General features: G+C 69.3%; 100 protein-coding genes, 2 tRNA genes and 1 pseudogene (2 of these 103 cut by a window edge). 60 read left to right on the top strand and 43 right to left on the bottom strand.

Features of this window, described 5'->3' with window-relative positions:
- On the bottom strand, positions 1-1,619 hold the 5' portion of the coding sequence (locus BZB76_RS04990; RefSeq protein WP_211342829.1) for a (Fe-S)-binding protein. It extends 523 nt beyond the left edge of the window; the window shows 1,619 of its 2,142 coding nt (coding positions 1-1,619); it begins with the start codon at positions 1,617-1,619; its stop codon lies beyond the left edge, outside the window.
- A 307-nt stretch (positions 1,620-1,926) separates the two neighbouring features.
- Between BZB76_RS04990 and BZB76_RS04985 the strand changes: the two genes are divergently transcribed.
- Positions 1,927-2,532 carry a TIGR03086 family metal-binding protein gene (locus tag BZB76_RS04985; protein WP_121433057.1) on the top strand — a complete coding sequence of 202 codons (606 nt, stop codon included), beginning with the start codon at positions 1,927-1,929 and terminating at the stop codon, positions 2,530-2,532.
- A gap of 13 nt (positions 2,533-2,545) precedes the next feature.
- Here the strand turns inward: BZB76_RS04985 and BZB76_RS04980 are convergent, their stop codons facing one another.
- On the bottom strand, positions 2,546-3,754 hold the full coding sequence (locus BZB76_RS04980; RefSeq protein ID WP_121433056.1) for an acetyl-CoA C-acetyltransferase: 1,209 nt from the start codon (positions 3,752-3,754) through the stop codon (positions 2,546-2,548).
- Between the two features lie 141 nt (positions 3,755-3,895).
- On the opposite strand from BZB76_RS04980, the gene BZB76_RS04975 reads away from it, so the two are divergent.
- Positions 3,896-5,431, top strand: coding sequence for a 3-hydroxyacyl-CoA dehydrogenase (locus tag BZB76_RS04975; RefSeq protein ID WP_246006756.1), 1,536 nt, complete (start codon positions 3,896-3,898; stop codon positions 5,429-5,431).
- A 133-nt stretch (positions 5,432-5,564) separates the two neighbouring features.
- Here BZB76_RS04975 and BZB76_RS04970 read toward each other — a convergent pair whose 3' ends face one another.
- The 3 genes from BZB76_RS04970 to BZB76_RS04960 all read right to left on the bottom strand — a co-directional run bounded on the left by BZB76_RS04970 (position 5,565) and on the right by BZB76_RS04960 (position 8,152).
- On the bottom strand, positions 5,565-6,761 hold the full coding sequence (locus BZB76_RS04970) for a hypothetical protein (protein ID WP_121433055.1): 1,197 nt from the start codon (positions 6,759-6,761) through the stop codon (positions 5,565-5,567).
- Positions 6,754-7,377: an RNA polymerase sigma factor gene (locus BZB76_RS04965; RefSeq protein ID WP_121433054.1), complete on the bottom strand. Its 624-nt coding sequence runs from the start codon at positions 7,375-7,377 to the stop codon at positions 6,754-6,756. The genes BZB76_RS04970 and BZB76_RS04965 overlap by 8 nt, the downstream gene beginning before the upstream one ends.
- A 322-nt stretch (positions 7,378-7,699) precedes the next feature.
- Entirely contained in the window at positions 7,700-8,152 is a 453-nt protein-coding gene (locus tag BZB76_RS04960; RefSeq protein WP_121433053.1) for a DoxX family protein, read from the bottom strand.
- 465 nt (positions 8,153-8,617) lie between these two features.
- Here BZB76_RS04960 and dnaK point away from each other — a divergent pair, with 465 nt between their 5' ends.
- The 7 genes from dnaK (at position 8,618) to BZB76_RS04925 (ending at position 17,351) form a co-directional block, all read left to right on the top strand.
- Positions 8,618-10,483 (top strand): molecular chaperone DnaK, encoded by a 1,866-nt coding sequence (dnaK, locus tag BZB76_RS04955; protein WP_121433449.1) that lies wholly within the window; start codon positions 8,618-8,620, stop codon positions 10,481-10,483.
- Positions 10,480-11,139: a nucleotide exchange factor GrpE gene (gene grpE / locus BZB76_RS04950; protein WP_121433052.1), complete on the top strand. Its 660-nt coding sequence runs from the start codon at positions 10,480-10,482 to the stop codon at positions 11,137-11,139. The genes dnaK and grpE overlap by 4 nt, the downstream gene beginning before the upstream one ends.
- A 132-nt stretch (positions 11,140-11,271) precedes the next feature.
- A complete protein-coding gene (dnaJ, locus tag BZB76_RS04945) occupies positions 11,272-12,447 on the top strand; it encodes a molecular chaperone DnaJ (protein ID WP_121433051.1) in 1,176 nt (391 codons plus the stop codon).
- Between the two features lie 5 nt (positions 12,448-12,452).
- Complete coding sequence (locus tag BZB76_RS04940; protein ID WP_121433050.1) at positions 12,453-12,899, top strand: heat shock protein transcriptional repressor HspR; 447 nt, start codon at positions 12,453-12,455, stop codon at positions 12,897-12,899.
- 63 nt (positions 12,900-12,962) lie between these two features.
- Positions 12,963-15,560, top strand: coding sequence for an ATP-dependent chaperone ClpB (gene clpB, locus BZB76_RS04935; RefSeq protein ID WP_121433049.1), 2,598 nt, complete (start codon positions 12,963-12,965; stop codon positions 15,558-15,560).
- Positions 15,561-15,691: 131 nt separating this feature from the next.
- Positions 15,692-16,603, top strand: coding sequence for a DNA-processing protein DprA (locus tag BZB76_RS04930; RefSeq protein WP_121433048.1), 912 nt, complete (start codon positions 15,692-15,694; stop codon positions 16,601-16,603).
- A gap of 163 nt (positions 16,604-16,766) precedes the next feature.
- Entirely contained in the window at positions 16,767-17,351 is a 585-nt protein-coding gene (locus BZB76_RS04925) for a hypothetical protein (protein WP_147449319.1), read from the top strand.
- A 123-nt stretch (positions 17,352-17,474) separates the two neighbouring features.
- Here the strand turns inward: BZB76_RS04925 and BZB76_RS04920 are convergent.
- The 4 genes and pseudogenes from BZB76_RS04920 to BZB76_RS04905 form a co-directional block, all read right to left on the bottom strand.
- A pseudogene (locus tag BZB76_RS04920) lies at positions 17,475-17,842 on the bottom strand (hypothetical protein).
- 19 nt (positions 17,843-17,861) lie between these two features.
- On the bottom strand, positions 17,862-18,260 hold the full coding sequence (locus tag BZB76_RS04915) for a roadblock/LC7 domain-containing protein (protein ID WP_246006755.1): 399 nt from the start codon (positions 18,258-18,260) through the stop codon (positions 17,862-17,864).
- Between the two features lie 59 nt (positions 18,261-18,319).
- Positions 18,320-18,991, bottom strand: a complete 672-nt coding sequence (locus BZB76_RS04910) for a DUF4388 domain-containing protein (RefSeq protein ID WP_121433045.1) — start codon at positions 18,989-18,991, stop codon at positions 18,320-18,322.
- A complete protein-coding gene (locus BZB76_RS04905) occupies positions 18,981-19,442 on the bottom strand; it encodes a roadblock/LC7 domain-containing protein (protein ID WP_246006754.1) in 462 nt (153 codons plus the stop codon). The genes BZB76_RS04910 and BZB76_RS04905 overlap by 11 nt, the downstream gene beginning before the upstream one ends.
- Before the next feature lie 196 nt (positions 19,443-19,638).
- Here BZB76_RS04905 and BZB76_RS04900 point away from each other — a divergent pair, with 196 nt between their 5' ends.
- From BZB76_RS04900 to BZB76_RS04885, 4 genes are all read left to right on the top strand, one after another.
- Entirely contained in the window at positions 19,639-20,667 is a 1,029-nt protein-coding gene (locus tag BZB76_RS04900; RefSeq protein ID WP_121433044.1) for an SDR family oxidoreductase, read from the top strand.
- Positions 20,624-22,252 (top strand): alkaline phosphatase D family protein, encoded by a 1,629-nt coding sequence (locus BZB76_RS04895; RefSeq protein ID WP_121433043.1) that lies wholly within the window; start codon positions 20,624-20,626, stop codon positions 22,250-22,252. The genes BZB76_RS04900 and BZB76_RS04895 overlap by 44 nt, the downstream gene beginning before the upstream one ends.
- A gap of 340 nt (positions 22,253-22,592) precedes the next feature.
- Positions 22,593-23,855: an NYN domain-containing protein gene (locus BZB76_RS04890; protein WP_121433042.1), complete on the top strand. Its 1,263-nt coding sequence runs from the start codon at positions 22,593-22,595 to the stop codon at positions 23,853-23,855.
- A gap of 80 nt (positions 23,856-23,935) precedes the next feature.
- On the top strand, positions 23,936-24,580 hold the full coding sequence (locus BZB76_RS04885; RefSeq protein ID WP_246006753.1) for a tetratricopeptide repeat protein: 645 nt from the start codon (positions 23,936-23,938) through the stop codon (positions 24,578-24,580).
- A gap of 412 nt (positions 24,581-24,992) precedes the next feature.
- Here the strand turns inward: BZB76_RS04885 and BZB76_RS04880 are convergent, their stop codons facing one another.
- Positions 24,993-25,511 carry a hypothetical protein gene (locus BZB76_RS04880; protein ID WP_121433040.1) on the bottom strand — a complete coding sequence of 173 codons (519 nt, stop codon included), beginning with the start codon at positions 25,509-25,511 and terminating at the stop codon, positions 24,993-24,995.
- 36 nt (positions 25,512-25,547) lie between these two features.
- Between BZB76_RS04880 and pyrE the strand changes: the two genes are divergently transcribed.
- Positions 25,548-26,084, top strand: coding sequence for an orotate phosphoribosyltransferase (gene pyrE, locus BZB76_RS04875; protein ID WP_121433039.1), 537 nt, complete (start codon positions 25,548-25,550; stop codon positions 26,082-26,084).
- Between the two features lie 497 nt (positions 26,085-26,581).
- Here pyrE and BZB76_RS04870 read toward each other — a convergent pair whose 3' ends face one another.
- On the bottom strand, positions 26,582-26,983 hold the full coding sequence (locus BZB76_RS04870) for a hypothetical protein (protein ID WP_246006752.1): 402 nt from the start codon (positions 26,981-26,983) through the stop codon (positions 26,582-26,584).
- A gap of 63 nt (positions 26,984-27,046) precedes the next feature.
- The gene (locus tag BZB76_RS04865; protein WP_121433037.1) at positions 27,047-27,772 is read right to left on the bottom strand and encodes a DedA family protein; all 726 of its coding nucleotides are present in this window, start codon (positions 27,770-27,772) and stop codon (positions 27,047-27,049) included.
- 231 nt (positions 27,773-28,003) lie between these two features.
- On the opposite strand from BZB76_RS04865, the gene fbaA reads away from it, so the two are divergent.
- From fbaA to BZB76_RS04850, 3 genes are all read left to right on the top strand, one after another.
- A complete protein-coding gene (gene fbaA, locus BZB76_RS04860; protein WP_121433036.1) occupies positions 28,004-29,026 on the top strand; it encodes a class II fructose-bisphosphate aldolase in 1,023 nt (340 codons plus the stop codon).
- Positions 29,027-29,280: 254 nt separating this feature from the next.
- Entirely contained in the window at positions 29,281-30,918 is a 1,638-nt protein-coding gene (locus BZB76_RS04855; protein ID WP_121433035.1) for an RNA polymerase sigma factor, read from the top strand.
- Positions 30,919-31,057: 139 nt separating this feature from the next.
- Positions 31,058-31,948 (top strand): intradiol ring-cleavage dioxygenase, encoded by an 891-nt coding sequence (locus BZB76_RS04850; RefSeq protein ID WP_121433034.1) that lies wholly within the window; start codon positions 31,058-31,060, stop codon positions 31,946-31,948.
- 524 nt (positions 31,949-32,472) lie between these two features.
- Here the strand turns inward: BZB76_RS04850 and BZB76_RS04845 are convergent.
- Entirely contained in the window at positions 32,473-33,024 is a 552-nt protein-coding gene (locus tag BZB76_RS04845) for a CGNR zinc finger domain-containing protein (protein WP_121433033.1), read from the bottom strand.
- 67 nt (positions 33,025-33,091) lie between these two features.
- Here BZB76_RS04845 and BZB76_RS04840 point away from each other — a divergent pair, with 67 nt between their 5' ends.
- The 15 genes from BZB76_RS04840 (at position 33,092) to BZB76_RS04765 (ending at position 47,451) form a co-directional block, all read left to right on the top strand.
- On the top strand, positions 33,092-33,997 hold the full coding sequence (locus BZB76_RS04840) for an alpha/beta fold hydrolase (RefSeq protein ID WP_121433032.1): 906 nt from the start codon (positions 33,092-33,094) through the stop codon (positions 33,995-33,997).
- A gap of 636 nt (positions 33,998-34,633) precedes the next feature.
- A complete protein-coding gene (locus BZB76_RS04830; RefSeq protein WP_121433031.1) occupies positions 34,634-35,689 on the top strand; it encodes an ABC transporter substrate-binding protein in 1,056 nt (351 codons plus the stop codon).
- 2 nt (positions 35,690-35,691) lie between these two features.
- Entirely contained in the window at positions 35,692-37,380 is a 1,689-nt protein-coding gene (locus BZB76_RS04825) for a sugar ABC transporter ATP-binding protein (RefSeq protein ID WP_121433030.1), read from the top strand.
- Positions 37,373-38,317 (top strand): ABC transporter permease, encoded by a 945-nt coding sequence (locus tag BZB76_RS04820; protein ID WP_170180508.1) that lies wholly within the window; start codon positions 37,373-37,375, stop codon positions 38,315-38,317. Before BZB76_RS04825 ends, BZB76_RS04820 begins: the two co-directional genes overlap by 8 nt.
- The gene (locus tag BZB76_RS04815) at positions 38,317-39,285 is read left to right on the top strand and encodes an ABC transporter permease (protein ID WP_121433028.1); all 969 of its coding nucleotides are present in this window, start codon (positions 38,317-38,319) and stop codon (positions 39,283-39,285) included. The genes BZB76_RS04820 and BZB76_RS04815 overlap by 1 nt, the downstream gene beginning before the upstream one ends.
- Positions 39,285-40,439 (top strand): M20 family metallopeptidase, encoded by a 1,155-nt coding sequence (locus tag BZB76_RS04810; protein WP_121433027.1) that lies wholly within the window; start codon positions 39,285-39,287, stop codon positions 40,437-40,439. Before BZB76_RS04815 ends, BZB76_RS04810 begins: the two co-directional genes overlap by 1 nt.
- Positions 40,436-41,179: an MBL fold metallo-hydrolase gene (locus tag BZB76_RS04805; protein WP_121433026.1), complete on the top strand. Its 744-nt coding sequence runs from the start codon at positions 40,436-40,438 to the stop codon at positions 41,177-41,179. The genes BZB76_RS04810 and BZB76_RS04805 overlap by 4 nt, the downstream gene beginning before the upstream one ends.
- 95 nt (positions 41,180-41,274) lie before the next feature.
- A complete protein-coding gene (locus BZB76_RS04800) occupies positions 41,275-42,060 on the top strand; it encodes an IclR family transcriptional regulator (RefSeq protein WP_420534765.1) in 786 nt (261 codons plus the stop codon).
- Positions 42,057-43,280: an alanine racemase gene (locus tag BZB76_RS04795; protein ID WP_121433024.1), complete on the top strand. Its 1,224-nt coding sequence runs from the start codon at positions 42,057-42,059 to the stop codon at positions 43,278-43,280. The genes BZB76_RS04800 and BZB76_RS04795 overlap by 4 nt, the downstream gene beginning before the upstream one ends.
- 10 nt (positions 43,281-43,290) lie before the next feature.
- Positions 43,291-43,971, top strand: a complete 681-nt coding sequence (locus BZB76_RS04790) for a bifunctional 4-hydroxy-2-oxoglutarate aldolase/2-dehydro-3-deoxy-phosphogluconate aldolase (protein ID WP_121433023.1) — start codon at positions 43,291-43,293, stop codon at positions 43,969-43,971.
- Entirely contained in the window at positions 43,968-44,933 is a 966-nt protein-coding gene (locus BZB76_RS04785; RefSeq protein WP_211342828.1) for a sugar kinase, read from the top strand. Before BZB76_RS04790 ends, BZB76_RS04785 begins: the two co-directional genes overlap by 4 nt.
- 9 nt (positions 44,934-44,942) lie before the next feature.
- Positions 44,943-45,326, top strand: coding sequence for a RidA family protein (locus BZB76_RS04780; RefSeq protein ID WP_121433022.1), 384 nt, complete (start codon positions 44,943-44,945; stop codon positions 45,324-45,326).
- Positions 45,326-46,468 carry a hypothetical protein gene (locus BZB76_RS04775; RefSeq protein ID WP_121433021.1) on the top strand — a complete coding sequence of 381 codons (1,143 nt, stop codon included), beginning with the start codon at positions 45,326-45,328 and terminating at the stop codon, positions 46,466-46,468. The genes BZB76_RS04780 and BZB76_RS04775 overlap by 1 nt, the downstream gene beginning before the upstream one ends.
- 52 nt (positions 46,469-46,520) lie before the next feature.
- Positions 46,521-46,997 (top strand): YcxB family protein, encoded by a 477-nt coding sequence (locus tag BZB76_RS04770; RefSeq protein WP_121433020.1) that lies wholly within the window; start codon positions 46,521-46,523, stop codon positions 46,995-46,997.
- A gap of 19 nt (positions 46,998-47,016) precedes the next feature.
- Positions 47,017-47,451: a hypothetical protein gene (locus BZB76_RS04765; RefSeq protein ID WP_121433019.1), complete on the top strand. Its 435-nt coding sequence runs from the start codon at positions 47,017-47,019 to the stop codon at positions 47,449-47,451.
- Here the strand turns inward: BZB76_RS04765 and BZB76_RS04760 are convergent.
- On the bottom strand, positions 47,448-47,966 hold the full coding sequence (locus BZB76_RS04760; RefSeq protein ID WP_170180507.1) for a winged helix-turn-helix transcriptional regulator: 519 nt from the start codon (positions 47,964-47,966) through the stop codon (positions 47,448-47,450). The genes BZB76_RS04765 and BZB76_RS04760 overlap by 4 nt on opposite strands.
- An 82-nt stretch (positions 47,967-48,048) precedes the next feature.
- On the opposite strand from BZB76_RS04760, the gene BZB76_RS04755 reads away from it, so the two are divergent.
- The gene (locus BZB76_RS04755; RefSeq protein WP_121433018.1) at positions 48,049-48,483 is read left to right on the top strand and encodes a tautomerase family protein; all 435 of its coding nucleotides are present in this window, start codon (positions 48,049-48,051) and stop codon (positions 48,481-48,483) included.
- A 367-nt stretch (positions 48,484-48,850) separates the two neighbouring features.
- Here the strand turns inward: BZB76_RS04755 and BZB76_RS04750 are convergent, their stop codons facing one another.
- Positions 48,851-49,255 carry a hypothetical protein gene (locus tag BZB76_RS04750; protein WP_121433017.1) on the bottom strand — a complete coding sequence of 135 codons (405 nt, stop codon included), beginning with the start codon at positions 49,253-49,255 and terminating at the stop codon, positions 48,851-48,853.
- Between the two features lie 161 nt (positions 49,256-49,416).
- On the opposite strand from BZB76_RS04750, the gene BZB76_RS04745 reads away from it, so the two are divergent.
- The 4 genes from BZB76_RS04745 (at position 49,417) to BZB76_RS04725 (ending at position 52,645) form a co-directional block, all read left to right on the top strand.
- Positions 49,417-49,956, top strand: coding sequence for a hypothetical protein (locus BZB76_RS04745; RefSeq protein WP_147449318.1), 540 nt, complete (start codon positions 49,417-49,419; stop codon positions 49,954-49,956).
- Positions 49,956-51,152 (top strand): DUF6745 domain-containing protein, encoded by a 1,197-nt coding sequence (locus BZB76_RS04740; RefSeq protein WP_121433015.1) that lies wholly within the window; start codon positions 49,956-49,958, stop codon positions 51,150-51,152. The genes BZB76_RS04745 and BZB76_RS04740 overlap by 1 nt, the downstream gene beginning before the upstream one ends.
- 89 nt (positions 51,153-51,241) lie before the next feature.
- Positions 51,242-51,625 carry a hypothetical protein gene (locus BZB76_RS04735; protein ID WP_147449317.1) on the top strand — a complete coding sequence of 128 codons (384 nt, stop codon included), beginning with the start codon at positions 51,242-51,244 and terminating at the stop codon, positions 51,623-51,625.
- Positions 51,626-52,201: 576 nt separating this feature from the next.
- A complete protein-coding gene (locus BZB76_RS04725) occupies positions 52,202-52,645 on the top strand; it encodes an NUDIX hydrolase (RefSeq protein ID WP_121433013.1) in 444 nt (147 codons plus the stop codon).
- Between the two features lie 135 nt (positions 52,646-52,780).
- Here BZB76_RS04725 and BZB76_RS36285 read toward each other — a convergent pair whose 3' ends face one another.
- From BZB76_RS36285 to BZB76_RS04710, 4 genes are all read right to left on the bottom strand, one after another.
- Positions 52,781-52,909 (bottom strand): hypothetical protein, encoded by a 129-nt coding sequence (locus tag BZB76_RS36285; RefSeq protein WP_281273842.1) that lies wholly within the window; start codon positions 52,907-52,909, stop codon positions 52,781-52,783.
- Positions 52,906-53,862, bottom strand: coding sequence for an alpha/beta hydrolase family protein (locus tag BZB76_RS04720; protein WP_337959735.1), 957 nt, complete (start codon positions 53,860-53,862; stop codon positions 52,906-52,908). The genes BZB76_RS36285 and BZB76_RS04720 overlap by 4 nt, the downstream gene beginning before the upstream one ends.
- A 798-nt stretch (positions 53,863-54,660) precedes the next feature.
- On the bottom strand, positions 54,661-55,056 hold the full coding sequence (locus tag BZB76_RS04715; RefSeq protein WP_147449316.1) for a hypothetical protein: 396 nt from the start codon (positions 55,054-55,056) through the stop codon (positions 54,661-54,663).
- A 178-nt stretch (positions 55,057-55,234) separates the two neighbouring features.
- Positions 55,235-55,570: an ASCH domain-containing protein gene (locus BZB76_RS04710; RefSeq protein WP_121433011.1), complete on the bottom strand. Its 336-nt coding sequence runs from the start codon at positions 55,568-55,570 to the stop codon at positions 55,235-55,237.
- A 169-nt stretch (positions 55,571-55,739) separates the two neighbouring features.
- On the opposite strand from BZB76_RS04710, the gene BZB76_RS04705 reads away from it, so the two are divergent.
- Entirely contained in the window at positions 55,740-56,105 is a 366-nt protein-coding gene (locus tag BZB76_RS04705) for a hypothetical protein (RefSeq protein WP_147449315.1), read from the top strand.
- 581 nt (positions 56,106-56,686) lie between these two features.
- Here the strand turns inward: BZB76_RS04705 and BZB76_RS35700 are convergent.
- The 8 genes from BZB76_RS35700 to BZB76_RS04665 form a co-directional block, all read right to left on the bottom strand.
- Positions 56,687-58,129: an ASCH domain-containing protein gene (locus BZB76_RS35700; RefSeq protein ID WP_246006751.1), complete on the bottom strand. Its 1,443-nt coding sequence runs from the start codon at positions 58,127-58,129 to the stop codon at positions 56,687-56,689.
- A gap of 31 nt (positions 58,130-58,160) precedes the next feature.
- Positions 58,161-58,733: an AAA family ATPase gene (locus tag BZB76_RS04695; protein WP_121433009.1), complete on the bottom strand. Its 573-nt coding sequence runs from the start codon at positions 58,731-58,733 to the stop codon at positions 58,161-58,163.
- Positions 58,723-59,652: a hypothetical protein gene (locus BZB76_RS04690; protein WP_121433008.1), complete on the bottom strand. Its 930-nt coding sequence runs from the start codon at positions 59,650-59,652 to the stop codon at positions 58,723-58,725. Before BZB76_RS04690 ends, BZB76_RS04695 begins: the two co-directional genes overlap by 11 nt.
- 228 nt (positions 59,653-59,880) lie before the next feature.
- Positions 59,881-59,994, bottom strand: a complete 114-nt coding sequence (locus tag BZB76_RS35160) for a DUF397 domain-containing protein (RefSeq protein WP_337959734.1) — start codon at positions 59,992-59,994, stop codon at positions 59,881-59,883.
- Positions 59,995-60,054: 60 nt separating this feature from the next.
- Positions 60,055-60,618, bottom strand: coding sequence for a Uma2 family endonuclease (locus BZB76_RS04680; protein WP_121433007.1), 564 nt, complete (start codon positions 60,616-60,618; stop codon positions 60,055-60,057).
- Between the two features lie 243 nt (positions 60,619-60,861).
- A complete protein-coding gene (locus BZB76_RS35695; RefSeq protein ID WP_121433006.1) occupies positions 60,862-61,194 on the bottom strand; it encodes a DUF397 domain-containing protein in 333 nt (110 codons plus the stop codon).
- Between the two features lie 184 nt (positions 61,195-61,378).
- Entirely contained in the window at positions 61,379-61,567 is a 189-nt protein-coding gene (locus BZB76_RS04670; RefSeq protein WP_121433005.1) for a DUF397 domain-containing protein, read from the bottom strand.
- Positions 61,558-62,373: a helix-turn-helix domain-containing protein gene (locus tag BZB76_RS04665; protein ID WP_121433004.1), complete on the bottom strand. Its 816-nt coding sequence runs from the start codon at positions 62,371-62,373 to the stop codon at positions 61,558-61,560. Before BZB76_RS04665 ends, BZB76_RS04670 begins: the two co-directional genes overlap by 10 nt.
- A 131-nt stretch (positions 62,374-62,504) precedes the next feature.
- Here BZB76_RS04665 and BZB76_RS04660 point away from each other — a divergent pair, with 131 nt between their 5' ends.
- Complete coding sequence (locus BZB76_RS04660; RefSeq protein WP_121433003.1) at positions 62,505-62,900, top strand: ATP-binding protein; 396 nt, start codon at positions 62,505-62,507, stop codon at positions 62,898-62,900.
- A 167-nt stretch (positions 62,901-63,067) separates the two neighbouring features.
- On the opposite strand, the gene BZB76_RS04655 is transcribed toward BZB76_RS04660, so the two are convergent.
- From BZB76_RS04655 to BZB76_RS04640, 4 genes are all read right to left on the bottom strand, one after another.
- The gene (locus BZB76_RS04655; protein WP_121433002.1) at positions 63,068-67,174 is read right to left on the bottom strand and encodes an Eco57I restriction-modification methylase domain-containing protein; all 4,107 of its coding nucleotides are present in this window, start codon (positions 67,172-67,174) and stop codon (positions 63,068-63,070) included.
- Positions 67,174-70,074: a DEAD/DEAH box helicase gene (locus tag BZB76_RS04650; RefSeq protein WP_121433001.1), complete on the bottom strand. Its 2,901-nt coding sequence runs from the start codon at positions 70,072-70,074 to the stop codon at positions 67,174-67,176. The genes BZB76_RS04655 and BZB76_RS04650 overlap by 1 nt, the downstream gene beginning before the upstream one ends.
- Before the next feature lie 49 nt (positions 70,075-70,123).
- A complete protein-coding gene (locus tag BZB76_RS04645) occupies positions 70,124-76,360 on the bottom strand; it encodes a protein kinase domain-containing protein (RefSeq protein WP_246006750.1) in 6,237 nt (2,078 codons plus the stop codon).
- 110 nt (positions 76,361-76,470) lie between these two features.
- The gene (locus BZB76_RS04640; protein ID WP_211342825.1) at positions 76,471-78,510 is read right to left on the bottom strand and encodes an N-6 DNA methylase; all 2,040 of its coding nucleotides are present in this window, start codon (positions 78,508-78,510) and stop codon (positions 76,471-76,473) included.
- A gap of 131 nt (positions 78,511-78,641) precedes the next feature.
- On the opposite strand from BZB76_RS04640, the gene BZB76_RS04635 reads away from it, so the two are divergent.
- The 7 genes from BZB76_RS04635 to BZB76_RS34120 all read left to right on the top strand — a co-directional run bounded on the left by BZB76_RS04635 (position 78,642) and on the right by BZB76_RS34120 (position 85,667).
- On the top strand, positions 78,642-79,568 hold the full coding sequence (locus BZB76_RS04635) for an exonuclease domain-containing protein (protein WP_170180506.1): 927 nt from the start codon (positions 78,642-78,644) through the stop codon (positions 79,566-79,568).
- 145 nt (positions 79,569-79,713) lie between these two features.
- Complete coding sequence (locus tag BZB76_RS04630; RefSeq protein WP_121432998.1) at positions 79,714-80,190, top strand: DUF4352 domain-containing protein; 477 nt, start codon at positions 79,714-79,716, stop codon at positions 80,188-80,190.
- Positions 80,191-80,485: 295 nt separating this feature from the next.
- Positions 80,486-81,622: an EcsC family protein gene (locus BZB76_RS04625; RefSeq protein WP_170180505.1), complete on the top strand. Its 1,137-nt coding sequence runs from the start codon at positions 80,486-80,488 to the stop codon at positions 81,620-81,622.
- A 556-nt stretch (positions 81,623-82,178) separates the two neighbouring features.
- Positions 82,179-83,591, top strand: a complete 1,413-nt coding sequence (locus tag BZB76_RS04620) for an MFS transporter (RefSeq protein WP_121432996.1) — start codon at positions 82,179-82,181, stop codon at positions 83,589-83,591.
- Positions 83,588-83,929: a YciI family protein gene (locus BZB76_RS04615; protein WP_121432995.1), complete on the top strand. Its 342-nt coding sequence runs from the start codon at positions 83,588-83,590 to the stop codon at positions 83,927-83,929. Before BZB76_RS04620 ends, BZB76_RS04615 begins: the two co-directional genes overlap by 4 nt.
- Positions 83,926-85,173 (top strand): RNA polymerase sigma factor, encoded by a 1,248-nt coding sequence (locus tag BZB76_RS04610; RefSeq protein ID WP_121432994.1) that lies wholly within the window; start codon positions 83,926-83,928, stop codon positions 85,171-85,173. Before BZB76_RS04615 ends, BZB76_RS04610 begins: the two co-directional genes overlap by 4 nt.
- A gap of 35 nt (positions 85,174-85,208) precedes the next feature.
- Positions 85,209-85,667 carry a vWA domain-containing protein gene (locus tag BZB76_RS34120; RefSeq protein ID WP_147449314.1) on the top strand — a complete coding sequence of 153 codons (459 nt, stop codon included), beginning with the start codon at positions 85,209-85,211 and terminating at the stop codon, positions 85,665-85,667.
- Between the two features lie 305 nt (positions 85,668-85,972).
- On the opposite strand, the gene BZB76_RS04600 is transcribed toward BZB76_RS34120, so the two are convergent.
- The 3 genes from BZB76_RS04600 to BZB76_RS04585 form a co-directional block, all read right to left on the bottom strand.
- Positions 85,973-86,842 (bottom strand): YwqG family protein, encoded by an 870-nt coding sequence (locus tag BZB76_RS04600; RefSeq protein WP_147449313.1) that lies wholly within the window; start codon positions 86,840-86,842, stop codon positions 85,973-85,975.
- 1,224 nt (positions 86,843-88,066) lie between these two features.
- A tRNA-Ser gene (locus BZB76_RS04590) sits at positions 88,067-88,158 on the bottom strand.
- Positions 88,159-88,312: 154 nt separating this feature from the next.
- Positions 88,313-88,747 (bottom strand): hypothetical protein, encoded by a 435-nt coding sequence (locus BZB76_RS04585; RefSeq protein ID WP_117397253.1) that lies wholly within the window; start codon positions 88,745-88,747, stop codon positions 88,313-88,315.
- Positions 88,748-88,934: 187 nt separating this feature from the next.
- Here BZB76_RS04585 and BZB76_RS04580 point away from each other — a divergent pair.
- Positions 88,935-89,007 (top strand) — tRNA-Arg (locus BZB76_RS04580).
- Between the two features lie 174 nt (positions 89,008-89,181).
- Here the strand turns inward: BZB76_RS04580 and BZB76_RS04575 are convergent.
- A complete protein-coding gene (locus BZB76_RS04575) occupies positions 89,182-89,580 on the bottom strand; it encodes a hypothetical protein (protein ID WP_121432990.1) in 399 nt (132 codons plus the stop codon).
- A 648-nt stretch (positions 89,581-90,228) separates the two neighbouring features.
- Between BZB76_RS04575 and BZB76_RS36630 the strand changes: the two genes are divergently transcribed.
- Positions 90,229-90,372 carry a twin-arginine translocation signal domain-containing protein gene (locus BZB76_RS36630; RefSeq protein ID WP_147449312.1) on the top strand — a complete coding sequence of 48 codons (144 nt, stop codon included), beginning with the start codon at positions 90,229-90,231 and terminating at the stop codon, positions 90,370-90,372.
- Positions 90,373-90,545: 173 nt separating this feature from the next.
- Positions 90,546-90,830 carry a hypothetical protein gene (locus tag BZB76_RS04565; protein ID WP_147449311.1) on the top strand — a complete coding sequence of 95 codons (285 nt, stop codon included), beginning with the start codon at positions 90,546-90,548 and terminating at the stop codon, positions 90,828-90,830.
- Between the two features lie 1,198 nt (positions 90,831-92,028).
- Here the strand turns inward: BZB76_RS04565 and recQ are convergent.
- Positions 92,029-93,864, bottom strand: coding sequence for a DNA helicase RecQ (gene recQ / locus BZB76_RS04555; protein WP_121432986.1), 1,836 nt, complete (start codon positions 93,862-93,864; stop codon positions 92,029-92,031).
- A 45-nt stretch (positions 93,865-93,909) separates the two neighbouring features.
- Complete coding sequence (locus tag BZB76_RS04550) at positions 93,910-94,569, bottom strand: HAD family hydrolase (protein ID WP_121432985.1); 660 nt, start codon at positions 94,567-94,569, stop codon at positions 93,910-93,912.
- A gap of 212 nt (positions 94,570-94,781) precedes the next feature.
- Here BZB76_RS04550 and BZB76_RS04545 point away from each other — a divergent pair, with 212 nt between their 5' ends.
- Complete coding sequence (locus BZB76_RS04545; RefSeq protein ID WP_211342824.1) at positions 94,782-95,252, top strand: hypothetical protein; 471 nt, start codon at positions 94,782-94,784, stop codon at positions 95,250-95,252.
- Positions 95,253-95,355: 103 nt separating this feature from the next.
- Positions 95,356-95,739, top strand: a complete 384-nt coding sequence (locus BZB76_RS04540; RefSeq protein WP_121432984.1) for a phage holin family protein — start codon at positions 95,356-95,358, stop codon at positions 95,737-95,739.
- A gap of 3 nt (positions 95,740-95,742) precedes the next feature.
- On the opposite strand, the gene BZB76_RS04535 is transcribed toward BZB76_RS04540, so the two are convergent.
- The 4 genes from BZB76_RS04535 to BZB76_RS04520 form a co-directional block, all read right to left on the bottom strand.
- Positions 95,743-98,127, bottom strand: coding sequence for a coiled-coil domain-containing protein (locus tag BZB76_RS04535; protein ID WP_170180504.1), 2,385 nt, complete (start codon positions 98,125-98,127; stop codon positions 95,743-95,745).
- Positions 98,128-99,099: 972 nt separating this feature from the next.
- The gene (locus BZB76_RS04530; protein WP_246006749.1) at positions 99,100-100,002 is read right to left on the bottom strand and encodes a cation diffusion facilitator family transporter; all 903 of its coding nucleotides are present in this window, start codon (positions 100,000-100,002) and stop codon (positions 99,100-99,102) included.
- 177 nt (positions 100,003-100,179) lie between these two features.
- On the bottom strand, positions 100,180-101,196 hold the full coding sequence (locus BZB76_RS04525) for a hemolysin family protein (protein WP_121432981.1): 1,017 nt from the start codon (positions 101,194-101,196) through the stop codon (positions 100,180-100,182).
- The gene (locus tag BZB76_RS04520) at positions 101,184-102,563 is read right to left on the bottom strand and encodes a hemolysin family protein (protein WP_121432980.1); all 1,380 of its coding nucleotides are present in this window, start codon (positions 102,561-102,563) and stop codon (positions 101,184-101,186) included. The genes BZB76_RS04525 and BZB76_RS04520 overlap by 13 nt, the downstream gene beginning before the upstream one ends.
- A gap of 349 nt (positions 102,564-102,912) precedes the next feature.
- Between BZB76_RS04520 and BZB76_RS04515 the strand changes: the two genes are divergently transcribed.
- From BZB76_RS04515 to BZB76_RS04495, 5 genes are all read left to right on the top strand, one after another.
- Positions 102,913-104,127, top strand: coding sequence for a hypothetical protein (locus tag BZB76_RS04515; RefSeq protein ID WP_121432979.1), 1,215 nt, complete (start codon positions 102,913-102,915; stop codon positions 104,125-104,127).
- 569 nt (positions 104,128-104,696) lie between these two features.
- Positions 104,697-106,733 (top strand): serine/threonine-protein kinase, encoded by a 2,037-nt coding sequence (locus BZB76_RS04510; protein ID WP_420534759.1) that lies wholly within the window; start codon positions 104,697-104,699, stop codon positions 106,731-106,733.
- A gap of 20 nt (positions 106,734-106,753) precedes the next feature.
- The gene (locus BZB76_RS04505; RefSeq protein ID WP_121433443.1) at positions 106,754-108,055 is read left to right on the top strand and encodes a VWA domain-containing protein; all 1,302 of its coding nucleotides are present in this window, start codon (positions 106,754-106,756) and stop codon (positions 108,053-108,055) included.
- Positions 108,056-108,144: 89 nt separating this feature from the next.
- Positions 108,145-109,656, top strand: coding sequence for a hypothetical protein (locus BZB76_RS04500; protein WP_121432977.1), 1,512 nt, complete (start codon positions 108,145-108,147; stop codon positions 109,654-109,656).
- Positions 109,657-109,667: 11 nt separating this feature from the next.
- Positions 109,668-110,513 carry a glutamate ABC transporter substrate-binding protein gene (locus BZB76_RS04495; protein ID WP_121432976.1) on the top strand — a complete coding sequence of 282 codons (846 nt, stop codon included), beginning with the start codon at positions 109,668-109,670 and terminating at the stop codon, positions 110,511-110,513.
- A gap of 3 nt (positions 110,514-110,516) precedes the next feature.
- Here BZB76_RS04495 and BZB76_RS04490 read toward each other — a convergent pair whose 3' ends face one another.
- Positions 110,517-110,870, bottom strand: a complete 354-nt coding sequence (locus BZB76_RS04490; protein ID WP_121432975.1) for an STAS domain-containing protein — start codon at positions 110,868-110,870, stop codon at positions 110,517-110,519.
- A gap of 384 nt (positions 110,871-111,254) precedes the next feature.
- Between BZB76_RS04490 and BZB76_RS04485 the strand changes: the two genes are divergently transcribed.
- Both BZB76_RS04485 and BZB76_RS04480 read left to right on the top strand, forming a co-directional pair.
- Entirely contained in the window at positions 111,255-111,926 is a 672-nt protein-coding gene (locus tag BZB76_RS04485; RefSeq protein ID WP_420534764.1) for a lysophospholipid acyltransferase family protein, read from the top strand.
- A 268-nt stretch (positions 111,927-112,194) separates the two neighbouring features.
- Positions 112,195-112,938, top strand: coding sequence for a hypothetical protein (locus BZB76_RS04480; RefSeq protein WP_147449309.1), 744 nt, complete (start codon positions 112,195-112,197; stop codon positions 112,936-112,938).
- A gap of 27 nt (positions 112,939-112,965) precedes the next feature.
- Here BZB76_RS04480 and BZB76_RS04475 read toward each other — a convergent pair whose 3' ends face one another.
- The gene (locus BZB76_RS04475; RefSeq protein WP_121432973.1) at positions 112,966-113,148 is read right to left on the bottom strand and encodes a hypothetical protein; all 183 of its coding nucleotides are present in this window, start codon (positions 113,146-113,148) and stop codon (positions 112,966-112,968) included.
- Positions 113,149-113,430: 282 nt separating this feature from the next.
- On the opposite strand from BZB76_RS04475, the gene BZB76_RS04470 reads away from it, so the two are divergent.
- Together BZB76_RS04470 and BZB76_RS04465 are read left to right on the top strand one after the other, a co-directional pair.
- Positions 113,431-114,792, top strand: a complete 1,362-nt coding sequence (locus tag BZB76_RS04470; protein WP_121432972.1) for a flotillin family protein — start codon at positions 113,431-113,433, stop codon at positions 114,790-114,792.
- 90 nt (positions 114,793-114,882) lie between these two features.
- A protein-coding gene (locus tag BZB76_RS04465; RefSeq protein WP_121432971.1) for an NUDIX hydrolase crosses the window boundary here: on the top strand, positions 114,883-115,343 show its 5' portion. 226 nt of this gene lie beyond the right edge of the window; only the first 461 of its 687 coding nucleotides appear in the window; its start codon is at positions 114,883-114,885; its stop codon lies off the right edge, out of view.

Genomic DNA, 115,343 nt, shown 5'->3' with positions numbered 1-115,343 from the left:
CAGTGCGGGCAGGTGGCGACGATCTTCTTGGCGCCCGCGTCGTTCAGCGTCTCGACGTTCTGCTGGGCGAGCATCTGGTAGACGAACTCCATGCCGAGGCGGCGGGCCGGGTCGCCGGTGCAGGCCTCCATGGGGCCGAGGACGGCGAACTCGACGCCCGCGATGTGCAGCAGTTCGGCGACGGCCTTGGTGGTCTTCTTGGCGCGGTCCTCCAGCGCGCCGGCGCAGCCGACCCAGAACAGGTACTCGGTGTCCTTGGAGATCTTGTCGTCGACGACCTCGACCTCGAAGTCGAGCTCCTCGATCCATTCGAGGCGCTTCATCTCGGACATCCCCCAGGGGTTGCCCTTGTTCTCCAGGTTCTTCAGCATGACGCCGGCCTCGGACGGGAAGCTCGACTCGATCATGACCTGGAAGCGGCGCATGTCGAGGATGTGGTCGATGTGCTCGATGTCGACCGGGCACTGCTCGACGCAGGCGCCGCAGTTGGTGCACGACCACAGGACGTCCGGGTGGATGACGCCGTCCTCGGCGACGAGCGGCTTGTCGACCTCCATGGCGGCCTTCTGCTCATCGGTGAACTTGCTCTGTTCCTCTTCGGACGCGGTGAAGTACGGCGCCTTCGTGAGCGCGTGGTCGCGCAGGTCGAGGATGAGCATCTTCGGCGACAGCGGCTTCTCGGTGTTCCAGGCGGGGCACTGCGACTGGCAGCGGCCGCACTCGGTGCAGGTCGCCATGTCGAGGAAGCCCTTCCAGGTGAAGTCCTCGATCTTGCCGCGGCCGAAGACGTCCTCCTCGGGGTCGGCCTCCTCGAAGTCGAGCGGTTCGCCGTCCGACATCATCGGCTGGGCGGCGCCGAGGCCGTCCGGGCGGCGTTTGAACATGACGTTCAGCGGCGCCAGGAAGATGTGCAGGTGCTTGGAGTGGACGACGAAGACGAGGAAGACGAGCGCGACGCCGATGTGCAGGAGCAGTCCGACCGATTCGAGCACTTCGAGGGTGTTGTGGCTGAGCCCCTCGAACGCCTGGCCGACGAGGTAGGAGAAGTACGCGCCCTTGCCGTAGGCGAGGTTGCCGCTGGCGTGCTCGGCGCCGCGGAAGAAGAACATCGTCCAGATCACGTTGAAGATCATGAAGAGGGTGATCCAGGCGCCGCCGAGATGCGAGCCCTTGAAGCGGGACGCGCGGCCGATCCGCTTCGGCGAGTTCTTGATCCGGATGCCGGCGAAGACGATGAGCCCGGCGAGGGCGGCGAGGGCGATGGTGTCCTGGACGAAGCCGATGGGCCCCCAGGTCTGGAGGCCGGGGATGTGCGCGTCGAGCCCGAAGAGCAGCGCGACGGCCGCCTCCAGGTAGACGGTGATCAGCAGGAAGAAGGCCCACATCACCGCGGCGTGCGCGATGCCGGCGAGCGACCATTTGAGCAGTTTGCGCTGGCCGAAGACCTCGGTGACCTGGTCCTGGACGTCGGCCTTCGGTTCGCGCCTGACCCGTAGGACGCGTTCGGGGTCGGGCTGGGCGTTGCGGGCGATGTCGATGAGGAACAGCACCCGCCGTCCGGCGAGCGCCAGCGCGACCGCCGTACCGGCGAGCCCGATGACCAACGTGATCCAGAACACTGTTCCGTCCTCCTGGGTACGGGTCGGTGGCAGTCAGCGTAGGACTCGCCACAGACCGCGCATCATCCGGGGCCCGAATACTACTCGGTAGTAATTTACTGCACGCGCTCACCGGTCAGCGTCGTCCCGACTCCTTGGCGGGCGGACGTTCTCGGCACCGACCTGGCGTTCCGTTCCTCCCCCTTCTCCTACGTATCTCCCGTATCGATGAGTATCGGGCGGGTCAGCAGTCCATACCACGGGACGGGATTTCGTCCAGTGCCGTCCCGTCCATCGGTACCCGATCGTTCAGCGGAGGAAGCGCCCCATGGACTCGATGCCCGACCTCGCCCCGGCCGCGCGCCGGATGGCGGCCCTGCTCGCCGGCGTCCGCGACTACCAGCTCACCGCGCCGACCCCCTGCGCGGACACCTCGCTCGGGGCGCTGCTCGATCATCTGAACGGGCTGATCATGGCGTTCACCTGGGCCGCGACGAAGGACTTCCCGCCGGGGGCCGCTCGCCCGCCGTCCGCCGACGCGTCCCTGTTGCCGCCGGATTGGCGGGCCCGCATGCCCGAGCGGCTCGACGAACTCGCCGCCGCGTGGCGCTCCCCGGACGCCTGGCGCGGCATGACGCAGGCGGGCGGCTTCGACCTGCCCGGCGAGGAGGCCGGACGCGTCGCGATGAACGAGTTGGTCGTGCACGGCTGGGACGTCGCCCGCGCGAGCGGCCAGCCCTACGAGGTCGGGGAGGACGAGGTCGAGATCTGTCTGGCGTTCGTGGCGCCGTCCGTCGAGCAGAGCGGCGGCCAGGGGATCGAGGGCCTGTTCGGCCCGGCCCTCGACGTCCCCTGCGACGCCCCTCCATTGGATCGCCTTCTCGCCCTCACCGGCCGCGATCCGGAGTGGTCCGCGGCCTCCTCGGCCGGGTGACCGGGAAGGTGTCCTAGACGCGTTCGAAGACGGCGGCGAGGCCCTGACCGCCGCCGATGCACATCGTTTCGAGGCCGTAGCGGGCTTCGCGGCGGCGCATCTCGCGGGCGAGGGTGGCGAGGATGCGGGCGCCGGTCGCGCCGACGGGGTGGCCGAGGGAGATGCCGGAGCCGTTGACGTTGACGCGGTCCCAGTCGGCGTCCTTCAGGCCCCATTCGCGGGTGACGGCGAGGACCTGCGCGGCGAACGCCTCGTTCAGCTCGATGAGGTCGATGTCGGCGAGCGCGAGGTTGGCACGCTCCAGCGCCTTGGCGGTCGCGGGGACGGGACCGATGCCCATCGTGCGCGGCGGCACTCCCGCGCGGGCCCAGGACACGAGCCGGACGAGCGGGCGCAGCCCCAGTTCGGCGGCGCGCTCGGGCGTGGTGACGACGCAGGCGGCGGCCGCGTCGTTCTGGCCGCTGGCGTTGCCCGCCGTGACCGTGGCCTGGTCGTCGGTCTTGCCGAGGATGGGACGCAGCTTCGCCAGCGACTCGACCGTCGTGTCGGGCCGCGGGTGCTCGTCGGTGTCGACGACCGTGTCCCCCTTGCGGGACCGGACGGTCACCGGGACGATCTCCTCCGCGAACGTCCCCGACCGCTGCGCGGCGACGGCGCGCCGGTGGGACCGGACGGCGAGTTCGTCCTGCTCATCGCGTCCGATGCCGTACTCGCGGCGCAGGTTCTCCGCGGTCTCCAGCATCCCGCCGGGCACCGGGTGGTTGGCGCCGCCGGCGGTGACACGGCCCTGCGCGAGCGCGTCGTGCAGTTCGATGGACGGGCCGCGCACACCCCAGCGGGCCTGCGTCGTGTAGAACGGCGCGCTGCTCATGCTCTCCACACCGCCCGCGATGATCACGTCGCTGACGCCGGTCTGGACCTGCATGGCCGCGTTGACCACGGCCTGGAGTCCGGAGCCGCAGCGCCGGTCGAGCTGGAGGCCGCCGACCTCGACGGGCAGTCCGGCGTCGAGCGCGGCGACCCGTCCGATGGCGGGGGCGTCGGACGTGGGATAACAGTGCCCGAGGATCACCTCGTCGATCGCGTCGCCGGCAAGGCCGGTGCGTTCGACGAGCGCCCGGATGACGGTCGCGGCGAGGTCGGCGGGCGGAACGGTCTTCAGCACCCCGCCGAACCGGCCGATCGGGGTACGCAGCGGCTCGCAGATCACCGCTTCGCGCATGGTGGGCTCCTCGGACTGGAGAGTTTCGGGCACCTTGCAGGTTACGTCCCGCTATCGGGTGAGCCGCGGGCGGGTTTCCGTCTGGCGGAGGTCGAATGCGTGTCGGGATGCGGGGAAGGGTGTGCGAGCGACGAGGAGGCGATGGTGGAGCAGTGGGCGCGGCGGGTGACGACGGTCCGGGTGATCGGGGCGGGTGCGATGGGACGCGGGATCGCGCAGCTCGCCGCGGCGGGCGGGCTGACGGTCGAACTGGCGGACATCAGGACGGACGCGGTCATCAACGCCGTCGAGTACATCGGCGGCATGTTCGACAAGCTCGCGAGCAAGGGACGCATGAGCGGGGCGCAGGCGGAGGCCGCGAAGGCGCGGTTGCGGCCGGTCGGTGATCCGTTCACGCCGTTCCAGGGCTGCGATCTCGTGATCGAGGCCGTTCGGGAGGACATCGGGACGAAACGGGAGCTGTTCACGGCCCTGGAGAAGGTCTGCCCCGAGCACACCGTCATGGCGACCAACACCAGTTCGCTGCCGGTGACGGCGATCGGCGTGGCGCTGGACGATCCGTCCAGGCTGGCGGGCCTGCACTTCTTCAACCCGGTGCCGTTGATGCGGGTTGTCGAGGTGATTCCGGGCGCTCGGACGGCGCAGTGGGTTCCGGACGCGCTGGCGGATCTCGTCCGGCGCCTCGGCCACGAACCCGTCCTCGCACCGGACACACCCGGGTTCCTCGTCAATCACGCGGGGCGCGGTCTGGTGACGGAGGCCTTGCAGATCCTGTCCGAGGGCGCGGCCGAACCCGTGGACATCGACCGCATCGCGCGTGACGTCCTCGGTCTGAGGATGGGGCCGTGCGAACTGCTCGATCTCACCGGGATGGACGTGTCCCAGCCGGTGATGGAGTCCATCTGGACGGGTTTCTACACGGAGGCGCGGTTGCGTCCGTCCAGGGTCGGACGGGCTCGCCTGGAGGCGGGCCTGCTCGGACGTAAGACCGGCGAGGGCTTCTACACGTACGTGGACGGCGCGAAGCAGGAACCGTCCGAAGCGAAGGCGCCCACGGTCGGCGCCCGGCCCGTTTGGGTGCACGGCGATGTCCGTGAGGAGTTGGGGGCGTTGCTTTCGACGAGCGGGGTGGAGGTCGAGTCCGGGGACGGGCCGTCCGGCGACGCCGTCGTCCTGGTCGCCCCCTTCGGGAAGAGCACCGTCCAGGCGGCCGAGGGTCTTCCCCTTGACCGCACCCTGGGCGTCGATCCGTGGGGTGGGTTCTTCACCCGGCTCACCGTGTCCGTCCATCCCGGTGTCGACAAGGAGGCCGGTCGCGCCGGTCTGGCCGCCCTCGCCTCCACGGGACGACCGGTGACCGTCGTCCGGGACGCGCCCGCTCCCGTCGCGCAGCGCCTCCTCGCCTCGATCGTCAACGTGGGCTGCGGCATCGCGGAACAGGGGCTGGCCCGTCCCGAGGACATCGACACCGCCGTCCGGCTGGGCCTCGGGTATCCGCGCGGCCCGCTGGAGTGGGGCGAGCAGGCGGGAGCCGCCCGTGTCCTGGAGATCCTTCGGGGCCTGCACGCGAGCACGGGCGACCCGCGTTACCGTCCGAGCGTCTGGCTGACCGAACGCGCGGCGCTCGGCCTCCCGCTGACCGAGACCGGCACGGTCCCGTCCGACCTCACGATCTGACGACCCTGCCGCCGCTAACCGAACGAAGGTCACGCCTTCCCGGTGTAGACGGCCGGGCGCCCGGCGCGTCCGGCTGGCCTGGGGACGCGGAGGCCCTCCACCCGGTGAAGGGCGGAGGGCCGGAAACCTCGGATCAGAAGGGCAGGTCCACGGGCGGCTTCGGTTTCGCGTCCGTCCACCCGGCCGAGCGGTTGGCCTGGTACTCGATGATGAAGCCCGGCTTCATCTCCGCGTACGGGCCGCCGGGCACGGTCAGCATCTCCTGCCGCGACAGCAACGCGCCGGTCCGCTCGTCGAACACGATCACCTGGCGGGAGCGGTAGGTTCCCTGCTCGGCCTTCGACGTGCCGTACTCGCCGGTCACGGTCACGTCGTGCTCGTCGCCGGCCAGCGCGACGCCCCGGCGGCCCAGCGGGTCGGCGACACGGCCGACCGCGTGCACGCCCGGCTGGGCGGCCAGTGCCCTCATCAGCCCGGACCGCGCCTTCGGCGGGATCGGGGCGCGCAACACCGCCGATGTCCGCATGATCTTGGTCGCGGCGAGGAGCCGCCGGACGGCCGCGTCCTTCGTGCCGACCCCCGCTCGGCGCGCCGGGTCGTCCCCCGCCGACGTCCCGCCCAGGAACATCGCCGCGAGCGCCTCCGGGTCGGTCGGCAGCTTCCGCAGTTGCGCGGCCGACTTTCCGTCCACGAACGTCCCGCCGCCCTTGGGGTCGACGCCGACGTTCGGGCCGTCCGACCGCCAGGCGGTCGCCTTGGTGGTGTACGTGGCGTAGTGGTCGCCGGACCAGACGCGGATGCGCGACGGTGACCCCGCCTTCCGCCACAGCTCGGCGTCCCGCGCCGTCTGCGGGTGGGCCGGAAGATCGCGGCCGTAGTAGGCCTCACCCATACCCCGTTCCGCGCCGGCCCAGCTGAACGACTCGTCCTGCGCGCCGAAGATCGCGTAGTTCCCGGTCTTCGCCCGGACGATGTACGCCTGGCCGCTGACGGTGTCGGTGTGCCAGAACTTCCCCGTGGGTTGCCGTTCGGCCTTCTCCGCCGCCGCCAGCACGGCGAGCTTGCCGATGTCGACGGACTCCGCCGATTCGGTCGGCGTGGACGACCCCGATCCCAGGGCCACGATCGTGACCGCGGCGGCGGCGCCCACCGCGACCAGCCCGATCCCGGCCCTGGCCCGCCACCCGAACCCGAACCCGAACCCGGACCCGGACCGGCGTCGCGAACGCGTCGGCTCCTCGAACATCCGGGCTCGGGCCTCGGTCATCTCCCGCGGGGTGGGCGCGGCGGGCTCCCCGTACGCCTCCTTGACGATTCGCAGGTCATCCATGGTCGTCCTCCAGGTCACGCATCGGATTCGTCCCGCCGAGCGCCTCGCGCACCTTCTTGCGCGCCCGGTTCAGCCGCGAGCCGACCGTCCCGTACGGGATGTCGAGCGCCGCGGCCACCTCCTGATGGCTCAGGTCGGCGAGCGCGACGAGCAGCAGTACGTCCCGGTCACCGTCGGACAGCCCGGCGATGGCCCCCGCGAGACGTCCTCGCAGGCCCTCGGCGCTGACCCGGTCGTCCACCCGGTCGGCGTGGCCGTCGGCCTCCTCGACGACCTTCAGCCGGGCCCGCGCCCGCAACCCGCGCACCTCGGCACGCCGGTGCTTGCCGATCACGTTCGTCGCGATGCCGTACAGCCAGGTACGGACGGCCGCGCGGGACGCGTCGTACCGTCCCCGACCGCGAAACGCCTCCAGGAACGTCTGCGCCGCGACATCGGAGGCCACGTCCGACCCGAGCCGTCGGGCCGCATAGCCGTGGATCTCCGCGAAGTACGCGTCGAAGATCTCACCGAACCGCTCCGGCTCGTCCAGCGACGACCGCAGGACGGCACTGTCGTCCGCCCGCCCCTGGGCCCCGTGCAGGGGCGGGTCCGCGGTGAGAGGCTCCCGAGTCATGTGCTGCCTTTCCGTGACACGAACGGCGGTCACACACGTATCACCCGACCCCCCGCATCCCGTTCACGGAACAAGAGAGCCGGTCGGGTCGCAGGGCGACCCGACCGGCTCTTTTCGGAAGACCCGGATCAGGAATGCGTGCACTCACTGAGCCAGGTCAGGAAGGTGTTGGACGCGGCCGAAGCCGCGGCGCTTCGCGCTGTTCGGGGGCGTTGACAAGGGGGAGCGTCGACGAGGGGCCGGCGGATGGTGCCGGCGGAGCCCGTCCCCGCCCGCGCAGCGTGTGGACCGATCAGAACGCTGCGCGGACGGGGACGGACGATCAGGCCGCCGCGCCGTGGTTCTCTCGGCTGTCGTTGCGGTTGAACAGGAGGCCGTCGACGGAGAAGCGGCCCGCGCCGGCGAGGGCGAGCAGGATCGCGGTGGCGCCGAGGGCGAGGACGAGTTCGTAGCCGTTCTCGGTGACGAACATGCCGTTGCCCTTGTGCACGAACAGGAAGGCACCGGCCATGTCGATCGCGAGGAGCAGTCCCACGATCGGCGTGACGACGCCCACGATGAGCGCGAAACCGCCGATGAGTTCGACCCAGGTCGAGTAGTACGCGGACAGCGACGCCAGCGGCACGTCCACGCTCTCGAAGAACTTGGTCACGTTGGCGTGGCCCATGTCGTTGAGCTTCTGCCAGCCGTGCGCGACGAACACGACGCCTAGGGCGACGCGGCCGATGAGCAGGCCGATGTCGGACAGGTACGGGATTCGGTTCGCGGGGATCATGCGCCCTCCTGCAAAGAGATTGTTCAAAAATGAACTATCAGCGCGGAAGACGGAGGTTAGCACGATCCAACGGGGTCGTACCAGCTTGAAGTTCGCAGGTCAGGACGATCATGGACGGACCGGCACGCCGCTCCGAACGTCGCCGACCGCGCCCTCCGGAGCGGCGATCCGCGTGCCGTCGTCCTGCGGTGGTGGCGGATCGTCCGGCGGCGCTCCTCCGATCGAGGGATGCGCCCTCCTCCGTGGAGGCGATTTCGGCGGAACGGGGAACCGGAATAGGCCGCTCAGACGTATTGTTGGAGAGGTCAGCAGCAAAGTTGAGTCTGGTCGACTCAAGTGATTTGACATCGCTTGGGTGTCCGGGCACCCTGACCGCAGACATCGAACAGGCAACAGACCGAACCGGCCGCGCCCTGGGAGCGACCGGGGGGCGATACACCGGAAACGACGGAGGACGAGAACATGGTGGCACGTGCGGTCGGCATCGACCTCGGGACGACCAACTCGGTCGTCGCGATTCTGGAGGGTGGGGAGCCCACCGTCATCGCGAACGCGGAGGGGTCGCGGACCACGCCGTCCGTCGTCGCCTTCGCCAAGAACGGCGAGGTCCTGGTTGGTGAGGTCGCCAAGCGCCAGGCCGTGACCAACGTGGACCGGACGATCCGTTCGGTGAAGCGCGAGATGGGCACCGACTGGAAGACCAAGATCGACGACAAGGACTTCACCCCGCAGCAGATCAGCGCGTTCGTGCTGCAGAAGCTGAAGCGGGACGCCGAGGCCTACCTGGGCGAGACGGTCACCGACGCGGTCATCACCGTGCCCGCCTACTTCTCCGACCACCAGCGGCAGGCCACCAAGGAGGCCGGGCAGATCGCGGGGCTGAACGTCCTGCGGATCATCAACGAGCCGACGTCGGCGGCGCTCGCCTACCACCTGGAGAAGGAGAACGAGGCGACCATCCTGGTGTTCGACCTCGGCGGCGGCACGTTCGACGTGTCCCTGCTGGAGGTCGGCGACGGTGTCGTCGAGGTGAAGGCGACCAGCGGCGACAACCACCTGGGCGGCGACGACTGGGACCAGAAGGTCGTCGAGTGGCTGGTCGAGCGGTTCAAGAACGCCAACGGCGTCGACCTGTCCAAGGACAAGATGGCCCTCCAGCGGCTGCGTGAGGCCGCGGAGAAGGCGAAGATCGAGCTGTCCAGCTCGACGGAGACGCAGATCAACCTGCCGTACATCACCGCGTCCAGCGAGGGCCCGCTGCACCTGGACGAGAAGCTCACCCGCGCCGAGTTCCAGCGGATGACGGCCGATCTGCTCGAGCGGACCAAGGCGCCGTTCCAGCAGGTGCTCAAGGACGCCAACATCACCGTGGACGGCATCAACCAGGTCGTGCTGGTGGGTGGTTCGACCCGGATGCCCGCGGTGTCGGAGCTGGTGAAGGAGCTGACCGGCGGCAAGGAGCCGAACAAGGGCGTCAACCCGGACGAGGTCGTCGCGATCGGCGCCAGCCTCCAGGCCGGGGTGCTGCGGGGCGAGGTCAAGGACGTCCTGCTGCTCGACGTGACCCCGCTGAGCCTCGGCATCGAGACCAAGGGCGGCATCTTCACCAAGATCATCGAGCGGAACACCACGATCCCGACCAAGAGGTCGGAGACGTTCACCACCGCCGACGACAACCAGCCGTCCGTGGAGATCCAGGTCTACCAGGGCGAGCGCGAGATCGCGATGCACAACAAGAAGCTCGGCACGTTCCAGCTCACCGGTCTGCCGCCGGCGCCGCGCGGCGTCCCGCAGATCGAGGTCACCTTCGACATCGACGCCAACGGCATCGTGAACGTCAGCGCGAAGGACCAGGGCACCGGGCGCGAGCAGTCGATGGTCATCACCGGCGGCTCGGCGCTGCCGAAGGACGACATCGAGAAGATGGTCCGCGAGGCCGAGCAGTACGCGGAGGAGGACCGCCGCCGCAAGGAGGAGGCCGACATCCGCAACCAGGCCGACACCCTCGCCTACTCGACCGAGAAGTTCCTGCGGGAGAACGACGACAAGGTCCCGGACGAGCTGAAGTCCGAGGTGAGCGATGCGGTCGCGGAGGTGAAGAAGGCCCTGGAGGGCACCGACGTCGACGCGATCAAGGGCAGCGCCGAGAAGCTGGCGCAGATCAGCCAGAAGATGGGCGCGGCCATGTACGCGCAGAACCCCGAGGGGGCGCAGGCGGGCGCCGACGACCACGGGCCGACGGCGAACGCGCAGGGCGGCGAGCCGCAGGACGACGAGGTCGTGGACGCCGAGATCGTGGATGAGGACAAGCCGAAGGGTGATGCTTCGTGACGACCTCCCCTGATGAGGGCGAGGAGAAGGAGGGCCCGGTGATCCGCGACAAGCGGCGCATCGATCCCGAAACGGGGAGGGTCCGGGAGGAGACGGCCGACAGGTCGTCCACCTCCGAGGCCCAGACCAACGGGGGAGCCGCGGTCACGGACGAGGAGGTCGCCTCGCTCAAGTCTCAGCTGGCGGAGCGTCTCGCCGACCTGCAACGGCTGAAGGCGGAGTACGACAACTATCGCAAGCGGGTCGAACGCGACCGGGTCGCGGTCCGGGAGCAGGCGCTCGGGCAGGTGCTGACCGAGCTGCTTCCGGTGCTGGACGACATCGGCCGCGCCCGTGAGCACGACGAGCTCAACGGCGGATTCAAGTCCGTCGCGGAGAGCCTGGAGGCGATCACGGGCAAGCTCGGCCTCGAACGCTATGGCGAGAAGGGCGAACCCTTCGACCCGACCGTGCACGAGGCGCTCATGCACGCGTACTCGGCGGACGTGTCCGAGATCAGCGTCGTGAACGTCTTCCAGCCCGGCTACCGCATCGGCGAGCGGATCCTGCGGCCCGCGCGCGTGGGAGTGGCCGAGCCCGGTCCGGACGGTGAGGACGAGAAGCCGGGTGAGGAGCCGGGTGACACCGGTGCCGAACGCGGCGACGAAGGCGAATGACCCCTTGGCTCCGGCCGGGGGTCCGGGGGATCGCCTCCCCCGAACAGGCTCGCGGGCCCGTCCCGAACGGGACGGGCTCCGCGGGCCCCGTGAAGACAAGTGGCATGTGGCGATAGCAGAGAGCGGGGCGCCGTGAGCACCAAGGACTACCTGGAGAAGGACTACTACAAGGTCCTCGGTGTCGCGAAGTCTGCCTCACAAGAGGAGATCAAGAAGTCGTACCGGAAGCTGGCCCGCCAGTACCATCCGGACGCCAACAAGGGCGACGCCGACGCCGAGGAGCGCTTCAAAGAGGTCTCGGAGGCGTACGACGTCCTGTCGGACGAGAAGCGCCGCAAGGAGTACGACGCGATCCGGTCGATGCCGGGCGGGTTCCGCGGCCAGCAGGGCGGCGGGTTCCCGTTCGACCTCGGTGACCTGTTCGGGCAGGGCGCCGGCGCCGGGACGCACACCGGCGGCGGCGCCGGGGAACGCATCGGCGACCTGTTCGGCGGGCTGTTCGGCCGGGGCGGCGGCGGTACCCGCACCACGGGCGCCCGCCGGGCGCGCCGCGGCCCGGACGTCGAGACCGATGTGACGCTGTCGTTCGCCCGCGCCATGAACGGTGTCACCGTCCCGATCAAGCTGACGAGCGAGGCGGCCTGCAACGGCTGCCGCGGTACGGGCGCGCGGGCGGGCACGGTGCCGCGGGTGTGCCCGAGCTGTGAGGGCACCGGGCACGAGACCCGCAACCTCGGCAACTTCGGGTTCCAGGAGCCGTGCAAGGAGTGCCACGGCCGGGGCCTCGTCGTCGACGACCCGTGCCCCATCTGCCACGGCAGCGGCCGCGCAACCGGCACCCGGACGATCCAGGCCCGGATCCCGGCGGGCGTCGCGGACGGGCAGAAGATCAGGCTGAAGGGCAAGGGCGCCCCGGGCGAGAACGGCGGCCCGAACGGCGACCTGTACGTCAACATCAAGGTGAAACCGCACCATGTGTTCGGCCGCAGCGGCGACAACCTGACGCTGACCGTCCCGGTCACGTTCCCGGAGGCGGCGCTCGGCGCGGAGATCCAGGTGCCGACGTTCCAGGGGCAGCCGGTCACGCTGAAACTGCCGGAGGGCACGCCCAACGGCCGCAAGTTCCGGGTGAAGGGCCGCGGCGCGCCCCGGCGTGACGGCACGAAGGGCGACCTGCTCGTCACGGTCGACGTCCAGGTCCCGCACAAGCTCGACGGCGACGCGCGGGACGCGCTCGTCCGGTTGCGGGCGTCCTGTTCCGGTGAGGATCTGCGCACCGAACTCGTCCAGCAGGCCAGGCAGGAGTGATCCCAATGAACCCCTTCGGCGACGACACTCCGGTCTACGTGATCTCGGTCGCGGCGCAACTGTCGGGGCTGCACCCGCAGACGCTGCGCACCTATGACCGGATGGGCCTCGTCTCCCCCGGCCGGACGGCCGGCCGGGGCCGTCGCTACTCGATGCGCGACATCGTGATGCTCCGCGAGATCCAGCGGCTCTCGCAGGAGGAGGGCATCAACCTGTCCGGCATCAAGCACATCCTGGAGCTGCAACGCGACAACGTGCGGCTCCGCGAGGAGCTCGCCAAGGCGCACGCCGCGCTGGACGCGCTCGCCAACGAACTCGAATCGACCCGTTCCGTCGCGGCGCGTCTGGCGCAGCAGCGCAGGCGCGGGGAAATGGGCGGCACGCCCGGTGCCGACCTGGTGCCGATCAGGCACACCAGCGTCGTCGTCTGGCACGAACGGAACCGGGACTGAGCACATGGCCGTCGCGGGGGCCGGCAGGTCGGCCCCCCTGAATGACACGGGGGTGTGGGGACGATGGACTACAAGCTGACGCAGAAGAGCCAGGAAGCGCTGTCGGTCGCGATCCGGCGGGCCGCCGCCGAGGGGCACCCCGAGGTGGAGCCGCAGCACCTGCTGGTCGCGTTGATCGCCCTCACCGACGGCACGGCGGTGCCGCTGCTGGAGGCCGTCGGCGCCGACTGGAAGGCGATCCGCCGCCGCGCCGAGGAGCAGCTCGCCGCGATGCCGAAGGCGCAGGGCTCCACGGTCGCGACACCGCGCATCTCGGGCCGGCTCACCAGGTCGATCAACACGGCGGCGAACCGCGCGCAGCAGCTTGAGGACGACTATGTCTCCACCGAGCACCTGCTCGTCGGTCTCGCGGCCGACGGCGGCCCGGCCGCGGGTCTGCTGAAGGAGTTCGGCGCCACGCCCCAGGCGTTGCTGGACGCGTTCGAGAAGGTCCGCGGCCACGCCCGCGTCACCAGCGAGAACCCCGAGGGCACCTACCAGTCGCTGGAGAAGTACGGCGTCGACCTGACCGCCGCCGCCCGCGACGGCCGTCTCGACCCGGTCATCGGACGCGACTCGGAGATCCGGCGCGTCGTCCAGGTGCTGTCCCGCCGGACGAAGAACAATCCCGTCCTGATCGGTGAGCCCGGCGTCGGCAAGACCGCCGTCGTCGAGGGCCTCGCGCAGCGGATCGTCGCGGGCGACGTGCCGGAGTCGCTGCGCGGCAAGCGTCTGATCTCTCTCGATCTCGGTGCGATGGTCGCGGGCGCGAAGTACCGGGGCGAGTTCGAGGAGCGGTTGAAGGCCGTCCTGCACGAGATCAAGGAGAGCGAGGGGCAGGTCGTCACGTTCATCGACGAGCTGCACACCGTGGTCGGCGCGGGCGCGGCCGAGGGCGCGATGGACGCGGGCAACATGCTGAAGCCGATGCTGGCCCGGGGTGAACTCCGCATGATCGGCGCCACCACCCTCGACGAGTACCGCGAGCGCATCGAGAAGGACGCCGCCCTGGAGCGCCGTTTCCAGCAGGTGTTCGTCGGTGAGCCGACCGTCGAGGACACCATCGCGATCCTGCGCGGGCTCAAGGGCCGGTACGAGGCCCACCACAAGGTCCAGATCAACGACTCGGCGCTCGTGTCGGCCGCGACGCTGTCCGACCGGTACATCACCTCACGCTACCTCCCCGACAAGGCGATCGACCTCGTCGACGAGGCCGCGTCCCGGCTCCGCATGGAGATCGACTCCCGTCCCGTGGAGATCGACGAGCTGCAGCGCAACGTCGACCGTCTCAAGATGGAGGAGATGAACCTCTCCAAGGAGACGGACGAGGCGTCCAGGCAGCGTCTCGAACGGCTCCGCGCCGACCTCGCCGACAAGCAGGAGCACCTCACCGGCCTCGTGGCCCGCTGGGACAAGGAGAAGGCGGGCCTCAACCGCGTCGGTGAGATCAAGGAGCGGATCGACCAGCTGCGCGGCGAGGCGGAACGCGCCCAGCGCGACGGCGACCTCGAAACGTCCGCCCGCCTCACCTACGGCGAGATTCCGGCCCTGGAGAAGCAGTTGGAGGAGGCCTCCGAGGCCGCCGAGAACCGCGACCCGATGGTGAAGGAGGAGGTCGGCCCGGACGACGTCGCCGACGTGGTCGCGTCCTGGACGGGCATTCCCGCCGGACGTCTCCTCGAAGGCCAGACCGCGAAGCTGCTGCGCATGGAGGAGGAGCTCGGCAAGCGCCTCATCGGCCAGGAGACCGCCGTGCGCACCGTGTCGGACGCGGTCCGCCGCGCCCGCGCGGGCATCTCCGATCCGGACCGTCCGACCGGCTCGTTCCTGTTCCTGGGCCCCACCGGCGTCGGCAAGACCGAGCTGGCGAAGGCGCTCGCGCAGTTCCTGTTCGACGACGAACGCGCCATGACCCGCATCGACATGAGCGAGTACGGCGAGAAGCACAGCGTCGCCCGCCTGGTCGGCGCGCCGCCCGGCTACGTCGGCTACGAGGAAGGCGGTCAGCTCACCGAGGCGGTCCGGCGCCGCCCGTACTCGGCGGTCCTGCTGGACGAGGTGGAGAAGGCCCACCCCGAGGTGTTCGACCTGCTGCTCCAGGTCTTGGACGACGGTCGCCTCACCGACGGGCAGGGCCGCACGGTCGACTTCCGCAACACGATCCTGATCCTCACCTCGAACATCGGCTCGCAGTTCCTCGTCGACCCGACACTGGAGAACGGCGCGAAGAAGGAGGCGGTCTGGAACGCCGTCCGTAACTCCTTCAAGCCGGAGTTCCTGAACCGGCTCGACGACGTCATCCTGTTCGACGCCCTGTCCACGACCGAGCTGACCCGCATCGTCGACCTCCAGGTCGACAAGCTCGCCGACCGCCTGGCCGACCGGCAGCTCACGTTGATCGTGACGCCCGCGGCCCGCGAGTGGCTCGCCCTGACCGGTTACGACCCCCTGTACGGGGCGCGGCCCCTGCGGCGGCTCGTCCAGACCGCGATCGGCGACCAGCTCGCCCGGCAACTCCTGTCCGGCGACATCCGCGACGGCGACGAGGTCGTCGTCGACCTCGACGAACCGTCCGACAAACTCACCGTGACCCCGTCCACCACCGTCACCTTTGCAAAGTGACCTGCTCGCCCGCCGTTTGAGTTCGACCGTCGGGGCCTGTGTGGCAGATACTCGGCGTGAGATACTCGAACTTCAGTTCGAGGCGAGAGGTGGATGTGGAGATGTCGAGATCACCCTCGTACTCTGGCGGCATGGACACGGTCGGCGCGGAGGAGCGAGCGGCCCTGGTGGCGCTCCTCCAGGTCCGCCCACAGGGTCTTCCCTGGGGTGAGATCACCGCGAGAGTGGTCGAAGTGGGCAGTGCACTCGACGTGTGGGATCGTCTCGTCCCTCCCACTCTGGTGGAGGCTCCCGGGGAGTCGAGTCCGCTGGAGGCCGCCGCCCATGACATCTCCGTCTGGACCGACCAGGGGCACACAGTGCTCACCGTGCTCGACGACCGGTACCCGGAACGGCTTCGCGAGGTTCATCAGGCCCCTCCCGTGCTCTTTGCGCGCGGCTCGCTGCTGCCGGACGACACCGCCGTTTCGGTCGTCGGGTCCCGGGCGGCCTCCGAACACGGCATGGAGTTCGCCGCGAGCGTCGCCAAAGATCTGGTTCATCGGAAGGTCACGGTCCTGGCGGGTCTCGCGGCCGGTATCGACACCGCTGCCCATCGCGCCGCGCTCGATGCCGGCGGACGGACGGTAGCCGTCATCGGAACGGGCATCAACAAGGTATATCCGGCCGCGAACAAAGAGCTCCATCGTGAGATCTCGGCCCGAGGTCTGCTGCTTTCACAGTTCTGGCCCGACGCGCCGCCACAGAAGCACACGTTCCTGATGCGTAATGCGACCATGTCAGGCTACGGAATGGCGACGGTCGTGGTAGAGGCGGGCGAGCACAGCGGAGCCCGCACCCAGGCTCGTATGGCGGTGGAGCACGGTCGGCCGGTCATACTGACGAACATGGTGGTCAGAGCCAACGCCTGGGCCCGTGCGCTTGTCGGCCGTCCGGGAGTGCACACTGCGGGCACCGTCGACGACGTGTCGAAAATCGTCGATGACCTCGTGAAACGAGAGTCAGTCCTGGAAGACGACCTCCGGCGATTGGTGTCCCCGTAACATGCTGGGTCCTACTGTCGAGAACCGTCTACGCACGGCGTTGATCAGTTCGGCCGGAGGCTTTCTCCGCAATCCGGTTCGGCGGATCCATGTGACATGCGATGTCTGTACGACACCGGTGGAGAACCGCTATGCGCTCTGTTACCCGTGCAAGCAGTATCGGATGCAGGATGGGACGGCTGACCGCGTCGCACCCATCACCTACGCGGTGAAGCAGCAGCAGTCCGGCTATGTCATGCACGGATACAAGGCTCGTCCTCCCGTAAACGCCCATTACCGCCTGGTGAGCATGCTCATGTTGTTCAGCCTGTCGAGACACGGCGCCTGCGCGGGCAGATTAGCTCGAACTCCGCTCACCCACTGGGCATCCGTGCCGTCCCTACCCGCGAAACCCTACGAGCACGCCCTGCACCGCATCGTGGCCGGATCGGCCCCCGGGGCCGAGATCAAACTCAGAGCCGCCCCGAAAGCACCCAACCCACGCGCCCTCGACGCGTCCCACTTCACTGCCGAGACCGCCCTTCCGCCCGACTCGCACGTCCTGCTCATGGACGACACCTGGGCCCGAGGCGGACATGTGCAGTCGGCCGCGCTGTCGTTACGGAGAGCCGGAGCGAGTACGGTCTCCGCTCTTATCGTCGCTCGCTGGATCAGGCGTGACTACGGGGAGAACGCCGGTTTCCTCAACGGACTGCCTGACTTCGATCCGGACATCTGCCCTTGGACCGGCGGCTCCTGCCCCTCCTGATCGCGTTCTGCCGACCAGGGTGCCTGCGATCCTCAGGCCCGAGGTGGCGGCGGTAAGACCCCAGCCGGGTGGGTCGGCGCCCCTGCACCGGCCCACCCGTCCTGCCACGTGTCGGCGCCAGGGTCAAACCTCGATGTTCTCCTCGATGTCGCGGAGGCGGTGGCGGGCGAGGGCGAGGTTGGCGCGGGCGCGGTCGAGGGCCAGGTAGAGGAACAGGCCCTTGCCCTTGCGGTGACCGGCCGGATGACGTGGTACTGGGAGGAGAGGCTGATGAGGATGTCCTCGATGTCCTCCTTGATGCGGAGCTGCTCCATCGTCCGGACCTTCGCGCGGACGACCTCGGTGTTCCCGGCGGCGGCGATCTGGAGGTCGAGGGCCTTGGAGCCGCCGAGGTGTCCGAGGGCCATGCCACTGTCGTAGTCGACGACGGCGGCGCCGAGGGCTCCGTCGACCGTCATCATGTCCTTGAGGGTCAGATCCAGGTTGGCCATGGGTCTCCTTCGGTTGTCGTTACTTGCGACGCGTGTCTGTGAGGAGGGCGGCGATGGCGCGGGCGGTGGGGCGTGACTCCAGGTGGAGCCGGCCGACGTTGACGGTCGGGGCCGCGAGGACGGTGAGGGACGCGACCGGACCGGCGGCGTAGATGACGACGTAGCCGTCCACGCCGCGTATCACGACCTCGTGGAAGGCGCCGCCGTGGGCGGTGTGCGCGATGCGGTGGGCGAGGGACAGGCCGGTCGCCGTCACGGCCGCCATCCCGGACGGTTCGACGGGCGCGGGCAGGTCGTGGGCGATGAGGAGCCCGTCGGCCGACGCGACCAGGCTGCCGGTGAGCTGCGGGACGCGGGTTCGCAGCGTCCGCAGTTCCGTCACCACGGGCACCTGCTCCGCCGCCGCTCGTTCCGTCACCTTCGTCAGCCTTTCGATCCAACGTTTCACCGGTCGGCCGGTCCCTCGACCGGGGGTGCTCAGCATGGGCCGAGTTCGACGAGCGCCGTCCTGAGCCGGTCGAGCAGCTCGTGGTCGGGTGGCGCCCACTCGGCCGGGATCGCGGGTCGAGGAGGCGGGGGGCCGGACGCCGGGCGCGGGACGGTGTGGATCAGGGACGCGGCGGCGAGACCGCGGACGGCGAGGAGGCAGGCGAACGCCGTCCGACCGAGGTGGCGGGCCAGTTCCGCCGGGGTGCGGCGCCCGTCGGCGTTGATCAGGATCTCGGTCTGGACACCGGTCAGGATGACCCGCTGCCGCCGGACGCGCCGTACCGGAACGACGGGCTCGACGTCGACGCGGTCGTCCGGCCAGGCGGCGTCGAGTCGGGCGCGGCGCCGGTCCCGCTCCCGCACGAGCGTCGCGACGGAGATCCGCTGGTCGGCGCCGTGCGGCGGTCCCTCGGTGAACACCGGTCCGGCCGTCGAGCCGAGGAGGAAGTAGGCGGCGTCGAACATCGCGAGCAGCGCGGGCAGGTCGGAACCGGACGGGTCGGAGCCGGACAGGTCGTCCAGGCCGGGCGCGTGGCGGCTCTCCGCGTGGACGACCGCGCCGTTCTCGACGCGGAACGCGCCGTCGTCGCCGACGCGCAGCAGCCCGGTGCGCCTTTCCGACTCCAGGGCGGCGAGGACGCCGGGAATGTCATCGGTCATGGCGACCGTCCGTTATTTCCTGGACGAGCCGATGCATCTGGAGCCGGGCGAGGGCGAGATTGCCGTTTTCGCGATCGACCAGCAGATGGACGAAGAGATGCCCGTCGAAATCGGCTCCGGTGAGGACCAGAAGGTGATATCCGCCGGTGCCGGAAACAATGATCTCCTCGATGTCGTCGCCCGTCGGGGTGGCGCTGAGCGCCGGTGACGCCAGCACCGCCCGGACGACATCGGTCGCTCCGGCGGCGTCCTCGTGCTGGTCAACGAGGTCTTCCCGGCCCGCCGCCGCCACGGCGAGCCCGCTGGCGCAGTCGATCAGGGTCGCCCGCCGGGCACCCGGAATCGTCATCATCCGCGCAAGGCAGTCGTCGATGAGCAAGCCCATGTCCCCACCGAAAAGAACTGAGAGTTGCAAGAAACCCCACCATAGCCAGAACAGCGCCGCCCGCATGACCAAACGACTAAATGAATTGACAAATCCTGAGTGGGGTATAAATACCGTTCCGTATGCCGACTGGTCGGCACGTTATTCGACGAATCACCACTTACAGGACAGATCGGGGGAGGATTCTCACCCCGAACGGAGAGCGTTCCGCCGTTGGCGCAGCGATCTACCGTACGTAACGTACGGACTGTACAGTTCCTCCATGAAGATTCTGCTGCTGGGTGGAACCGAGTTCGTCGGCCGCGCCGTCACCGAGGAAGCCCTCGCGCGCGGCTGGGACGTGACCGTCTTTCACAGGGGACGCCACGAGCCGCCCCAGGGCGCCACCTCACTGCGCGGCGACCGTACCGCCGAGGACGGTCTCCGTGCGCTCGCGACCGACGAGGCCTGGGACGCGGTCATCGACACCTGGTCCGCCGCACCGTCCGTGGTCCGTGACGCCGCGCGTCTCCTGTCCGGACGCGTCGGACGCTACGTCTACATCTCCAGCCGATCGGTCTACGTCTTTCCCGAGCCGGACGGGCTCGGAGAAGACGCGCCCGTGGTGGACGGCTCCCCCGACGACGGCGATGTCGACTACGCGGCGGCGAAGCGCGGAGCGGAACTGGCGGCGGTCGATGCGTTCGGCGACCGGGCTCTCCTGGTGCGAGCGGGACTCATCCTCGGCCCGTACGAGAACATCGGACGGCTGCCCTGGTGGCTGACACGGATCGCGAAGGGCGGCGAGGTACTGGCACCCGGCCCACGCGACGCCGGTTTGCAGTACATCGACGCACGAGACCTGGCTACATGGACGCTGAACGCCATCGAACAAGAACTCGGCGGCCCGTACGACATGGTGAGCCCACCCGACCACACGACGATGCGGGAGCTGCTCGAAGCGTGCATCCAGGTGACAGGCTCGGACGCGGAGCTGGTTTGGGCGCCCCCGGAAACCATCCTGGAGGCAGGTATCGCGCCGTGGACCGATCTTCCGATCTGGCTTCCGCCCGGAGACGCGTACGACACCATGCATCAGGGAAACGTGACCAAGGCGCTTTCTACCGGATTGCGTTGTAGACCCGTCCAGGAGACGGTGACGGACACGTGGGAGTGGCTACAGTCCATCGGTGGCCGGGCACCTCAGCGTCCCGACCGCCCGGCCGTCGGCCTGGACGCCGAAACCGAGGCGAAAGTACGGTGCCGCTGTGAGAAAGCTCGTGCTCGGGCCGCATCTTCGACACGCCAGTGACCGCACCGCGACGATCTGGGTGGAGACCGACCGTCCATGCGAGGTCCGGGTCGTCAACCATGAGCAGGGCCTGGACGCGGGCGCCCGCACGTTCACCGTGCACGGGCACCACTACGCGGTCGTCGAGATCGACGGGCTCTCACCCGGGGCGCGCATCCCTTACGAGGTCGTCCTCGACGATGAGACGGTCTGGCCGGAGGAAGACAGCGAGTTCCCGCCGTCCCAGATCAGAACCCTCACCCCCGACGACGGACTGCGAATCTCGTTCGGCTCGTGCCGCCGTTCACCCGGCACGGTCGAACAGTTCGGACATGACGCGCTCACCGCGTTCGCGCGGCGGCTCCGTACCGGCGGCGACTCGGTCGAATGGCCCGACGTCCTGCTGATGGTCGGCGACCAGGTCTACGCGGACGAGCTGACCGACCCGATGCGCGAGTTCATCAAGAGCCGCCGCGCCGCGGACGAGCCGCCCATCGACGAGGCCGCCGACTTCGAGGACTACACGTACCTGTACAAGCTGGCCTGGTACGACGATCCGGAGGTGCGGTGGCTGCTGTCCACCGTGCCGACCTTCACCGTCTTCGACGACCACGACATCCGGGACGACTGGAACACCTCGTACGCGTGGCGCCAGGAAATGTGGTCACAGCCCTGGTGGAAGTCCCGCATCACGGGCGGGATCGGGTCGTACTGGATCTACCAGCACCTCGGGAACCTGTCACCGCGGGACCGCGCGTCCGACCCCACTTACAAGGCGGTGCGGGAGGCGTCCGACAGTGCCGGTGACGCGGGCACCGTCCTGGACGAGTTCGCCGAGAAGGCCGACAAGGAACCGGCCGGCACCCGCTGGAGCTACGCGCACGACTGGGGCGGGACGCGCCTGATCGTGGTCGACAGCCGCTGTTCGAGGCTCCTCACCGCCGACCGTCGAGGCATGTTGGACGACGACGAGTTCCGCTGGCTGAACGAGCAGTGCCAGGGCGGCATGGACCATCTGCTCATCGCGAGTTCCCTGCCCTACCTGCTGCCCCTGGCGATCCACCACGCCGAGTCGTGGAACGAGGCGATGGCCGGCGGCGCCTGGGGGAAGGCCGCGGCCCGGCTCGGCGAGAAGATCCGGCAGGCCGCCGACCTGGAGCACTGGGCCGCGTTCCAAGAGTCGTTCCGTGACCTGGCCGCCGGTGTCGTCGCCGTCGGACGCGGCGAACGAGGCCCCGCACCGGCCAGCATCTCCTTTCTGTCCGGTGACATCCACTACTCGTATCTGGCCAGGGTCACCAAGCCCGCCACACAGTCGAAGGTCTCCCAGATCGTCTGCTCACCGCTACGGAACCCGCTCGTCGGCAAGTTCCGGTGGGCCAACCGCATCGCGTACGCCAAGATCACGGGTGGGCCGTTCCGCGTCCTGGCCAAGCTGTCGAAGGTGCCCGTCCCGCCGATCCGGTGGCGGATGACGGACGGACCGTGGTTCGACAACGCCATCGCGACCGTCCATCTGACGGGACGTCACTGCGACGTGCGTTGGGAGTCACCGAGAAACGGCGGCAGGCTCGACGACATGGGCCGCGCGAACATCACCGGCTGACCGGAACGGGACGTGCCACCATCGGCCACACCCGCGCCACGACGACCGCCTTGGACGGTTGAAATCCAGGTCGCGCGCACCCCGGAACTGGGCCACGGACCTGACTGTTCCTGTAAAGATCATGGGGAAGTCGAGGGCGAAGCCCGCGCGGCTGGTAGCGTCCGCCGCGGCCACAGATCTCGTTACAGGAGAATCGCCAACCGGCGCCTTTCCGTGAAAGAGTGGCGAATCGCCGTATTGGTCTACCGGGTTGACGCGCTTCACTACGCTATAGGCGGCCCGGGACACTACGCCGGATGGGCAGGCCGTGAACTCCCGTGTAGAGGAAGGGCGGTGTCGCATGGATCGCTGCGCGCTGTTCGTAGACGCCGGCTACCTGCTGGCCGACGGCGCGATGGCGGTGCATGGCACACGTCATCGCGAGACCGTCTCGTGGGACTTCGGTGGCCTCCTCCAACTCCTCGGCGAGCTGGCCAGGGAACGCACCGGTATGCCCCTGTTGCGGTGCTACTGGTACGAGGCGACCGTCGAGGGCCGCCGCTCCCCCGAACATGACGCGCTCGCCGACCTGCCGGGCCTCAAACTGAGACTCGGCCGCATCCGGCCAGGTCGCCGTGAGGGCGTCGACGCCGAGATCCGCCGCGACCTGATGACGCTCGCCCGCAACGGCGCGCTGACCGACGCCGTCCTGGTCAGCGGCGACGAGGACCTCGCCCAGGTCGTCGCCGACGCCCAGGACTTCGGCGTCCGCGTCACCGTCGTGCACGTCGCCGTCGACGGCAACTGGACGATCTCCCGCGTGCTCCGGCAGGAATGCGACGACCTCATCGAAATCGGCTCCGGCCACCTACGCTCCTACGTCAACCTGCTCACCGGAGTCGACGGCGCCGGAGCGGGTCCCCTGTCCAACGGCCACGGCCCCAACGGGCACGGCGCCACCCTCGGCACGCTGCAACCGGCCGTCAACAACGGACCTCCGCCCTCGTCCCCGATCGGCGGACGGCCACCGGCGACGACCGGCGCCCCGTCCGTCCGCGACCTCGGCCCGGCCATGGGCGGCGGCGCCGGCTCCCTCAACCCGGGGACGACCGGCAACACCGGCGTCGCGACCGGCCCGATGCAGCTGTCCGGCGGATCGACCTACGGCGGACAGCAGCCCCCGCTGCAACCGACGTCGGCGCCCGGACCGTCCACCACCCAGTCCCCGGCCCCCGCGGAGCCACCGAGCCTAGGCTCGCAGTACAACCCGTCGCCCGTACCGGCGCCGTCCCCGCCGCCACCGCCCCAGACGATGCAGCCGCAGGGCCCCTACACCGGTCCGCAGCAGGTCTCGCCCGCCCCCGTCCAGCAGAGCACGCCGACGCTCGCGGACGCCGTCAAGGCCGCCCACCAGGAAGGCCAGGACTTCGGCGAGTCCGTCGCCAGGGACGCCCCCGCGCTGTGGCTGGAGGCCGTCCTCGCCCGCAAGCCGCGGATGCCGTCCGACCTGGAGGCACGCCTCCTGCAAGGCTCCTCACTCCCGATCGACTTCCTCCTGCACGACGAGGTCCGCCACGCGCTGCGCCGCGGATTCTGGGACGCCCTCGAACGTTCCCGCAGGTGAGCCGACAGGTACGCACCGGTATTCCACGATCATCAGTGATTCGCCCGCTTCGGTCGCGCGACGACGGGTAGCGTTGAAGCGTGACGCATGTGACGGAAGACGATCTCGACGACCTGGAGTTCGACACCCTGCGCACCGGCGATCACATCTCGGCGGCCCGCAGGCTGTCCGAGCTGGCCGAGTCGGTGTCGGGCGGAGTGTCACGCGCCAACGTCCTGCTGCGCGCGGGCGAGCAGTGGCAGCACGCCGGCGACCACCGCAGGGCCGCCGAGCTGTACCGCAAGGCCATGGAGGACGGCGGCGAGACCTACGGCGACCCACGCGCCTACCTGGCCGACGCGCTCTTCGAATTGGACCGCGCCGACGAGGCCCGCGCCCTGGTCGAACAGATCCGCGCGGACCGTCCCCGCGACCCCGAGGTCTACCGCACCGTGGCCGAGGTCCTCTACGCCCAGGGCGACGCGACCGGCGCCCACGAATGGGCCACCAGCGGCGCCGACGTCATCCTCGCCCTCCGCGACCGCGCCGTCGGCACCGGCATCGGCGGCGGCCCGGACGAACCGCCCACCCCCGAGGCCGACACCCTCACCCCCGGCCCCGACGACGTGGCCATCGCCGAGGACAGCCTGGAGGCCCTCCTCCGCCTCCGCTACCGCGCCCGCATAGACCTGGGCCGCAGCGAAGACGACTACGACGCCCTCCTGGACGACCTCCTCAAAAACTGAAGCGACCCAGGGGCCGTGTTAGCCCAGGAGGGCCCCTGCAACCGCGTCGCGACACAGGCGATCGCCATACCGCCGGCACGGCCCGGCATGCCCGCACCGGACGTGCGCAGCGTCGCCGCAGTCACCCACGTCGACGATTCGCGCAACCTCCAGCGCCAGGGCGCCTCGTTAGCACAGCAAAGCCAACCCCCTGCAACCGCGTCGCGACACAGGCAATCGCCATACCGCCGGTACGGCCCGTCATGCCCGCACCGGACGTGCGCAGCGTCGCCGCAGTCACCCACGTCGACGATTCACGCAACCTCCGGCGCGCGAGCCGTGGGGTGGCTGAGGTTCGGGTCCACGTGGCGTGAGAGTGAGTCGTCCAGGGGCGGTGGGCGGGGACGTGTGGCGGCAGGTCGTGTGGGTGGGGTTAGAGGGAGGTGAGGAGGTTGTTCAGGGATTGGGGGAGGGGGGTTGGGGGGTCGGGTTCGGTGGTCTGCCAGCCGCGGAGGCGGGCCTCTCTGATCGCCTGGTCGTGGTCGGGGGCGGTGGCGCGGTCTTTATGGGTACGGAGGTAGCCGCAGGGCGCCTCCGGCCAATCTGGGGGCATGGGGAGGTCGTTCTCGGGGTCCGGGTGGCGGCCGAGGCGGGGCAGGTCGGCGTCGATGAAGATGTAGGCGGCGATGGGACGGTGTGCGGCGCGCTGGGCGAGGGCGATGCCGGGAAGGAGGGGGCCCGCGGCGCCGTGTGCGGCCAGGGCGAGCGGGGGTGCGGGGTCGGTGGCGGTGATGGTGAGCGAGGCGCGGGCGATGTAGCGGGGGCCGGTGGCGTCCGGGACGTCCGGTGCGATCACGTCCAGGCCGTATGAGCGGAGCATCTCGGGCAGATCGCCCCAGGCGGCGGCGGTGGCGTTCGGTTCGTGCAGCAGGATCAGGGTTCCCGGCCTCATGCGGGCACCGTACCCGGGGCCGCATAGGGTCTTCACGTGAGCGATCGTGATGAGCTGCTGCGGATGATCAAGGACAGGGCCGTGGTGCACGGGGACTTCGTGCTCTCCTCGGGGCGCCGGGCGTCCTGGTATGTGGACCTGCGGCGGGTGACGCTGGCCGGGACGGCCGCGCCGCTGGTGGGACGGGTCATGCTGGACGAGACCGCCGACCTGGACTACGACGCCGTCGGCGGGCTCACGCTCGGCGCCGACCCGGTGGCGACGGCGATGCTGCACGCGGCGGCGGCCCGCGGGCGGGAGCTGGACGCGTTCGTCGTCCGCAAGGAGGGCAAGGCGCACGGGTTGCAGCGCCGCATCGAGGGCCCGGACGTCGCGGGACGCCGGGTGCTCGCCGTGGAGGACACCTCGACGACCGGCGGCTCCGTCCTCACCGCGGTGGAGGCGCTGCGGGAGGCGGGCGCGGAGGTCGTGGCGGTCGCGACGATCCTGGAGCGCGGCGCGGCCGCCCGGATCGCCGAGGAGGGCCTCGTCTACCGCCACCCCTACGACGTGGCCGACCTCGGCCTCGACTAGCACGCGTCCCAACGTGGCCTCGGTCCCGCACGCGAGCGCGTGATCGCGCGTTGAAACGATGCCGCAGGCCAGCGGAGCCGGGCCGATCGCCGAGCGAACCCGCGTCCGCCCATGGGCGGTCACGCAGTAGGCCGCCAGGTGACCGAAGCGGGCCGGGACCGCGAAAGGCCAGGCGTGTTTCGATGTGGCCTCAGCCCGCACGCGAACGCGTTACCCGCCCGGTGCAGCGACGCCGGAGGCGAGCGGAGCCGGGCGGATCGCGAAGCGATGCCGCGTTCGCCCCAGGAACGGTCACGTAGCGAGCCGCCAGGCGAGCAAAGTGGGCCGTTCCTGCAATAAAAACAGCCTCAGCCCGCACGCGAACGCGTTACCCGCCCGGTGGAGCGAAGCCGAAGGCGAGCGGAGCCGGGCGGATCGCGAAGCGATGCGCGTTCGCCCCAGGAACGGTCACGTAGCGAGCCGCAAGGCGAGCGCAGTGGGCCGTTCCTGCAATAAATTCAGTCGCGGGCGTTCACGAACCAGGTGGCGCGGCGGCCCTCCGGCTTGGCGGGTTGCACCTGGCCGTAGATGACGACCTGGAGCGCTCCGCCGTTGGCGGCGACGACCTGGAGGGGCGCCACCTCGTACTGGCGGGTCTCGCCCGAGCCGAGGACGCCCTTGGTGAGGATCTTCCCGCGGGTCCCGGCGACCTGGACCAGGACGTTCGTCGCCTGGCCCGTCACCCGGATGACCAGGGGAACGACCGTCGCCTGCGTCTTCGAGATGTCCGCGGACGGGGTGTCCTCGATGGACGGTGAACTCGCCGACGACGGGCCGGTCTTCTCGGGCTCGCCGGTCACCGCGTTGACCAGGGCCACGCCGCCGCCGATGAGAAGGGCCAAAGCGGCCGCGACGGCCAAAGCCGCGATCAGTATGCGCGCGAGACCCCTAGGGTCCGACCGATGACGTCCCACATGGGGAGGTTAGCGATAACTGTCACCGCTGAGCGACGGACGTGACTCTTCGGGGCCATTCTTATTCGGACCCTGGTCCGCTTTGCGGCCCTTCAGGACTTCCCGGACGATCGGGATGACCGACAGGATGAGGATCACCGCGACCCCCGGCAGGATGAAACGCTCGATACCGGGCACCTCGGCGCCGAGGAAGTGACCGATCAGGAACAGGCTGTCCGTCCAGAGGACGGCGCCGATGCAGTTCCAGATGAAGAAGCGGCGCGTGTCCATGCCGAGCATCCCGGCGAGCGGGTTGAGGAACGTCCGGACGATCGGGATGAACCGCGCCAGAACGACCGCCTTCGCCGGGCCGAACCGGTTGAAGTAGTACTCGGCCTTCTCCACCCACTCGTGCTTGAAGATCCTGGAGTCGGGTCTGTCGAACAGCTTGCGTCCGTAGCGTGCGCCGAGGAAGTGCCCGAGCTGGGCTCCGGCGATGGCCGCGACGGGCCCGCCGACCAGCAGCCAGGGCAGCGACAGCGGCTGGAACTCCTGCCCGTTGATGGTCGAGACCGCCGTGAGGATCCCCGCCGTGAACAGCAGCGAGTCGCCCGGCAGGATGCAACCGAACAGCAGTCCGGTCTCAGCGAAGATGATGGCGAGGACGCCGATGGTCGCGAAGGTGCCGAACAGTTCCAGCCACGCGGTCGGGTGCAGCCACTCGGTGATGCTCAGAGGCAGGGTCAAGAGATCCACCCAGCGAGCGTACCTTTCCCCACGCTCCGATTAGGCGGGATACTGGGCGAGGACGGCACGCCCGGCCCGGATGACGTGACCAGGGCCCTCACCCTGGGTAGGCGGACGTCCGGGTGCTACCGCCCGCTGGTTCGCCCGGCGGCACATCTGAACACCTCCGGCCTTGTGTCAGGGAGGCTCCGGCGGCGAGGCCGGATGGAGGGTTCACTCCGTATGAAAGGACGCTGACCAATGCCCATCGCAACGCCCGAGGTCTACGGGGAGATGCTCGACCGAGCGAAGCAGGACGGCTTCGCGTTCCCCGCGATCAACGTGACGTCCAGCCAGACGCTGAACGCCGCGCTGCGCGGTTTCGCGGAGGCCGAGAGCGACGGGATCGTGCAGGTGTCCACCGGAGGAGCCGAGTACCTGTCCGGTTCCTCGGTCAAGGACATGGTCGTGGGCGCGACCGCGCTGGCCGAGTACGCCCGGGTCGTGGCCGACAAGTACCCGGTGAACATCGCCCTGCACACCGACCACTGCCCGAAGGACAAGCTGGACGGCTTCATGCGTCCGCTGATCAAGATCTCGCAGGAGCGGGTGGCGCGCGGTGAGGAGCCGCTGTTCCAGTCGCACATGTGGGACGGGTCGGCCGTCGAACTGCACGAGAACCTGCAGATCGCCGCCGAGCTGCTCGACGAGTGCGCCAAGGCCCGGATCATCATGGAGATGGAGATCGGCGTCGTCGGCGGCGAGGAGGACGGCGTCGCCAACGAGATCAACGAGAAGCTGTACACGACGCCGGGCGACGCGCTCGCCACCGCCGAGGCCGTCGGCGTCGGCGAGAAGGGCCGGTACATTCTCGCGGCGACGTTCGGGAACGTGCACGGCGTGTACAAGCCGGGTTCGGTGAAACTGCGGCCCGAGGTGCTCAAGGAGATCCAGGACGCGGTCGGCGCCAAGTACGGCAAGGAAAGGCCGTTCGACCTGGTCTTCCACGGCGGTTCCGGTTCCACGCTGGAGGAGATCCGGGAGGCGGTGTCGTACGGCGTCATCAAGATGAACATCGACACCGACACGCAGTACGCGTTCACCCGTCCGGTCGCCGACCACATGTTCCGCAATTACGACGGTGTGCTGAAGGTCGACGGCGAGGTCGGCAACAAGAAGCAGTACGACCCGCGCTCGTGGGGCAAGGCGGCCGAGGCCGCGATGGCCGCGCGCGTCGTCGAGGCATGCGAGAACCTGCAGTCCGCGGGGCGGAAGCTGAAGTAACGCCACGTGATCGCGTCGGCCCACCGGGACGGTTTCCCGTGGGCCGACGCCGCCGGGCTGACTCGATTCTGACGCTGAGTCATGACACCGATGTTGATCACAGAGAGAAGCGACATCTCACCCTGAGGTCACCTTAATGGTGATTTCCTCGCATCTTGTGGTGCGAGTGGGGTTCTTGGGTGTATGTAGGGTGAGCCGATTGTCCGGACGATCCCCATGTGGACGGACACTCCATGCCGGTCCCGGGAGCGTGAATGCCCAGGTTGTCGCCCTACGCAGACGCGTCCGACCGGATATTGGTCAAGGGACTGCACGACGGCGACGACAGGGCCCTCGCGGCACTCTATGACCGGTACGGCGAGCGCATTTATGACTACGCCCTGTCAATGTCCGGTGATGAGAAAGTCGCGGCGGACATCGTCCATGACACGTTCATCGACGCGTGCCGCCGCGCGCCCCGGATGCGTGACCACCTGTACCTGAGTTCCTGGCTGTACGGGGCGGCCCGCCGCCGCTGCATCCGGCGCGGCCGGGCCAAGCACCTTTTCTGGGATCGGGACGCCGAGTTCTCCGACGTCCCGCTCCTCACCGACGCCGAGCCGGACGCCCCCGCCCCCGACTGGCCGCCTTTCGACGAACTCCACGGCCTCCTGCGCGCCTGCCTGGCCCGTCTCACGCCCGCCGAGCAGGAGATCATGCTGCTGGCGTTCCGCCACGGGCTGCGTCCCGCCCGCCTCGGCGCGACGCTCGGCCTGTCGTCCCGGCGCGCCGCGACACGGGTCCGCCGCGGGCGGGCGAACCTCGAGACGGCGCTGCGCAAGGAGATCTCCCGCGCCGACCGGGCCTGCGCGTCCGCCACGAAGGCCGAGGACGTCCCGGAGGAGCCGCGCTCCACGGCCGTCGCCGTCCTGGCCGCCCGCGCCCCGGCCAAGAAGGAGGCGGAGCCACCACCCGCCACCGAGCCACCGGGCGGCAGAAGGCCCCCGGACGCGAACGAGCCGCCCCCCACAGACCCGTCCACGGAACAACACGTCGCCGACTGCCCCGCCTGCCTGCGCCGCAGCCGAGTGACCACGGCGGCGCTGCTGAGCCGGGCACCCGCTCCCGTCCTCCCCGCGGCGCTCCGCCACCGCGTCATGCACACCGCGACGGACCCGGAACTCGCCGGATACCGCGCCGACATCGCCGCCCGGGGCGGCACACTCACACCGTCCGGGCTGCCGTCCCAGCCGGACGTCCCGTCGCCGTTCACGAAGCGGTGGCTGTTCACCGGCGGGGCGATGGCGGGCGCGCTCGCCGCCGCGCTCATCGCCGTGTTCTCCATGGGGACGGGAATCGACGGCGACCCGCTCTCGTGGCCGCCGTTCCGCACGGATCCACAGCCGTCCATCACCCACGAGTCACCCCAGGACGGGACGGGCCACGGCAGACCCGCGGCCCGCGCACCCGGCGGCGGACCGGAAGGCGGGCCGGGCTCCGCAGGACCGGGCGGCGCGCCGAATCGCCCCGGCCAATCCCCCGTCGCCCCTCCCTCCGCCGAGAAGCCCGCCGAGAATCCGAGCAGCCCGGCACCGCCCTCGTCCGACCCACCGCCCGCGCGGCCCGGCGTCCTCGTCGTCGGCCCGGGGAAGGTCGAGCTGTACGGCAAGAAGACCGCCGACGTCTTCCTCTCGGCCAAACAGGGACCCGTCCAGTGGACGGTGACGTCGTCGACCGACAACATCGTCCTGTCCAAGACCCGGGGCGACATGCCCGAGAACGGCGAGACCCAGGTGACCCTCACCCTCCGCGAGGCCCTCCTCAGACTCCCCGGACGAGCCACCCTCACCTTCACCGACACCGCCGGCGACCCCCACACGATCGCCGTCGTCTGGGGCGCCAGCCTCCTCTGACCGCCCCCGGAACGTGCCGCCCCGGCGCGCTGACCTCGATCGAAACCTCCCCGGCCGGACGCACAGGGAAAGATGCTCCGCACTTATGCTGCGGACAGTGGCGGGCACACCCGCAGTGGCTAGGGCAAACGGAGCATGTATGGCTGAACGTCACGGAAGCCGGAAACAGGGCACGGAGTTCGAGGGCCGTGCCCTTGCCCGTCCCGACGAGGAACTCGTCGACCAGGGACTCGGCTTCGACCTCGGCACCCTGCTGAATCGACGGCGGATGCTGGGCCTGCTCGGTCTCGGAGCGGCCGGCCTCGGCCTGGCGGCCTGCGCCGGCGACGACAACCCACCCTCCGCTTCGTCCTCCGCGTCGGCGTCGGCGAGCACCTCATCCAACGAGATCCCGGACGAGACCGCCGGCCCCTACCCCGGCGACGGCTCCAACGGACCGGACGTCCTGGAGCAGAGCGGCATCATCCGCAGCGACATCAGATCGAGCTTCGGCACGGCGAACGGCACCGCCGAGGGCGTGCCGATGACGATGGAACTGACCATCTCCGACCTCGCCAAGAACGCCGCGCCGTTCGCGGGAGCGGCCGTCTACGTCTGGCACTGCGACCGCGACGGCGCCTACTCCATGTACTCCGAAGGGGTCGAGAAGGAGAACTTCCTGCGCGGCGTGCAGATCGCCGACGACTCCGGAAAGGTGAAGTTCACCAGCATCTTCCCCGGCTGCTACCCCGGACGCTGGCCGCACGTCCACTTCGAGGTCTACGCCACCCAAGCCGACATCACCGACGCCACAAAAACGATCGCCATCTCGCAACTCGCCCTACCGAAGGACGTCTGCGACAAGGTATACGCACAGCAGGGCTACCAGCGATCCCTCCAAACCCTCGCGGGAATCACCCTGGAAACCGACCTCATCTTCAAAGAGGACAAGGCCGCCCACCAACTGGCCACCGTCACCGGCGACGCCACCGGCTACACCGCCGCACTCACCATCGGCATAGACACCCGAACCACCCCCACTGTGTTCTAGCAGGACCGGCCCACTTCGCTCGCCTAGCGGCTCGCTACGTGACCGTTCCTGGGGCGAACGCGACATCGCTTCGCGATCCACCCGGCTCCGCTCGCCTCCGGCTTCGCTGCACCGGGTGGGTAACGCGTTCGCGCGCGGGCTGAGGTCACCTCGAAGCAGGCCCATGCTTTTTCGTAATCCCGGCCCAACTCGCGCTGCGTGACCGGGCCTGGACAAACGCCGCGTCGCTTCGCGATCCGCCGGTTTCGCTCGCCTCCGGGGTCGCTGCACCGGGCGGGTCACGCGCTCGCGCGCGGGCTGAGGTCACCTCGAAGCAGGCCCATGCTTTTTCGTAATCCCGGCCCAATTCGCGCTGCGTGACCGGGCCTGGACGAACGCCGCGTCGCTTCGCGATCCGCCGGTTTCGCTCGCCTCCGATATCGCTGCACCGGGTGGGTCACGCGTTCGCGCGCGGGGCCAGGTCACGTCGAAGCGGTCCTGCTACTACGGCCGCGTTCGCGGCGGTGCCTAGGGGCGGGTCTTCGTCAGGATCTGTGGCGGTGGTAGTGGCGGGCTACGCGGGTGCGGTTGCCGCAGCGGTCGGGGGAGCACCAGCGGCGGCGCGGGTGGGCGGGTAGGAAGAGGAGAACGCAGTCGTCCGCCTCGCACTGGCGGATCTTGGTGACGGCCGGGTCGGTCAGCAGCGCGGCGGTCTCCTCGGCGAGCCAGGCCGTCAGTTGGGCGGCGGGTGTGCCGATGCGGTGGCGGGCCGCGGTGAGTGCGGAGCCGTTCCAGCTCAGTTCGGTTATGGCGGGGGCGGCCTGCAGCGTCTCGTTGAGGGCCTTCAGGTCGTCCGCCGGTGGTGGCGTGCCGTGGCGGGCGTGGTCGATCAGGCGGGACGTGTGTTCGCGAAGTCGGCGTATGGCGGCCAGATCGGCGTCGGCGCGCAGGGCGTCCACCTGGGGGAAGCGGGTGGCCTCCAGGCGCAGCCATGTGCGCAGGTCGTCGGTGGTGGTGAGGAGGTCTCCCACGGCGGTGCGGGTGTTCACCAGGTCCAGGGCGGGCGGTTCCCCGATCAGCGGAACGAGGTCACTCATGGACTAATGCTACATGGAGGTGATGATGCGTTAGGCTAATGCTTCAGATCGAGTGAAAGGCATTAGGATGCTTTCTGTTGCCGCCCGTATCGTTCACCGGCACCTCGACGTCGACGGGGTCCGCGTCTTCTACCGCGAATCGCTGCCCGAGCGGCCGGACGCACCCGTCGTGCTGCTGCTGCACGGCTTTCCGTCCGCGTCGCACCAGTTCCGGCGGCTCATCGATGCGCTCGGCTCCCGCTACCGGCTGATCGCGCCCGACTATCCCGGGTTCGGGCACACCGAGGTGCCCGCCGGGTTCGTCTACTCCTTCGACCGGCTCGCCGATGTCACCGAGGGGTTCGTGCGGGGGCTCGGTCTCGAGCGCTTCGTGATGTACATGTTCGACTTCGGCGTCCCGGTCGGCTTCCGGCTCGCCGAGCGGCGTCCGGAGTGCATCGCGGGCCTGATCGTGCAGAACGGCAACGCCTACGAGGAGGGCCTGTCGGACGCGGCCCGCGAGTTCATCGCGTTGCGTCCCGGCACGCCGGGCGCGGAGGAGACGATCCGCGCGCTGCTGACGCCGTCCGGCACGCGCGGCCAGTACGAGACCGGCGTCACCGACCCGGAGTCGATCGCGCCCGACGGCTGGACGCTCGACCAGCACTTCCTCGACCTTCCCGGACGCAAGGAAGCACAGGTCGCGCTCGCGTTCGACTACCACTCCAACGTCGAACGCTACGACGCCTGGCAGGCCTGGCTGCGCGAGCACACTCCGCCGACGCTCATCGCCTGGGGCGCCCGCGACCCGTTCTTCCCGGCGCCCGGCGCCCACGCGTATCTGCGTGATCTCCCCGCCGCCGAGCTTCATCTGTTCGACACCGGCCACTTCGCCCTCGAAGACCACCTGCCGCAGATCGCCCCCCTGATCGCCGACTTCACCGACCGGATCTGGAATCGGCGCGACGCGGCCACCGGAACGCCGGTCGCCTGACCCGGGGGTGGCCCGTATGCCTCGGGGCTCGTCGCACGAGGCCGGAGCTCATCGTGGCGGCCCGCCTGTCCCGGTTCGGTGAACGGGCTGCGTCCCCGCTCGGACCTGGGTGTCGGCGGCGCCGTCCGACCGCGCGCTCGTCGGTCGGGAGGCGCTCACGCGGTGGCTTCCTCCCGCGGGCAGGTTCGAGCGGTTCGACGCGCGTCCCGGATGCCGGCCCACGCCGACGCGTCGGGCAACGCGACCGAGGAGTCCGGCGGAGCCGTGAGCGTGATCCGGACGATCAACGCGGTCGACGTCGGGACGCGGCCCGGCGGCCCTGTCGGTCCGTGCCGGCCGTTTGTGGGGGGCGGGTAGCGTTCTAAGCGGTATCGGCGCTGGTCAGAGGCGTGTTGTGCAATGCAAAATCATGTGTTGCAAATCTGGCGTCAGGCTCGGTGACGGTCATAACCTCCACGGCAAGGGCGGGAAAGCCCGGTAATCAGGTGTTTGGACGCGTTCGTCCGGATCCCTGGTCGCCGGGCTTCACCCCGGGGACGGCGCCGGACGGTGTCGTGACCCGCGTGACCTCCGAACATCCCGCCCGGAACGCCCGGGGCCCGTAGCGGGTCCCGGACAGTCACGAGGAGCACCCCCATGATCGGTAGGTTCACGCGCGCCGCCGTGGCCGTTACGGCGCTCGGCGCTCTGACCGCCACCGCCGCGTGCGGCGTCGACTCCGGCGACAAGTCGTCGTCCGGGGACGGCGGCGGCAAGTCCAAGGCCCTGAAGGTGGGCTGGTCCACGATCTACCTCACCCCGTCGTGGATGCAGCAGACCGACAAGATGATCAAGGACGATGTCGCGAAGCTGAAGGGCGAGGGCAAGATCGCCGACTATCAGGTGTTCAACGCCAACGGCGACACGTCCCAGCAGATCGCCCAGATCCGGGCCATGATCCAGCAGAAGTACGACGTGATCCTGGTGGACGCCGGATCGTCCACCGCGCTGAACCCGGCCATGGAGCAGGCGGTCAACGCGGGCATCACCGTCGCCAACTTCGACAGCCTGGTCACCTCCGAGAAGGTCGTGCGCGTCGGCACCGACCAGAAGGAGTGGGGCCGGATGATGGGGCAGTGGCTCGGTGAGAAGCTCGGCGGCAAGGGCAAGATCATCGCGTTCAACGGCCCGGCGGGCGTCGCGGTCAGCGAGGAGCGCTGGCAGGGCGCGCAGGAGGCGCTGAAGAAGTTCCCCGACATCAAGGTCGCGGCGAACGTGCACAGCGAGTACAACCTGGCGCCCGCGGCCCAGGCGTTCGCGTCGGCGTACTCGGCGAACCCCGATATCGACGGCGTGTTCTCGCAGGGCGGGGCCCTGTCGGCGGCGGCGCTGCAGACGCTGGTCAAGCAGAAGAAGAAGATGGTCCCGATCACGGGCGAGAACTACAACGGGTTCCTGAAGCTCTGGAAGGAGCAGAAGGCGAACGGGTTCTCGTCCCTGTCGACCGCGCAGCCGAACTACCTCGGCGTGATCGCGCTGCGGGCGGCGGTGGCCAAGGCGGGCGGGGCGACCGTGCCGAACCAGATCATGGTCCCGCTGCCGAAGATCACCGACGACACCCTGGATCAGTACGTCAAGGCGGACCAGCCGGACGACTCGTACCCGATCCAGCCGATGCCGCAGCCCGAGATCGACAAGCTGATCGGTCAGTAACGGTGGCGCTCCTGGCCGTCGAGAAGGTCTCGAAGTCGTTCGCGGGCAACCGGGTGCTCAACGAGGTGAGCTTCGACGTCCGCGCGGGCGAGGTGCTCGCCCTGGTCGGCGAGAACGGCGCGGGTAAGAGCACCGTGCTGTCGCTGGTCACCGGACTGCTGTCGCCCGACTCCGGGCGCGTGCTGTACGACGGTGAGCCGCTGCGGTCCTGGTCACCGCACCGTGCCCGCGAGGTCGGGATCGGTTCGGTGCACCAGGAGCTCAGCCTCAACCCGCATCAGACCGTCGCGGAGAACGTGTTCCTCGGACAGTGGCCGTCGCGGCGCGGGCTGGTCCTGCGCCGCGACCTGGCCAAGCGGGCGCGTCCGCTGCTGGAGCGGGTCGGGCTGGACGTCGACCCGCTGACCAGGGCGGGACGGCTGCCCCTGGGGCAGCAGCAGCTCGTCGAACTGGCCAAGGCGCTCGCGTCGGGGCCACGGCTGCTGATCCTGGACGAGGCCACGTCAGCGCTCGACGACGACCAGGTCAGGAGCGTGTTCGCCGTCGTGGACGAGCTACGCGCCGCCGACTCGTCCGTGATCATCGTGAGCCATCGGATGGCGGAGCTGTTCGCCGTCTCCGACCGGCTGACCGTGCTGAAGGACGGCGAGGTCATGGCGACCCGCGACCGCGCGGAGACCGACCATGACGACATCGTCCGGCTGATGATCGGCCGGGAGCTGTCCGACCTGTTCCCGCCGAAGGCGGGCGAGGGCGGCCCCGTCGGCGCGGAGATCGCGGCGATTCCGTCCGAGGCGGAGATCGCCGAGGAGAAGAGCGCCGCCGAGAAGGACGCCGCGGAGAGCACCATCCCCGTTCTCACCGGCGCGCCCGTGCTCAAGGTGCGGGGGCTGACCGTCCCCGGTGCCTGCGAGAACGTCGACCTCGACCTGGACCCGGGACGGATCATCGGTCTCGGCGGCCTCCAGGGTCAGGGGCAGCGGGCCGTGCTGCGCGCGCTGTTCGGGCTCGTCCGGCACAGCGGGCGGATCGAACTGGACGGACGGCCCGCCCGCCTGGCGTCCCCCCGCGAGGCGATCCGCGGCCGGATCGCCTACGTCCCGGAGGACCGCAAGGTCGAGGGCCTGCATGTGGCGCAGAACGTCCGCGCGAACCTGTCCCTGACCAACCTCGGCGTCGTCACCCCGGGGAAGCGGCTTCTCACCGTCGACCGGGGTGCCGAGGCGGCGCTGGTCGACGATCTGGTCGAGCGGATGCGGATCCGGGTCACCGGCCCGGAGCAGGAGGTCCGGAGGCTGTCGGGCGGCAACCAGCAGAAGGTGTCACTGGCCCGCTGGTTGCCGTCCGAGCCCCGGGTCCTGCTGCTGGCGGAGCCGACCCGCGGCATCGACGTCGGCACCAAACGCGAGATCTACCATCTGCTCCGCAGGCTCGCCGACGGCGGCATGGCGGTGCTGGTCACCTCTGGAGACACCATGGAACTGGTCGGCCTGTGCGACGAGGTCGCCGTCATGTACGAGGGCGCGGTCGTGGAACGGCTGGCGGGCGAGGACCTGTCCGAGGAGCGGCTCGTCCGCGCCTCCGTCACCGGAACGGACACCGGAGCGGAAACCGCCCCTCGAAAGGGGTCGGGTCATGGTGGGGGGACGACCCCCCACACCCCCCGGAAAGGGGCGGGTTCGCATGCCTGACCGCGTCGCTACAGCGCTGCGCGGCAATCTCGACGTCGTCGGGCTCGGCGCGCTGCTCGTCGTGCTGCTGGCCGCGTACCGGCACTACGACTCGGAGCTGTTCACCCCGGCGTCGATCACGATCCTGTCCGCGCAGTTCCTGCCGCTGATCCTGGCGGCGATGGGGCAGAGCACCGTGATGCTCGCGGGCGGCATCGACCTGTCGCTCGGGTCGGTGCTGGCGCTCGCGATGGCGGTGTTCGCCGTCCGCGCCGAGGACGGTGTCGTGGTCGCGGCGGTCCTGGCGCTGGCCGCGGCAGCGTCGACCGGGGCCGCGAACGGCGTGCTCGTCGCCTACGCGGGACTACCACCGATCATCGTGACACTGGCCGCGTCGTTCCTGTGGGGCGGCGTCACGCTGGTGGTGTTGCCGAAGCCGGGCGGGAGCGTCCCGGCGGGGCTCGTCGAGGCCTACAACAACGGCTGGAACGGGCTGGCGCTGCCGTTCGTGGTGATCGGGGTCGTGCTGCTGCTGTGGAAGACGGTCCGGACGACCAGGTTCGGGCTGTCGCTGTACGCGGTCGGCGGCAACGAGCACGGCGCCTACGCCAGCGGCATCGGCGTCCGCAAGGTCAAGATCGGCGCATACGCCCTGGCGGGCGTGTTCGTCGGGCTTGCCGGGATCGGCCTGGCCGTTCAGACCGGGTCCGGTGACGCGACGATCGGCGCCCCGTACACGTTGAACTCCATCGCCGCGTCGGTGCTTGCGGGGGTCAGCTTCTTCGGCGGCATCGGGCAGATGCGCGCCACCGTGCTGGCCGCGCTGCTCATCGGGCTGCTGACGAACCTGCTGCTGTTCACCGGGCTGTCGCCGTTCTACCAGCTGATCATGCAGGGTGCGGTGCTGATCGTGGCGATCGCCGTGAAGACGTTCGCGACCCGCGAGAGGACGGACTGATGACCGCGCTGCCGCATACGGCCTCCTTTCCCCGCCGTCTGACGGGCACGCTGCGGGACAACCGCGCCGCCTGGGCGTTCGGTGTCCTGCTCGTGACGTGGATCGCCGCGGTCCTGTTCGCGAAGGGCTTCGACAGCGTCTCCAGCGTCCGGTACCTGGTGCAGACGGCCGCGTTCCTCGGCATCGTCGCCGTCGGGCAGACCCTCGTGGTCATGATGAGCGGCATCGACCTGTCGGTGTCGGGTGTCGTGGCGCTGTCGGCGGTGGTGTGCGCGCAGGTCGCGGCCGGTTCGGGCGGGACGACGGGCATCGTGGTGGCGCTCGCGGCGAGCGTCGTCGTCGGGCTCGCCAACGCCGCCGGGGTGACCTGGCTGCGCGTGCCGCCGATGGTGATGACGCTGGCCACCGGCACGATCGTCGCCGGTTCGCTGCTCGTCTACACCAACGGGTCGCCGAAGTCGGCGAAGGTGTCGCTGCTCGGTTCGCTCGCCAACGACCGGGTCGCCGGGGTGCCGCTGGCGTTCCTGCTGTGGCTCGGCATCACCGCCGTCGCCGTGTGGCTGCTGCACGCCTCCCGGATCGGACGGTACGTGTTCGCGCTCGGCAACGGCGAACGGGCGTCCCGCGCGTCGGGGGTGCCGCTCGCCCGGACCTCGTTCATCGCCTACGGGGCGTGTTCGCTGCTCGCCGGGGTGTCCGGGCTCGTGCTGCTCGGGTTCACCTCCACCAGCTCGCTCACCATGGGCAACCCGTACCAGCTGCTGTCGATCGCGGCGGTCGTGCTCGGCGGGACGTCCATTCTCGGCGGACGCGGGCACGTGCTCGGCACCGTGGCGGGCGCGCTGATGTTGACGCTGCTGACGGCGCTGCTGGCCTCGTGGAACGTGTCCGAGGGCGTCCGGCAGATCGTGTTGGGCCTGCTCATCATCGGGCTTCTGCTCGCCTATGCAAGGGAACGGCGGACCTGATGTCGGCTTCGGGGGAATTGCTGCGGGAACTGGTCGGCATCGCGAGTATCAATCCGCGAGGCGGGCCGGTCGACGCCGCGTCCGGGATCGGGGAGGCGGCGGTCGCGGAGTACGTCCGCGACTGGCTCACGGCCCGTGGCGTGCGGGCCGAGCTGCGGGAGGTCCTGCCGGGCCGTCCCAACGTCGTCGCGACCCTGCCGGGACGCGACCCGCGCGTCGTGCTGCTGGAGTCGCATCTCGACACCGTGGAGACCGGCGGCATGATCGTCGACCCGTTCGCGGGGACGATCCGGGACGGTCGCCTGTACGGGCGCGGCGCGTGCGACGCGAAGGGGCCGCTGGCGGCGTTCATGCTGGCACTGGCGAACCTCGCGCAGGACGGCCCACCGCCGTTCGGGGTCGTCCTCGCCGGGGTCATGGACGAGGAACACCTCTACCGGGGGGTTCTCGGACTGATCGACGACCTCGCCGACACGTCCGTCGTCGGCGCCGTCGTCGGTGAGCCGACCGGGCTCGTCGCCGCCACCGCGCACAAGGGCGTCGTGCGGTACACCGTCCGGACGCTGGGGACGGCCGGGCACAGCTCACGTCCGGACAAGGCCGTCAACGCGGTCACCCTCATGGCCCGCGTGATCGGGCATGTCAACCGGACCCCGCCCGGCGTCCCGGCGCATCCGCTGCTCGGGTCCGCGACGCGGTGCGTTACCGGTATCCGCGGCGGGGAGGGCCCGAACACCGTGCCCGGCCGCTGCGAGATCGACATCGACCGCCGCACCCTCCCCGGCGAGGACCCGCTCGACGTGTGGCGCGCGGACCGGGAGGAACTGACCGCGCTCATCCCCGGCCACATCGAGGTGGACGAGCCGTTCACCGTCGACTACTCCCTCGACACGCCCGCAGGGAGCCCGGTGCCCGCCGCGCTCTGCCGGTCGCTCGCGGCCGCCGGACGGGACGCGTCCGTCCACGGCATGCCGTTCGCCACCGACGCCAGCAAGCTCGCCCGCGCCGGTATCCCGTCGGTCGTGTTCGGCCCCGGCTCGATCTCCCACGCGCACTCCGCCGACGAGTCCATCGCGCTCGCCGAGGTCGATCTGGCGGCGCGCGTCATCACGGAGACCGTCCGCTCGTTGGACGTCGAGGGGAGGCCGCGGTGAGGCTCACGCAGCACATCGACCTGGTCGGCAGCGGCGCGGCCGGGTTCGACCTGACCGACCCGCTGGACTGTCACGTCTACCTCGTGCGCGGCACACGGGGTTCGGCGCTGATCGACGCGGGCGCGGGGGCGTCCGCCGGGGTGCTCGCGCGGCGGCTCATCACCGCCGCCGGGCCCACCGGCGAACGTCACCTGCTGCTCACCCACGGGCACGCCGACCACTCGGGCGGCGCCGCGGAGCTGGCGCGGCTGGTGCCGGGGCTGTCCGTCCGCGCCGGGTCCCCCGCGGACCGGTGGATCGCGCGCGGCGAGGAGGAGAAGATCAGCCTCGACCGCGGCAAGGCGGCCGGCGCGTACCCGGCGGAGTACACCTTCACGGCGTGCCCGGAGGTCGGTCCCATCGCCGACGGGGAACGAATCGACCTCGGCGGCGGCGTCGTCCTCACGGCCCTCGCCACGCCCGGCCACGCCGACGGGCACACCTGCTACCTGCTGGAGGCGTCCGAGGGACGGGTGCTGTTCTCCGGCGACTGCGTTTTCACCGGGGGACGGATCTCGTTGCAGAACCTGCACGACACCCGGATCCCCGAGTACGTCGCGAGCCTCACCCGGCTCGCCGACCTGGACGTCGACATCCTGCTACCCGGCCATCACGAGATCTCACTCGCGCGCGGCGGACGCCACCTCGCCGCCGCCCGCGACGTCCTCGACCGCGGACTGCTTCCGGAGAGCACAACGTGAGCCACGACACGAGCACCGAACAGACACCGCCCGCCACCACGACGCCACCCGCCAAGACACGCGCGAAGGCACCGGCCCGCAACCAGTCGTCGTCGCTGCGACGCGCGCTCGCGGTGCTCGACTACGTCCGCGACAACGCCGACACCCGCGGCGTGTCGCTGACCCGGATCGCCGAAGACCTCGACATCAGCAAGAGCACCGTGCTGCGGCTCGCCGCGCCGCTCATCGACGGCGACCTCCTCACCCGCGACCGGGAGACCGGCTCGTTCCGGCTCGGACACGGCGCGCTGCGCCTCGGGCAGGCGTACCTGTCGTCGCTGGACATGCGCTCCGTCGCCGCCGACCCGCTGCGCCGCCTCCAGCACATGGTCGGGGAGACCTGCCACCTCGTCGTCTACGAACGCCCCGACGTCGTCTACATCGACAAGGTCGAGAACGAGCACAACGTGCGGATGGCGTCGCGGGTCGGGATGCGGATGCCCGCCTACCGGACGGCCGTCGGCAAGGCCATCCTCGCCTGGCTCGGCGACGACGACTTCCAGGCCGTCGTCGACGCGGGGATGGAGCCGCGCACCGAACGGACCATCACCGACCCGGCCCGGTTGTCCGCCGAACTCGAACGGGTCCGCCTCGCGGGGTATGCCGTGGACGACAGGGAGAACGAACCCGAGGTTCGCTGTGTCGCCGCACCGATCTTCGACCACACCGACCGGGCCGTGGGCGCGCTCAGCGTGTCCGGGCTGGCGTCCCGGATCACCCCCGCCCGGGTTCGGGAGGTGGGGCCCATGGTGGAGCGCACGGGTCAGGAGATCTCCCGGGTGCTCGGTTCGTCCCGTCCGCATCGTCGCCGTTCCGAGAAACGAGGAGGGAAACAGCCGTGACCAGCCTGAACATTCCCGGAGAGCAGGTCGACTGGCGGACGAAGGGCATCTGGCAGCCCGGCGCTCCCGTCTCGTTCGAGGACTTCACCGCGGCGCGGCACCTCCTCTTCGACGGCCCGTTCACCTGGCCGCTGATGGTGGCGCGACGGTCGGCGCTGCGCCACAACATCGCCGCGCTCGCCTCGTTCTGCGCCGCGCACGACCTGGTGTTCGCGCCGCACGGCAAGACGTCCATGGCGCCGACCCTGTTCCAGGAGCAGCTCGACGCGGGCGCGTGGGGCATCACCGCCGCGACCGCGAACCAGGTCCTCGCCTACCGGAATTTCGGCGTGCCCCGCATCCTGCTCGCCAACGAACTCCTCGATCCGACCGCGCTGCGCTGGCTCGGCGGCGAGATCGACCGCGGCATGGAGTTCCTGCTGTACGCCGACTCCGCCGAGGGCGTCGCCACGATCTCCGCGGCGGCCGGGGAACGGCCGTTCCGGGTCCTGGTCGAACTCGGCCATCGCGGTGGCCGCACCGGCTGCCGCACCGTCGAGGAGCTGATCTCCGTCGCCCGTGCCGTGGCCGCCGCGCCCGGCACCGAACTCGCCGGGGTCGCCGGATACGAGGGCGGGCTGCCGGACGTCTCCACCGCGAGCGCCTACCTCGGCGGGCTCCGCGACGCCACCGCCGAACTGTCCAAGACCGGGTTGCTGCCCCGCGATGTCATCGTCACCGCGGGCGGAAGCGCCTACTTCGACCAGGTCGCCGAGCGGCTGTCCGGGGCGTGGCTGCCGGGGCACGAGCTGACCGTGATCCTGCGCAGCGGCGCCTATGTCACCCACGATGACGGCATCTACACGCAGAAGACCCCCTACACCCGTATTCCGGGGTCCCTGGACGCGGCGTTGGAGATCTGGGCGCAGGTCACGTCCGTCCCCGAGCCGGGTCTCGCGATCGTCGGCATGGGCAAACGGGAGGCCCCCTATGACGCGGGCCTGCCCGTCCCGCTGCGGCTGCGGCGCCGGGACGGGACCGTCCACCCGGCGAGCGGCCTGCGCGTCACCGACACCAACGACCACCACGCCTACGTCAAGGTCGACGGGCCCCCGCCCCGCCCCGGCGACCTGCTGTGCTTCGGCATCTCGCACCCCTGCACGGCATTCGACAAATGGCAGGTCATCCCCGTCGTCGACGACGACGAGACGGTGACCGACCTGATCCGCACGTACTTCTGAGAGGAATCACATGATCCCCCGCCTGGCGCCGGGAGGCGCGCTGACGGCGACCGGGGTCGTCGCGGTCGTCCGCGGCACCCGCGCCGAACGCGTCGCCGACGTCCTGGACACCCTCGCCGACGCCGGCGTCCGCTGCCTGGAGCTCACCCTCAACACCCCGGGCGCGCTCGCCGAACTGGACGCGGCGCGGCGACGGCTGCCCGCGGACGTCGAACTCGGCGCCGGAACAGTGCGCACCGCCGCGGAGGCGTCCGCGGCGGTGGCCGCCGGGGCGTCCTTTCTCGTCTCCCCCGACACCGGCGAAGGCGTCGCCGCCGTGGCCCGTGACCACGGCGTCGCCTACTATCCGGGCGCGCTGACCCCCGGTGAGGTCGGCCGCGCCTGGGACCTCGGCGCCACCGCCGTCAAGATCTTCCCCGCCGGGGCGTTCGGCCCCCGCTACCTGCGTGACCTCGCGGGACCGTTCCGTGACGTCCCGCTGCTGCCGACGGGCGGGGTCGGCCCGGACAACGCCGCCGACTTCATCGCCGCGGGCGCCGTCGCCGTCGGCGCGGGCGGCTCCCTCATCGGCGACGCGTTCGACGGCGGTTCCCTGACGGCTCTGGCGGACCGGGCCGGACGGCTCCTCGCCGCCGTGCACACCGCCCGACAACCCGACGTCCGCGTGGAGCGCGAGGGCGTCACCCGATGACCGAACCGAACATCGACCTGGTCACGTTCGGCGAGACCATGGCGCGGTTGGAGAATCCCGTCGTCGGGCCGATGCGGCATGCCCGCGCCCTGGACCTCGGCGTCGGCGGCGCCGAGTCGAACACGGCGATCGGGCTGTGCCGGCTCGGCGGCACCGCCGCCTGGTTCGGCCGTGTCGGCGACGACGAGTTCGGCCGACTGATCACCAACGTCCTGGCGGGCGAGGGTGTCCGCCTGGGGCACACCGTGGTGGACCGGTCCGCACCGACGGCGCTGTTGTTCAAGGAGCGCCGCGCCGGGACGCTCACCCGCGTCCAGTACTACCGGACGGGCAGCGCCGGGTCCCGGCTGTGCCCGGCCGACGTCCCGCACGACCTGATCCGGTCGGCGCGGGTCCTGCACGTCACCGGCATCACCGCCGCCATCAGCGCCACCGCCCGGCAGGCCCTCGACGACGCCGTCGAGACCGCCCGCGAGGCCGGCGTGCCCGTGTCCCTCGACCTGAACTACCGGCGGGCCCTGTGGACGCCGGCCGAGGCGGGCGAGTGCTTGCAGAAGCTTGTGAAGCGCGCCGACCTGCTGTTCGCCACCGAGCAGGAGGCGCGGCTGATCGTCCCCGACGCGGACGACGACCTGGCGGCGCTCGCCGGGTCGCTCGCCGCGCTCGGCCCGCGTGACGTCCTCCTCAAGCGCGGGGCCGCCGGGGTGGTCGCGTTGTGCGAGGGCGCGCTGCACGTCCAGGGCGCGCACCGGGTGCCGGTGATCGACCCGGTCGGCGCCGGGGACGCGTTCGCCGCCGGGTATCTCGCCGAGTTCGTCCGGGGACGTCCCGTCGCCGACCGTCTCGACACGGCCACGGCCGCCGGGGCGTACGCGGTGACCGTCCGCGGCGACTGGGAGGGGCTCCCGAGCCGCGCCGACCTTGATCTACTTAAATCAGCTGAAGACACCGTCACCCGCTAGGAGACAGACATGAGCAAACGTGAGATTCGCAGCGAGGCGGCGCCCGCTCCGCTCGGCACGTACTCGCAGGCGATCGTGGTCGGCGACTTCCTCTACACGTCCGGCATGGGCCCGAACGACCCGAAGACGGGCGAGTCGGTCGGCGGGGACGTCGCCCAGCAGACCCGGCAGGTCCTGGCGAACCTGAAGGCGATCCTCGCCGAGCACGGACTCGGCCTGGACGACGTCGTGAAGTCGACCGTCCACCTCCAGGACCTGCACCGCGACTTCGCCGCCTACGACAAGGTGTACCGGGAGCACTTCACCGAGCCGTACCCGGTGCGCACCACCGTCGGCTCCGACCTGATGAACATCCTTGTCGAGATCGACTTCGTCGCCTACAAGAAGAGCTGATGGACTCGTCTTTGTACGCCCTGGTGGAGGACCTGCGCGGGGTGGACGCCGCGCAGGTCCTTTCCCACGGCGTCTCCGCCCTCACGGTCGGCGCGGCCTACCACCGCGCCCGCGACGTGACTCCCCACGGCCGCACCCGCGTGACGCTCAGGCACGACGGGATCCACTTCCCTCCCGGCGACCTGTTCGACGGGCTGCGCCTGCGCCCGCCCGTCCAGCGGGACGCCGACCAGGAGCCGTTGAAGGCCCTCCGCCGACAGACCCGCGAGCTGGGTGTGCCCCTGCACGGTTGGGGCGTGTTCCTGCACAACACGACCCTCGGCCTCGCCTTCCCGGACGTCACCCAGGAGAACTGCTTCGGTGACCGTGCCGCACCCGCCGACCTGTGCCCGTCCAACCCGGACGTCCGCGCCTACGCCGTCGCGCTGGGCCGCGCCATCGCCCGCCAGGGAGTGGACAGCGTCGTCTCCGAGTCCCTGCATTTCGGGATGTTCGGGCACGGCTACCACCATGAGCGCGCCTTTGTGGAGTTGGGCCCGGCCGCCGAGTTCGCGCTCGGTTTGTGCTTCTGCTCCCACTGCCAGTCCCGCCTCCCCGGCGCCGAAACGGCCCGTGCCGCCGCGTCCCGACTTGCCGCGTCCGTCCTGGACGGCGGCCCTCCCGCCACCGAGCTCCCGACCGTCCTGGAGGACTACGCCCGCTCCCGCACCCCGATCGTCACGTCCCTGGCCGCCGACGTCGCCGAAGCCGTGGCCGCCGAAGGGTCCAGCCTGACGTTCCTCGACCTCACCGGTGCCGTGAAGGGCTACGCGGACGGACGTCCCACCGGCGGCCCCGCCGCCGACTCCGCCTGGCAGATCGGCGTGGACCCGGCGGCGGTGAGCGATGTCGTCCCGTCATACGCCATCCTCTGCTACGCCTACGACGAGGACCGCGTGGCCGAGGACGTCACCGCCTACCGCACGGCCCTGGGCCCGGACACCACGCTCAGCGCCGTCCTCCGCCCCGGCCTCCCCGACACGACCTCGACCGACCATCTGGCCGCCAAGGTCACCGCCGCCCGCAAGGCGGGCGCGAACACCGTCGACTACTACTCGTACGGCCTAGTGCCGCTGCCCGTCCTGTCCCGCATCCCTCACTGACGTACCCCGGCGCTAACGTGGCTGGCCTCTAATTCCGCTGAGAGGGCAGCATATGCAGTTAGAGGTCAGCTACGTGCCAACGCCTCGCGATCGTCGACGCGCGGTCGTTTTCCCTTGGTTCGTTTGGCTGCTGTACGCCGGTCTCGTCGGCTTTGCCATCGCGGTAGTGGGAATCGGGGCGCTGTCCCGCGCGGCGGCCCGCCACGGGGAGGCGACGAATGCGCCTGCTCTGGCCGCGGTGGGCGGTGTCGTCCTCTTGGTCCTGCCGCTCCTCATCAGTTTGTGGACGCTCGTCCAGCCGATGGACCAGAACGAACGCCACATCAGCATCACTCCGACCCGCATCCGCTGGGAGTCCGGAGGCGTGACCACCGAAGTGCCCTGGGCCCGGATCGGCGTTGTCAGGGAAAGCCCCCATCAATGGATACTGGGCACCCGCAACCAATGCCTGGCTCTTCCGAAGCGGGCGGTCCCGCAAGACCGAATCACCGAACTCCGAGATTTCCTCGACGACCTGCCGCTTCGATAACCGATGCGAGGATCCGCCCATGGGAGTTCTCTACGGCTACTTCGCCGCCGCGGATGACGACGACGCCGTCCGGGCCGTCGTCCGCGACGATGGCGAGACCAGCGGAACGGGCTACGACCAGCTCGTCGTCAAGGGCATGGACCCGGTGGTGAACCTGGCCCCGGCCGAGGCGCTCCTGACGGGCCGATCCGACGCTCAAAGCGGCGCCCTGGTCGGCATGCTGGGAGACGGCGAGGTCGTGGTCGTCACGGTCGCGGACGCCTTCCGAGACGCCCTCGCCGCCGCCGACCCCGCGTCCTTCTCCGAGATCGCCACAGCCTGGTCGAACGACGAGGACGCCTTCCTCGACCCGGTCGACCCGGACGACCTGCACGACTTCCTGGACGAGTTGTCCGGGCTCGCCGCCCGAGCCGTGGACCACCGCGCCCGCCTCTACTGCTGGATCTGCCCCTAACCGACTTCCGACCGTCCGGCCGTGACACCACCGCGCCGGGCGAGCACCCTGGTCCCGGGCCCGGACGCGGCACCCGGGCCGGGCAGCGCCGTGACGTTCTCGCTGCTCACCCGCTCCCCACAGGCCGAGCAGCAGACATGCGGAGTGAACTCGGCCCCGCAGTCGTGGTGTTCCAGCCGGACGGGCGGGCCGCCCTCCGGCGTGGCCCACTTGTCACCCCAGGCCATCAGCGCCATCAGCACCGGCACCAGTTCCCGACCCGCCTCGGTGAGGTGGTACTCGTGCCGCAGCGGCCGCTGCTGGTAGGCGTGGCGTTTCACGATGCCGTCGGTGACCAGGGTCTGGAGCCGACGGGTGAGCAGGTTGCGGGAGATGCCGAGGTTTTCGGCGATGTCGTCGAACCGGTGCAGGCCCAGATAGATGTCCCGCACGATCAGCGGGGTCCACCACTCGCCGACGCGTTCCAGGGTCTGCCCGATCGAGCAGTGCATCTCCGCGAAGCTGGTCCGTTGCATGGGACACAGTGTAGAGGGTTGATTCATTGAACTCACTGGGATACGTTGCGACCAGGGAAGAGTTCAATGAAAGGACTAAGTAGTGCCGTTCGTGGAGTTGTTCGTCCGTAAGGGCTCGCTCGATGAGGACCGCCGCAACGAGATCGGTGGCCGCCTGGTGTCGGAAGTGATGATCGCCGAGGGCGCGCCGGACAACGAGGCGGCCAGGTCCATCTCCTGGCTGGTGGTCAACGAGGTCGACGCCTGGTTCGTCGGCGGCCAGGCGGTGCCTCCCGAGGAGAAGCCGAAGTACATGGTGCGGGTGGGGGTCCCGGCCGGTTCGATGAACGACGACAAACGCCGGGACATCGTGAAACGCGTGACGCAGGTACTGGCGGACGCCGACACGGACCCCGAACGGTTCACCGGCAACACCGCCGCGTGGGTGCACATCAACGAGGTCCCAGAGGGCAACTGGGGAGCACGCGGCGAAATCGTCCGCATCGAGGACATCGTCGCCCTGGTGACCAAGGGCTGACCTCCACCGAGAAGGCACTGCGAATCCCGCCTGAACACGTCCCCGGGCCGGATTCGCAGGGCCTTGGACGGGCACGCCGCCGCTCCTCGATCAAACCGTCACTGGTGCGCGCCGCCTGCTGATCGAACCCGCCTGGCGGCGCAGCAACAGATCCAGGCGAAAAGCGAGCGATCGGACCTCCACCCGGCGACCCTAAACACCGAAACCGATCGAACGTTGTTCACCACCTGGCGTCGAACCTGGACTACGCGACAACGTAAATGACCAAACCGTGCAGATCAGCGGGTGGACGAGTAAGCCGTTGGTCGTAGGGCACCGGCCGTACCTCATGGTGGCCGTCAGTCGGGCGCATTGACTGGGAAACGCCCTAGCCGAGCCTGTTCGCCACCTGATCGCGGTACTGCTGAAAAGCGTGCCAGCCTTCGGTTCGGCCTTCCGCGAGAAAATCGCCGGTGGAGGTATCAAGGGCCCGGCATCCGAGTATCTGCGCGATCCTCAGGATGACGGTGAGCACATCGTCGCCGCCACCGCGCACATGAAGCATCACCGCCTCCAGCGGATCATCGTGCCCGATGTTCAGCTCGATCGACCACGTCGGACCTTCGAGCACGCCCCACTCGGGGTCTGAGAGATCGACCTCGGGCAGTTCGCTCGCCAGACGGCCGAGGGCGTCCGGCAGCGAACCAACCGGTTCGGGAGCGTAATCCTGCGGCAGGTCGTCCATCCCGCGGACCTCCGCCGGAACCCGCATCAGCAAGACGTCCCAGCTCACGACCAGCCCACCTCACACTCCGGTTCCGCCACACAGGGCAACCTACGCCACGCGTCCGACAAGGGGACTTCTTCGGGGACGAGGAGCGTCCGGAAAAATCAGTTTCCTGCGTTGAGGCGCGACGTTACATTTCATGGCAAGCACTTCGGTGGGAGGCCGTAATGATACTTCTCAGCAACGTGCGGTCAGAAGGCAGCGACCTCGCCCACCTGGCCGCCGAACTCGACATTCCGACGATCGCCGGACTTCAGCACCAGGGCGATGTTTCGGTGATTCCCGCCGCGATGGCGTCGCGGGATTATCAGCCTGCGGTGACCCAGGTTCCGGCGTCCGGTATTGCCGTGGTCTTTGGCGAGGCGGGCGGAAACACGCACCTGCTTCTCGCGTCCGGTGACGTCCGGTACGACGCCGCCAATGGCGCGGCGGACGACATCACCCTCGGATCGCTGGAAGTCGGCGACGGGGCGACCGCGTGGCTGGACCACCCGGAGCACGGAAACACGGGAATCGCGCCCGGCCGGTACGTACTGCGCCGCAAGCGCGAAATGGCACCCCGTGTCCTCGACCCGGGAGCCCGCCGCAAGCGCGAGCAGGCCCGTAAGCAGGCTCGTAAGCAGGCGGCCCGCGACCAGGCGATCCGCGAGCAGGCGGCGGCCCGTCAACAGGACTGGAACGCGTCCGTCCGCTTCGTCGCGGACTGATGACGGCGAAGGCGCCCGGCCACCACCCGCCGCCGACCGCGGACCAGCAGGCACTACTGCCGTTGGTCCGGGACGAGTGGGTGGGGCACGGGCTGGCCGTTGGTCCGACGGACCGGGTGGCGGCCGAGGCGGGCGTCCAGGACGTCTACCTCGGCGCCGGCCGCCGTCCGCCGGAGCACGTGATCTGGCTTGGCTCGCCGATGGCGGGCAGCATCGGCGCCGACATCCGCGCGGGCCGACGCTCCCTCATCACCAGGCGGGCATGGCGGACGCTGCCGGAACCGACCGGCGACGCCATCATCGAAACGGTCCCGGAGGCCCCTCCGGAAACCGACCTGATCATGCTGGATCCGCTGCCGTCCGACCTCGACGACCTGGAACGCGACCCGCGCTGGGGCGGCCTGCTGCACCGGCTCGGCCGCGAGGTGGCCACCGCCGTCGAAACGGGCCTCGGCAAGGCCGTAGGCACCGCGATCGACCATGTGGCGGCGACCTGGCAGGACGCGGAGCAGCGTCCCGAAGTTGGGGCGCTGCCCCGGCTGGGCGCCTACCCTCCGCGGATGCTGCGGCAGCTCGCGCAGCTCTCCTTCCTCGAACGATGCGGTGTCCGGGAACCGGACCGCCACGGCCGCGGCCTGCTCCAGGTGGAGCGGTCGGCCGGTGCGTGGTGGCCGATGAGGAACAGCGTGATCCTCACCGAACGCCCCATCGAACTGCACCACGACGCCGAGGGGCGACTCCACAACGAGAGCGGCCCGGCGGTGCGGTACCCGGACGGCTGGTGCCTGTGGGCCTGGCACGGCGTCACCATGCCGCGCGAGATCATCGAGGAGGACGTCCCGATCGCCCGCGCGGTGTCGCTGCGCAACACCGAGCAGCGGCGCTGCGCCGTGGAGATGTTGGTCGGACGCGCCGGTTGGCACCAGGTGGTCAGCGAGGCGGGCTGGCCGAGGGTCGGTCGGGAAACACCGGACCCCGGCAATCCCGGACAGGTCCTCAGCCTGTGGTGTCTGGAGTCGCTGTACGACGACCATCTGCACCTACTGCTGATGACCAACGGGACGCTGGAGCGGGACGGCACCCGCCGCGAGTTCGGTGAGCTGGTCCCCGGCTGGATCCGGGACCCGGTAAGGGCGGCCGCCTGGCAGGTCGGCCTCACCGCCGCCCAGTACCGCCAGACGTCCCGCCGAACCTGACCGATGTCGCTCCCGGCTGCGTGCTCTGAACACCGACCACGTAGCCGGGACGACCCCACACTCTCGTCCGTCCCTGGATTATGTGGGATATGGCCGAGGACGAAGTGATTGCAGCCGGTGAGGTTCCGTTCGCCTTACTCGAAGGGCACGGCACCGTCATGGCTCGCCATGTGACGGTTCGGCGCGCTCAGCCTGAGCACAGCCTGAGCGACCCGGTGTCCACGAGCTGGACGCTCACTCTCGACGGCAGAGAATTCCAGGTGACCAGCACGGACGGCCGGAACCGGGTGCCGATCGACAGCGCCTGGGCCAGGGGAGAAGAGGAGCCGATGACCGCAAGGGACGGCATCGTGTCCTATGACTTCTTCTACTCCCATCACCTCGGCTGGCTGACGGGCCCCGTCCGGCTGACCTTCGACCCGGACGCGATGATCGTCCACGTCGAGAGCGACCTGAAGTTCGAGGCGGACTAGGCCGCCACGACGAACGGGCCGTGGCCGCTGGGGAGACGTCAGCGGTCACGACCCGTCCGGGACCCGAAGGTCCGCAAGCACCACCCAGTCTACTGACAGTAAGTAGTCACTCAAGTACGCTTTGCCATACCTGGGGAAATCGGGGTCGGCCGGTGGCGTCGCCGGAGAGGATGGCGTCCAGGTCTGATCGGCGCAGGCGACGCAAGTTCTCGCGGCCTCCCGGAAGATGACGCCGCCCTCACGCAGCACCCGCCAGTGGTACGTCATGGTCGACTTCGCCGTGATCCCCACCACGGTCAGGACGCTACCGCCACGAACTACGCACCGCGACCGCGAACGGCGAATTCACCGTCATCCTCCTAACAACAGCCGGAATGGCCATAGGACTACTGATAACCCTCTTCCTCCCCCGCCACCCCACCCGCACACCCGAACCAAAACGACCAACCACAACAATCATCAAACAAGCGGACTCCTTTGACCCCAATTCATCGGCTCTCCGCGTGGCCACCACCGCGATACCACTAACCTCTGCCCCATCCTGAACCGCAGCGACCAGCGCGCCGGAGGGGCAGCATGACCGATCGCTACCGACCCATCGTGGACGTTCACGTCATCCTCGAACGCGACGACGACATCCTTCTACTGGAACGTCAGGGCACCGGGTACGGCAGCGGCATGCTGCACCTCCCCTCCGGCCACCTGGAGGAAGGCGAACCCGCCTCCCACGGCGCGGCCCGCGAAGCCCACGAAGAGACCGGCGTCGTCATCGACCCGGCCGACCTCGTCCTGACCACCGTCGTCCATCACCGCCAACTCCCCGCACGGGCCCGCCTCGGCCTGTTCTTCGCCACCACCCACTGGTCGGGGGATCCCCATAACGCCGAACCCCACAAATGCCGCAAACTCCAATGGTGCGACCCCCAGCTCCTGCCCTCGAACACCATCCCCTACCCCGCCGCCGGAATCCGCGCCTACCTGGCCGGAATCCCCTTCACCACCCACGGCTGGACCCCGTAATTCCGTCCTGATATCTCCCGTAAATGCGGCACCGCCTTACGCGTACACGGGCGCAGTTTCGACCTTGGTGACTCCCGCGGTGATGGCGGCGCGGGCGACGTCGTAGCGCCCGGGCCGAGAAGGGCCCGCACGCCTCTACCCGTTGCGCAGCAACTCGTCGATCAGGTCGATGGCCTGGTCTGGGGCGACGTCCGCGAGCCGGGCCAGACGGGCGGTCCGCATCCAGCAGGACGGGATGACGCGGCACCGCAGAAGACGGGTCACCCGACGACCGGACCCGCCGTCTCCATCTCCGGGAATCGGGCGGCGGGGCCGTCGAGGAGATGGTCGTCGCGTCCGCGGAGCCACCGGTCGAAGAACGAGGCCACGTAGGCGCGCTGCACGGCCACGGACCGCTTCGGGTCGATCGTCCCGACGGCCTTGGCAAGCCCGCCTGCCGGGACGATGCCCTGGCGCGCGAACCAGGGCAGGAGCGACTGCGCGTCGGTGTACGAGGCGTGCCGCGTGCCGCGCAGCGTCCCGTTGAACCTCCAGCCGCGCGAGTTCTTCCAGAACGCCGCCCACGAGGGACGCTTCTGGTAGTCGCCGGACTCCTCGGAGCCGAGGAGCAGCAGCGGCCGGTCAAGGCCGTCCCGCGCGACGCTGCTCAGCCCGTCCGGGAAGTCCATCTGACCATCCATGTTCACCCCGGCCCGGATCCGCCGGTCGTCGTGCATCGCCTGCGCGGCCGTGAACCCGCCCGCCGACTGCCCCACCATCCCGACCCGTCCCAGGTCGAGCGCGAACCGTCCCTCGGCCAAACCGGGCAGCCGGTCCAGGACGAACCGAACGTCCGCGACACGCGTCGCCATCGCTTTCTTCAACAGCGCCGTGATCTCGGCGGGATCGGACGGCGGCTCCCCCTCCAGCAGCCGACTCGTCTCCAGCCGCCCGCCCGGGAACTCCACCTCGGACGCCTCATAGGTGTGATCGACGGTCACCACCGCGTACCCACGGCTCACGAGGTCCTCAACGAGCGTGGTGCCGAACGTCCGAGGATCTCCGAGCCCGGCGGAGTAGAGCACGACCGGCAGCCGCCCAGCCCGCCGGTCAACGGACGCTCCAGTGACCGCATTCGTCCGCGTCCCCGCCCAGTCGGCCTTCCCAGGCGGCATGTCGAGGTTGACCGTCCCCGCCCCCGTAGCGGACCCGAAATGCACCGCGGCCTTCGCCGTCATGTGCGGCGCAATCGGCCCGCCCTTCCTGGCCGGATACCAAACACTGACCATCAACTCCCGACCACGGCTCCCCGTCCACGGGTCGCGCCGCCCCCTGTCCGTCAGGTGGAACGCAGTCGTTCCGACGCGATACGCCCCGGTCGGAGCGCGCAGCCGCACCTCCTCGCGGACGGCCCCCTCGGTCGCCTCGGCAGCCACGAACGTGCAAGGAAGAAACAGGACGAGCGAAGCACAGGAGAAGACAAGCAGCGTACGGCGGCGCCTCTTCTTCATGCCCACCATCCTGACCCCGACGGTCACTCTCCGCGCGCCAAGATCGAAGAACATGGCAATGAGTTACCCCAATCGACCCTCTCGCGCCGTCCACACGAACAGGATCTTGGCCTCCTGACGAAGGCGGGGCAGCTCACGGCATGACCATGCCGTGATGATGCGGTGGACTCGACACGACCATGTGGCGACCCCAGCACCTACCAGCCACAGAAACCAAACCTCCCATAAGCACCTAAGCCACTTCGCTCCCCGCGACGCGGACGAATGTGCAACGCGTCAGCACGTCGATTCTGACGCGGAACGACACCCCCAACCGCAACCATCACCCCCGCCACTCCAAGCAAGGACGTCAGCATCGGTCCAACCCGTCACCCCAGCCTCGTCGGCCACCGCCTGCACCCGCGCGAACTCCGCATCGGTGAACCGCACGATCACCCGACACTTCCGCCCACCCGGCACAAGACGACGCTTCGCCACCGACATCCCTCCCACCAATCCAAGACCAGGGTGCCGATCGGCAGGGATTCACTCAACTGTTCTTTCCGGCCGCTGATGGCCCCCGGGCACCTCGTTTCCCAAGAGATCGGAGACCGTCGCGAACCACGAGCAGGCCCAGACCTGGATGCAGTCTGGCTCATGGAGCATCTCAAAGGGTCGGTCATCCCAATGACCATAGGATGTGACCACGACCGCTTCACCCGGCCTCAGCCAGTAGTCCTGGCCAAACGGCTCAAGCCACAGCTTCAGCAGCTGGTCGCCACCGTTCTGGACGAGCATCGGAACCGGGTTCCCCAGCTCCTGGATCGCCTCATGGCTGAAGTCCCCGGCCTCAGGCATGTTCCTCTTCAGGTGCGCAGTGAACCGCGCGGCTGGGGTCTCACGCGGTTCCCCGCGCTCCCTTCTCCACCACATGTTCCGCATTCTGGTCCCCACCCGAGACTGCCCATCGTCCGGGGCAGCGAATACGACACCGTCGGATACGGCACGGTGCCGGTCAATCCCCGCGCGTGCGCGGGGAGCACCGAGCGAACGCCGCCAGCGTCGAACTCAGATCGGGATCAACCCCGCGTGCGCGGGGAGCACTCTGGCTGTCAGCGGATCAGAGGTCCGGGTCCGCGGAACTGACGAGTGAAATTTCGATGGCCAGCACGCCGAGGGCTTCCTTCTCGGGCCCGTAGATGCGCCGGATGTTGATGAGTTGCTGGTCACGCGGGCTGTCAGGGTCGACCTTGGACGGCCCTTCCGCATCGAACATCTTCTCGAAGGAGGAGTAACGGGACACCCTCTTGACCCGGGTCAGAACGCTATCTCGCCCGCATGTGAATCGGATGTGGTCACCCGCCTTCAGCCTCCGCAGTTTGGGGTACTGCACGCGGACCTCAATCGACTTGCGACCGGCCGCGACAAGGTCGAAGTAGCGGCGATAGAGATTCATCTCGCGTGCTCGTACACCCAACTCAGCCGGTGGATGGGCGGTCGTGACACCGCCCGGTCCGTAGGTCGTCGGGCTTGGCTCAGAGAGGCCCAGCAGGCGGCGGGCATGGATTCGGACGTGGGGAGCCAGAGCGGCGTGGATGGGGTCGCGGTCGGCGGCCTGGAGGAGGATGGCCGCGACCCGTAAGTTCGGCGAGCCGCCCCTCGCGCGTTTCCAGGACATCGGCGAAGACGTCCCGGACCCGGGCTGCAACCTCGGGGACGCCGAGCGTGTAGGCGTGGAGATGAGCGGCGTCGAATCCGCGAGGGGCCGGGCCGAAGCCTTCCCAGTCGAGGATGGTCAGTTCCGGACCGGTGAGATTGGCCCAGTGCAGGTCACCGTGCGCGAGGGTCCAGTGGTGGACGGTGGTGTCGACACCCGTGTCGCCGAGGTAGCGGGGAATGGTGCGGTGTACGTAGTCCTGGCTGATGACGCGCGGACGGTCGTCCGGAATCGGTGTGGCCGCGACCGTGTCCGTGGTCCATCGCAATCGTGACCACCACGCATCAGGCAGAGCGATGTGCGCGGTGAGTCCCGGAGTCGAGGAGCAGACAGACGCCGTTACATAGGTACTGAGTTCTGCTCGGTACGCGTATCCCTTCTTGGTCCAGTCGGCCGTGTCCCGCAGCCGAGGGCGCGGAACTTCACTCGGCAAGGCGGTCGCGGCGGCCTGAGTACCCGTCCACAACTTTCCGCCCGCCTTATCGACCGGTGCCTCAAGCACGCGGAGCCAGGCGTCTCCGCTGGACGTCGTGACGGGGCCGCCGATGGTCCGTCCGCTATGGCCCCAGGCTCTGGCCCCCTGTGGGTGGACGCGCATCCGAGCCGAACCGCCGCGTCGGTGTAGGCGGCGCACATTCGTTCACGGACATCGGGGTCGTCAGGCTCGGAGAACATGGCGAACATCCTGGAGATGCGCAGGCGGGATGGCTGGACGTTGGAAGGCGCTGAGCACCTCTCGCCAGTGTGCCGCAGTCGGCCGAGAGCAGGGCTTCGGTGAGCCCCGGCGTGGTGACCACCACCGCAGGGCCGCGGCAGCTCGCGTCGACCAAGTCGGCGATGGCGACTCTGAGCGGATCAGGGGTCCGCGGGACTGACGAGCGAGATTTCGATGGCCAGCACGCCGAGGGCTTCCTTCTCGGGCCCATAGATGCGCCGGATATTGGCGAGTTGCTGGTCACGTGGGCTGTCAGGATTGACGCTGGACGGCCCTTCTGCGTCAAACATCTCTTCGAATGACCGATAACGAGCGACCCTCCTGACCCGAGTCAGAACATCATCTCGACCGCATATGAATCGAATGTGGTCACCCACCTTCAGTTTCCGTAGGTTCGGATACTGCACGCGGACCTCTATGGTTTTGCGGCCCGCTGCCACCAGGTCGAAATAGCGGCGGTACAGATTCATTTCGCGGGCTCGCACGGCCAGCTCGGCCGGAGGACGTGCGGTCATGACGCGGTCCAGTTCGTGGGTCGTGTAGCTGCGATAGAAATGCTTGGGGTCGGCGAGCATCTTGCCGACAAGCCAGACGAGCACGTCGACGTAGGAGTCGATCGTGCCGGGCCAGTCGGTGATGTCCAGCATCCAGTCGCGAGCCCCCGTCGGGGGCGGCACTTTTCCTTCTCTGATCAGCGATTTGGATAGCTTCGCTCCCGTATCGGTAAGAACCATGGGAGTGAAAATTCGGGGTGGCGGCGCCAAGCTGGGGAGCTGAGCGAAGGCCTCGTCGACAAGTTGGCAGCCGTAGGCCCAGTCACCTCCCTTGACCATCACGGAGAGATTGACGTGGTCGCGTGCCGCCATTCGCTCCTTGACCAGGTTCCGGTAGAGAGTGGGGAGGTCGAGGTAGGCACGGGTGTCGGCCGTGATCGCGACCTCGTAGTCGCCATGGTCGGTGCATATGGCGGCGAAGTCCGCCCCGCCCGAGCCGGTGCGCAGCAGCCGTGTGCGCTCGCCGCGCTTCTCCGCCCAGCCGCATTGCGGACAGGGAAGACGCAGGTGGACGTGACCGTGGGAAGGGGCGAGTGGCCAGCGAATCTGCTCCAGGCGGCCGAGCGTGGCGAGGAATTCATGCCGGAACGCGGGCATCGCCTGCCGCCTGCTGTACGTTTCGATCTCGTAGTCGACGCCGGTTGCGTCGGCTAAAGAGTCGAACATGCCTCGATAGTATTTCTCGATCAGGTCATCGACTGCGGCCGCCCCCAGAGCATGCGCGTAGGTTTGCTGGTAGGCGTGATGAGTCTCTGGATCCAAGCGAATGTCATAGGGCGCATTGTCCAATGCACCGAACCGGACGATCGTGTCCACATTGAAGGTGCGCTTGGCGGCCTTGGCAAGCAGGAACGCGGCAGTGTGCACCAATGAGGTGCCGAGATGCGGAGCACCGTTGATCTGAGTACCGACACAGAATGTGACTCTGTCGGGATTCATGGCCTGTAGGCGAGGTCGGACCATGTCGACGCTACGCAACATCGCGTTGGCCAGAACATTGTTCGGGCTGATGATCGCCGGGGCCTCCATTCGGCCGTTCATCATCTTGCAGGCCTTCCAGTCAAGCGGCGGGGACGGGAAGTTGAGCGAGGATGAAATCGACCCGGCGGGCCGGCTCGTCGGCAGGGACGAAAATCGGCCGGTAACCGGCGTCGTAATAGCCCTGTGTGATCAGTTCGTGGACGCGGCGGATCTCGCGTTCCTTCGCCCACACCAGGTCGTCTTCGGAGTCGAAGTCGTCCAGCGGGTCCAGAACGAAAACCGCGTCGTATCGGTAGATTCGCGATGCTTCCTCTAGCTCCGGGTAGGGGCCGAGCCCGAAGAACGCGTCCCACCCGTACCCATCGGGAATGCCACGGTTGTAGAACCTCAATCCAGCTTTATGGCCACAGTATTCCTCGATGAAGGCCGCAAGAACGTCACGGGAGTAAGCGCGACGGTCTCCAACCTGAAGGTGACGGCCGAGCCTGTTGCGGTGCTCCCGGTAAATTTCCCGGGCAGCCTCGGTCTCGCTGCATGGAATACCGCGTTCATGCAGTTCAGTGATGACCGTCTCCTTTCCGGCAGACGGACCTCCTGTCACGACATATCGCCGAGGCGCCGTATTCGTGTTCAACAGCTGATCAATGCTCATGAGTACGCTCTCGTTCCTTGTCCAGGCCACCACTACGGCCCGTCAGAGCCCGTCGCCAGGCGACGACGAGGTCGGCCCCCTCAACAGCAGCGAACAGCCGGGTCATGAAGTCGGCACGGCCCTGTACGGGGTCGGCGGTCCCAGAAAGCAAGAGTTCTTGGGCGGGAGAGAGGGGTGGAGACCATCCTGCCGATGTGGCGATTTCGCCGGGGGCGAGGGCGGTCGCGGCGTGCAGCAGCGCGGAGCCGTAAGCGGATTGATAGTGCCGGGTCGCGTGCAACACCAGAGCCTGACGCCACAGCGCGGTATCAGCGGCGTCAGCCAGTTCGGACTCGGTGGCGTCCATGCTCACCAACTGCGCGACCTTCACTAGTTCGGCACGCAACAGGTAGACCGCGCCCCAGAGAGACGCGAGGGCATGCTGGTGTTCGGCGGCCTCCCAGGCGAAGACGTCGGCGGGAAGATTCGGTCGCCCGACGGCGGGGCGCAACCTGGGCGGTGCAGCGGTCTCAACGGTGAGTTCCTCACTGTCGCGGCGCAACTGCCAGATGACGAGGTCCACCAGCTTCGGCTCGACTCGCTTGCGGAAGTGGTGCACTTCGTAACCGGCCGCGGCAGCGGCCACCTCTCGCCGGGAGGTGAGTGTGGTGCCGGACGTCGAGTCGTCCACACCGAAAAGCAGCCGAGCAGGCTTGGCGAGTTCCGCGTTCCCGAACCGGCTCAACTGCTCACGAAGGAGGCCGTCCAAGGCATATGCGAGGCTGGACCGATCATCCACGTCCACCGCCCGCGCCTTCACACCACGCAGGCCGAGTAGGGCGGGGCCGCACTGCTGCGCCCTGACGGGAAGCCCGGCGCGCAGCAACCTTCGCATCTCCTCCCGCAGCGCCTCATCGGTCCCGGTCCCCGGCTTGTTCACGGCACCAGTATCGCACTCATGCCCAGAAAAAGCCCACAAGCAGGCCCAAGAAATGCCCAGTATGGTCTTTGCACCTTCCACCCGCTGGAGGGGTCTCTCGTCCCCGCGGGACAGGGCCGGAGGACCGCACCCGGTGAGCGGACTAGGTACCGGCGCCGGTGGTCGATGCGACCGGGCAGGGATCTACGGCCACCTCCACACAGATCGAGGGCCTGGTGGAGAGCTTGCTCACGGGCGACGTGAGAGCGTGTCAGTGGCGGACTGGACGGCGGTGCGCAGGGCTGCACGGGTCAGCAGGAGGACGGGACCGTCCGGGTCCTTGCCGTCCCGCACCGTCACCACCCCGGCCGCGCCGCCGACTCGACCTGTTCGGCGGCGTCGCGAGCGCCGAGACCGGGCTTCTCAGAAGCCGTGGGTTGGGAGGACGCCTTCAAGCGGTTCGGGGATGGGCAGGTCGTCGCCGAGGACCGCCGAGGCGCTGTGCGCGTAGTCGTCGCCGCGCGGTTCGGAGAAGATGGTGGCCTTGCGTACCAGCCGATCGATGAGCAGGTACAGGGGGATGTCGGCGGCGGCGTAGCCGCGGCGCTCGGGCCCACGGTCGCGTTCGGCGCCTTTGCGATCACCTGGACGGCCCGAGGTCACCTCCAAGACCATCGCCACGCCGTCGGGCTTGCTGTGCCATTCCCGTCCGGCGAAAGCGCCCTTGGGGGCGGCGATCCCGTCCGGGACATATTCGCCGTCCGGGCTGATCAGCGTCAGGTTGCGGTGCAGCCGCAGCCCGTGAGCATCCCGTACCCGGTCATCGACGGCCACGACGATGGTCTCGTGCTGCCCGTCGGGGGGCGGTGACACGATGACCTCTCCATCTACCAACTCGGCACGGAAGCCCGGCATCACATCAAGCGCGGCGAACGCCTCGCGCAGGTTGTCATGAACGGGTGACGGCTCTTTTGGCATCGCCGTCATGAGCAAGTCTCCTCGTGGTGTCAGCGGTGGTACGCCTTACTCCACACGCTAGCGACTCAACCTCTCCCGGCGGGCCGAGCCGTGCCATCAGGCGCGTTCGTCCGGCCAGGGTTATCTCCGAGCATGTGACGGGCGCATCCCCGCGCGGTGGGAGGCCGGAGTGCGGTGGCTCGTCCATGCTCCGGGGCCGGGACGACTCGCCGCTGATCGGCTGGATGGGCGCCGGATGGTGGGGCTGAACGGTCAAAGCGTGTCGGTGGCGGACTGGACGGCGGCGCGCAGGGCCGCGCGGGTCAGCAGGAGGACGGGACCATCCGGGTCCTTGCTGTCCCGCACCGCCACCACCCCGGCCACGTCCGCCAACTCCACACAGTCCCCGCCGTTCTCGCCAGTGCGGTGAGCCTTGCGCCAATGCGTGTCACGAACGCTCGCCAACTCGACGCATTCGCCGCCGTTGGGACCGCTGTGGATGCTCTTGCGCCAGTGGGTGTCCGGGATGCTCGCCAGTTCCCCGCAGTTCCCGCCGTTGGACGTCGTGTAGCTGCTCTTGCGCCAGGTGAGGTTTTCCAGGGGCATGGAGCCAGTGTCGGGCGCGTGGTCGAGCTTGTCAGCGGGCGCGTCCGCTCGCCCGAGGTCACCTCTTGGGTAGGTGAACCGACGCGAGGCCGGGACCGTGTGAGGGGTGAGGTGCGGCGGGTCGTCCGGGTCCGGGGGGATGGGACGACTCGCCGCTACTCGGTGGGGTGGAGCTGCTGGTTGGTCAGTGGGTCTCGGTGGCGGACTGGACGGCGGTGCGCAGGGCCGCGCGGGTCAGCAGGAGGACGGGACCGTCCGGGTCCTTGCTGTCCCGCACCGCCACCACACCGGCCACGTCCGCCAGCTCGACACAGTTGCCTCCGGTGGAGGTGCTGCGGATGCTTTTACGCCATGTAACGTTACTCAGGTCCACTTTTCTATCGCCTTCCTAATCGCCTCACGCGACATCTCTTCGGTCAGCGCCCGCGCACGAAGTTCAATTAGTGTCCGTCCCAAGGCGGACAAGTCCGTGGGATTGTCCGTTACGAGACCGCGGATAGCTGTCTCGATGTAGGCGACCTCGCTGCGATCTTCCATCGTTGCGACCATGAAGTCGCCCGCGTTGCCGTCATGCTCACCGCTTGCCAAGACTACTTGAATCGTGATGTTCGGCAACATGCTCATCTCGAGCAGGTGCTCCAGTTGTTCCTTCATCGTCTCGGCGGAACCGACTTGCCGGTAAAGGGCATCCCCGTCGAGTAGCAGCACCAGAAGTGTGGGAGGCGTTCCATCGTCCCTGGTGAGGATGGACTGACGTCGTAACCGAAGGTCCACGGCTTCCTGATTGCCCTTCAGAACGACCGACGCGTAGGCGGGAGTCTGGAGGAGCCCTGGCATCACGCCGCGCTCCCAGCAGACCAGTACCGCTGCATCGCCCTCTACCTGCGGCCAGTCAAACCAGACCGGCACGGGGTGACCGTCTTTGTTGAGATCTTCCCAGAGGGCAATCAGCGCACCACCCGCCTCCAGGTGATCGTCCACGATCTCCACGAACGTACGCGTGGCTCGCTTCTTTCCTGCCTCGATACGGCTGACCTGCGCGGCACTGACCTTCGTGAGATGAGCGATCGTCTCCTGCTTGATGCCCTTGGCTTCCCTCAGTCGGCGCATCTGCCGACCGAAGGCGATGAGCGCAGCTGATTCCCTAGGGCGCTGACGCCGTCGCGCAGCCATGATCATTTTCTCCTCTCGGCAACCTACCGCTTTGCGGCTCTGATTACTGCCTGAAGCCACTTCAAGGCAGCAAGTCAAAACGTACCTCGGTTAGTGGCTCAATGTGTGCTGTTCGACACACAACGTGAGGAGTGATCATGGTTCAGGCGGCGGCGGAGAACGCGATGGTGGTGAAGCAGGACCTCAGGGTGGTCGGGGAGGTGCGGCGGTTCGTGCGCCTGGTCACCGGACAGTGGGGCATGGACGACTTCGTCCCGTGCCTGGTGGCCAGCGAACTGGTCACCAACGCACTCCAACACGCGTCGGTGACGGACGACGACGTGACCCTGCGCCTGGGCCGCACCGACGACGGTTCCCTCTGGATGGAAGTCCAAGACGCAACCCCCGATCTCCCCCACCTGGAGGAGACAAACCCGATCAGCGAAGCAGGCCGCGGCCTGCTCATCGTCGACCAGTTCTGCCGCTGTTGGGGCGTCCGCCCCCTAGCCAACAACGCCGGCAAAGTCGTCTTCGCCGTCATCGACCCGACATGAAGACCAGCGGAGGGGCGGTCGGAGGGGGCCGCCCCTCCGCACCTTCACACCCGTGCCAAGACCGGGCCCGGCGACAAGGTCGTTCGCACGATCATCGAGGCGACATGAGGACCAGCAGAGAGGCGTCGTCCATCGCCCCTCCGCGACCTACCGACTGCGATCGCTCCCTACCCGTGCCGTGGCCCATGCCCCGGCGGCGGGTTCAGCATGGACGTGTAGTTCTCCCCATCCCCAAGCGGCTTATCAAGATCGACGCCGACCTCCGCCATCCGGTCGTACTCGGAGAGCACAAGATCCTTGGTCCGGTACGTCCCGTACTTGGCGATCTCGTTTTTCTTTAGTCCGCCGAACTCTGTCTGGAACGTTTCCAGGATGTGCTCCGCATCCTCACGGTCTATGTCATAGAGGTGGAGAAAGTAGGCATCTAGCTCAGCGCGGATTTGGACCCGCCGCTCCTCGCTCCACACGAACGGTTCACCTTGATCACCGAGGTCACGGGCCAAAGCAGCCATGTCATAAGCGGTGTACACAAGTTCGAGCACCCGTGGCGTGATGAAGGGCGTGTGTACAGACAACGCGAGCGGACTGGGGACAGGGAGCTGCTTCCAGATGAAGAGGCTCATAGCTGGCCCGCCGACCTTCTGGCGACTAACATAATCAAAAACCAAGCTGCTTTGAGTTGCGATAAGTGCCGCAACAAGCTCGGCCGGCTCATGCACGAGCATTAGCGGGAATTTATGTCCGACCGCAGCGCGAGGTATGAAAGCAGATATGGCCGTCCGCTCGTCCGTGGTACGACAGACGTCTCGCCAGCCACATAGCCAATCGCGCTCCCAGTTGACCTGCCTTAGGCGCTGAGTCACACCTGAAACTTCGACCTGCTTGCTTCTCCTAACTGAAGATATTGGACCTTCGCCGATCCAGTATCGGGGATAGGCAACGGTCGCGGGGTCTTGCTTTTTCGTCGGAGCCAGTCGCTCACGATCTTCATTGCCTGTTCCATAGAACGAGTTATAGCGATGATCAAAGTGATGAGCCATCTTACCCTCGTACATGGGAAGCATTCTCTTGCCACTTTTAGCGAATACGTTTCCTTGAAGACTCCAGCCCTCATCTTCGAGTTCTTGTCGCGTTCGAAAGACATCGCCGTCGTTTGCGCTTCGAAAGAGATACTTGAAGTCGATATGCCACCGATCTTCACTCTTCTCGCCTTCTTTGTTTAGCAATGGGAGATGGCGATGGATTGCTAGCGTTAGATTAGCGTCACGACGAGTACGGAAGATGGGGAGCGTTCCCGTATTGGGGTTGATGAGGTTGATCTCGTCTGGGGTCAGAGTGAAGACCTTGTTGGCGTCGTCGAGTTCGGCGGGATTTTGCATGAAGAAGGCGAACCGTGCGGCCGATTCGCTCGCGGATCGGCCAACCAAGGAGAGCAGACAGAATTTATAACTGGTGTGGACCCTCGGAAAGAGTGGTTTACCACTATTTTCGAAGTCGTAGAGGGAGGCAATTGCCCCTCGCCGGGTAAGGCTACTGAAGAGGTACTGCCCGCCTGCACTCGTGGCTATTGCAGTCGGGATAATGCATCCAATCCTTCCGTGCGGCCCAATAATTGACAAGAATCGTTCGGTGAACAATTGGTCAACCTGGAGCTTGGTGACCCCACCAGCAGTGAGACCCTTGGCGCAAAGCGGAAATGCCTCAGAAGTGCTTGCGAAGAGGTTTGTTGCTTTCAGTTTGCGCCGCTCGGCTCGATACTTCTTGCTTCCCTCAGGGTTCCCTTTCTCCCACACGAGGATACTTTTGGCTCGCGCTGCCCCGGATGCTTGTGCGATCGACGGTTCGACAACACTGAAGTACTTGGTATCCTCAAATTCCAGCCTGTCCCATGGCGGGTTGGCGAGTACAGAAGAAAAGCCACCTGCCCAGCCGGTAGCCTGATCTACATTTGCATTTTTGTCCTCATCCGGGACCGTGAAGACTTCGGGGAACTCCAGGTGCCAGTGGAAGAAGCGATACTCTTTACTTAGCCTGGCGATCTCGTCGTGGACCTCTCTCCCGGTTGCTGTCGCGTTGGGATCCTGAAGGGCACGGAAGACATCATGGGTAATTGGTGTCGGGGCGTCCTTGGTCTTGTGCCACATGAAGGCGGCGCACCAGGCGTCCGCCACGTGTACGGCATGGGCGTATTCAGCCGAGGACTTCCACTCCTCGTAGGCATCGGCCTGGCGGTGGACGTCCCGGAGAGTGTTGGCGGGGGCGGCGGTGATGCGGCGCAGGCTTTCGGCGAAGGCGGTGTTGGCGACCTTCGTTTCCTCGAACAGGTCGAACAGGCCGCCCTGCCCCTGGCGCTCCTTGTCGTTCTGCTTGGCGAGGAAGTTGGCGTAGGCAGGGTCGTCGCCCTCGACGGGCTTGAACGCCTTCGTCGGAATGCCGTCCTTCAGTAGGACGGGCGTTGCGCCGATGAGGCCGTTGCCGAGTTTGATGTGGGCGTCCAAAAAGCCCAGGGGCTTGCCGGGCTCCAATGCCTCCAGCCACAGGGAGACCTTGGCGAGTTCGACGGCCATCGGGTTGAGGTCGACGCCGTACACGCAGCGTCCGATGACTTCGTGCAGTGCGTGGCGTACGGCGTCCAGCGTCGGTTCCGGGTTGCTTTCGCGGACGGCGGCGACGCGCTTGGCGATGCGGCGGGCTGAGGCGACGAGGAAATGTCCGGAGCCGCAGGCAGGGTCGCAGACGGTCAGGGACAGCAGTTCCGAGACGATCGACTCGGTCGGGTCCGCCTTGCCTGCTGCGGCGGCCTTCTCCTCCCCGCGCTTTTGGGCGTCGTCGATGACGGGGTCGAGGGTGGAGTCCAGGAGCGTCTCGATCAGGGAGCTGGGCGTGTAGTACGAGCCGGTCTTCTTGCGGTCGTTGCCGAGGCGGTCGACCAGCTCGAATGTCCGCTCGACGGCGCTGTGCTTGGGGACGAGTTCAAGAAGCGACTCGTAGATGGAGCCGAGTTCCTCGGCGCCCATGTTGCGGTAGTCGACCGGGCGCCAGCGCCGCGTGTCGCCGTCGTGAATGCGGGAGAGGTGGCGAACGGCTTCCAGCAGGTACACGTTCGACAGGGCGAGCCCGTGCAGCGGGGCGTCGGCGGGGGTGTCGTCGTAGAGGCCGCCGAGTCCGGGGATGCCGAGTTCTGGGCGTCCGTTCTCGTCGCCCAGGGCGTCCAAGACGATCTTGAGGGCCTGGTAGAGGTCGGTGTGCGCGGTGCCGCGCCGTCGCTGCGCCTGCTGCCGGAGGCGGGCGGACGAGAAGTACTTCCGGTACCGCTCGCGGACGTCGTCCGGTGTGCCCTTCGGGTGGAGGACGTCACGGTCCTCGGCGACGAACAGGAAGATCAGCCGGTAGGCGAGGCGGAGCAGCGCGCCATGGAAGGCGTGCACGTCCAGGTCGCGCAGCAGTTCGGCGTTTGCCGGGTGCTTGAGGAAGCCGGTGCCGAGTGCGGTGATGGCCTTCTGGACGCCGTCGCGGTGGTGGTCGAGGGCGCGGGTGCCGGAGTCGATGGCGTCCGTCCGCCACTTCTCCAGCCAGCAGGTGGACGGGGCGGCGCCGTCGTCGACGGCGAAGCGGGAGGCGTGGAGGAGGCGGTACAGCAGCACGAACTCGCTGAACAGTTCCCCATCAAAGATCGCCTCCAGGTCGAATTCGACGTAGGCGGCGGTGGCGAGGGCGCTGGAGTCGCGGAGCAGTCTGAGCTGGCGTCCGTTCGTCAGCACGGCCCACAGGTGGGCTTCGGTGCGGTTCAGGCACTCCTGCATCAGCGACTGCGGCGGGATGGTGCCGGGGCCGCCGGGGCGGGTGTCGAGCCGGGTGTTCCAGGCGGCCAGGTGAATCGGGACGTGCGTCCACAGATGGCTGATCGCGAACGTCTTGGTGCCGTCGTCGGACTGGATACCGGACGTACCGAGGGCGGTGAGGCGGCCGAAGCTCAGTTCGGCGAACAGCGGCTCCAGCCATTGGCGGATCGCGAGGCCGGTGGGGTCGGCGGGGGTCTCGGCCTCCGGTGCGACGGGCAGCCGGTCGCGCAGGTCCTTCCAAACCGACTTGAGGTAGTCCCAGTGGCGTTCGGCCTCGTCGCGGACGGAGCGTGAACCGAAGATGTCGTAGTCGGCGGGCCCCGTGCCTTGGACGTCCTTCCCTTCCGAGATGCGCACGAGCATGTCGGCGGGGAGGAGGCCGCCGATGGTGTGGACGGCGGAGAAGATCTGCGTGCGGGCGGTGGCGGACATCAGGCGGCACCTCCGGAGACGACACCGGTCACGGGCAGGTACACGTAGGCGCCGAGCACGTCGGCGGGCTTCTGTGCCTCCACGTCCAGGCCCCGGATGATCTCTCCGGCGGCGGAGCGGACGCGGCGGTGCGAGTCGCGGAGTTCGGCGGCGAGCCCGTCGCCGTACTCGTTGAGGTGCTCCGTGACGTCGGGCAGGGCGTCCAGGAGCCGTTTCATCGTCCGTTCTCCGAAGGTGGGGTCGGTGTTCTCGTCGGCGGTGACGTGCGGGAGGCGCGCGGCGTCCTCGGCGGACAGCCAGGTCGCGTCGGACGGTGAGCCCTCGAAGGCGAGGAGCCGGGCGTCCTCGGCGACGAGTTGCCGTTCGCCGACGCGGGACGGCAGCGTCAGGTGGAACCGGTAGCGGACGAGCAGCAGCGTCGTCCGGGTGGTGACCGCTCTGGTCCGGATGACGCCGCAGCGGCGGGCCGGGCGGGGGCCGTCGGTCTGCGGGTCGAGGGCGGCGTTGAGCAGGTGTCCGGCGAGTGCGCCGACGACCGGGTCGGTGCGGACGAGCGCCGCCTCGCCGCGGGTCACCGCCGAGACGGTACGGAACGGGACCTTCTTACCGTCCTCGATGATCCCGCCGCCGAGCATCGGTGCCAGCACGTCGCGGAGGCCGACGGGGCTGCCGCCGAGGTCCGCGCTGAAGTCGCCGGGCGCGTCACCGTCGTCATAGAGGACGCCGTCGAGTGCGGAGAGGGAATGGCGGACGAAGTCTCTGATCTCGCCCGCGTCGCCGAGCGCGTCCCTGGTCGCGTCGACCTCGCGTTTGACCTCGTCGGGACGGATGGCGTTCTGCGCGAACCGGGACCGGGACGCCTTCTCGCGTTCGACGGTGGAGTTCCACTCCTGTTCGAGTTCGGCGGCCTTCTCGGTGACGGTCGGGATTTCCTCGGCGCCGAACAGGGCCTCCTGCTCGCCGCGTTCGCTGCGCATCAGCAGCCATTCGACGATCGCGTCCGTCACACCGGACGACGCCTCGTCGGGTACGGAGACGGAGATGCCGAGGTCCTTGCGGATCTGCCGGTGCTTGCGGATCAGAACTTCCAGCACCTTCCCGTCGATGCCGTTGTCGCTGCCGTAGAGGGTGATGACCTTCACTTCGGTGCGCTTCTGGCCGTAGCGGTCGACGCGTCCTTCGCGCTGGTCGTGCCGGGCCGGGTTCCACGCCAGGTCGTAGTGGACGACGGCGTCGAAGTGGTGTTGCAGGTTGACGCCCTCGGACAGGCAGTCGGTCGCGACGAGGACACGGCGGGCCTGCGGGTCGTCGGCCGTCTCCTCGGCGAGTTCCTCGATGCGCTGGATGCGCTGCTGCGGGGACAGGGTGCCCGTCACGGCCTTGACGACCGTCCTGCGGCCGAGTTTTCCGCCGAGGTGCTCGGCGACGTACTCGGCGGTCGGGATGTAGCGGCAGAAGACGATCGGGTGATAGTCGTCCTTGAGCAGCGCCTTCAGGTGTTTGATCAGGGCCTTCAGTTTCAGGTCCGCGTCGGGGCCCTCCAGCTCCGCGGCGCGGTCGGCGAGCGCGGCGAGTCTGGCGCCCGCGTCGTCGATCTCCGCGCCGGGTGCGACGTCCAGGCCCTCCAGGGCGTCGCTGTCGGCGGAGTCGCGGGTGAGCGGTGCGCCCAGCTCGTCGGCCTCCTCCGCGGTGGCGGCGGACGCGGCGGCCGATCGGGTCCGCAGCGTCTGCGCGGCGGCGCGCGGGGACGACACCAGGGAGCGGAGGAGCGCGATCGCCGACCACCAGGCGATCCGGGCCTCGCGGCGCCCCTGTTCCCCGGCGACGGTGACGCGTTCGCTCGCGTAGCCGATCGCGTCCTCCAGCAGCGACCGGTAGCCGGGCGACAGCTTGTAGGTCTCGTCCTTGAAGAACCGGTCCGCGGGGAACTCGGTCTCCTCGTCGAGGTACTTGCGGATGTCGGCGCGGCGCCGTTGGACGAAATGCAGGGCGAGGCGGGCGCGGTCGGGGCCGCTGTTCATGTCCAGGTCGGCGAACTCGGGTTTCAGCAGGCCGAGAAGGTTGCGGAAGGCGGCCTCCTTGCCGCTGTGCGGGGTCGCCGTGACCAGCAGCAGATGGCGGTCGGGGTCCGCGGCGACGCGCTGAAGGAGTTCGTGGCGGCGCTGGCTCTGCTGGGAGGTGTGGTCGTCGGCGGCGACGCAGGTGTGGGCCTCGTCCACGATGACCAGGTCGGGGCAGCGGCGGACGAAGTCGTCGCGGTGCCGGTGCGACTTGATGAAGTCCGTGGACACGATCACGTGGCGGTGCTTGTCGAACAGGGACTGGCCCAGGTCGAGGTCCCGTTCGAGGCGGGTGACCGTGGACGCCAGGACGAGTTCGGCGTCGATGCCGAACTTGGCGCGCAGCTCGTCCTGCCACTGCTCGGCCAGCGCCGGGGAGCACAGCACCGCCAGGCCCTGCGCCTCCCCCTGCGCCAGCAGTTCGCTCGCGATCAGCCCGGCCTCGACGGTCTTGCCGATGCCGACATCATCGGAGATCAGCATCCGGACGGTCTTCTGCCGCAGCGCCATCATCAGCGGGACGAGCTGGTAGGCGCGCGGCTCCACCGCGATCCCGGCCAGCGACCGGAACGGTCCGGCACCCGACCGGAACCCGATGCGCAGCGCGCTGCGCAGCAGGCCCGCCGCGTGCGAGTCACCGAGGTCCTGCGGGGACGGCGCCGCGAACTCCGCTCCCCGGACGTCCTCGAACGCCGGGAACACGGCGGCGATGTCGTCATCGGCGCCGCCGAGGGGGCGCAGCACCAGCATGTCCGGGGCGCTCTCGGGCAGCACGACCCATTCGCGGTCGCGAACCGAGACCAGGGAGCCGGGGGTGTAGTCCGTTGTCGGCTGTGTCATTGGCGGCAGTGCCCTCGCGTCGTCGTGCTCGGTGGGTGTCGTAGGTGTGTCAGGAGGTGGGTGAGGCGCCGAAGTAGCTCGGGGTCTGGGCGACGATCGCGTCCCAGTCGGCGTCGTGGGGGAAACGGATCACTTCCCAGCCCTGGTTGTCGAGGCGCTGTTCCGCCTGGCGGTCGCGCTCCTTGACGTCGGTGTGTCCGTGGACGGGCCCGTCCACGAACACCGCGAGCTGCACGCCCGGCAGCCGGTACACGAAGTCGGGGCGGGCCTGCGCGTCCGGGATGTAGGTCTGGGCCTCGTCGGGCATCCGCAGGCCGCGTTCCTTCAGCCAGGCGACGAACCGCTTCTCGAGCGCGGTGTCGGACTGGTCGGAGAGACGTTGCTGCTGCTCGGTGCGGGACTCGCCGCGTCCGGTCGCGGTGGTCTTCGCACGGGCCAGGCGCACCAGGACGTCCCTGATGGTGTGCCGGTCGATCGCCGCGTGGTCGAGCTGGTTGCCGTAGGTGAGCAGGCAGTCGTAGCAGCCGCGGGCGCACGGGCGATCGGGGTGCGGGCCGCCGAGGTCGTTGCCGTCCTCGTCGAAGTGGCAGATGTCGAGAGCCGTCTTCGCCGCCGTCGCGAGCGCGTTCGGCGTCGACTGCATCAACCGCAGCACCCCGGCGCCGCCCTCGGCCGCCTCGGTGAACAGCATCCGGTCGCGGGGACCCTCGTCGGGGGGCAGCAGTTCGCTCGACAGTTCCGAGTCCTCCAGCTCGAAAGCCGCCTCAATGCCGCGTTCGAGGGCGTACATCAGCGACAGCGCGACCGGTTCGTCCAGCGGCGCGTCGAGTTGGACGACGAGGATGTTGCGGCGGTCCTGCACGTACGGGATGACGCGCTTCTTCCGCTTCTTCTCATTGCCGTCGGCGTCCACGACGGGCATTTCGCTGGAGTCGCCGGACGCCTCCGACGCGGCCTTCTCGGTCATCCACTCGCCCGTCGCGGGGTCGAGCCAGAAACCGTCCGGCTCGCCGGGCTTGGCGCGCAACCGTCCCAGGTTGGTGATCCGGACCGTCGCCGAGTCACCGAACGACAGGGTGGCGATGCCGCCCTCGGCGTCACCGACCAGGGCGTCCTGGCGGCCCGGACGGGAGCCGTGGTCGGTGAACCGGTACGACGTGACGAGCCGGAAACCCGCCCTGCGGCGCTCCTCCTCGTCGGAGGAGATCCGCGCGCGGGCCTTCGTGTAGACGGTGTGCATGTGCAGCAGCCCGTACTGTGCCTCCGCCAGCCGCTCCTTGCACATCTCGCAGCGGTCCGCGCGGTCGGCGGAGTCGTGATGGTAGCCGCAGCTCGTGCAGCGGCGGGCCGCGGAGGTGACGATGTCGTCCGTCCCGCCGGGCGGGAGTTGGATGCGGGTCACCTGGTAGCGGGCGCCCTCGTGGTAGATCAGCGCGCCCGGTCCGAACTCGCGGATCGCCAGGAACCGGGGGCGCTGCAAGTAGTCGCCGTCGCGGAAACGGCGGTCCCGCATGTTGATGTAGGCGGCCAGCGGCAGGCGCGGGAACGAGTAGCCCGGCAGGAAACCCTCGCTGGCCAGATACCGGTGCGGGCCGAAGTCCGAGAGGACGGAGCGGCTCTCCGCCGACTGGTTCTTCAACAGGTCGAGCTGTGTCTCCGCCTCCCGGCGCCGACCGACGGCGATCTTGTTGTCGCGGTCGGAGAGCGTGGTGTCCAGGACGCGGCGGTTCTGCTCCGCCTGGTCCACCAGCGCCGCCTTGAACAGGTCCCGCCAGCGGTCGAAGGCCCGGTTGAAGAGGTCGGGGGCGGCGGCGACCGTCTTCTCGATCCAGTCGTCGTCCCACCAGACCGTGGCGGCGAACTGGTCCATGAGCCCGCCGAGCACCTGTTTCGCGGCCCGCACGGCACGTCGCTGCGCGGACTCGCCGCCGATCGCCTCGACGACCGAGTCCAGCAGCGGCAGCGGCGGGTCGGGGCGGCGGGCGTCCTCGTCATAGCCGATGTCGATGATCGCCGGAATGTTGTTGTACAGCTCCAGGCCCGTCTCGGCCAGCCAGATCGCATGAACGTGCGACCGGACGAGATCCTCGTTCGCCAGGTCGAGGCGCGGTGGTGTGACCGCGCCCGCCACCATCCGCGCGGACCGCCGGAAGTAGTACTGGTCGTGGCTGTTGCCGGTCGCGCAGTAGGTGGTGACGAGTGCGGGTTGGCCGGACCGTCCCGCGCGTCCGCTGCGCTGTGCGTAGTTCGCGGGTGTGGGCGGGACGTTGCGCATCATCACCGCGTTGAGTGCGCTGATGTCGACGCCCAGCTCCATGGTGGGCGAGCAGTACAGCAACTTCAGCTTCGCCTCGCTGAACTCCTCCTCGCGCCTGCGCCGCTCCTCCGGGTCGACCTGGGCGGTGTGCTCGCGGGCGATGAGGCCGCCGAGTTCCGCGGCGGTGTTGCGGTACAGGTCGCGGAAGAACTCGTTGACGCGGGGGCCGTCGCCGCTGGCGTAGGTGCGGGTGAGCGGATCGTGGGCGCCGACCTCGCCCGTCCCGGCCCGCCACACCAGGCACGCCGCCGAGACGCGGTAGCCGGTGACGGCCGGACCGTTGGGACGGCGACCGCGCCTGGCCCACCCGGGCGTCACTGACACCTCCGTGACCAGTTTCGCCCTGCTCAGCACCTTGAGCAGTTCCTCGATGAGCTGCTGCGCGTCGTCCACCGACAGGTCACTGAAATGCACACGCCGCAGGTACTTGCCGAACTTGTTGAGCCCGGACAGGAACAGGCCCGAACGGTCCAGACCGGGGCGTGCCTTCTGCGGGTAGGCCGTGCCGACCTTGGGCTCGTCGCCCCTCGACAGAACCCACGGGTCGACGAGCCGTTCCTCGCTGGCGCGGCGGAGACTGTCGAAGTCGTCGCGGAAGTACTGGACGTCGATGGCGAGGTGGCGGCGCATCTCGTCCAGCAGGGCCCGCATGATCTCGGCGCGGCGGCCCGGCTCGGCGTCGCGCAGCACCCGGTGCGCGCCCTCCCAGCGGTCCTGCCTGGCGGCCAGCCAGTCGAGGTCCTGGTAGTCGATCTTCAGCAGGCCGGTCTGTTCCAGGTTGGGCATGGTGACGCGCCAGCCGCGCTCCAGGTCCAGGTAGAGCTGGAACGCGACCACGTCCCGTAGCGTCCGCGCCGCGTTGCGGGCCATCGACGGGGGCAGGTCGGACGATCCGGCGTAGTCGACGACGTCCAGGCCGAGGGCGCCGACGACCTTCGACGCCAGATCCTCGTGGTTGATCCCCTCTTCCCCCGCGTCGACGGCCGCCCGGTACAGCGCGCCGCGAAGCTGGGTGATCTGGACGAAGTCATTGAAGTGACCGGCCTGGAGGGAGGCGTCCTGCCGGTTGTCGACGAAGGTCAGCAACTTGCGGGCCTCGGCGGCCAGTGCCTGCTCCGGCACCGCCCGCAGGAAACGGATGATCGACGCCGACACCAGCGACGTCGCCGACGAGCGTCCCTCCTGGTCGAGCGTCGCCAGCTTGGCGAAGTCCTTGCCACGGACCTGCTCGTAGCTCACCCCGCAGTGCAGGCAGAACCGGAACGGCGCGGGGATGAACGCGGCGTCCAACTCGCCCTGGCCTTCGACACCGTAGGCGTCGACGCGGACGGGCGCGGGAACCACCGCCCGGTAGTTGGTGCGCACGACCTCCCGGCCGGTGTCGTCCACTTCCAGCCACGCCTCCGGCAGGCGCCGGTTCTCGATCGCCTCCTCGACGGTGTGCGGCCACGGACGGCCCGGATCGACGTACAGGTAGCCGTCGCCCTCACGACCGCCCGATGCCGCGGTGTCACGGCGCGGTTCGTAGCGGACCGTGCCGTCCTCGTCCTTGCGCCACACCGTCAGGTACTCCTGGCCGCACTCGCGGCAGAACGCCAACGGCAGGAGGATCTTGCCGTCCGTCCCCGGCTGGACGAGCTGGTAGTCGCGGGTGAGCTGGCGCGACGACGGGTTTTCCAAGGTGACGTAGACCGTGTCGCCCTTGGACAGGAACTGGTGCAGCCGGAACGCGAACAGCGGACGGTCCGTCACCGAGTGCCGTGCCTCCGAACCGGCCTCCAGGGTGCGGCGGATCGCCTCGGCGCAGTCGTCCTCGGGGACACCGGACTGCTCCGCGAGATCTCGGGCCGCCTCCTCGATCTTCGCGGGCTTCTGCCGGACGAGGCGTCCCGTCGGATCCTCGACGAGACCGAAGCGCGTCTCGATCCAGCGGGCCAGCGGGTCCCGCACCAGGTCGTCGTACGCGCGCGGTGCCGCGGGGGCGCGCAGCCGCTCCGGGGGCACCGTGTCCGGGGCCTCCAGCGTGGCGCGCACCAGGGTCTCGCCGATGATGTTCTCCGCATCGACCTCGGTCCCGAAAAGGGTCGTGGCCACGCGGGCCACCTCCCTCTTCTGGTCCTCGAAGGTGCCCTCGGTCGACATCGTCGCGGACGTGCCGACGCACTGGAGGTCGTCCGCCTGACACGCCTCACGGACCCGCCGGATGAGCAGCGCCACGTCGGCGCCCTGGCGGCCCCGATAGGTGTGCAGCTCGTCGAAGACCAGGAACTGCAGCCCCTTCGCCATCCGGATCAGCGAGCCGCGGTCCCTCGGGCGGGTGAGCATCAGTTCCAGCATCACGTAGTTGGTCAGCAGGATGTCCGGCGGATCGTCGCGGATCTCCCGGCGGCGCTCGTCGTCCTCCTGCCCGGTGTAGCGGGCGAAGGTGACCGGCTCGCGACCCTCGCCGTAGCCGTCCCGAAGGTACTTCTCCAGCTCGTTGACCTGGCTGTTGACCAGCGCGTTCATCGGATAGACGATGATCGCCCGGACGCGCTTGCCCGGCGCCGTCTCGCGCTCGCGCAGCACCCGGTCGACGATGGGCACGATGTACGACAGCGACTTGCCGGAGCCGGTGCCGGTCGTGAGGACGTAGGACTGCCCGCGCTTGGCCGCCTCGACCGCCTCAAGCTGGTGACGGTGCAGGGTCAGCGGACGCCCGTCGCACACCGTGCCCTTCCGAGTCTTGCCGGACTGGAAGATGCGCGCGCATTCCTCGTGGAGGAGCCTGCCGTCGCCGCTCAGCTCCGAGACGGTGCCGCCCTCCGCGAAGAACGGGTTCAGCGACACCCACGGGTCAGGCCACTGGGACTTGTCGTCCAGGGTGCTCTCGACGAACGCGGCGATGCGGTCGTCCCGGATGACGGTCCCGCCCTCGGTGAACTCCCGGTAGTCCTTGATGAGCTGCCGGTGCAGGCCGAACACGTCCATCACCGAACCCGCCGATGGGCGCGGCCGTTCAGGCACCGGATCCGGCGCGGGCGGAGGAGCTTCCTTGCCGGACGCCAGGTACCGGACCGGGTCGTAGGCCTCCCAGTCCTCGACCGTCACCTCGCCCACGGCATGGGGAAGCAGCGCCTCACGGACCGCGACGGCGTCGGCCGGCCGGTCCTCGGGCCGCTTGGCGAGCAGCCGCTCGACCAGACGGGCCATGTCCTCGGGGACGTCCGAACGCAGCAGCCGCAGCGGAGCCGGCTCCTCGTCGCGGTGCTTCTGCCCCAGTTCGAGCCCGTTCTCGCTTACGAACGGCGGGGCTCCCGTGAGCAGTTCGTACAGCATGCAGCCGAGGGCGTACAGGTCGGCAGCCTGCGTCACCGCCGCGTCGAGGAACTGCTCGGGCGCCATGTAGCGGGCCGTGCCGACCGTGATGCCACTGCTCGTCACACGGTCGACCACGGGGTCGTCGATGATCCGGCCCATGCCGAAGTCGAGGACCTTGACGTTTCCGCCGGGGAGCAGCATCACGTTCGCGGGCTTGAGGTCGCGGTGCACGACATCGGCCCGGTGCGCGGCGGACAGACCGTCCGCGATCTGTGCGCCGAGGGCCGCGACCCAGGACACCGGAAGCTGGGCGCGCTCACCGGACAGCACCAGCAACGTGTGCCCTTTGAGAAGCTCCATGGCGATGTACGGCAGGCCGTCGCCCTCGTCGACGCCGCCCGCGATGATGCGGGGAAGGTTCGGGTGATCGTTCAGGCGCCGCATGATGCGGACCTCGCGCTCGAACCGCCGGACGGTCTTCATATCGGCCCGCGAGTCGAGGACCACACCGGTGCGGCTGCGCAGGATCCTCTTCACGGCGACCTCGCGATCCGGGTCGCCGTCACCGGCCTGGAGGTCGACGGCGCGGTGAACCTCGCCCATGTTGCCCTTGCCGAGCGGCCCCGTCACGCGGAACCGGTTCGCGATGCGCTCCACAGTCACAGCCACCCCTTCATCTTCCCGGTCGTCCCTGCGAGGACAGGGGCGGTTGATACCTGTTGGCCACCAAAGGCCCCGGTTAATACGCGTGCCGATGAGCTCTTGACGTTCATGACGTTCTACCTGTCCTGCTGTGGAAGGAGTGCGCCGCTGCTCAGGGTGGCAGCGATGAGGTCGGCCGTCTCGGAGGCGCGGGTTGTGACGTCCTGCGCGAAGGCTCGGAGCTCGCATACCTGGCGGAACACCCGGCCGTAGGCGGTCTGCTCATCGAGCGGGAGCAGCGGGACGCGCAGCCGTGACGGGACGAGTTGGTGCGTGGAACTGCCGGTCGTGGCCTGACTGACGTTGTCGGGCGCGCTGACGAACCCGGCGAGGAACCACGGATCGAGACGCGCGGGGTCGGGTCGGAGCAGGAACACGTGGGAGCCGAGCAGACATCCGGCCTCGTCCTCCCCCGCCACCCGCGTCGCGACGCCACGCGGACCGACGACCTGGGCGAGCAGGACGTCCCCCACCTCGATGGGGATCGCGGTCGCCGGCCGGGTCTCGTTCACGTCACCGCCGGCACGCGTCCCGGCGACCAGGTCACGTCCCCGGAGGACGGGACGGTCCGCAAGGTCGGCGGGCAGCGGGTCCATCGAGTCGGCCCGCGATCCCCGCGGGACGGCTCGGTGGACGGCGAGCGCGCCGCCGCGTGCCAGATCGGCGATCGTCGCGGTACGCCAGGTGCGGTTCGCCTCCCCGGCCGAGGACAACGGCCCGATCTCGCTCGCCTCCGCCAGCGCGGCCACGTCGGCGCGGAGGCGCTCGATGCCCTGTGTGACCTCGCGCAGGGCGACGTCCGGGACGATGACCGGTGCCGTGCGGACATGGCGTGCCGGTGAGAGATCGACGAGATCGTCGAGGAGGTCGATCGCCGGCACGGCACGTGCGGTTCCTGGGACCTCGCCGAACTCGGCAGGGGCGGTGAACGCCTCCCAGGTGCGGACGATCGTCTCGTGAAGCTTTCCTTCGGTGGAGGCGGCTTCGTCGGAGGCGTCCATGAGGAGGACCAGGTCTCGGCCGGGGTGGTCGGGGGCGGGATGGCGGAGTATCCACAGGTGGAGGCCGATGTGGTGCGGGACGGCCAGGCCCGGTGGGAGGGCGATGACCGCGTGCAGGGCTCCCTGCCGGAGCATCTCGGCTCGGATTCGGCGGCCGGACGGGCGTGACGCGGTGGCGGGTGGGAGCAGCAGCACGGCGTGTCCGCCCTCGGCAAGGTGCGCCATGGCGTGCTGGATCCAGGCGAGTTCCGGTTCCGAGCGTGGTGGCAGGCCGTACGCCCAGCGGGTGTCGAACGCCAACTCGTCGTGGCCCCAGTCGCGGTCGCCGTAGGGCGGGTTGCAGACGACGGCGTCCACTTGGAGGTCGGGGAAGGCGTCGTCGCGGAGGCTGTCGCCGGTCCAGACGTCCACGGACGCCTTGGGTGACTCACCGGCGACGCGTGTCCTGGCCTGGGCGGCGGTGACGGCGCGGTACTCCTGGCCGTAGACGCGTGCGCCCGGTTCGAGCCTGGTCGCGACCGCGGCGAGCAGACGTCCGCCTCCGCAGGCCGGGTCGAGGACGCTGTGGACGGGCCGGTTTCCCGCCGTGGCCAGTTCGGCCATCAGGTCGGCGATGGTTTGGGGTGTCGAGTGCGTCCCGCGGATGCCGACCGGTGCTTCGGAGTGTTCGTCGAGGACGTCGAAGACGGCGAGAGCCCCTTCTTGCAGCATCACGTTCGCGGCCGTCCGGAGGAGCGCGGCGGGCACGTCGCCATGGCTTGGCTTCGCGTGCAGGTCCAGTAGGGCGTCGTCGTCGAGGGTCGCGATTCTGTGTCGTTCGCTGTCGTCCAGTTCGGCCATGTGCGCGGTGAACAGGGCGATGGCTTCGACGTCGCGTGGTGTGCGTCCGCGTAGGTGAGTTCTCAGGTCGTCTTTGGCGGAGCGTGCGGGGAGACGTCCGCGCGCGTCGAGCCAGGCCTCGATCTGCCGCCGGTCGTAGCTGGGGCTGGCCTCCGTCCCCCCGCTGGGCTGCGGAAAGTCGGGGTGACGTCGGCGCCAGTTGCTCACGGTCGCCCGCGTCACACCGGCGAGCCGCGAGATCTCGGCGGCGGTCAGCTGTTCGCTCTGCGATGCCATCGGCACTTCCTCATCAGCTTTCGGGAGCATCGCCACTGTACACCACCGAAGCGACTCTTCCTATTTGACAGTGCTTTCACTTCATGCTCTCATGGTCGTGCTTTCAGCGGCTCGATGCGGAGGGGCGACGGATGACGGCTTGGACGGCCATCGACTTCGAGACGGCGAACTCCCTGCGGGGAAGCCCGTGCTCGGTCGGACTGGCGAAGGTGAAGGAAGGCCAGATCGTCGAGGAGTGGTCATCGCTGATCCGGCCGCCGGAGGGGCACGATCACTTCGATGCCTTCAACGTCGGCGTCCACGGCATCACGGCCTACGACGTCAGGGACGCCCCCGGCTGGCCGGAGACGCTGGAGCGCATCGTCCAGTTCGCCGGCGACACCCCGTTAGTCGCACACAACGCGGCCTTCGACATCGGAGTCCTCGCCGCCGCGTGCGAGGCGAGCGGCCTCCCCGTCCCGGACCTCCGGTTCGCCTGCACGCTCGTGGTCGCACGCCGAACCTGGACCGGCCTCCTCGCCTACAAGCTCCCGGTCCTCGCCGACGCCCTGGGCATCGCCCTGCCACACCACCACAACGCCGGTGACGACGCCCGGGCAGCCGCCCAGGTGATGCTCGCCGCGCTGAAACGGCAGGGAACGAGCACCCTCGACGAACTCCTCGCCGTCCACAGGATCCAGATGGGCTCCTACCGCAACGGTGTCCGGCAGGGCTGCAGGTATCGGGGGGCCGCACGCCGCGAACCGTTTCCGGACGCCGCCCCCGACGCCGACCCGGACAACCCGTTCTCTGGACTGACCGTCTGCTTCACCGGCTCACTGCCCGGAATGACGAGGGCGGCAGCCGCCGCACGGATCACGGCCCTCGGAGCCCGGACCGTCCTCAACGTCACCAGATATGTCGACCTGCTGGTGGTCGGCGGCATCGAGCGTCACCAACTCGCCCCGGGCGCGCGGAAGACGGGCAAGCTCGCCAAGGCGGAGCGGCTCCGCGAATCCGGTCACGAGATCACGGTCATCGACGCCGAGGAGTTCTTCCAGCTCATCACGATGACCTAACGCCCGTCAGCCCACACGAAGGTCCACCGCCTTCCGCTCCTCTTCGCCGTCCTCCCAGCCAGCTCAGCGGGCGGCGGCCCTCTCACCCACAAGCCCCACCGATGGCGCCCCCTACGGACGCGCCCGGAAACGAAGGAGCACCCCCATGCGCAAGATCATCATCGGACTCGTCGCGGTCGCCGTCCTCACCGCCGGATGCGAGCTCGAACAGGAACCGGTCGCCGTCCAGTCGGAAGGCTCCGGCAAGCCCGAGGGCGCGGGTGGCGGCACGACCAAGGCCAAGACCTTTCCGATCAAGCTCACCGCCAAGCGGGCGCGCGCCAAGAGGAGCGTCCTGAGCGACGGCGGCCCGCTGTCCTGCGTCAAGGTGACCGTCACCAACCAGACCAAGAAGCAGCTCGAAGTGAACCCGCTCTACTTCTCACTCACCGACACCGACAACACCAAGCACGACAGCGGCTCCGCCCTCGGCGACTACGAGGACCAGATCCCCACCACGAGCCTCGCCCCCAAGGAGAAGGCGACGGGCCTGGTGTGCGCGAAGGGCAAGTTCCAGCCCAAGATCGTCGCAATGACCAACCCGCTGTTCGCGGAGGCGGCACGAGCCAAGGTCGCGTCCTGAACCGGCCACCAACTCGCTGAGCCGACACGTCGGTGCCACCTCACACCGCAAACTTCCCGTCGGTCTCGGGCTCGACTGCCGACGAAGTGGGCGGCCGGTGGACGAGAGCATCCCTGGTCGGCCTTTCGCACCGATTTCGTCACTGCGAGCAGATGGAACCCCACGGATGGCTACCGTTCCCTCATCACAGGACCGGTTGGACGTCAAGCCTCGGGCTTGCACGCGAGAGAGAAACCCTGAAGATTTTGCAGGCCGTTCTCGGGCGGTCGTCGCACGCCATCATGGAAGGAAGACCATGCAGGACTCCTCGGACTCGACGTCACCCTCTGATCTTGAGGAGGACGGTCAAAGCCACGCCGCCGACTCACCTGTCATGGACGTTCCGTCCCCCGCCTCGGACAACGGCTCGACGACGGCGTCGGCGACCTTGCGGATGTCCCCGTACGAATCGCGCACGTGGGCGGCGCTTGAGACCCACTGGCAGCGTAAGGTCGACCGGCGACGGTTGGTGCCGGCCAGGGCTCGGGCCGCCGTCGAAGCCGCCGGGGCGAGAACGAAAGACGTCATGGGACGCGCGGGAACCGCAGTGGTCGAAGCCGCCCCCGAGTCCCTCAAAGCCATGGGAGAGCGTGCGGCCGAGACTGTGCTCACTCCGGTCGCAGAGGGCGCCGTACGACTGGTCGACCTGGCCAACGACTGGGCGGTGGAGCTCACGAATCCGCAGAAGGTCATCGACTTTCATCGGGACCGCGGTCGCGACGTTGCGTCATTGGAAGACCTTCGTGGACTGGACCTCGCCGAACTCGATGAGGTCGTCCGGAACCTGGTACTGAAATGGCGTTCCTTCGGAGCGGCCGAGGGGGCCGCGCTCGGCGCCCTCGCCCTCGTTCCGGTCGCGGGCGGGGCGGCGGCGATCTCCGCGGACATCATCGTCATGCAGGTGTTGACGACGGCGATCGCGACCCGCGTCTGCTATGCCTATGGTTTCGATGCGACCGACCCGGAACTCCGGCAGGTCGTGGGGCGAATGGTGGCTCGATCCTTTGCGGAGCAGCTGCCCAAGGCATCAACGAACCACAACGCACATCTCGCCGCGGTGGCCGCCAAGGGACGGAAGAAATGGAGCCAGAAACTCCGTGACGATCACAAGCTTCTCGCGGCCCTTGAGAAGCTGATGAAGCAGTGGAACAAGAGTTCTCACGTGCCAGTCGGGAAGGTAGCGAAGGGGATCCCTGTCGTCTCGATCGTGACGTCGGCGGGAACCAACGCCTGGGTCATGGGAGATGTCGCGAAGCAAGCCCGTCTCTACGCTCAGACGCTCTTCCTCGCTGAGAAGTACCAGCTGCCTCTGCCCGCCCGGTTGGCGAAGCTCGCAGTCGAGGCGGACGGCGACGGCCCGATCGAGGACTCCGAGGCGAAGCAGGACGAGTGACGTCATCGGGGTGGTCGCTCCGTGCCGGTGTGGTCTGTGACGGCCAGAAGCCCAGGACGACCACATCCACAACGCTCCTTACCTGCACGGGCCCGACCGGACGCTTTCGGCGCCTGAGCTGAACACCAGGGCTGGGATCAGCACCACGTTCGGGTTTTGCTGCGGGACGCGCTGTTGGACTACTCACGGTTGCCGCGGACGCCGGCCCGGGTGCACGGTCAGGCCCTGCACGACGTCCGCGGACGCGTCTCACCAACGCCTCCATCAGCCGCCGCTCCGCGAAATCTCTGCACGGCTGGGCCAGCCGTCCCCACACCTGCTCCGGCTCGTCCTCCACGTCCAGTACGCCACCCACTCCGCGCGGCGAACGCGGGGAGCGTGCGGACGCTCGCGTCCAAGCCCTGGTCTCGGTCGACCGGCCGAGATCGTCGCCGGGTGTCGCAACCGTACGTTCTGTACAGAACGGGGATTCTTCGAAGTTTCTTCTCGTCCGGTGTCGATTTCGCGCCGTCCCGATTGTCGAGGTGAGGAGACAGCGATCCTGTAGGGAGGGGCCATGGCCGAGGACGGCATCAAGCCGCGCAGGTGGGCCGCACTGGCATTGCTCTGCACAGCGAACTTCATGGTGATCCTGGACGCGCAGATCGTGCTACTCGCACTGCCGTCGATCGACCAGGATCTGGGGTTCTCGGGCGGCGGGGCGCAGTGGGTGCTGAGCGCCTACCTGCTCGGCTTCGGCGGGCTCATGTTGCTCGGCGGACGGGCCGCGGACCTGTTGGGCAGGCGCCGAACATTCCTCACCGGAACGGCCTTGTTCCTCGTGGCGTCCCTTCTCTGCGGGCTCGCCTGGACGGGCGGCGCGCTCATCGCCGCACGTGTCGTCCAGGGAATCTCGGCCGCCCTGATGGCACCGAGCGCGCTCTCCCTGGTCACCGCGACCTTCAAGGAGGGACCGGCACGCCACAAGGCACTGGCGATCTGGTCGAGCGTCGGCGGATTCGGGGCCACGGCGGCCCTGCTCGTCGGCGGAACTGTGACCGACGCACTCGGCTGGCCATGGGTGTTCTTCCTCAATGTGCCGGTCGCGGCGGTGCTGCTCGCGCTCGGGCCCGCGCTGCTGAGCGAGAGCAAGGGGACGGCGCGGGCGTACGACCCGTTGGGGGCGCTGACCGTCACGCTGGCGGTGTCCGCGGCGGTGTACGGGATCGTTCGGGTGCCGGAAACCGGCTGGACGGGCCCCTCCACGATTGGTGCGCTGCTCATCGCCGTGGCGGCGGGCGCCCTGTTCGTGTGGATCGAGACGCGGTCGGCGGCGCCCCTCGTGCCGCTGCGGATCTTCCGGTCGCGGCGGTTGAACGGCGGGAACCTCGCGATGCTGGTGACCGCGGTCGCCGCGTTCGGGACGTCGTTCACCGTGTCGCAGTACGCGCAGGGCGTCCTCGACTACTCGCCGCTGGAGTTCGGGCTCGCCACCGCCGTCCTGCCCGTGATGGCGGTGGTCGGTTCGTACGCGGCGCAGTCGGCGATCGGACGCGTGGACGTGCGACCGGTGGCGACGACGGGCCTGGTTTTCATGGCCGCCGGTTGCCTCGCCCTGGGCCAGATCACCGAGAACAGCACATATCTCACCGGCCTTTTCCCCGGCCTGTTCCTGTTCGGGACGGGCCTGGGAACGTGCGCGGTGGGGGCAACGGTCGCGGCGCTGTCCGCGGCCACCGACCGGGACTCGGGGCTCGCGTCCGGGTTGAACACCGCGGCGTTCCAGCTCGGCGGCGCGCTCGGCGTGGCCGTCGCGTCCACCGTCGGATCCCGCACGGGCACGGTCGACGGTTTCCGCACGGCCTTCGACACCGCCGCCGGAATCGCCCTGGCAGGCGCGGTCATCGCCGGGCTACTGCTCGCGACACCGCGCCCGCGACGAGTTTCCGAGCCGGCGCAAGTCCCCACTCTGGAGAAGGAGCGAACATGAAATACCTAATGCTGATCTGCGGCGACGAGAACGCCGAGCTCACCGCGGACGAACTGGCCCTGCTTGAGGAAGACACCATCGACTGGGTCGAAAAGATGGACGCCCGCAACGTGCGCAAGCTGGGCGCCAGGCTCCGCCTCACCGACACCGCCACGACCGTCCGGGTGCGGGACGGCGAAACGATCCTGTCGGACGGCCCCTTCACCGAGACCAAGGAACAGATCCTCGGATTCGACCTCATCGAATGCGCTGACCTGGAAGAGGCACTGGAAATCGCGTCCAAGCACCCCACGGCCCAACGGGGATCGATCGAGGTCCGACCGCTCTGGGAGGAGTGACGGACCCCGCCGAAGCCGCGGTCGCGGCGGCCTTCCGCAACGAGTGGGGACGGGTCGTCGCGACCCTCATCCGCATGACCGGCGACTGGGACCTCGCCGAGGAATGCGCCCAGGAGGCGTTCACCCGTGCCCTCGAACGGTGGCCGGACGACGGCGTCCCCGACCGTCCGGGCGCCTGGCTGACAACCGCGGCACGCAACCACGCCCTCAACCGGATCCGGCGCGGCCGTACAGAGCACGCAAAGCTCAGGGAATGGGACACGATGAACGGCCCGCAGGACCCGCCCGACCCGAGCGGAATCACCGACGACCGCCTCCGACTCATCTTCACCTGCTGCCATCCGGCGCTGACGATCGAGGCCCGGGTGGCGCTCACCCTCCGGACACTCCTCGGTCTGACCACCGCCGAGATCGCCCGCGCCTTCCTTGTCGCCGAACCGGCGATGGCGCAGCGGCTCGTCCGCGCCAAACGCAAGATCCGGGACGCGGGCATCCCGTACCGGATACCGCCCGCGCACCTGCTGCCACAGCGGACGGCGTCCGTCCTCGGCGTCGTCTACCTGCTGTTCAACGAGGGCTACGCGGCGACGGAAGGCCCCGACCCCCTGCGCGTGGACCTGTGCGCGGAGGCGATCCGGCTGGCCCGCGTCCTGCACGGCCTGATGCCGGACGACCCGGAGATCACCGGCCTGCTCGCCCTCCTCCTGCTCCAACACTCCCGCCGCGCCGCCCGCCAGGACACCGCAGGCGACCTCATCCCCCTCGAAGACCAGGACCGCACCCGCTGGGACCACACGTCGATCACCGAGGGCATCGCGCACCTGAACAACGCCCTGAACCAGGGCACACCCGGCCCTTACCAAATTCAGGCCGCGATCGCGGCCTGCCACGCCACCGCCCCCACACCCGCGCATACCGACTGGCCGCAGATAGCCGCCCTCTACGACCGACTGGCCGAACTGACCCCGAGCCCGGTCGTCCACCTGAACCGAGCCGTCGCCGTCGCCATGGCGGACGGCCCAGAAGCAGGCCTGGCCCTACTCAGAGACCTGGAAGCCGCCCTACCGGACTACCACCTCCTCCCCGCCACCCGCGCCGACCTCCTCCGCCGCCTGGGCCACCACAAAGCCGCGGCCACCGCCTACCGCGAGGCCCTGACCCTCGCCCGCACCACCCCCGACCGCCGCTACCTGACCCACCGCCTAACCGAACTGACCCATGAACACCCCACCCCACACACCTGACCAAAAGCCACTAACACATGGTTCGAGCGCTGGCCGTGAGCGTTCCCCTCGGGGAGATCAACCTCGGTGTGATCGCCTTCGGTGGCCAGGGCGTAGTGCTGCATCAGCGTCCGGTGCCCGCCGCCTCGGCGACAGGGGTGGACATGGAGGCCGTTGGTGGCCCGGACGGTACGCCGATAGGCGAGGCCTTCGAGATGGCCCGGCGAATCCTCGACGACGAGGAGACGATTCCGGCGCGTGCGTACGACGTCACGCTGGTACTGATCTCAGACGGCAGGCCGACGTCGGAGTGGCGGCCGCAACTGGACCGCCTCCTCAGTTCCGAGCACGGTGCCAGGTCGCTCCGGCTGGCGGTCGAGCGAGCCCAGCGTGAAGATCCTCAAACCGGAGGCGCAGATCGGTGCCGGGGACCTGCGGGACAGGTGGGCGGCCGTACGACGCTTCGACCTGGCCGAAATCCCGATCGCGCGGCCCTTGTCACTGCTGGTTGGTGACCAGGTCGGCTACACCATGGAGTTGTTGGCGGGCATGACCGCCACCGCCGCGGACCACCTGTGCCGACGGTGGGGTCTGCGCCCGCCCGAAGTCGCGCCGCGTCCTACCGACAGCTGCACACCGCGCGTCCGGCCTTACAGGCACGCCCGGCATTACCCGGGAAGTACGGCAGTTCAGTAGATGTGTCTTCGAACTCCCTAACCGCTAGTCATAGGCGAACAGACCACTGAGCAGCTAGAAGGCGGAGCCGTCGTCGAGCGGGTCCAGTTCCCTCTGATCGAGGACGTCCTCCCGGCGTGACCGTTCATTGGCAGTGGAACGTCACCGTGTGCCGATGATCGGCGGAGCAGCCGAAGAAGCCGCCGTGACTGTAGCGACCGATTTGCAGACCGGTCGGCTCTATTGCGGCCCAGTAGGCGTCGTCATCGAGGTTGGCGTCCTCGATGGGCTGCCAGCGGGGTGGTCCGCCGTCGTGGTCGGCCTCGCCGCCCCATTCGGAGCTGTCCAACTGCAGGATCAGATGGGCGGGAGCACCGCACTGCTCGCAGGTCGGCGGATCTCCCATGTCGGTGACGTTCCAGGACATACCACCACCCATCTTGCAGCCAGACGCGATCGACAGGCCGTACTGGTAGGCGGGATAGCCGGTCTCCCATTCCCTGAGCGCGTCCTGGATCTGCCGGGGGAGCTCTTCCTCGTATGGATACTCGGTGATCGGTTCGGGGTCGAGCACGCAGGGGACCGGCACCAGCCACTCCTCCTCGACCAGGTCGGGCTTCGGCGGGTCGGCCAGCACGGCGGTGACCTCGTCCGCGCGGCGCCACCGCACGCTGATCTTGGCGTCCGGCCATATCGCGTCGTGATTGGGGCACCACAGGATTTGCAGAAGGTCGCTGTCCTGCGGAAAAGGGTAGGCGGGGACATCGGCTGCGTATATCTGCGCGATCGGCACCATTGCGACCGGCGCTGCGGCGGACCGGCCACGACCGTGCGGCAGGTCGCACGCGGGCCAGGGCTCGTCCGCAGGCCAGCGCAGCGGCCCTCCGATGCTGCTGTCATCTGGACCCTGGTCGCCTTGCCGGGGGTGCAGCCGGACGGCCGTACGGGCGTGGGCGGCCAATTCAGGAATGTCTTTGGTGATGTCCACGATCGGTGGACGAGTGGTGTGCGGCATGCGGGCCATCTTCTTCCTTGGTACCGTCAAAACGGCCGCGGCTCTCAATCCCGAGCGGTTACCACCCAGTGCTGGAGCGCAGCTCTGACCCCTCCGGGCCCCCGGTGCGAGCGGGGCAGACCGAGCCCCTGGCACTAGGCACCAGGCCGAACACCGTCACCAGCTGCCCGGAAGACGTCCAGATCGATGGGGGAATGTTCCCCTTGGCCCTGGCGACCTTCGCCGTCATCACGGGCCTGCTCCCCGCCAACCCGGATGGCGATGGGATCGCTGAGTTCGAACCGCCCGGGCCAGCTTGACGAAATCACCGCCGCTGACGCGAACCTCCTCCAAAATGAGCCGGACCCGCGACCTGACGGGCCACCTCGCCCAACACGAGACCGGCACCGCGCCAACGCCGGGATCGAGCGGCGGCTGGCCCCGCGAACGGGCATCAAACGCAAGAGCGGCGCTTCCCGCTGCTGCCCCATGTGCGGAATCCGACCGCGTCCTCCACACGAACTCATGGTCGGCGGAGCCTGGTGACCTGTCGCAGGCGTCAACGCGGGCCGCAGGCACCAACTCCACTTCCGGATTGTCCGATGAGTCGACCAGGCTCTCGTGCACACGCTGGGCCATCTCGCGGAGCCCGGCGTCCCCCATGCCTGCCTGTCCGGCTTCGTACTGTTCTCGTCCGCAGCGGACGCGTTCGGCGAACTCCACCGAGACGGGCGACATTTCGGCTACTCGTCCCCCGGAAGCGCAGCCGCAAGGTGACGTGCAGTGCCCACCCGAGTTGCTTCCGCAGCTACCGGAGCAACACGAGCAGCAGCAGTCGGAGAAGGAGGTGCGAGCGGGCGACGCCTGAGAGGACTGGGACGTGGTCTTCGCCCAGCGCAACGGTCGTCCACCGGCCCGCACCGAAGACCGGAAGGCGTGAAAGGCGCTGCTGAAACGGGCTGGCGCGCCCGACGGTCGGCTACACGACGCTCGTCACACCGCCCGGCAGTTACTGACGGCCCAGAACGTGCACATCCGAGTGATCCAGAAAATCCCGGGACATGCCGGGTCACCACAACCGAGCGGTACACCCAGGTGGCGGACTCGCAGGTTGGCGACGCTGGAGAGCGAATCGGACGAGCACTGCGGGGGCTCGAAACCGGGTGAACTGCAACAACAAACGCAACTAGAGATCAGTAAAGAACCAGGGGTTCCACAGAACACAGCGTGGAACCCCTGGTCAAGTGGCGGAGGATCGGGGATTTGAACCCCGGATGGGCGTGAACCCAAACCGCATTAGCAGTGCGGCGCCATAGACCGGACTAGGCGAATCCTCCAGTGCCGTCAGGCCTAGACAGGTTACCGGTTCGGCGAGCCAACCGGCAAAGTCCAAGCCGCGGGTTCCAGAAGCATAGTCGGAGACCCCGCCACTACGCGAAGGCAACGAGCCGGCGTTCCGCCCCCGGGGCCGCGGGAGCGGACCGCCGACGATCAGCCGCCCAGCCGGAAGCCGTTGAACCCGCAGGCGTCGGCAAGGTCATTGCCGTGCCGCTGGATGTCGGCGACGTTGGGCTGTCCCATGGACGAGGTGTTGCCGGAGCTGAGGTTCCGCAGCATCTCGGCCGTCTTGTCGAGGTCACCCGCGAACGCGGTCGCGGCGGTCTCGACGTCGCCACCGGCGTTCTGGCCCTCCGAGCGGACCTTGGCCGCCGTGTCGGAGAACTTCTGGGCGGTCGCCGAGGCGCCGCCGGACGACGTCATCGACATACTGCTGGTGGAGAAGCTCCGCAGCTCGCTCTCGATGTTCTTGCACGCCGTCGACTTCTTGCCTCCGGCAAGGGCGTCGACCGCCCCGCAGCCCGTGGAACCGAGCAACAAGCCACCGACGGCGAGAGCACCGATCAGCTTGGTGGCGGACATGCGCATGTGGAATCTCCTTCAGGGGGGTGGGGCTTCGAACGACAGGGACCCCCGTGGTCACACCCGTCGCAATCACCCCTTTGGCGTACCTCCACCACAAAGGGTTCCGTGACACAGCTCACAGTTTGCGGCCCACGCATCGGTCAACCGATTCGCGGTGAGGTCCACGGAGCCGGTACAGTGATCCCGGCAAGCACCCGTAGCTCAACGGATAGAGCATCTGACTACGGATCAGAAGGTTAGGGGTTCGAATCCCTTCGGGTGCGCCCAACTCAGAGGCCCCTTCCGATCATGGAAGGGGCCTCTTGCGTGGGCCATGGGAGCCACGGGCTTCGATCAGGTCCCGAAGAGGGCGTCGCTCATGGCCTCAGCCGCCGCCCGGTCAGCCTTTGCTGATCTTGTTCGAAGTCACCTTGCACCTTCGGTTGCACGGAAGGCGCTCAGCTTGGACTCAGCCGGTGGAGCACACGCGAATGGTCGCGGTTCCAGCCGTAGACCTCGGCACGGTCGGTGGAAGCCGTGGCCAGGATGCTCGCGCGGGCGCACACGATGAAGCCGGGCTCAGCGTCCGGTGTGGGCAAGACCAGGCTTAGGAACTGGGCATGAAATCGCTGCGGCACCTGGGCGAAGTCCAGCAGGCCGAGTCGCACCTGCTCATCTGCCGCCTGGAGAATCAGCGGGTTGTAGGACGTGCGGAGCTTGACGGCTCGGACGTCTACGAACAGGACGTTGATGTGTTCGTCGCTGCCCGTGCCTGCATGGCTATGCATCAACAGTTCTGAGTGGCCGACTCCGTAGCGCCACGGACTAAACGGTCGCTGCAACGTGAGAGTCTCCATGGCACTGATCATGCATGGGCCGCAGGTTCCCCTCTAGGTCCGGAAGATGCAGGTCCGCGCGAACCGGGCGAGTCAGCGTGGCGTTCATGGTGACTAGGTGCGCGCTCTCCGGAGCCTCTCCGGCTGGCTCCCCGGGTGCCACGGTTGGCGGCACACGGATCCTGGCCTCGGATCCTTGTAGACGACTTTGGGCGACCAGCAGGCGAAGAGCCAGAGGACGGGACTGATGCGGACGGTTCGGAGCCTGCGGATCAGGGGGGTAGAGGTTCGATCCTTCGGATGCGCCTAGGGCAGAGACCCTTCCGATCCTGGAAGGTACGTCAGCGGAGTACGGCTACGACGCTGGGCCCCGTCAGCGTCGTCCCCTGCTCTGCGCAGGGCGCGCGTGTGTTGTGTGGTCCAGTGGCAGGGTGAGTTGGGGGCCGGGTTTTGAGGGGTGCCAGCCGAGGGCCATTGCCTTGGTGATGGCGGTGGTCACGCCTGGGGGGATGCACAGTGCGTTGCTGGGGGTGAGCGCATGGCAGGGAGACCTCCAGGCGGGCGCCCGACCCGCTGGCGTGCTGGACCGTGAAGGACAGTGGGGTCCAGCCCATGGCCTGGCAGTAGGTGGGGCGGCTGCGCACTTTCCAGCGGAGTTCGGTGCCGCCGATGGTGATTCGGCGTGATTTCTTGCGCGCGAGTGCCATAGGGGCCTCTGCTGCGGGGGTTCCCGGGGAGTCTAGGGGCCATGATCGGCCGATTCGGAAACGTGGGTGCGTTGTGGTCTGGGTGGCGGGGAGGATGGGGGCGTGAATCCGGAGCGGTTTGTTGATTCTGATGTGTCGTTGTACGGCTTAGCGGAGGATCCCGTGCAAGTGGTCTGTCCGGCCTGCCGGGAGTGCGCTGAGGTGGTGCCGTGGCCGGAACTGCGTGCTCGTTACTCGGCCTGGGGGCCTCGGCGGCTCGGGTGTCGTGACTGTGGGCACGTGAGGGACTGGTCCGGTGGGGTGTCGCGCTGGGGTGGTGCGGTCGATCCGTACTTCGGGCAGCCGCTGTGGCTGCGGGCGGATTGCTGCGGGGGGCGGACTCTGTGGGCGTTCAACGAGCGCCATCTGGACCTCTTGGAGGGGTATGTCGGGGCTCGGCTCCGGGAACGCGGGGAGTATGTCGGGATGACCATGGTGGCCAAACTGCCGGCGTGGTTGAAGTCGGCCAAGCATCGGGGAGAGATTCTGCGGGTCATTGGGCGGCTCCGGGCGTCCCTTCCGTAGTTGTGGGTCGTGTGCGCTAGTACGGGCCTTCGGGGTGGGGCGGCGCGGTGGCTGGGTTATGTAGGGATCGGCTCCGCGAATGCTCCGGCCGTCCCCTATCGGTGGGACGTTTCTACTGGGCGTGGTCGTTCGGGCGATTCCCGCGCCGACGACGCCGCCGAGAAGCGGCGGTATGACGGCCACTCCCGGCCCGGAACCGACGGTCAGCCTGATGAGGGCGCGGCCGAGGTGGTGGGTCATTGGCCTGGCACCGTGCACCTCGTTCGGGGTCGCTGACGTAGGTCGTGGTGTCGGAGGCTTCGCTCGCTGCTTCTGGTGCATGGCAGGTCATGTCATCGGTGAGGTTCGTGTGCGACGACCGAGTACGTTCGGGTCTCCCCTGCTCGAATTCAAGGTGTCCGAAGGGTGTGTATGTGTCGGGCGCCCGTGATGGGAGCTAATGATCGGCCTTTGGTGGAGGGTCGGGTCTAGCGGGAGAGATCATTCCGGCGTGCCCCTGGCCAAGCCGCACGTCATAGGCCGGTAACAACATTCCAGCGGCGTCGGCCGGACCTCCCGGCTGCTCCGGACGAACGAGTGGCCGCCCGCCGCAGGTTGACGTGGTGGTCGAGCTCGAACCGGGCCCCGCGGTGCTGGGCCAGGTTTGTTGATGACCCGATTGACGACGGCCCGCTTACGCTGCGAGTTCTCATTTACCGGCGGGGACGGGCCCGGGGCTCCGGTTCCGTGGGCGGCCGTGGAGGCCGAGCGGAGCTGGGAGGAGGCGTGTGATCGGCGAGCGGTTGGTGAAGGGACGGATCTAACCGAGGAGATCATGCTCGTGTGCTTGGACGGGGCTGTGATGACCCGGCTGACCACGGCCCGCTCACGCTGCGAGTCCTCATTTACCGGCGGGGACGGGTCCGGCACGGGGTCTTCGGGTGACCGGGAAGGGCGAGCGGAGCTGGGAGGAGGCGTGTGATCGGCGAGCGGTTGGTGGAGGGTCGGATTTAACCGAGGAGATCCTTCTGGTGTGGTTAAACGGGGTTTTATGGACTCGGTTGATGACGGCCCGTTCACGCTGCGGGTTTTCGTCTGGCGGCGAGGGCGGGTGGGGCGTCGGTTTTTCGGGTGGTCGTGGAGGTCGAGTGGTGCTGAGGAGGAGGTGCGGGGGCGCAGGGGCCAGTTGTTGCGGGTTTTCGTTTATCGCACGTGGGGTTTATTCGGTTAGGGTTTTTAGGACGGCTTCGCCGTATTTGGCTAGTTTGTTTTCGCCTATGCCGTTGATTTGGGAGAGTTCGGTGAGGGTGGACGGGAGGGCGGTCGCGATTTCGCGGAGGGTGGCGTCGTGGAAGATGACGTAGGCGGGGACGCCCTGTTCCTTTGCGGTGGTGGCGCGCCAGGTGCGGAGGCGTTCGAAGATGGGGGTCGCCTCGGCGGAGAGGTCGATGGGGGGCTTGCGGTCCTTGGCGGTCTTTGTGGGCTTGGGGGTGGGGCGGTCTGGTTCGCGGCGCATCATGACCTTGCGTTGGCCGCGGAGGACGTCGGCGCTCGCCTCGGTTTGGAGGAGGGTGCCGTGGTTGCTCTCGACGGCGATCAGGCCTTGGGCGAGCAGCTGGCGGACGACGGCGCGCCATTCGACCTCGCGGAGTTCGGTGCCGACGCCGAAGGATTTCAGGGAGTCGTGGTCGAACTGGATGACCTTCGCGCTCTTCTTGCCGAGCAGGATGTCGATGATGTGTCCGGCGCCGAATTTCTGGCGGCGTTCGCGGTCTAGGCGCACGATGACGGAGAGGACCTTCTGGGCGGCGACGGTCGCGTCCCAGGATTCGGGTGGGGTCAGGCAGGTGTCGCAGTTGCCGCAGGGGTCGCCGGACTGGCCGAAGTAGTTCAGCAGGTGGACGCGGCGGCATTCGACGGTCTCGCAGAGGGCGAGCATCGCGTCGAGGTGTTGGGCCTGGCGGCGGCGGAACGCGGCGTCGCCCTCGCCGCCGTCGATCATTTTGCGTAGGTTGACGACGTCCTGGAGGCCGTAGGCGAGCCAGGCGGTGGACGGGAGGCCGTCGCGTCCGGCTCGGCCGGTCTCCTGGTAGTAGCCCTCGACGGATTTCGGCAGGTCGAGGTGTGCGACGAAGCGGACGTCGGGTTTGTCGATGCCCATGCCGAACGCGATGGTCGCGACGATGACGAGGCCGTCCTCGCGGAGGAAACGGGCCTGGTTGGTGGCGCGTGTCTGGGCGTCCAGGCCGGCGTGGTAGGGGAGGGCCTCGATGCCGTTCTCGGTGAGGAACGCGGCGTGCTTCTCGACGGAGTTGCGGGAGAGGCAGTAGACGATTCCGGCGTCGCCCTTGTGTTCGGTCTGGAGGAGGCGCAGGAGTTGGCGTTTGGCTTCGGTCTTCGGCTCGATCCGGTATTGGATGTTCGGGCGGTCGAAGCTGGCGACGAAATGGCGGGTGTTCGGGGCGGCGGCGTCGAGGTTGAGGCGTGTTGCTATTTCGTGGCGGGTGGCCTCGGTGGCGGTGGCGGTCAGGGCGATGCGGGGGACGTCCGGCCAGCGTTCGTGGAGGCCGGACAGCATCAGGTAGTCGGGGCGGAAGTCGTGGCCCCATTGCGAGACGCAGTGGGCCTCGTCGATCGCGAACAGGGACACGTTCGCGCGGTCGAGGAGGTCGACGGTCGCGGGGAGGCGGAGGCGTTCGGGGGCCAGGTAGAGCAGGTCGAGTTCGCCCGCCACGAACTGCGCCTCGACGACGCGGCGTTCGTCGAGGTCCTGGGTGGAGTTGAGGAAGCCCGCCTGGACGCCTAGGGTGCGCAGCGCGTCCACCTGGTCTTGCATGAGGGCGATGAGCGGGGAGATGACGATTCCGGTGCCTTTTCGGACGAGCGCCGGAATCTGGTAGCAGAGTGACTTCCCGCCGCCGGTGGGCATCAGGACGAGCGCGTCGCCGCCCGCCGACACGTGGTCGATGATCTCCCGCTGGCCGTCCCGGAACGCGTCGTAGCCGAACACGCGCCGCAGGACGTCGAGCGTCTCCGGGTTCTCAGGGGAAGTCACCGGCCCATAGTAGGAGCCGCCGCCGACGCCCGCCCCGGAGAATCCTCACTTGTGGATAACCTCCACCAGCTCTGGCGTGATCTCGTTCAGGTCGTCCGCGACGTGGGCCGCGAGGGCCAGTGCGTCGGGGGCCGGTGGATGTGTGGGGCGGGGGACGGCGATCACCGGCATGCCGGCGGCGTGGGCTGCGCGGACGCCGTTGCCGGAGTCCTCGATGGCGACGCAGGCGGGGGCGGGCACCTCCAGCCGTGCGGCCACGGTCAGGTATCCGTCCGGGGCGGGTTTGCCGCGGTCTACCTCTTCGGTCGACACGGTGGCGCGGAAGAGTGCGTCCAGGCGGAGTTGGCCTAGTACCAGGTCGATGAGGGCGCGCGGGGACGAGCTGGACAGTCCGAGCGGGCGGTACTCCGCAAGACGGCGGACGACCGAATCAGCTCCAGGGAGTACCGGCGGCCCTCCCTCGTAGCGCTGGGACATCCGGTCGATCACCTCGTAGGCGACTTCCTCGGCCGAGACGCCGTCGACGAGTTCGGTGGCGATGTATCCGGCCCATTCCTCGGTGCTCATGCCCATGAGCCGTTCCTGTGTGTCGGGGAGCCAGCGTCCGTCGTGGTCGGCGACGTAGCCGCGGCGGACGTCCTCCCACACGGGTTCGGAATCGATGAGGACGCCGTCCAGGTCGAACACGATCGCTTGTACGGGCATGGGATCCTCCGCGGAGCTTTTTCGGCGCGTCCTACCCTGGCCACGATCACTACCCGGTGCGATCGAAACGGAACCGCGCGCATAGCAGGCCCTGATAGCCGACTTGTAATACCAAACGAGGATTTATCTGACGCGTAAGACTCGATCACGTCCGGTCTGGCATGGTGTAGATCCTCCGTCTTCTCCGGAGCTCAACGCAGAGGAGATCTTCCATGGTGTTCCTCGGTTCCCTGCTGGTGGTGGCCGCGATCGCCGCCGTGGTGGGCGTCATCCTCGGAAACACTGGGTCCACGAGCCTCGTCGCCTTCGGTCAGACCGTGCCCGGCGTGGACGAACTGTGGCAGGTATTCCTCGCCGGGGCCGTCACGGCCGTGGTATTCATCGCCGGCATGGCGCTCGGGGTCATCGGCACGGTGCGTCTGGTGCGCACCCGTCGGGACCTGCGCGACCTGCGTGAGGAGCATGAGGAGTCACTGACCACCCTGGAGATGGAGAAGCGCCGCCTGCAACGCGAACTCGCCCGCGTCCGCCAGGCCGCCGCCCAGGCCGACGGGTCGGGGGGCGGCTCGTCCAGCCGGGGACGGCAGTCGCGGCGTGGGGCGCCCGCCGCCGCCCAGGGCACGCGGGTGGGGCCGCGCTCGCAGGTGGCGGCCAGTTCCCCGTTCTTCGACCGTAAGGAATGAGGTCGATCGGTTCGTTCGCTCGTTCTGGGTGATGACGGGACGTTCCCCGTAATCGCCGTGCGGAGGGATGACGGCACCCGTCCGTGTCACGCATGATCGTGGTGTGCGGATTCTTTTCAAGGTGGGCATCACCGCGGTCGCCCTCTGGGTGGCCACCGTGGTGATCGACGGTATTTCGGTGGACGGTGACACGGCCGGCCGTCGCGCCCTCACGCTGGTCGCCGTCGCCGCCATCTTCGGCCTCGTCAACACCATCATCAAGCCGCTCATCAAGACGCTCGGGTGCGCGTTCTACGTGCTCACGCTCGGCCTGATCGGGCTCGTGGTGAACGCGCTGCTGCTCTGGCTCACCAGCGAACTCGCCGGGGAACTCGACCTGCCGTTCCATGTCACCGGGTTCTGGCCCGCGTTTTGGGGCGCCATCGTCGTCGGTGTGGTCGGCTGGCTGCTCCACCTTGTCGTCCCTGACAAGGACGACAAGGACTGACGGTCAGCGGACGTCCAGGAGACTGGGCGCGGCCGTCGCGGCGCGTTCGAACGGGCTCGCCTCCAGCCTGCCGGTGGGCGCGTCGACGTATTCACGGTAGTCCGGCGGACGGGACCCCGGCGCGCTCACCAGGACCCAGGCGCGGGACCGGACGGCGCCGATGAGGAACTCCGCGTCCGTGACCGCGCAGGCATCAGCGACGATCAAGGTGTCGAACTCCTCGTCGCGGACGGTGAGCCCCACCCCGGTCGGGGTCCCGACGACCAGGTCGGCGGTGCGGAGCAGGACGTCGCCCCCGGCGGAGCGCTTACCGGCGGTGTAGGCGGTGAGCTCCTCGATACGGGCCATGGCCCGGCGCTGGTGGTCGGCGACGGCCTCCGGGGCTGTGGTGGGGTCGGTCCCGCAGATCTCCAGGACGTTCTCCCGCGAGCGGGCCTCCGTCCGCCGGGCCGTCTCCAGGTCGTCCTCCATGGCGGACAGCGCCTCCGTGGCGGCGGCGTCGTGCCGTTCCAGCGCCACCGCGGTCTCCGCCGCGCGGGCCGTGGCCGCTTCGGCGTCCGACCTGGCCTGCCGTGCCGTGGACAGGGCCGCTTCGCGGGACGTCCGGGCCGCGTTGATCCGGTCCTCGATGGCCTGGGCGGTCTGTTGCGCGAGGCGTGCCTGGGTCGCCTCCTGGGTCGCCTTTTCCACTGCTGTCGAGGCCAGTCGGGCTTGTTTCTGGTGTTCGGCGGTCGCGGTCTCCCGCTCCGTCGCCAGCCAGGTCAGCTCCGTGCCGAGGCGCCGCTGGGCCTCCTGCGCCTGTTGCAGCCGCGCCCCGCCCTCGGACACGAACGACGCGAGGCCGCGCCGCACCCGCTCCGCGTGCTCGGCGGCGTCCTTGGCCTCCCTCGCCTGCTTGGCGGCCTCGTCCGCCTCCCGCGTGCGGGCCTTGACCTCGGCGCGCAGGGACCGCAGCTCCGATGGCGGCGACGCCACGTGCAGGCGCTGTCCGAGTGTCATCTTCCGGCGCAGTGCCGACAGTGCCGACTCCGCTGAGACGAGGCGGTAGTAGGCGGCGTGGCCTTCCGCTGCCGCGTCCGCGTCTGCTGCGGCCAGCCGGTGCGCCTCCTCGGCGGCTGCGGGCAGGGCCTCTTGTGCGCGCGTCAGTTCGTCCTTCAGGGACGCTTCTGTCTGGCGTGCTTCCTGCAACTCTGTTTGTGCTGTTCTGGCGCGCTCGTCGAGTTGGACGCACCGGGCGTAGGCGGCGTCGGCGGTTCGGGTCAGCGCGTTCGCCTCGGCCGCCGCCTCTTCTGCTATGGCTCGGAGTCGTTCCGCTTCCGCGCGTGGGCCTTCCAGCTCCGTCTCGGCCTCCGTCTGGACGGCGGCAAGCCGTTCCGCCTCCGTCTCGGCCTCGACGGCGGCGTTCTCGGCGGCGGTGGCCGCGTTTCGGGACTCCTCGATCGTCGCGGCGAGCGCCGTCCGCTCCGCAGCCAGGGCCTCGCGTCGCCGCAGGTTCTCGGCCTCGACGGCGCGTAGGGTGGCCGCGTCCCGTGGCCACTGCTCCAGCCACATCAGACCGCGCCGCAGCAGCCGCGTCTCCGTCTCCCACGAGAGCCGCCACGCCTCCCCGATGGGCCGCAGCGCCGCCGACCGTACCCGCGTCTCCGGTGCCGACGGCCCCTCCTCCGGGACGGCGGGCTCCGCCATGGGCATCGCGGGGAGCGGCTCGACCCGCGTGACCGCGGGGGTGTCGTCCACGTCGTCGGTGGGCTGCCCGACCAGGGGCTTGAACTCGACCGTGCCGTTCGCTCCGAACTCCCGGACGGGCTCCGGTTCGGCGACCTCGTCGGTCACGGGCGGCAGGGCCTGCGTCTCCACGGAGGGCGACTCCGCCGTGGCGGGCTGCGTCTCGATCATCAGGGAGAAGACCTCGGGGTCGTCCTCCAGCGTCCGCAGCAGGTCGGCGGCCCGTTCCGGTGTCGGCGCGATCAGCAGCGCCCGCCCGTCGGCCGCCGCGACCTCCTTGACGGTTTCGCGGACGACGTCGTCGACGTCCCCGGTCTGGACGAGACGGAGATGTTCCGATTCGTCCAGCGAGCCGGGTGCCGCCAGGAATCGGGCCAGGACCTCCCAGTCCCCCGTGACCCGCTCCTCGCGCAGGGCCCGCAGGGCGGCGATGTGCGGCGCCCACCCGACCGGCGGCACATCTTCGGGCACCTCCCTGAGCCGTGCGTCGAGGGCCTCATAGAACTCCGACAGTGGGCCGTACACGCCTTCGACCAGCTCACGTCCGCCCCACTCCTCCTGGACGGCCTCCGTCCCGAGCGGCGGCGTCCCCCCGACCGTGGGGATGGGCATGGTGCCGAACTCCGACCGCGCATCGACCACCGCGCCTTCGACCCCCGACACGTCCTCCCCGGAAGCGTCCGAGGCGGGCGCAGGCCCAGGGTCTGCCGTGGCGCCTTCGGCGGCCGAGACGTCCACCGCGTCGTCCACAAGCGCCTCAGCCGCGCCTTCGTCCCCAGACGCGACCTCGTCGGGGGCGTTCGAGGAGGGATCGGGCTCGAGGCCTGCGGTGGCGCCTTCGCCAGAGGCGTGCGCCCAGTCGTCCACGGGCACCTCAGCCGCACCTGTGGCACCCGACACGCCCTCCTCGGGGGCGTCCAGGGAGGGCGCGGGCCCAAGGCCTGCGGCGGCGCCTTCGGTGGCGGAGGCGTGTGCCCAGTCGTCCACGGGTGCCTCAGCCGCGGCTTCGTCTCCGGGCGCGGCCTCGCCGGCGGCGTTTGAAGAGGGTGCAGGGCGAGACTCCTCGGCAGCGCCTTCGGCGGCTGAGGCATGTGCCCGGTCGTCCACTGGCCCTTCGGTCGCGCCTTCGGCATCCGACACGGCCTCGTCGGTGGCGTTCGAGGAGGGGGCGGATTCGGGTTCTGCGGTCACGCCTTCGGCGGGCGAAGTGTTCGTCGCGTCGTCAACGGGTGCCTCGGTCACGGCCTCGACACCTGACGCGGCTTCGTCGGGGGCGTTCGAGGAGAACGCAGGACCAAGGTCTGCGGTGGTGCCTTCGGTGGCCGAGGCGTTCGCTGAGTCGGCCTCGGGTGCCCCGGTGGCGGCCTTGGCGGCCGCGGCTTCGACGACCGCAGGGTCAGGGACGGTTTCCGCGCTCGTCCCCTCCGGTGCTTCCCGGCCGGGGAGTGGGACGGTGACGGTGGGTTGCTCGGAGTCTGGGACATGCTCGGGCCGCCCGCGTTCAGGAGGCTGCGAGTGTTCGTTCGGTCCCTTGTTCTCTGCTGGCTGTTTCACCGACGTCATCCCGTCCCAGATCGACCGCCCCGGGGCCGTATATCCCCTTCGGCCCGGGACTAACGTCTCACAGGTCAGGGCTCAGCGGTGACCGGCCAGGGCCGCGTGGTGATCTTCACCGTCGCGGGCTTCGGGGTCGGGGTGGACGAGGGCGCCCGACAGGCGGGGCAGGGCGTGCAGCAGGCTGTGTTCGGCGTCGACGGCGATCTGGTGGGCGCGGATGACGGTGGACGCGGGGTCGACGACCACGTCGCATTCGGCGCGGAGGCGGTGGCCGATCCAGCGGAGGCGGACGTCGCCGACGGCGAGGACGCCCGGGGTGGCGGACAGGGCGGCCTCGGCACGGTCGACCAGGGCGGGGTCGACGGCGTCCATCAGACGGCGCCAGACCTCGCGGGCCGTCTGCCACAGGACGGTCAGGATCGCGAAGGTGATCAGGAGGCCGACGACGGGGTCGGCCCAGGGGGCGCCGAGGGCGATGCCGCCCGCGCCCAACAGGACGGCCAGGGACGCGAAACCGTCCGTGCGGGCGTGCATGCCGTCGGCGACGAGGGCGGCGGAGCCGATGCGGCGGCCCACGCGGATGCGGTAGCGGGCGACGAGTTCGTTGCCGACGAAGCCGACGAGGGCGGCGCCCGCCACGGCGGCCACGTGCTCCACAGGCTGTGGATGGGCGAGTCGCTGGACGGCAGCGTATCCGGCCGCCGCGGCGGAGGCGGCGATGGCGAGGACGATGACGACGCCCGCGAGGTCCTCGGCCCGTCCGTACCCGTAGGTGTAGCGGCGGGTCGGCGGGCGCCTGCCGAGGATGAACGCGATGCCCAGCGGGACGGCGGTGAGGGCGTCGGCGGCGTTGTGGAGCGTGTCGCCCAGCAGCGCCACCGAGCCGGTGAACGCGACGACCACCGCCTGGAGGACGGTGGTGGCGCCCAGACCGGCAAGGGAGATCCACAGGGCGCGCATGCCCTGCGCGCTGGCCTCCATCGCCGAGTCCACCTTGTCGGCCGCCTCATGCGAGTGGGGCTTCAGGACGTGCGAGACCCGACCTCGGAACGACCGACCATGACCATGCCCGTGTCCGCTCATATTTATAACAATGACCCGAAAAGTCCGTTGCAGCACCTCGACAATTGCGCCATTGCCGCAAATAAGCGGGCTTTGTCAATGCGGGTTTGTGGCCAGTAGCTCCGCCAGAAGATCGTCCAGGGTGACGATGCCCGTGAACTCGTCGCCCGCGCCGTTCACCACGGCCAGCTGGGCGCGGGCGCGACGCATTCGGCTGACGGCGTCCAAAACGGTCGTCTCCGCCGTGAGGACGGGCGCCGGGTGGGCCAGTTCACCGGCGCGGCGGTCCCCGTCCGGTTCGGTGATGGCCGCCCGGACGTGGACGATCCCCGTCATCGCGCCGTCGCCGTCGCGGACCAGCAGCCGGTTGTGGCCGCTGGCGGTCGCGGTCCGTCTGATCTGCGCGGCGGTCGCGTCCGCGCCGATCGTGGTGACGGACGTGGCGGGCACGACGAGGTCGCCGACCGTGGCCTCCCGGGCGGAGATCGCGCGGCGGAGCAGTTCATGGTCGCGGCGGCCGATGAGGCCGAGGCGCCGCGACTCGCCGACCAGGTGGCTGAGCCGCGCCGGGTCGGTGTGGTCGTCCAGTTCGTCCTTCGGGGTGACGCGGAAGAGCCGCAGCAGCGCGTTGGTCGTCTCGTTCAGCGCCGACAGGATCGGCCGGGACACCTTCGCGAACGCGCGGAACGGCAGGGCGAGGATCAGCGCCGAACGTTCCGGATGCGCGATCGCCCACGACTTCGGCGCCATCTCCCCGATGACCATGTGCAGGAACGTGACGACGGCGAGGGCGCAGCCGAACGCGACGGCCTTCGCCCCGGCCTCCGGGACGCCGAGCGCGTGCAGCGGCGGTTCGAGGAAGTGCTCGAACGCCGGTTCGGTCACGATCGCGAGGCCCAGTGAGCACATCGTGATGCCGAACTGCGCGCCCGCGAGCATCAGCGACAGTTCGCGGACGCCGGCGACGGCGGCCACGGCGGGACGGCTCCCCTTCGCGGCGGCCCGTTCGAGCTGCGGCCGGTTGGCGGCGACCAGCGCGAACTCGGCCGCCACGAAGAACCCGTTGCCGACCAGCAGCAGGACGGTGATCAGCAGCGTGGTCAGCGGGTCCATGACGTCTCCCCCGTCCCGTCACCGGAGGCGGCCTGGGCGGGCACCTGGCGGGGCGCCCGCTCCCCGGCCGACGCCGCCCTGATCATGATTTTCTCGGCGACCCGGCGGGCCACGCTGACGACCTCCAGGTCGACGGGCCCGGCGTCCAGGTCGACGGTGAGGCGGTCACCCGGGCGCGGCAGTCGGCGCAGCCCCGCCATGACGAGCCCGCCGAGGGTGTCGTAGGCGTCGCCTTCCGGCAGGTCGAGGCCGGTGAGACGGCCGACCTCGTCGATGCGCAGGCCCGCGTCGACGAGCCAGGACCCGTCGGGCCCGGACGTCGGCGTGTCCTCTTGGTCGGTCTCGTCGGCGATCTCCCCGACGAGTTCCTCGGCGACGTCCTCGAAGGTGAGGATCCCGGCGAGGCCGCCGTACTCGTCCACGACGCAGGCGAACTCCTCACCGGAGTCGCGCATGCGCTCGATGACCCCGTACAGCGGCTGGCTGCCGGGGACGAGCAGCGCGGGCCGCGCGACCCGGCCGATCGGGGTGGTCTGGTCGAGCGCGTCGTCGGCGACCTCGCGGACGCCCGCGACCCCGATGACGTCGTCGGTGTCCTCCCCGTAGACGGGATACGCGCTGTGCCCGGTCTCCCTGATCAACGCGACGAGGTCGGCGACGGGTGCGGTGGCGGGCAGGGTCCTGACCTGGGGCCGGGGCACCATGACCTCGTCGGCCGTGAGGTCGCCGAACGACACGGCCCGCTCCAGCAGGCCGGACAGGTCGGCGGGCAGATGCCCGGAGCTGTGCGACTTGCCGATGATGTCGCCGAGTTCTTCGAGGGTCGCGCCGCCGTGCAGCTCCTCGACGGGCTCGACCCCCACCGCGCGGAGCAGCCGTTCCGCCGCGCGGTCGAACAGCCGGATCAGCGGCCCCGCCACCGTCAGGTACAGGAGGGTGGACGCGGACAGCGCACGCGCCAGCGACTCGGCGCGGGCGAGCGCGAGGTTCTTCGGGAACAGCTCCCCGAGCACCATCTGGACGAGCGTCGCCAGGACGAACCCGGTGGCGAGGGCGATCGCCCCGGTCGCGCCGGTCGGCACGCCCACGACCTCGAGCAGTGGCCGGATCAGCTCCGCGAGAGCGGGTTTGGCGATGAATCCGACGACCAGGGTCGTCATCGTGATGCCGAGCTGCGCGCCCGACAACATGAACGACAGTCTGCCGATGACCTTGACGGCACGCCGGGCGGACGCGTCACCGCGGTCGGCGGCCTGCTGGAGCGTCGCGCGGTCGGCGGCGACGTAGGCGAACTCCTGAGCGACGAAATAACCGGTGGCGGCGGTCAGAACGAACACCGCCAGAACACCCAGTACCGCGCTCACCATGTGGCACCGGGTCTATGACTGGGGTCCGACACCGCGGACTCACCACTCCTCTCGTATCGCTGCTAACACTCGTAACGTCACCTGGGACGACGAGGTTCCCCAGGCACAGGGTACGGGCGCGGGCCCGCGGTGGCGCGGGGCGCGTTCCCCCGAAGGTGAGATCAACTCGGTTTCTCGGGACGCTTGTCTTCGTTCAGTGTCACGGATCACACTTATAAGGGAGCGTACGTCCGATACTGGGCCGGTCCGTGCTCCCAGACCGCCCGTTTCAGGACATGCTCGGGGGGATGGTCGGACAGCGATCGCGGGGCTGACGTTGGATCAAAGCGGGGCAGGGGCCGCCGCGCCCATGAGCCGGGAGGGCATCGACCATGCCCTGCGCAGGCTCCGCGAAGACCGCGACCGCATCTCGGCGTCACTTCTCGACCTCGACGGGCACGAGGGCAGCCGCCTGCTGGAGGGCGCCAGGCTCACCGGGGAGACATGGCGCCGCTGGGAGGACGCGAAGTCCAGGATGACGACGCTGTGGGCCCTGTTCGACGCCTACCAGAACGTCCTGGACACCGCGACGGAGCTGCGGGAACGGACGTCCCGCCCGGACGCCGCCACGCTCATCGAACTCTCCGGCCTGCTCGCGGGCCGGTCGGTCGAGCTTCCCGACGGGGAGATCCCCCTCCAGAACCGCACGCTTCTCGGCCCGAGCGAACGACGGGTGACGCTGGACGAGGCCGTCGCGATGATGTCGGACACCTACGAGTTCGTCGCGGGAGAGATCGCCGCCGCCGACGCGGCCTGGACGGCGCTGTTGCTCCCCCTGGAGGAGGTCGAGGGGTGCTGGCGGGAGACGGCTCGACTGGCGCACTCCCTGGACGGCACACGCCACCCCGAACTGGACCGCGTCGGCCGCGAACTGACCTCGCTCGGCCGGGTCATCCGCACCGACCCGCTGTCGCTCGTCCGGGACGGCCGTCCCGACACGACCCGGCTCAACCGCGTCCGCGCCGCCCTGACCTCGCTGGGCGACGAACTGGCGGGCGTCGCCCGGATGCGGGACGAGTACGACGAACTCGTCGCCCGCGTCATGGCGTCCATCGAGGAGATCGAGCGCACCGAGCGGCGTGCCCGCGAAGCCCATGCGACGGTCCTGACCAAGATCCACACACCGAACCTGCCCGCACCGTCCCGGGGCCTCGGCACCGCGCTCCGCGACCGCCTCGCCGCCCTGGAACGACTCCGCGAGGCGGGCCGCTGGGTCGAGATGGCGGGCCGTTTCGCCGAACTGGAGCGCGCCGCCGACGAGGCCCTGGAACGGGTCCGCGGTGACCTGCGTCTCAGTGCCGGTCTGCTCGACCGGCGAGGCGAGTTGCGGGGACGCCTGGAGGCGTACCGGGCCAAGGCCGCGCGGCTGGGCGTGGTCGAGGACGAACGGCTCGCCAAGCTGTACGACCAGGCCCATGACGTCCTGTGGACGGCGCCCTGCGACCTGCGGCAGGCCACCACGATGCTCGCGGAGTTCCAGCGGGCTCTGAGAGTGTGCGAGAACGAGACGAGGACCCGGCGATGAACCGATGCGCCCAACCGGGCTGCACGGGCGAGATCGAACCGGACGGCTTCTGCAACATCTGCGGCCTGGCCGGTCAGGGCGCGCAGGGCGCGGACACGCAGGGCGCAGATGGTGCGCAGCTCACGCAAGCCGCACAGGCCACACAGGGCGCGCAGGCCGAACCAGTCGGGCAGGGTGCGCAGGCGGGGCAGGCTGAGCAAGGCGGGCAGGGTGGGCAGGACCAGGTGTTGCCGCAGGCTGGGCGTGCCGGGGCTGTGCGGTCGTTGCTGGGTGGGGACGGTTCCGAGGGTGTGCCATCGAGTGCGTCCCCTTCGGTGATAGAGCCCGGTGCGGCTTCATCGGCGGCTCGGCAGGCGGGGTCGTTCACGCCGCCTTCGGGGACGATGGCAAGCCCGTCCGGCCCGGCGGCGTCGATTCCGACTGCGCCGTCCGAGCCATCGGCGTCCTCCACGCCGGGTTCGTGGGCGGGGGGACGGGACGGCAGTGCGGCGCGGAGTGTCGGGACGGGGCGGACGGCGTCGCGTGGCGGGTCGCGCGGGTCGGGTAACAGCGGGTCGGCGAGGCGCGGAATGCTCGGGGCCGGGCTGGTCGAGGTGCCGCCCGTGCCGAGTCGTGATCCCGCTTCGGCGATCATGGAGAAGCCGGAGGTGCCGGAGAGCCGGCGGTTCTGTAGCCGGTGCGACGAGCGGGTCGGGCGTAGCCGGGGCGGGCGGCCCGGACGCACCGAGGGGTTCTGCCGTAACTGCGGGCATCCGTTCTCGTTCACGCCGAAGCTCCGGCCGGGGGAGATGCTGGGCGGCCAGTACGAGGTGCTCGGTTGTCTGGCGCACGGCGGCATGGGGTGGGTGTACCTGGCCCGCGACCACAACGTCAGCGAGCGGTGGGTCGTCCTCAAGGGGCTGCTCGACACGGGAGACGCCGACTCGCTGGTGGCGGCGACGGCCGAGCGGGCGTTCCTCGCCGAGGTCGAGCATCCGAACATCGTCAAGATCTATAACTTCGTCCGGCACGGCGACTCCGGGTACATCGTGATGGAGTACGTCGGCGGGCGGTCGCTCAAGGACATCCTGCTGAGTCACCGTGCCGAGCATGGTGACGACACGTCCCTGCCCCTTGGTCAGGTGATCGCGTATGGCCTTGAGGTGCTCAGCGCGCTCGGGTACCTGCATGGTGTCGGGCTGCTGTACTGCGACTTCAAGCCCGACAACGCGATCCAGTCGGAGGAGCAGCTCAAGCTGATCGACCTCGGTGGGGTGCGGCGGGCGTTCGACGTCGACAGTCCGATCTTCGGCACGCCCGGCTACCAGGCCCCGGAGATCGGCTCCCGGGGGCCGTCGGTCACGTCCGACCTGTACACCGTGGGCCGGACGCTCGCGGTCCTGAGCTTTCCCTTCCGCGGGTACACCCGGCGGCATCTGCGCAGCCTTCCGCCCAAGGAGGAGGTGCCGCTGTTCCAGCGGCACGAGTCGTACCACCGGCTGCTGCGCCGCGCCACGCACCCGGATCCGGCCCGCCGGTTCCAGAGCGCCGCCGAGATGGCCGAGCAGCTCACCGGCGTCCTGCGGGAGGTGCTGTCGACCGAGGACGGACGTCCGCGGCCCGCGCCGTCGCCGCTGTTCGGCCCCGAACAGAACACGGCCGGCGCCGAGATCGTCGAGCCGGACGGCGCCGATGCCGCGACCGCGCCGATCCTGGTGCCGTTGGAACCCGCGGCGGCCGCGGCGGCGCTGCCGGTGCCGCTGGTGTCCGGCGCGGACCCGGCGGCCGCGTTCCTCGCCGGGCTCACCGCCCGCGACCCGGGGGACCTGGCGGCGGCGCTCAGCGCGGCGCCGGTCGCGTCCCGGGAGGTCAGGCTGGCGCTGGTCCGCGCCAGGATCGAGCTGGACGATCTCGGCGCCGCGCACCGGCTTCTGGAGGAACTCGCCGTCGAGGACCCCGACGACTGGCGCGTCGACTGGTATCGCGGCGTCCGAGCCCTCGCGGACGGGCGCGGCGGGGACGCCGCGGCCGTCTTCAACGACCTGTACGACCTCGCGCCGGGCGAGCAGGCGCCCAAGTTGGCCCTCGCCTTCTGCCACGAGCTGACGGGCGCCCTGCCGGAGGCCGACCGTTACTACCAGCTCGTGTGGCGCACCGACCCGACGCATGTGAGCGCCGCGTTCGGCCTGGCCCGCACCCGGCTCGCGGTCGACGACCGGCGCTCCGCCCTGCGCGTCCTCGACTCGGTGCCGCGGGTGTCCAGCCACTATCTCGCCGCGCAGCTCGCGGCCGTCGCCGTCGCCGTGCGCGGCCGTCGCCCCGGCGAGCTGGACGCGCCCGCGCTGGTGGAGGCGGGCAGGCGGCTGTCGTCCCTGCGACTCGACACCGAACGGAGGGCCGCGTTCACCGCCGAGGTGTTGGCGGCGGCGCTGTCGTGGGTCCGCGCCGGGCGGACGCTGCCCGCCGGGATACGGCAGCGGGTCCTCGGCACCCGCCTTGACGAGCCGTCCCTGCGCGCGAAGCTGGAGGAGACCTATCGCGTCCTCGCCAAGCTCGCCGACGGTTCGGCGCACCGGCACACGATGGTGAGACGGGCCAACGCCGTGCGTCCGAGGACGCTGTTCTGACCATGCAGGGAGCCGGGCAGATGAACGACGTCCCCGAGTTCACGATCCGCGTGGACCAGAACCCCTACCTTCCGACCGGTGGACGGGAGATGCACGCGATCGTGACCGTCGCGGCGCGCTCCCCCGGTACAGGGGGTGAACGGCGCGCACCGGCCGCGCAGGTCATCCTGATCGACACCTCGGGGTCGATGTCGTACGGCGGCAAGATGGCCGCGGCGAAGCGGGCGGCGCGGGCGGCGGTGAACGCGCTGCGCGACGGTGTGCACTTCGCCGTGGTCGCGGGCGCGAACCGGCCCCGGATGATCTACCCGCAGGGGGAGCGGCTCATCGGGGCGGACGAGACCTCCCGGCGCCGCGCGGTGACCGCGATCGGGCGGCTGGACGCGGCGGGCGGCACGGCGATCGGGTCGTGGCTGCGGCTCGCCGAGCGGCTGTTCACCGGCTACGACGACGTCGTCCGGCACGCCATTCTGCTGACGGACGGCAAGAACCAGCACGAGTCCGCGGACGAGCTGGACGCGGCGCTGCGGGCCTGCGCCGGCCGTTTCCTGTGCGACGCGCGCGGCGTCGGCACCGACTGGGAGGTCGCCGAACTCCGCACGATCACGTCGGCGTTGCTGGGCGGGTTCCTCGACGTCCCCGACCCCGCCGATCTGGAGGCCGACTTCCTGGCGATGACCAGGGACGCGATGAACAAGCAGGTCGCGGACGTGACCCTGCGCGTGTGGACGCCCCGGCAGGCACGGCCCCGGTTCGTCAAGCAGATGATCCCGACCGTCGCGGACCTCACCGGCAGGCGGGTCGAGTCGGGAACGCAGACGGGCGACTACCCGCTGGGCGCGTGGGGGAACGAGGAACGCGAGTACCACCTGTGCGTCGAGATCGACGAGCCCGCGGCGGTGGGACGGCTGATGCGCGCGGCGCGGGTGGAGTTGCTCGCGGACGGCGAGGTCCGCGCGTCGGGCAACGTCCTCGCCGAATGGACGGACGACGTCGACAGATCGACGACGGTCAACGGACGGGTCGCGCACCACACCGGGCAGTCGGAGCTGGCCGACGCCGTCCAGGAGGGCCTTGAGGCACGCCGGAACGGCGACGAGGACATGGCGACGGCCCGGCTCGGGCGGGCGCTGGTGCTGGCGCGTGCGGTCGGCAACGACCAGATCTCCGACCTGCTGGACCGGGTCGTGGACGTCGTCGACCCGGCGCGCGGCACGGTCCGGTTGAAGCGCGAGGTGTCCAAGGCGGACGAGATGTCGCTCGACACCCGTTCCGTCCGGACCGTCCGGACGCGCCAAGCCGGCGAGCCCGGAGGGGACTGAGCCATGCCGGTCCACCGGGACGGGCGCACGGCCGGGTCCACCGCCGATAGGTTCGCCGTCGACCCGCCGTCCCCGCTGGAAGGCCACCGATGACGCGCACTCCGTCGCACGGTCCGACGGCCGACCCGGCCCCGGCCGCGGCACGGCCGCCCGCGGACACGGCGTCGCCGCGCAGGAGCCGTCCGGCGACGTTCGTCCGGGGGCGCTGGCTCCGGACGATCCCCGGCCGCATCGGCACGCACGTCGCGCTGTGCCTGGCCGCCATCGCCGCGTTGCTGGGCGTCCTGACCGTGACGGTCGGGAACGCGCGTGACTCCGTCCAGACGATCGGGCGGGACGCGGGGCCGCAGGTCGTCGCGACCGGCACGCTCTACTTCGCGCTCAGCGACATGGACGCGCAGGTGGCGAACATCCTGCTCATCGGCCGCGAGCACCGCCTCGGCATCGGGTACGACGAGTCGCTGCGCGTGTACGAGCGGCGCCGCGCGGAGGCGGACGCGGCGGCGGTGATGGCCGCGCAGCTCGCCGGACGCGACCCGGCGCTCCGCCGGACCGTCCAGGATGTGCTGGACGGGCTCGGGAAGTACGAGCGGCTCGTCGGGCAGGCCATGAAGCTGAACGAGCAGGCCGCCCACGAACCGGGCCGACTGCCGCCGGACGTCATCGAGGCCTACCGCGAGGCCACCGACCTGATGAGGCTCCAGATCCTGCCGAAGGCGTACAACATCACACTCGACACGGGGGCGCGGGTCCGGCAGTCGTACGAGACGCAACGCTCCGCCGTCCTCGCGGGACGCACCTGGGTCGCCGTGACCGGCGCGATCGCCCTGCTGTTCCTGATCGCGACGCAGCTCTACCTGGCGCGGACGTTCCGCCGCCTCCTCAACCCGGCGCTGGTCCTCGCGACGCTCGGGACGCTCACGCTCACCGCCGTCGCCACGGGCCTCCTGACGGCCCACGTGGGCCACATCAGAACGGCGAAGGAGGACGGCTTCGACTCGGTCCTGCGACTGTCCCGGGCCCGCGCGATCAGCCACAGCGCGTTCGGCGACGGGAGCCGTTACCTCCTTGACCCGGGCCGCGCCGACACCTACGAGCAGACCTACCTCGACAAGTCCCTGTCGCTGGTCTACCCGGACATGGGCGACAAGCCGGTGAACCTGAAGAACTACTACATCGACCTCGAACGGAAGGTCGGCGCCTACGAGCCGGGGCACAAGGAGGTCCCGTTCCTCGGACTGCTCGGGGACGAGGCCCGCAGGATGGAGAAGGGCCGCGCGGCGGACGCGCTCGCCAGGACGCTCGACGCGTACCGGGCCGTCCAGCGCAACGACGACCTGATGCGGCGGTACGTGGCGGTGGGGGTCCGGTCGAGCGCCATCGACGCGCGGTACCGCACGTCGAAGCCGATCGACGACTTCGGCGCCTACGACCGGGCGCTCGGCACGCTGACGGCCGTCCACCAGGACGCCTTCGACGAAGCGATCGATGACGCGAACGGCGGGCTGCGCGGCTGGACGGCGGTCCCGGCCGCCGGAGCGGCCGCCATCGCGCTGCTGATCCTCGCCGGGGTCCGTCCCCGGCTGGCCGAGTTCCGCTGAAGGGGCCGAGAATGCGCGCGACCTCCCGTGCCACCGCCGGTGCCGGCGCCCGTGCCACCGCGGCCGTCCTCGTCGCGGCGGCGGGCCTGACGGCCTGCGGCCTCGGCGGCGCGGAGGAGAAGAGCATGGCGGGCAAGGACTCCCTCGTCATCGGGGTCAAGGAGGATCAGCCCGCCCTCGGCGTCAAACGGCCGGACGGCACCTACGAGGGCTTCGACGTCGATGTCGCCCTCTATATCGCGGGCCGGCTGGGGGTTCCGCGCAGCCGCGTCACGTTCCGGACGACGAACTCGTCCGTCCGGGAGGAGGTCCTGGCCGACGGCACCGTCGACATGATCGTCGCCACCTACTCGATCACGGCCAAGCGCAAGACGAAGGTCACGTTCGCCGGGCCTTACTACGTCGCCCACCAGGACACCTTCGTCCGCGCCGACGCCACCGCGATCAACAACGTGCGGGACCTGAAGGGCAAGCGGATCTGCGAGGTGACCGGCTCCAACTCCTGGCGCCGCGTCATCGAGGAGCGCAAGGTCGCCGCGACACCGGTGACCGTGAACACCTACGGCGCCTGCATGGACGCGCTGGCCGCCGGGCGGCTGGACGCGGTGTCCACCGACGACCTGATCCTCGCCGGGTTCGCCGCCGGACGCCCCGGACGGATGATCAACGCGCCGTTCACGGACGAGAAGTACGGCGTCGGCCTCAAGAAGGGCGATCTGAAGGGCTGCGAGGAGATCAACCGCGCCATCACCGCCATGTACCAGGACGGCACGGCCGGGCGGCTACTCCTCAAGTGGTTCGGCGACTCGGGCCTCAAACTGACCACGAGCGTCCCCCAGTTCGAGGGCTGTAACTGAAGGTCAGGGGCGTGAGGTGGACGGAAGGGCGCCGAGGGCCTCGCGGAGGGTCTCGTACACGGGGATGAACTTGTCGATGCCGGTGATGTGGAAGACCCGCTGGACGCGCGGCGGCAGCGCGACAAGGGCGATGGCGGTGCCGTGCTCGGTGGCGCGGCGGTTGGCGGCGACGATCGCGTTCAGGCCCGTGGAGTCGCAGAACGTGACCTCGCGCATGTCGACGACCAAGGGTTCGCCGGACTCGACGACCTTGAACATGGCCTCCTCGAAGCGTTCGCGGGACAACACGTCGATGTCGCCCTGCACGCGTACGAGGGTGCAACGGTCGTCGCGCATCAGGTTGATGTCGAAGTCCATGTCACCTCGCCCCACTCCGGTGGTACCGGTCTCTCTCGGGTGACCCCTCGGAATCGCGCACCGGTGCCCGCGATCCATGGGATTCCTCGGAGAACGACCAGGTCGCCCGTCCCCTCCCGGGCCATGACACACCCGGACGGCCCGCCCGGTACTATCTGTGACCCTACCTGACGTGGCCATCCGGCAACGCCGGGAATCGCCGCCAATAACCTACTGTCGAGAAACTTACTATATAGTAAGGAATGGTCGATAAGGTAGCACTGCACCCAGCTTGACCTGGAGTTGGGCAATTCCTGACTCGCTCCGCACGGGCAAAGACCGACGCTGACTCGGGGCCGGATCGGCCCAGACGTTACAGTGGCGGTGGCGAAATCGGGAGGCTGGGTGTTCTACACGTTCATGACGCGCGTGGTGCGTCCGATCCTCTGGCTGCTATTCCGACCCCGCGTCATCGGCGGAGAGCACGTCCCCCACTACGGTCCGCTCATCGTCGCGAGCAACCACCTGTCGTTCATCGACAGCTTCATCATCCCCCTCGCCGTCCCGCGGCCGGTCACCTACATCGCCAAGGCCGCCTACTTCGAGGGCAGCGGGCCCAAGAAGAGCTTCGTCCGCTGGTTCCTCACCAATCTCGGGCACGTGCCCGTCCGGCGCGGCGCCCGGCGGGCCGCGATGGGCGCGCTCGAACAGGGCGCGGAGGTGCTCAACAACGCGGGTGCGTTCGCCATCTACCCCGAGGGCAGCCGCTCCCCCGACGGACGGCTCTACCGCGGCCGCACCGGCGTGGGGTGGCTCGTCCTGGAGACCGGCGCCCGCGTCCTGCCCGTCGCGTTGGAGGGCACCGAGAAGATCCAGCCGATCGGCGCGTCCATGCCGCGCGTGTTCGGCCCCCGTCCCACCGTGCGGATCGGCCCGCCGATGGACTTCTCCCACTACCGCGACCTGCCGCCCGGCAAGGCCCGCCGCGCCATCGCCGACGAGATCCTCGAGACGATCCAGAAGATGTCCGGCCAGGAGTACGCCGCCGAGTACAACGACCGCGCCGAAGAGAGCTGACCCGCCGACCCGGAAAACGAGGTCGTCGGGGGTCAGGTGCGGTGCGCCGCGTTCGACACGTTCACCCACGCGCCGTCCCGAGCCGAGCCCGCAGTCGCCGGACGTCCACGGGGTACGCGCCGGACGCGCTCGCGGTTCGGGTCGTATCGTCCGCATCGTCCGCGAACTCTCGGGTGGGCGCTGGTGTTCGCTTTCGTCGGGAAGTGAATTCGTCCGGAAGGCGTGTCTTCCGCCGTCTCCCGCCCCCGCTCCGCCTAGGGTCGCGGCCATGGCGCACAGGCTCTTTGGGATCATGCTGCTGTCCACGGCCGCCGCGATCACCGCATGCGGTGGCGACGCCGAACGCGCCCGTCCGGTCCACGGGACCGCGCCCGCCGATGTCGCCGGTGTCGGGTACACGTCCGCGCAGCTCGCCCAGGCGCTTCTCACCCACCTGCCCGGCTACCGCCGCGTCGGCGAGCCCGACTCCGGGGAGTACGGCACGCTCACCGCGATCCAGAACGCCGCCAGGCTCCAGCGGGAGACCGAGACCGACAAGCGCGCCTGCGGGACGAGTCGTCCCGCCGCCACCGTGCCCGGTGACGCCCCGGCCGCGCTCACCACGTTCACCAGCAAGGGCCTGACCGTCACCGAGACCCTGATGGGCATGTCGGCCGCCGACGCCGAGAAGCAGGTCAACGCCCGCGTTCCAGCCGACTGCCTGCGGTTCCGTACCAGGGTCGGCACCGGCCGCTGGGCCGAGCACCGCATCGTCGAGGCCCCGAAGGGCGACATCGGCGAAGGCTCCCGCACCGTCGGCGTCTCCACCGTGACCGGCACGGAAAGCGGCACCGCCGGCGGCACGGCACGCGGCACCACGGCCGGGGGCGCCGTCCGCACCCGCACCTGGTACGTCGTCGTCCGGGGCCGGCACTACCTCGCCACGATCACCGTCCACGGCCCGTCCGCGACCCGGGCCGACGCCGAGGACCTGGCTCGGGCGGCCGTGGAGCAGGCCGGGCGCATCCTCTAGCCGCTCAGCCGTCCCGTCCTGGAGCCGCTAGCGGGCCAGGGCGTGCGCCACGTACACCGTGCGCGGCGGGTGGAACTCGACCACGACGACGATCGTCCCGACGCCGATCTCCTCGCGCGGATCGACGGGGTGCGCGTAGAACGCCTCGACCCCGCCCCGGATCGGGATCATCACTTCCCCGACCGTGCCCGGACCGACTCTGCCGGTCACCCGGCCCTCCCTACCGATCAAAGGGAAACCCCCGGTGGTGCGACACGCCCGGAGCCGTTCTCCGCGCATCAGTAAAGCGAACGCTATCCGTAAGACCCCGTCTCCCGCACCGCCGCACGCCCCGGTCTCCGGCTCCGGCAAGCGTGGAAGACGACACGGAACGTTCCCGCACAATGAGGTACATCTAAGACGAACCAATCAAGTGTCCGCTGCGTCTATGGGTGAACGCAAACGAGCCTGACCCGGGGGCAGGCCCGCTCACAACAGAAGAGGAGGGGCGTTATGCCCGTGCTCGTGGTGGCGATCGCAGCCGTCGTCGCCCTCATCGTATTGATCATTCTTTTCAAGATGGTCTGGCGTGTCGCCGAGCCGAACGAGGCGCTGATCATCTCCGGACTGGGGGCCAGGTCGAAGTCCACCACCGGTGTGGACAGCCTTGGATTCAAGATCGTGACCGGTAAGGGCACCGCGGTGTTGCCCGGCTTCCAGACGTCCCGGCGGCTGCGGCTCGACAGCCGCGCCTCCAACCTCGAAGTGAACTGTGTGACGCAGCAGGGCATCCCGGTGCGGGTCCGCGGCGTCGTCATCTACAAGGTCGGCGACGACTTCGTCTCGATCGCCAACGCCGCGCGCCGCTTCCTTGAGCAGCAGAACTCCATGGACGGCGCGATCCACGAACTGTTCACCGGCCACCTGCGGTCGATCATCGGCAATCTCACCGTCGAGGACCTCATCCTCAACCGCGAGCGGCTGACGTCCGAGACCCGCACCTCCGCCGCCGACGAGATGAGCAAGCTCGGCCTGGTCGTGGACTCGTTGCAGATCCAGGAGATCGACGACGAGACCGGCTACATCGTGAACCTCGGTCGTCCGCACGCCGCCCGTGTCGCCGCCGCGGCCCGGATCGCGGAGGCCGAGCGCAACCAGGAGGCGACCGTCCGCGAGCAGGAGACCGAGCGGGAGAACGCGGCGGTCATCCGTGACACCGAGATCAAGAAGGCCGAGTACGACGGCCAGGTGAAGCAGGCGGCGCAGCAGGCCCGCCAGGAGGTCATCCTCAAGGAGACCCGCAACGCCGAGCTGGAGGCCGAGCGCACCGAGAAGCGGCTGGAGAGCGAGATCCGCAAGCCCGCGGACGCGCGCGCCTACGAGCAGGTCAAGCTGGCCGAGGCGGAGCGCGAGGAGAAGATCGCGCAGGCGCAGGCCGCGGCGACCGAGATCCAGTTGCGGGCGGCGCGGGAGGCGGAGGCCACCCGGCTGCGCGGTGAGGCCGAGGCCCACGCGACCCGGCAGAAGGGTCTGGCCGAGGCCGAGGCGATCAAGGCCAGGGCGGAGGCGCTGGCCGAGAACACCGACGCCGTCATCGCCCAGCAGCTCGCCGAGCAGTGGCCGCAGATCGTCGAGGCGGGCGCGGGCGTGTTCGGCAACGTCGACAACATGGTCGTGCTCAACGGCGCCCAGGGCATCGAGGACATGCTCGCCAAGGCGCTCACGCTCGGCGGCACCGGCCTCGGACTCGCCCGCCAGCTCCTCGGCAACCTGGAAGTCCAGAACGGCGCCCAGAAGGCCGTGAACGCCCACAACGGCGCCGCTCCGGCCGTCCCGACCACCGTCCCGACCGACCCACCGAAGGACGAAGACTGACATCCCTCATCCACGAAGGCCCGGCCCCCGCCCGGGCCTTCTCCGTTCACACCGGTGGATCGGAGACGTCCTCCCCCTAGGATTTCGAGCATGCCCGTCCCGCGCCTTGCCGTATCCGTCGATCTCGTCGTGCTCACCGTGCGGGAGCACCGGTTGTGCGCGCTGCGGTGGCGGCGGGACCGTGAGCCCTACCTGGGGGCCTGGTCGCTGCCGGGCGGGTTCATCCAGCTGGACGAGGACCTCCCGGCCGCCGCGTCGCGGTTGATGGCGGAGCGGGCCGGTCTCGCGGACGTACGGATCCACCTGGAACAGCTCGCCACATACGGATATCCCGACCGTGACCCTCGGCAGCGAGTGGTGAGCGTCGCGTATCTGGGGCTGGCGCCGGACCTGCCCGCGTCCAGCCGCGCCCAGGTGCTGTGGACGGCCGTGGACGACCTGGTCCACCGCGACAAGGCCGCGTTCGACCACCGGCGGATCCTGTGCGACGGGATGGAACGGGCGCGGGCGAAACTGGAGTACACGTCACTGGCCGCCGCGTTCTGCCCGCC

This window comes from Actinomadura pelletieri DSM 43383 (assembly GCF_003634705.1).
Classification (GTDB): domain Bacteria; phylum Actinomycetota; class Actinomycetes; order Streptosporangiales; family Streptosporangiaceae; genus Spirillospora; species Spirillospora pelletieri.
Note: the sequence above shows the minus strand (reverse complement) of the source record. Positions and strands in the feature narration are given on the sequence as shown.

What these genes read in the sequence shown, in the direction of transcription:
- BZB76_RS04985 (WP_121433057.1), top strand. Translation starts at nt 1,927, where the DNA reads ATGGACTCGATGCCCGACCTCGCCCCGGCCGCGCGCCGGATGGCGGCC.
- BZB76_RS04980 (WP_121433056.1), bottom strand. Translation starts at nt 3,754, where the DNA reads ATGCGCGAAGCGGTGATCTGCGAGCCGCTGCGTACCCCGATCGGCCGG.
- BZB76_RS04975 (WP_246006756.1), top strand. Translation starts at nt 3,896, where the DNA reads ATGGTGGAGCAGTGGGCGCGGCGGGTGACGACGGTCCGGGTGATCGGG.
- BZB76_RS04970 (WP_121433055.1), bottom strand. Translation starts at nt 6,761, where the DNA reads ATGGATGACCTGCGAATCGTCAAGGAGGCGTACGGGGAGCCCGCCGCG.
- BZB76_RS04965 (WP_121433054.1), bottom strand. Translation starts at nt 7,377, where the DNA reads ATGACTCGGGAGCCTCTCACCGCGGACCCGCCCCTGCACGGGGCCCAG.
- BZB76_RS04960 (WP_121433053.1), bottom strand. Translation starts at nt 8,152, where the DNA reads ATGATCCCCGCGAACCGAATCCCGTACCTGTCCGACATCGGCCTGCTC.
- BZB76_RS04940 (WP_121433050.1), top strand. Translation starts at nt 12,453, where the DNA reads ATGAACCCCTTCGGCGACGACACTCCGGTCTACGTGATCTCGGTCGCG.
- clpB (WP_121433049.1), top strand. Translation starts at nt 12,963, where the DNA reads ATGGACTACAAGCTGACGCAGAAGAGCCAGGAAGCGCTGTCGGTCGCG.
- BZB76_RS04930 (WP_121433048.1), top strand. Translation starts at nt 15,692, where the DNA reads ATGGACACGGTCGGCGCGGAGGAGCGAGCGGCCCTGGTGGCGCTCCTC.
- BZB76_RS04925 (WP_147449319.1), top strand. Translation starts at nt 16,767, where the DNA reads ATGCAGGATGGGACGGCTGACCGCGTCGCACCCATCACCTACGCGGTG.
- BZB76_RS04910 (WP_121433045.1), bottom strand. Translation starts at nt 18,991, where the DNA reads ATGACCGATGACATTCCCGGCGTCCTCGCCGCCCTGGAGTCGGAAAGG.
- BZB76_RS04905 (WP_246006754.1), bottom strand. Translation starts at nt 19,442, where the DNA reads ATGCGGGCGGCGCTGTTCTGGCTATGGTGGGGTTTCTTGCAACTCTCA.
- BZB76_RS04900 (WP_121433044.1), top strand. Translation starts at nt 19,639, where the DNA reads ATGAAGATTCTGCTGCTGGGTGGAACCGAGTTCGTCGGCCGCGCCGTC.
- BZB76_RS04890 (WP_121433042.1), top strand. Translation starts at nt 22,593, where the DNA reads ATGGATCGCTGCGCGCTGTTCGTAGACGCCGGCTACCTGCTGGCCGAC.
- BZB76_RS04880 (WP_121433040.1), bottom strand. Translation starts at nt 25,511, where the DNA reads ATGAGGCCGGGAACCCTGATCCTGCTGCACGAACCGAACGCCACCGCC.
- fbaA (WP_121433036.1), top strand. Translation starts at nt 28,004, where the DNA reads ATGCCCATCGCAACGCCCGAGGTCTACGGGGAGATGCTCGACCGAGCG.
- BZB76_RS04855 (WP_121433035.1), top strand. Translation starts at nt 29,281, where the DNA reads ATGCCCAGGTTGTCGCCCTACGCAGACGCGTCCGACCGGATATTGGTC.
- BZB76_RS04850 (WP_121433034.1), top strand. Translation starts at nt 31,058, where the DNA reads ATGGCTGAACGTCACGGAAGCCGGAAACAGGGCACGGAGTTCGAGGGC.
- BZB76_RS04845 (WP_121433033.1), bottom strand. Translation starts at nt 33,024, where the DNA reads ATGAGTGACCTCGTTCCGCTGATCGGGGAACCGCCCGCCCTGGACCTG.
- BZB76_RS04840 (WP_121433032.1), top strand. Translation starts at nt 33,092, where the DNA reads ATGCTTTCTGTTGCCGCCCGTATCGTTCACCGGCACCTCGACGTCGAC.
- BZB76_RS04830 (WP_121433031.1), top strand. Translation starts at nt 34,634, where the DNA reads ATGATCGGTAGGTTCACGCGCGCCGCCGTGGCCGTTACGGCGCTCGGC.
- BZB76_RS04820 (WP_170180508.1), top strand. Translation starts at nt 37,373, where the DNA reads ATGCCTGACCGCGTCGCTACAGCGCTGCGCGGCAATCTCGACGTCGTC.
- BZB76_RS04815 (WP_121433028.1), top strand. Translation starts at nt 38,317, where the DNA reads ATGACCGCGCTGCCGCATACGGCCTCCTTTCCCCGCCGTCTGACGGGC.
- BZB76_RS04810 (WP_121433027.1), top strand. Translation starts at nt 39,285, where the DNA reads ATGTCGGCTTCGGGGGAATTGCTGCGGGAACTGGTCGGCATCGCGAGT.
- BZB76_RS04790 (WP_121433023.1), top strand. Translation starts at nt 43,291, where the DNA reads ATGATCCCCCGCCTGGCGCCGGGAGGCGCGCTGACGGCGACCGGGGTC.
- BZB76_RS04785 (WP_211342828.1), top strand. Translation starts at nt 43,968, where the DNA reads ATGACCGAACCGAACATCGACCTGGTCACGTTCGGCGAGACCATGGCG.
- BZB76_RS04780 (WP_121433022.1), top strand. Translation starts at nt 44,943, where the DNA reads ATGAGCAAACGTGAGATTCGCAGCGAGGCGGCGCCCGCTCCGCTCGGC.
- BZB76_RS04775 (WP_121433021.1), top strand. Translation starts at nt 45,326, where the DNA reads ATGGACTCGTCTTTGTACGCCCTGGTGGAGGACCTGCGCGGGGTGGAC.
- BZB76_RS04770 (WP_121433020.1), top strand. Translation starts at nt 46,521, where the DNA reads ATGCAGTTAGAGGTCAGCTACGTGCCAACGCCTCGCGATCGTCGACGC.
- BZB76_RS04765 (WP_121433019.1), top strand. Translation starts at nt 47,017, where the DNA reads ATGGGAGTTCTCTACGGCTACTTCGCCGCCGCGGATGACGACGACGCC.
- BZB76_RS04760 (WP_170180507.1), bottom strand. Translation starts at nt 47,966, where the DNA reads ATGCAACGGACCAGCTTCGCGGAGATGCACTGCTCGATCGGGCAGACC.
- BZB76_RS04745 (WP_147449318.1), top strand. Translation starts at nt 49,417, where the DNA reads ATGATACTTCTCAGCAACGTGCGGTCAGAAGGCAGCGACCTCGCCCAC.
- BZB76_RS04740 (WP_121433015.1), top strand. Translation starts at nt 49,956, where the DNA reads ATGACGGCGAAGGCGCCCGGCCACCACCCGCCGCCGACCGCGGACCAG.
- BZB76_RS04735 (WP_147449317.1), top strand. Translation starts at nt 51,242, where the DNA reads ATGGCCGAGGACGAAGTGATTGCAGCCGGTGAGGTTCCGTTCGCCTTA.
- BZB76_RS04725 (WP_121433013.1), top strand. Translation starts at nt 52,202, where the DNA reads ATGACCGATCGCTACCGACCCATCGTGGACGTTCACGTCATCCTCGAA.
- BZB76_RS04720 (WP_337959735.1), bottom strand. Translation starts at nt 53,862, where the DNA reads ATGACGGCGAAGGCCGCGGTGCATTTCGGGTCCGCTACGGGGGCGGGG.
- BZB76_RS04715 (WP_147449316.1), bottom strand. Translation starts at nt 55,056, where the DNA reads ATGCGGAACATGTGGTGGAGAAGGGAGCGCGGGGAACCGCGTGAGACC.
- BZB76_RS04710 (WP_121433011.1), bottom strand. Translation starts at nt 55,570, where the DNA reads ATGAATCTCTATCGCCGCTACTTCGACCTTGTCGCGGCCGGTCGCAAG.
- BZB76_RS04705 (WP_147449315.1), top strand. Translation starts at nt 55,740, where the DNA reads ATGGCCGCGACCCGTAAGTTCGGCGAGCCGCCCCTCGCGCGTTTCCAG.
- BZB76_RS35700 (WP_246006751.1), bottom strand. Translation starts at nt 58,129, where the DNA reads ATGGAGGCCCCGGCGATCATCAGCCCGAACAATGTTCTGGCCAACGCG.
- BZB76_RS04695 (WP_121433009.1), bottom strand. Translation starts at nt 58,733, where the DNA reads ATGAGCATTGATCAGCTGTTGAACACGAATACGGCGCCTCGGCGATAT.
- BZB76_RS04680 (WP_121433007.1), bottom strand. Translation starts at nt 60,618, where the DNA reads ATGACGGCGATGCCAAAAGAGCCGTCACCCGTTCATGACAACCTGCGC.
- BZB76_RS35695 (WP_121433006.1), bottom strand. Translation starts at nt 61,194, where the DNA reads ATGCCCCTGGAAAACCTCACCTGGCGCAAGAGCAGCTACACGACGTCC.
- BZB76_RS04665 (WP_121433004.1), bottom strand. Translation starts at nt 62,373, where the DNA reads ATGATCATGGCTGCGCGACGGCGTCAGCGCCCTAGGGAATCAGCTGCG.
- BZB76_RS04660 (WP_121433003.1), top strand. Translation starts at nt 62,505, where the DNA reads ATGGTTCAGGCGGCGGCGGAGAACGCGATGGTGGTGAAGCAGGACCTC.
- BZB76_RS04655 (WP_121433002.1), bottom strand. Translation starts at nt 67,174, where the DNA reads ATGTCCGCCACCGCCCGCACGCAGATCTTCTCCGCCGTCCACACCATC.
- BZB76_RS04650 (WP_121433001.1), bottom strand. Translation starts at nt 70,074, where the DNA reads ATGACACAGCCGACAACGGACTACACCCCCGGCTCCCTGGTCTCGGTT.
- BZB76_RS04640 (WP_211342825.1), bottom strand. Translation starts at nt 78,510, where the DNA reads ATGGCATCGCAGAGCGAACAGCTGACCGCCGCCGAGATCTCGCGGCTC.
- BZB76_RS04635 (WP_170180506.1), top strand. Translation starts at nt 78,642, where the DNA reads ATGACGGCTTGGACGGCCATCGACTTCGAGACGGCGAACTCCCTGCGG.
- BZB76_RS04630 (WP_121432998.1), top strand. Translation starts at nt 79,714, where the DNA reads ATGCGCAAGATCATCATCGGACTCGTCGCGGTCGCCGTCCTCACCGCC.
- BZB76_RS04625 (WP_170180505.1), top strand. Translation starts at nt 80,486, where the DNA reads ATGCAGGACTCCTCGGACTCGACGTCACCCTCTGATCTTGAGGAGGAC.
- BZB76_RS04620 (WP_121432996.1), top strand. Translation starts at nt 82,179, where the DNA reads ATGGCCGAGGACGGCATCAAGCCGCGCAGGTGGGCCGCACTGGCATTG.
- BZB76_RS04615 (WP_121432995.1), top strand. Translation starts at nt 83,588, where the DNA reads ATGAAATACCTAATGCTGATCTGCGGCGACGAGAACGCCGAGCTCACC.
- BZB76_RS04600 (WP_147449313.1), bottom strand. Translation starts at nt 86,842, where the DNA reads ATGCCGCACACCACTCGTCCACCGATCGTGGACATCACCAAAGACATT.
- BZB76_RS04585 (WP_117397253.1), bottom strand. Translation starts at nt 88,747, where the DNA reads ATGCGCATGTCCGCCACCAAGCTGATCGGTGCTCTCGCCGTCGGTGGC.
- BZB76_RS04575 (WP_121432990.1), bottom strand. Translation starts at nt 89,580, where the DNA reads ATGGAGACTCTCACGTTGCAGCGACCGTTTAGTCCGTGGCGCTACGGA.
- BZB76_RS36630 (WP_147449312.1), top strand. Translation starts at nt 90,229, where the DNA reads ATGGTGATTCGGCGTGATTTCTTGCGCGCGAGTGCCATAGGGGCCTCT.
- BZB76_RS04550 (WP_121432985.1), bottom strand. Translation starts at nt 94,569, where the DNA reads ATGCCCGTACAAGCGATCGTGTTCGACCTGGACGGCGTCCTCATCGAT.
- BZB76_RS04545 (WP_211342824.1), top strand. Translation starts at nt 94,782, where the DNA reads ATGGTGTTCCTCGGTTCCCTGCTGGTGGTGGCCGCGATCGCCGCCGTG.
- BZB76_RS04530 (WP_246006749.1), bottom strand. Translation starts at nt 100,002, where the DNA reads ATGGAGGCCAGCGCGCAGGGCATGCGCGCCCTGTGGATCTCCCTTGCC.
- BZB76_RS04525 (WP_121432981.1), bottom strand. Translation starts at nt 101,196, where the DNA reads ATGGACCCGCTGACCACGCTGCTGATCACCGTCCTGCTGCTGGTCGGC.
- BZB76_RS04520 (WP_121432980.1), bottom strand. Translation starts at nt 102,563, where the DNA reads ATGGTGAGCGCGGTACTGGGTGTTCTGGCGGTGTTCGTTCTGACCGCC.
- BZB76_RS04515 (WP_121432979.1), top strand. Translation starts at nt 102,913, where the DNA reads ATGAGCCGGGAGGGCATCGACCATGCCCTGCGCAGGCTCCGCGAAGAC.
- BZB76_RS04510 (WP_420534759.1), top strand. Translation starts at nt 104,697, where the DNA reads ATGCTCGGGGCCGGGCTGGTCGAGGTGCCGCCCGTGCCGAGTCGTGAT.
- BZB76_RS04505 (WP_121433443.1), top strand. Translation starts at nt 106,754, where the DNA reads ATGAACGACGTCCCCGAGTTCACGATCCGCGTGGACCAGAACCCCTAC.
- BZB76_RS04500 (WP_121432977.1), top strand. Translation starts at nt 108,145, where the DNA reads ATGACGCGCACTCCGTCGCACGGTCCGACGGCCGACCCGGCCCCGGCC.
- BZB76_RS04495 (WP_121432976.1), top strand. Translation starts at nt 109,668, where the DNA reads ATGCGCGCGACCTCCCGTGCCACCGCCGGTGCCGGCGCCCGTGCCACC.
- BZB76_RS04490 (WP_121432975.1), bottom strand. Translation starts at nt 110,870, where the DNA reads ATGGACTTCGACATCAACCTGATGCGCGACGACCGTTGCACCCTCGTA.
- BZB76_RS04480 (WP_147449309.1), top strand. Translation starts at nt 112,195, where the DNA reads ATGGCGCACAGGCTCTTTGGGATCATGCTGCTGTCCACGGCCGCCGCG.
- BZB76_RS04470 (WP_121432972.1), top strand. Translation starts at nt 113,431, where the DNA reads ATGCCCGTGCTCGTGGTGGCGATCGCAGCCGTCGTCGCCCTCATCGTA.